Below are 99,515 nucleotides of genomic sequence, written 5' to 3' on the forward strand. Positions count from 1 at the left end.
GGTGTGCCGCACGCGCCCGCCCACCGTGCCCTCACACGCCTTGCAGCCGTGCCTCGTACGACGCCGCCGCATGCTCCACGAGGCCGATCAGCACCTCCTTGCAGGACGTGCGGTCGCGGGCGTCGCACAGCACCACGGGGGTGCCCGGGTCGAGGTCCAGGGCCCGTGCCACCTCCTCGGGCCGGTGCGCGCGGGCGCCGTCGAAGCAGTTGACCGCCACCACGAACGGGATGCCGCGGTGCTCGAAGTAGTCGATGGCCGAGAAGCTGTCGGCCAGCCGGCGGGTGTCGGCCAGCACCACGGCACCCAGCGCGCCCTGCGCCAGCTCGTCCCACAGGAACCAGAAGCGGTTCTGCCCCGGGGTGCCGAACAGGTACAGCGCCAGGTCGTCGTGGAGGGTGATCCGGCCGAAGTCCATCGCCACGGTCGTGGTGGTCTTGTCCGGGACCCCGTCGAGCCGGTCGACCGGGCGGCCGGCCTCGGTGAGCCGTTCCTCCGTGCTGAGCGGACGGATCTCGCTGACCGAGCCGACCAGCGTCGTCTTGCCGACCCCGAACCCGCCGGCCACCAGGATCTTCAGGGCCATGAAGGAGTCGGAGCGCAGGGCGTCACAGCGCGCGGAGTCCATCGATCACTTCCTTCAAAATATGCGCGTCGGGCAACTGGGCGGGCGGCACCGGGGGGTTGACACGGATCAGTTCCCCCGCGAGCAGATCGCTCAGCAGCACCCGGACCACCCCGAGCGGCAGTCCGGAGTCGGAGGCGATCTCGGCCACCGGGCGGGGGCGGTCGCCGCACAGCGCGAGGATGGCGCGCTGCTCGGGCGAGAGCACGGGAGGGTCGGTGCCGTGGGGGCCGGGCTCCGCCTGCACCACGGCCATCAGCTCGAAGGCCGCGCTGCTCGGCCGGGCCCGCCCGGCGGTCATCGCGTAGAGCCGGACCATCGGCCCCGCTTCGTCGTCGTACCAGTGCGGGGTGGAGTCGGTCATGGGCGGCCGGTCACTTCGCGTCGGCCCGCTCGGGCGTGCCGAGGTGCTCACCGACCCGCTTGACGAGCCGGGCCATCTCGTAGGCGACCAGGCCGACATCGGCCTCGGCGTCGCCGAACACCCCCAGGCACGACCCGTCTCCGGCCGCCACGACGAAGAGGAAGCCGCCTTCCAGCTCGACCATGGTCTGGACGACCTGGCCGGCCGCGAAGTGCCGGCCGGCTCCCTTGGCGAGGCTGTGGAAGCCGGAGGCGATGGCGGCGAACCGCTCACTGTCGTCACGGGTCAGTCCGCTCGACGTACCGACGGGCAGACCGTCGCCGGAGAGGACCACGGCGCAGCGGACCTCCGGTATGCGGGAGACCAAGTCGTCGAGAAGCCAGTTGAGTTCACCGGAGAGGTGCGGGTGCTGGTCGGCGGTCATGGTGTCTCTTCTCCTCGGGGCGGATGCTGCTGCGCACCGTCGTGCTGCCGGTCGTCGTGCGGGGGACGGCCCTGCGGTGGCCGGGCGGTGGCGTCACGGCCACGGGTCCAGCCGGCGCGCAGGGACGCCATGGTGGCGCGGGCCTGCTCCGGGGAGCGGCGCGGCGCGGGGGTGCCCTCGGTACGGGGCACCCACTCGGGTCGCTGCTGCGGGGTTCCGCGCAGCGCGGGTGCGAGGCTGGCCTGCCGGACGCGGCGGGGCAGGGCGGGGTCGGGCTCCGCGGGTGCGGGGCCGGCGGTGGCGGCCTGCGCGGGAGGGGCCTCCGCGGGGACGGCCTTCGGCATGGCGGGCTCCGGAGGGGCGAGCGGCGCGGGGACGGGGGCGGTGTCCGGCGGGGTCGGCGCCGGCGGGTTCGGTGGGGGCGGTGGGACGGGCGCCGGCGGAGTCCGCGGGGTCGATGCCGGCGGGTTCGGTGGAGGCGGGGGGACGGGCGCCGACGGGGTCGGCGGGGTCGGCGCCGGCGGGAGCGCGCCGCGCCGGCCGGCCGCGGGCCCCAGTGCCCGCACGACGGGGGGCCGTCGACGGAACGGCGAGGGCTCCTCCCCGTCCGGTGCCGGGTCGCCGTCGCCCTCGGCCAGCAGGGCGTCGGGCAGCAGCACCACGGCCGTGACGCCGCCGTACACCGACGGCTGCAGTGTCACCTGGACGTGCTGGCGGTGGGCGAGCCGGTTGACCACGAAGAGGCCGAGCTGTTCGGTGTCCAGGAGGTCGATCTCGTCGGCGTCCGCGATGCGGCGGTTGGCCTCCTGCAGCGCCTCCTTGCCCATGCCGAGCCCGCGGTCCTGGATCTCCAGCGCGATGCCCGTGCCCACCCGTTCGGCGTGCACCCGCACCTTGGTGTGCGGCGGGGAGAACATCACCGCGTTCTCGACGAGTTCGGCCAGCAGGTGGGTGACATCGGCGACCGCGCCGCCGGTCAGCCGGGCGTCGGCGACGCCGAGCACCTCCACCCGCGCGAAGTCCTCGACCTCGGCGACCGCGGCCCGCACCACGTCCAGCAGCGGAACGGGGTGGCGCCAGCCGCGGCCGGGCGCGGCGCCGGAGAGGATGATCAGGCTCTCGGCGTGCCGCCGCATCCGGGTGGTGAGGTGGTCGAGCCGGAAGAGGTCCTCCAGCTCCGCCGGGTCCTCGGTACGGCGTTCCATGGTGTCCAGCAGGGCGAGCTGACGGTGCAGCAGCAGCTGGCTGCGGCGGGCGAGGCTCACATAGACGCCGGAGATGCCGCTGAGCGCGGCGGCGCGGTCGGCGGCGGCCCTGAGCGCGGCGCGGTGCACCGCCACCATGGCCTCGCCGACCTGGCCCACTTCGTCCCGGCCGGTGCCGCGGTCGGCTCCGGGCGGGGCGAGGGCGTCGATGTCGACGGGCTTGCCCGCGTACAGCCGCCGCAGCGACCGGGGCAGGTCGTGGCCGGCGATCCGCAGGGCGGAGTTGCGCAGCTCCTCCAGCTCCACCACGAGCCGGCGGCCGATCTTGACGGAGATGAGCAGGGAGAGCAGCACACCGGCCAGCCCCAGGACGACGGCGAGGCCGGATCCGCCGAGGGTGTCGGGGGACAGCGGGTGGGCGTCGCGGGCCGCCCCGGTGCTCGCCGACCGCTGCGCCGCGCGCAGTTCGCGCAGGACCGTGCCGTGGGTCCGGCTCCATTGGGCGGCGGGGACGGCCGTGGCGGCGGGGGCGCCCGCGCCGGCGTGCCGTACGGCGTCCTCGGCGGCCGTCAGGGCGCGGTACGCCGGTCCGTCGAGGATCCGGTGGTAGGCCGCGGCGTCCACGGGCCGCAGGTCGTCGACGGCGGCGGCGAACAGCTCGCGCTGGGTGTGCACGGCACCGGTGAAGGAGTCGAACCCGTCGGACGACATCCGTCCGGAGGCCTGAGCGGCGCCGAGCACCGCGTCCTCGCGGGCGATGGCCTCCCGGGCCCGGGCGAGTTCCAGGACGACGCGCGGCTCCGAGCTGCCGGCCGGGTTCTGCAGGCCGGTCAGGGCCCCGACGGTGGCCAGCCCGTGTTCGACGATGTCGGTGTAGCGGGCGACCGCGCGGTCCGCGGCGGCCCCGGTCGCGCTCTGCTGCGCACGCAGCGCGGACAGCCCGTCCGCGTCGCGCATCAGCCGGTCGATCCTGCCGGGCAGATCGGGGTCGACGCCCTCCGCGTCGGCGCTGCCCGCGTTGACGCCGTCCCGAAGGGCTGTGACGGCGGCGTCGGTGGCCCGCCGGCGGTCGCGCAGTGTGTCCTGCCGTGCGGCGCTCGGGGCGGCGAGGGCGCGGGCGGCGGCGCTGCGCTCGTCCTGCACGGCGGCGGCGAAGTCGCCGACCGGCGCCACGAGGGTGGCGTCGATCTCCTTGAGCCGGCCGAGATCGGAGACGTTCCGCGCGGAGGTGACGGTGGCGAAGGCCCACAGGGCGATGAGGGACACCACCGGGACCATCAGCAGCGCGACGATCTTCGAGCGTACGGATCGGGGCATCATCGGGAGGGCGAAGCGAGGGCCGTAATTCCCGCTTCGATTACCGCCCTTGGGGCCGGATTCGGGGTCCGTCCCGGCAATCGCCGGGAGCGTTTTTACGGCCCCGGCACCGGATGGCGGTGCACCTCGTTCACCCTCGGGGCGATCCGGGTTCTGTCGTACGCGCATGAATTCCTCAAAGGTCAGGGAGAAGTGGGGAGTTCGGCCTCGCGGAACGATTCGGCGGAGGCGGAGGCGGCCCGCTCCTGGGCGGTTGGCGACAGTGCGACAAAGGCCACGGTGAGGAAGAGGGAAGAGCCGAGCAGGACGGTCAGCGGAAAGATGAATTCCATTGCGGTGGCCCCGGCCAACGGCGCCCGGGTGGGCGCCAGATCGATGGTCACGGCGGCCATTCCGGTGTAGTGCATGCTGGTGACCGCGAGCCCCATCACCAGGGAGGCGATGGCCGCGCCGGCCGCGCCCCGCACACTGAGCGCGGCCCACAGGGCGGCCGTCGCCGCGGCGACGGCGATCGCGACGGAGAGCGCCACCAGGGCCGGGTCGTAGCCGACGTTCCCGTGCAGGCGCAGGGCGGCCATGCCCAGGTAGTGCATGGCCGCGACGCCCACGCCGGTGCCCAGGCCGCCGAGCAGCAGGGAGCGCAGCCGGGCGGCGCCGTGGCCGACGGTGAAGACCCCGGCGCCGACGACCACCACGGCGACCAGCAGGCTGAGCACGGTCAGCGGGACGTCGTAGCGGATCGGGCTGCCGGTGACGCCGAATCCGAGCATCGCGATGAAGTGCATGGTCCAGATACCGGCGCCGATGGCGACGGAGGCGGTCAGCAGCCAATTGCGGCGCGAGCGGCCTTCGGCGGCCAGCGCCCTTACCGTGCAGCGCAGTCCGAGGGCGGATCCCACGCACGCCATCGCATAGGCGAGGACCGGGGATACCCAGCCCGCACTGAAGTGGTGGATGTGGCCCACGAGTTTCCTTTCGCGTTTTCGGTTCGCGGCGATGGACGTTAGCAGGTGATCGTCTTGTGAAATTCGGACAGAGCCGCACCTCGATCCGAGCAGAAATGCGGACACCTTGACGCACGGTTGCCCTACCGGCGAGTTCCGTTATCCCGGGTTCGGGTAAATGTCCGCCATTACCCGGCACCGGCACCTCTGATTCCCCGTCAATTCCGGAGTGCGGAACCGCCCTGGAAATGGGCGATGCCCCCGACAATGAGAAAGGTCACGCATAGCGCGCCCGCTATGCCGCCATACGTCGGGCAGTTACCGCATAGGGGATATCGCCACCAGACGGAACGGTTCGGGATTCCGCCATCAGTTCGGACTTCACACGTTTACATGATCGAAAACGAACGCGAGAACGAGTGTTCACTGGAAAGCATGATCGATACCGGAAGGGGTTCCGTGGGGGCAGCGAGCCAGGTGATGCTTACGGGGCGCAAGCGGCGGGCTGCAGACCGTCACCGCGCCTCCGGTTGATATCCCTTGCTGGGCCGGAGAGTTGGTCCCACAACGCACGACTTTCCCAAGGAGCACAAGCCAGATGAACGACATCCTCACCAACGTGATCGCCGGCATCGTCCACCTCGTTGGTTGGCTCGTCTGACGGACTTCGCAGCAAAAGAGCGCCGCCCCTCCCTGTCCCGGGAGGGGCGGCGCTCCGCGTGTCCGCCGTGCCGTCAGGTCTCCAGCTTCCGCCGGGAGGTCTCGGGCAGCGTCAGATACACCACGAAGGACACCAGGCACAGCGCCGCCACGTACCAGGGGAAGAGGTCGGCGTGGCCGGCCTGCTTGAACCAGGTGCCGACATAGGGGGCGGTACCGCCGAAGAGGGCGACGGTCAGGGAGTACGGGAAGCCGATACCGGCGGCCCGCACCCGCGCGGGGAACACCTCGGCGTTGACGGCCGCGGCGATCGCGGTGTACCCGGTGAGCAGCACCATGCCCGCGCACTGCACCAGCAGCAGCGACAGGAACGCGTCGGTGACCAGGTGCAGCAGCGGCACCGCCAGGACGGCGAAGCCCAGCGAGAAGCCGAGCAGCAGTGGTTTGCGGCCGATGCGGTCCGAGAGCATCCCGCCCAGCGGCTGGAGCAGCGCGAAGAAGGCGAGCGAGAGGGTGCCCACGGTCAGCGCATCGCCCTTGTCGAAGCCGGCGTTGACCTGCGCGTAGGTGGGGAGGTAGGTCGTCCAGGTGTAGTAGGCGAGGGTGCCGCCCGCGGTGATGCCGCAGATCAGCAGGGACTCGCGGGGGTGGCGGCGCAGCGCCTCGAAGAGGCCGGGCCGTGCGGCGGACGGCTGCTCGGCGCTCGGGGCCTTCCCTGCTCCCGCGGAGTTGCGGGCCTGCGGAAGGGTCTCCTGGGCACCGCGCCGGATCCACAGTCCCAGCAGGCTCAGCGCCGCGCCGATGAGGAACGCCACCCGCCAGCCCCACTGGCCCATCTCCCGCTCGGTGAGCGTGGCTGCCAGCAGCGCCGCGGTCCCGGAGGCCAGCAGCTGGCCGAGGGTCGTGGAGACGTACTGGAAGCTGGAGAACAGTCCGCGCCGCCCGGGCCCCGCGGATTCGACGAGGAAGGTCGAGGACGCCGCGAACTCGCCCCCCACCGACAGGCCCTGCACCAGGCGCGCGACGACCAGGACCAGGGGCGCCAGGACTCCGGTGGCCGCGTAGTTGGGCGTGACGGCGACCAGCAGGCTGCCGACGCCCATCAGCAGGATGGTGACGGTCAGCGCGGTCCGACGGCCGCGCCGGTCGGCGACCGCGCCCAGCAGCAGCCCGCCGACCGGCCGCATGAAGAAGCCGACCGCGAAGACGGCGAACGTCGAGAGCAGTGGCACCAGGGAGTTCCCGGTGCCTTCGGGGAAGACCTGCTCGGCGAAGTAGACCGCCAGGAAGGAGTAGGCGTACCAGTCGTACCACTCGACGGCGTTGCCGACGGAGGCGGCGGCCAGCTGCCGCAGCCGCGACGGCGGGCGGGCACCGTCATCGGGTGTCCGGCCCTCGGTGATCTGCTCGGCGCTCGACATGGTCCTCCGCTCCCGGTTCTTCTCCTGGGCCTGCTGCTGGGGCAGGATGAGCCGTCAGGTGATCATGTACCGGTGAGGCGGTTGTCCGCCAGGGTCCGTGACAGCCGAAAGGAGATGGCAACATGCGCGTCGCACTCTTCGTCACCTGCGTCAACGACCTGCTCCAGCCCCGGACCGGCCGGGCGGTGGTGGCCCTGCTGGAGCGGCTGGGAGTGGACGTCGGCTTCCCCGCCGAGCAGAGCTGCTGCGGCCAGCCGCAGTTCAACACCGGGTACCGGCATGCGACCGAGCCGCTGGTGCGCCGCTTCGACCGGGCGTTTCGGGACTACGACTACGTCGTCACCCCGTCCGGTTCGTGCGCGGCGATGGTGCGGGACAACTACCCGCGGATCGGGGCGAAGGCCGCGGCCGAGGGGCGCGGCCGGGAGCTGGCCGAGGCCGCGGCGCTCGCGGTGCCCAAGACCTACGAGCTGACCGAGTTCCTGGTGGATGTGCTCAAGGTCGAGGACGTCGGCGCCTATTACCCGCATACGGTCACCTACCACCCCACCTGCCACGGGCTGCGGATGCTGGGCCTGGGCGACCGGCCGCGGCGGCTGCTGGCGCAGGTCAGAGGGCTTGAGTTGCGGGAGCTGCCGGGCGCCGAGGAGTGCTGCGGCTTCGGCGGCACCTTCGCGGTGAAGAATCCGGCGGTGTCGGCGGCGATGGGCGCGGACAAGGTCCGCCATGTCCTCGGCACCGGCGCCGAGGCGGTCTGCACCGTCGACAACTCCTGTCTGCTGCACATCGGCGGCACCCTCGCCCGGCAGGGCGCGACGGTCCGCCCGGTCCATATCGCCGAGATCCTGGCCAGCACGGAAGGGAGCGTGTGGTGAGCGGCACGTATCTGGGCATGCCGGCGTTCCCCCGGGCCGCGGAGGTCTCCACCCGCGACGCCCGACTGCGCGCCAACCTCACCCATGCCACCCGCACCATCCGCGACAAGCGGGCCGGGGCGGTGGCCGAGTTGGACGACTGGCCGCAGTTGCGGGCCGCGGGCGCCGCGGTGAAGGACCGTACGCTGCGCCGCCTCGACCACTATCTGGAGCAGTTGGAGACCGCGGTGACCGCCGCGGGCGGCCGGGTCCACTGGGCGGCGGACGCCGAGGAGGCCAACCGGATCGTCACCGGGCTGGTGCGGGACACCGGAGAGCGCGAGGTGGTCAAGGTCAAGTCGATGGCCACACAGGAGATCGGGCTGAACGAGGCGCTGGCGCAGGCCGGCATCCGGGCCTACGAGACGGATCTGGCCGAGCTGATCGTGCAGCTCGGCGACGATCTGCCGTCGCACATCCTGGTCCCGGCGATCCACCGCAACCGCTCCGAGATCCGCGACATCTTCCGCCGTGAGATGGGGAGTTGGGGACGCCCGGCACCCGAGGGACTGTCCGACTCCCCCGCCGAGCTGGCGGAGGCGGCACGGCTGCACCTGCGGGAGAAGTTCCTGTCCGCCAAGGTCGGGATCTCCGGCGCGAACTTCATGGTCGCCGAGACCGGCACGCTGGTGGTCGTGGAGTCCGAGGGCAACGGACGGATGTGCCTGACCCTGCCCGAGACCCTGATCTCCGTGGTCGGCATCGAGAAGGTGGTACCGACCTGGCAGGATCTGGAGATCTTCCTCCAGCTGCTGCCGCGCTCGTCCACCGCGGAGCGGATGAACCCCTACACCTCCACCTGGACGGGCACGACGGACGGGGACGGACCGCAGACCTTCCACCTCGTGCTGCTCGACAACGGGCGCACCGACACCCTGGCCGACACCGTCGGACGGCAGGCGCTGCGCTGTATCCGCTGCTCGGCCTGCCTGAACGTGTGCCCGGTGTACGAGCGGGCCGGCGGGCATGCGTACGGATCGCCCTACCCGGGCCCGATCGGCGCCATCCTCACCCCCCAACTGCGCGGAATTCAAGGCCCGTTGGAGGCCTCCTTGCCGTACGCCTCCTCGCTGTGCGGGGCCTGCTACGAGGTGTGCCCGGTCGCCATCGACATCCCCGAGGTGCTGGTGCACCTGCGCGAACGGGTGGTGGAGGGCGGGCCGGTCACCCGGAGCGGCACACGGACCGTGCTCAAACCGGCCAAGGGGCATGCCGCGGAGCGGGCCGCGATGCGCGCGGCGGCCTGGGCGTTCGACCACCCGGGCGCGCTGCGGGGCGGGATGCGGCTCGCGGCCCGCACCCGTCGGCTCCATCCACGGCGGCTGCCCGGGCCGGGCCGCGCCTGGTCCAGGACCCGCGACCTGCCGGCGGTGCCCGCCGAGTCCTTCCGCGACTGGTGGCAGCGCACCCGGGAAGCATCGCCGAACGGGTCCGCGGAGCGGGGTGGGACCAAGTGAGCAGCCGGGACGTGGTGTTGGCGCGGGTGCGCCGGGCACTGGCGGATGTGCCGCGCGGACAGCGGACGGCCGGACCTGGTGATCCGCCGGTGGTCCGCGACTACCACCGGGTGCACGGGTCCCGTACGACCGCGCAGACCGTCGATCTGCTCGCGGAGAACCTCGCCGACTACCGGGCGATCGTGCACCGCAGCGACCCCGAGGGCCTGCCGGCGCTGATCCGCCGACTGCTGGCCGAGCGGGGGGCGCGGACGGTGCTGGCACCGCCGGGGCTTGAGGCGGCATGGCTGGCGGCGGTGACGTCCGCCGACTTCGGCGTCACCCTCGTCGAGGACCGCGCGAGTGACACCCCCCACGAACTCGACGCCGTGGACAGTGTGGTGACGGGCTGTGCGGTGGCCGTCGCGGAAACCGGCACCCTCGTTCTGGACGCCGGCCCGGACCAGGGAAGACGGCGGATCACGCTGGTGCCCGACCATCACATCTGCGTCGTCCGCGTCCCGGACCAGGTCGTCGGCTCGGTGCCGGAAGCGCTGGAACGGCTGGCGCCCGGGCGTCCGCAGACCTGGATCTCCGGCCCCTCCGCCACCAGCGACATCGAACTGGACCGGGTGGAGGGCGTGCACGGGCCGCGGACACTGGAGGTGATCCTGCTGACGGAGCAGGGAGCGGTCCATTAGGCCCCCGCCCCCACCCCTCCGTCCGACGGACCAGGACCGGCGGACCAGGACCAACGGCCGATCGCGTCCCCGCCGAGGCGCCCGGTACCTTGCTTTCGATCATCCGACGGGCCCCTACCGGGTCCCGGCGTCCCCACAGGAGCCCTCATGCGCGTCATCGCCTTCGACCACCTCGTTCTGAACGTCGCCGACGTCGAACGATCGCTGGCCTTCTACTGCGGGCCGCTCGGTCTGGAGCCGGTCCGCGTGGACGCCTGGCGCGCGGGCGAGGCGCCCTTCCCCTCCGTGCGCGTGAGCCCGACGACCATCATCGACCTCGTCGAGGGGCCCCGCGGGGGCTCCAACGTCGACCACCTCTGCCTGGTCGTGGAGCCCCTCGACTGGCAGGAGGTCGTCGACTCGGGCGAGTTCACGGTCGTCGACGGCCCCGGGCCGCGCTTCGGCGCCCGCGGCGACGGCCAGTCCCTGTATGTCAGCGACCCTGACGGCAACATCGTCGAACTCCGCTGGTACGCGCCCGACGCCTGAGGCCGTCGGAGCCCGTCACCGTCAGGGGCACCCACGGCCCCTGGCCATGGGTGCCCCGCACAGTCCGCGTCACATACCGCCTGTGAGGCGGCCGACCAGCCCGCCGGGGGAGTCGTCCTCCATCTTGCGGTCGGAGGCGCCGTCGGAACCGCGCCCGCCCTCGCGACCCGACACCACCACGTCCTTGCCCATGGGGGCGTCGGAGACGTCCGCCCCGGAAGCCGAACGGGGGGTGGAGTAGTCCGGGTTGGCGTCGGCGGCGGCGGTGCCCGCGCCGCCGAGCAGGGCGGCGGTGGCCAGGGTTACTGCGAAGAGCGTGGTGCGGATACGCATGGATCCTCCTCAGAGCCGAGACAACGATCAGCCTCTGTACTTCCCGTCACCGTCTGCGCGATGTGGAGAGCGCCGCAAAGATCACCCCGTTGGACCCTTGCGCGGACGACCCTCCTTGCTGCCCGCCGTCATGCGCCGTACGGGGCCGGCCCCACGCACACGTGCCGTCGGATCAGCACTCGTACGGCGGGTCATGGCCGAGCCGGACTGGACAGGTGTGCGACCCCGTTGTCAGTGGGGATTCCTACACTGATCGGGATGTCTCTCGCGCACGCGGTGCGCGGGCGCGCCCCGGGGGGAGGGAGCAGGCGATGCTGCGGCAGGAGTTACCACCCCGGCGTTCCGGAGCGGCCGACGGCCCGCCCGCGCCGGATCCCGGGACGCCGGCCCCCACCGCGCCGGCCACCGCACCGGCCCGGCTGCTGACCTGGCTCGGGCGGCTTGGCGCACCGGCCGCCGCGTTCGGCGCGTTCCAGACGCTGATGGGGCTGCTGCCGGAGAGCCTGGCGGGCGAGGCGGCGCGCTACAGCCTGGCGGCCACGGCCGGTGCCGGGGTGGGCGCCGTGGTGTGGCTGGCGGCGGCCCTGTTGCAGGCCCGCGCCACCGCCGCCGCTGCGTCGGCGTCGCCGCCCGGCCCCGCGGTGCCGGCGGCCGGTTCGCTGCCCGAGCTGATGGACGGCACATACGAGGCGCTGCGGCGCGGCCTGTCGGTGATCGAGGTGCCCGGCCACGGTCCGCTCACGGGCTGGCCGCACTCCCTCGCCGAGAGCCGTCCGCCGGTGCACCCGACGGCGTTCGGCACGGCGTACGGGCTGCATCTGCTGCTCGACATCGCGCCGTACGACGGGCGCATACGGGTTGGTGAGGTGGCCGAGACGCTGTGGCGGCTGCGGCTCCCCGGCGGCGGGTGGGCGGCCCGCTCGCAGGGCAGCGGGGCGCGCCCCGAGGTGACCGCGATCGTGCTGGGCGCGCTGGCCCGGGCCGGCGCCGATCCGCGGCTGCTGGAGGCCGAAATACACTCCTGTGAGGCGCTGTTGGACCCGGATCACGATGCCTCGGGGCTGGGCAGCACCTATGTGGTGACCAATGTGCTGCGCGGTCTGCTGCGGGCGGCGCCCGGCTCCCCGGCGCTGCACCGGCTGCGTGAGGTGCTGGTCAACGGCGCCACGGCCGACCCGGCGCGCGGCCACCACCGCTGCTGGGGTGCGGCGCTGGCCGGCGGACTCGGCAATCCCGCGCCGTCCGCGGCGCACACGGCGCGGGCGGTGGTGACGCTGGACCGGGCCGCGCGGGTCCTGGGCGAGGACGCCCGGCAGCGGGCGGTGCGCGAGGAGGGCCTGCGCTGGCTGCTGGCGGGCGCGGCGGCGCCGGACGGCGCCGCCGATCTGGACAACTGCCAGGAGGAGGTGCGGCGCCCGGGCCGGGAGGACCCACTGCATCAGGAGCTGCTGTCGGTACGGCACTTCTCGGCCGCCTGGGTGGCCCGGGCCCTGATGACGGACGGGGCCCGGAAGGTCGCCGCGGAGGGGGCGGGACCGCAGGTGTGGGAGGAGCGGCTGGCCGCGGCCGTGGCGCGGGTACGGGGGATGCAGCAGGGCGGGGTGTGGCGGTGGGACGACGGCGCGATGGGCCATCCGGTGTGGATGGCGTATCAGGGCCTGTCGGTGCTGCGGCGGCATGCGCTGTTGGTCTACCGGCCGTGAGCTCGGCCGGGTTCGGGGCGGCGGGGGCCGCCGGCGGTCGGCGGCCCCGGTGAACGGGAGGCGGACATGCAGGTCGAGGAAGCGCGGCGGCTGCTGGCGGAGCGGCTCGGCGGCGGGTCGCGGCCCCCGTCGCCCGAGTCGGCGCGTGCGGCGATCGCCCGGCTGGCGCGGCCCGACACGCTCGGTCCGTTGGTGCGCCGATTATCCGTCGGCGGCGCGGATCTCGCGGAGTGCACCCGGCTCTCGTACCGCCATGTGCTGGGCTTCGACAAGCTGTTGCTGCTGTCCGGGGCGCCCCGGTTCATGCTGCGGGTCCATTTCTGGCACGGCCGGACCGGCGCGGTCCCCGAGGACATCCACAACCACCGCTGCGCCATCGCCTCGGCCGTGGTGCGCGGCCGCGTCCGGATGGAGTGCTACGAACCGGCCCCGTACGGCATGCCCGCGGTCGCCTATCGGGAGACGATCGACGGCCCCGGCGGGGCGTGGCGGCTGCGGCGGGTCGGGGACGCGCGGCTGCGGCTGCTGCGCACGGAGCGGTTCGGCGCCGGGCGGAGCTACGGTCTGGACGCCCGTACGCTGCACCGGGTGGTGAGCGAGCAGCCGACGGTGACGCTGTTCCTGGAGACCGCCGCGCAGCGTGCGGCGACCGACGTCTACGTCCGGAGCGAGGGCGCCGGCGGGCGCGCCGCCGCGGTCAGGGACGACGGTGTCGGGCGCCCGGCTCCGCCGCCCAAGACTCCGCTGCCGCCGGCCGTCTATCTTGCCGAACTCGACGCGCTGGCCCGCTCTTTGGGCTACTGAACGGGACCGGTCCCAGTCCCGCGTAGCCATAGCGGGCCGTCATCGCGCGCAGCCCCGCCGCGTCCAGCCGGCCGCCGAGCGCCTGGCGGATCACGCCGAGGTTGTAGGCGTCCACGCCGGCCTCGGCCAGCTCGGCCGGCCGTGCCCAGCGGTAGGCCTGGTCGGCGCTGGGCAGCACGACGTCCAGCGTCAGCGGGCGGACGATGAAGTTGTCCTGGTGGTTGCGGACGCGGCGGCCCTGATAGTCGCTCAGGAAGCTGGAGGCGCCGGTGCGCGCGACGATGACCCCGAGGAGTCCGGTCTCCTCCTTCAGCTCCCGCAGGGCGCCGCTCTCGGCGGACTCCCCGCGGTCGAGCTTGCCGCACGGCACGCCCCACGTGCCGGGCAGGAAGCGCTCGCGGTAGCTGCGGCGCACGATCAGCACGCGACCGTCGTGCACCACTACCGCCGCGGCCAGATGGGTGTGGGCTGCGGATTGATTCATCGGACATCTCGCAATCCGAAGGGACGGGCGGCAGGCCCGTGGCGGAGGTCCACCGTACCGGCGATGACTTCACGGCGGACCGGTGCCGACGCGCGGCGGACGGTGAACTGGCGTGCGCAGGGCTCGCATTGGGCGCACACCGCGTTCGACCCCGTCGACCGGTGTCGACCCTGCGCTCGGAGCCGTCGGACACCCCCGGCCGCCGAGGGTGACCCCGGCGTTGGTAGGCAGGCGATGCGTACGCGGCCCAGAGGTCTGGGTAGCCCGCACCCCCCTCGGCAGACTCCGTGCCAGCGCCGCCGAACGGACGGCGGCGGACGACAGGAAGGCAGCACGGCATCATGAGCGGCGAGAGCAACTCCCTTGTGTGGAACGCCGGTTGGGCAGCGGCCGTACAGCGCCCCAGTGAGGGCTTCCACAAGAACTGGTCGCTGGAGGGCTTCGCGGACCAGACGGTGCGGCAGGTCGTACGGGTCACCGGCGCCGGCACCCGGGCCCGGGTCAGGCTCTCCAACCGCTACGGGACCGCCCCGCTGGAGGTCACCGGTGCCACCCTGGCCCGTACGGACAAGGGGCCGGCCGTGCAGGGCGGCACGGAGCGCCGGCTGACCTTCGACGGCGCACCGTCCGCGCTGATCCCGCCCGGGGGCGAGCTCTACAGCGACGCCGCCGAGGTGACGGCGGCGCCGTTCGACTCGCTGACCGTCTCTCTGTACTTCGCGCGTCCGACCGGGCCGGCGACCTTCCACGCCCAGGCCTACGCCACGGCCTACCGCGCCGAGGGCGACCGGCTCGCGGCGTTCGATCCGGCGGTGTTCAGCGAGACGACGGTGTCCTGGTACCACCTCGCCGCCGTCGAGCTGGCGGACGACGGCCCGGCGCGGCACGACACGGTGGTGGTCTTCGGCGACTCCCTCACCGACGGGTTCGCCTCGACCGTCGACGGCAACCACCGCTACTCGGACGCGCTCGCCGAGCGGCTGGCCGCGCGGGGCACTCCGCGCCCGGTGCTCAACCAGGGCATCGGCGGGAATCTGCTGCTGAACGACTCGGCGTGGTTCGGCGAGCGGGCGGTCGCACGCTTCCGGCGCGATGTGCTCGACCAGCCCGGCGTGCGGTCCGTGGTCGTCCTGGTGGGCCTCAACGACATCGGCTTCAGCGAGATCGATCTGCCGACGTACAAGCCGAACCCGGACCACTCCGTGGCGGACCTGATCGCCGGGTACCGGACGCTGATCGCCATGGCGCATGCCGCGGGGGTGCGGATCACCGGGGCGACGATCATGCCGTTCAAGGGGTCGGAGTACCACTCACCGGCCGCCGAGGCCAAGCGCCGGGAGGTCAACGACTGGATGCGCACCTCGGGCGAGTTCGACGCGGTCGCCGACTTCGCCGCGGCGCTGGCGGACCCGGAGGACCCGGACGCGCTCGCGCCCGCCTACGACAGCGGTGACCACAAGCACCCCGACGACGAGGGCTACCGTGCGATGGCCGCCGTGATCGATCTCGCCGCCCTGTAGCGGGCACCGTGCCCGGAATGCCGGAAAGAGAGTGCGGCGGCCACCCCGACCAAGTGAACTGGCCGCCGCACCATCGACCTTACCCGCGGGTCACTTACGGGTCACCACTTGATCGCCGGCCGGGGTGAGGTGTGCGTCACGCCGCACCAGCGCCGCATAGCGGCCGTCGGCGGCGAGCAGTTCGTCATGGGTGCCGCGCTCGGCGATCCGGCCGGCGTCCAGGACGACTATCTGGTCCGCGTCGCGGACCGTGGACAGACGGTGCGCGATGGTGAGGGTGGTGCGCCCCTCGGACAGCGCGTCGATGGCCTGCTGCACGGCGTGCTCGGTGCGGGTGTCCAGCGCGCTGGTCGCCTCGTCCAGGACGAGTACGGGCGGGTCGCGCAGGATGGTGCGGGCGATCGCCAGGCGCTGCTTCTCGCCGCCGGAGAAACGGTAGCCGCGCTCGCCGACGAGGGTGTCGTAGCCGTCGGGGAGGGCGGCGATGTGGTCGTGGATCTGGGCGGCCTTGGCGGCGCGTTCGATCTCGTCGTCGGTGGCGTCCGGTTTGGCGAAGCGGAGGTTGTCGGCGACGGAGGCGTGGAAGAGGTAGGTCTCCTGGGAGACCACGCCGACCGCCCGCGCCAGGGTGTCGAAGTCGAGGTCGCGGACGTCCGTGCCGTCGAGGGTGACCCGGCCCTCGGTCACGTCGTAGAGCCGCGGTACGAGGTAGCTCAGGGTGCTCTTGCCGCTGCCGGTCGGGCCGACGACGGCGAGGCTGCCGCCGGCGGGGACGGCCAGGTCGATGCCGTCGAGGGTGGGCGCCGCGTCGGGGTCGTAGCAGAACCGCACGTTCTCGAAGCGGACCTCGCCGCGCGGTGCGGGCAGGCGGACCGGGTCGGCGGGCTCGGTGATGGCGACCGGCAGGTCGAGGTATTCGAAGATCCGCTGGAAGAGCGCGAGCGAGGTCTGCATCTGCACGCCGGTGGACAGCAGCGAGACGGTGGGCCGCAGCAGGCCCTGCTGGAGCGAGACGAAGGCGACCAGGGTGCCGATCGAGAAGACCGGCCCGCCGAACTGGAGGACCAGTCCCGCCGCCCAGTAGATCAGTGCGGGCATGGCCGCCATGACGATGCCGATGGTGGCCATCCGCCAGCGGCCGGCCATGTTGGCGCGGACCTCCAGACCGACCAGGCGCTCGGACTCGTCGGCGAAGGACCGGGTGAGGGAGTCGGCCCGGCCCATCGTGCGGCCGAGCAGGATGCCGCTGACCGAGAGGGATTCGGTGACCATCGCGGACATCGCGGCCATCTGCTTCTGCCGCTGGGTGGTGATCTTCTTGCGTTCGTTGCCGACCCGGCGGCTGATCCAGACGAAGAGCGGAAGCAGCAGCAGCGAGACGGCGGTCAGCCGCCAGTCGAGCGCGAGCATGGCGCAGACGGTGGCGGTGACCGAGGTCAGGTTGGAGACCAGGGAGGTGGCGGTCGAGGTGACCGTGGCCTGCATACCGCCGATGTCGTTGGCAATCCGGGACTGGACCTCGCCGGTGCGGGTGCGGGTGAAGAACGCCAGCGGCATCTGCTGGAGCTTGGCGTAGACGGCGGTGCGCAGGTCGTGCATGACGCGCTGACCGACGGTGGTGGACACCAGGGTCTGCAGGACGCCGAAGACGCTGGTGGTGACGGCGGTGGCGATCATGCCGAGGGCGAGCAGGGTGAGCAGTCCGGTGCGCCGTTCGGGGATCGCCACGTCCAGGATCTCGCGGAGCAGGAAGGGCGCGGCCACCGAGACGAGGGAGGAGGCGCCGACGAGCAGGCCGACGAGGGCGAGGCGGGCGCGGTAGGGGCGGAAGAGGGTGAGGATCCGCCGCAACTGGACCGGCGCTTCGGGGTCCTTGGGCGGTGGGGTCCACTGGGGTTCGTCGCTGCGCATGGGCTCCTTCGAGGTGTGCGGGCAAACGGTCGGGACAGACCGGGGCGAGCATCATGGAGCTTAGCTCATTGTTACCTATACTCACAATGAACTAGGTCCTGATATCCGCTATCCTCGGGGCATGCCCTCCCCCGAGCCGACCCTCAGCACCGCCAACGTCGCCGAGCAGCTGGTACGGCTGACGCGGCGGATGCACCGCGCCCAGAAGCACCATCTGGCACACCTGGACATCGCCTTCACCCCCGCGCAGTCCCGGCTGCTGCGGATCGTCGACCACTACCGCGACGCCCCGCCCCGGATGGCCGATCTGGCCGAGCGGCTGGAGGTCGTACCGCGGGCGGTGACGACGCTGGTGGACGGGCTGGAGGCACATGGCGCGGTGCGCCGGGTGCCCGATCCGGCCAATCGCCGGGTGGTACGGATCGAGCTCACCGACACCGGACGCGCCACGCTCCGCGCGTTGCGCAGCGCGCGCCGCGCCGCGGCGGAGGAGATCCTGGCCCCATTGACCGCCGAACAGCGCCAGGTGCTGGGCGGTCTGCTGTCCACCCTGGTCGACGGACCGGGCGGACCGCACTGAGCAGACCGAAGCCGAGCGGCCCAGGGCCCGTTCCACGCCGATCCACCGGGCGGGCCCGGACGCGGAGTCGACCGGAGGAGTACCCGCCATGCCCCTGCTGGAGCCGAAGCCCGAGTCCCTGCGGCCCACCGCCCCCCACGGCCCCGCGCACGACCGGGTGGCCGACCGGCGGGCATCGGGCACCCCCGAGCCGCTGCGCGGCGACCTGATCGCGCTGCTGGGCGCGGACAAGGTGCTGCACACGATCTCCGACCTGGTCCGCTACTCCTCCGACGCCAGCCCGTACCGCTTCGTCCCCCAGGTCGTGGTGGTGGCCGAGGACCTCGACGACGTCTCCGCGGTCTTCTCCTACGCCCACGGCAAGGGCCGCAAGGTCGTCTTCCGGGCCGCCGGGACCTCGCTCAACGGCCAGGCGCAGGGCGAGGACATCCTCGTCGACGTACGCCGGCACTGGACCGGGATCGAGGTGCTCGACGGCGGCGCCCGGGCCCGGATCCGGCCGGGCACCACCGTGCTGCGCGCCAACGCCGCCCTCGCCCGCCACGGCAGGGTGCTGGGCCCCGACCCGGCCAGCGCCGTCGCCTGCACGCTGGGCGGGGTGGTCGCCAACAACGCCTCCGGGATGACGGCCGGCACCACCCGCAACTCCTACCGGACGCTGGCCTCGGTCACCGTCGTCCTGCCGTCCGGCACCATCGTCGACACCGCCGACCCGGCCGCCGACGAGGAACTGGCGCACGCCGAACCGGCGCTGTGCGCGGGCCTGCTGGCGCTGAAGGCCGAGATCGAGGCGGAACCGGAGCTGGTGGCCAGGATCCGCGCCAAGTACGCCCTGAAGAACACCAACGGCTACCGCCTGGACGCGTTCTTGGACGGTGCGACACCGGTGGAGATCCTGCGCGGGCTGATGGTCGGCTCCCAGGGCACCCTCGGCTTCCTCGCCGAGACCGTCTTCGACACCGTGCCGCTGGACCGCCGCGCCTCCGGCGCGCTGCTGTTCTTCCCCGACCTGAGCGCGGCGGCCGCCGCCGTGGCGCGGTTCACCGACGCGGGCGCGCGGGCCGTGGAGTTGATGGACGGCAACACGCTGCGCGCCTCGGTGAGCGTGCCCGGGGTGCCCGCGGACTGGGCGGCGCTGCCCAAGGACACCGCCGCACTGCTGGTGGAGTTCCGGGCGCCGGACGAGGCCGCCCAGGAGGCGTACGAGCGGGCCGCGGCGCGGGTGCTGGCCGAACTGGACCTGGTCGCTCCGGTCGCCTCCGTCAGCAATGCCTTCACCCGGGACCCGGCTACGCTCGGCGGCTACTGGAAGGCCCGCAAGGCGTTCGTCACGGCGGTCGGCGGTTCCCGGCCGTCCGGGACCACGCTGATCACCGAGGACTTCGCGGTACCGCCGCACCGGCTGGCGGAAGCCTGTACCGCCCTGCTGGAGCTGCAGTCCCGGCACGGCTTCGACGCGGCGGTCGCCGGGCACGCCGGGCACGGCAATCTGCACTTCCTGCTGGCCTTCGACGCGGCGAAGGCGGACGACGTGGCGCGCTACGCCGCCTTCATGGACGCGTTCTGCCGGCTGACCGTGCGGCGCTTCGACGGCTCACTGAAGGCGGAACACGCCACCGGACGGAACATCGCCCCGTTCCTGGAGCTCGAATGGGGCCCGCGGGCAACGGAGTTGATGTGGCGGATCAAGGAGCTGGTGGACCCGCACGGCATCCTGGCGCCCCGCGTCCTCCTCGACCGCGACCCCCGGGCCCATCTGCGCGGTCTGAAGACCCTGCCCGAGATCGAGGCGATCGCCGACCCCTGCATCGAGTGCGGCTTCTGCGAACCGACCTGCCCCAGCGAGGACCTCACCACCACACCCCGCCAACGGATCGTGCTGCGCCGCGAGATGCTCCGCCAGCCCCCCGGCTCCCCCGTGACCACCGAGCTGCTGGACGCCTACGGCTATGCCGCGGTGGACACCTGTGCCGGCGACTCGACCTGCAAACTGGCCTGCCCGGTGGGCATCGACACCGGCGCGCTGATGCGGGACTTCCGGCATCGGCGCCACTCACCGCGCGAGGAGCGGCTGGCGGAGCGGTCCGCCCGGCAGTTCGGCGCCGTGGAGAGGTCGGCGCGGCTGGCGGTGGCCGCCGCGGACCGGATCGGCGACCGGCTGCTGACGTCGCTGACCGGCGCCGCACGCCGGGTCGTACGCCCCGACCTGGTGCCCCAGTGGCTGCCCCGGATCCCCGGCGCGGCGGCCCGCCGGCTGCCCCCGACGCAAAGGGCGGGCGCGGCCGCGGTCTACTTCCCGGCGTGTGTCAACCGGATCTTCGGCGAGCATGCCGCACACCAGGGGCCTTCGCTGCCCGAGGCCGTCGTGGCGGTGTCGCGGCGGGCGGGCCGGCCGGTGTGGATCCCGTCGGACGTGACCGGGACCTGCTGCGCCACGATCTGGCACTCCAAGGGCTATGAGCGCGGCACCGCGGTGATGGCCAACCGCGTCGTCGAGGCGGCCTGGGGCTGGACGGCCGGCGGCCAACTGCCCCTGGTCGTGGACGCGTCCTCCTGCACGCTGGGCATCGCCCGGGAGGTCGTGCCGTATCTGACCCCGCTCAATCGGGCACTGCACGCCGAGCTGACCGTCCTCGACTCCGTCGTCTGGGCCGCCGACGAGCTGCTGCCGCGGCTGCGGATCGAGCGCAGCGTCGGCTCCGCGGTGCTCCACCCCACCTGCGCCATGCAGCACTTGGGGGACGAGCCGCAGCTGCGGCGGGTCGCCGAGGCGTGCGCGCGGGAGGTGGTGGTGCCGCACGACGCGGGCTGCTGCGCCTTCGCGGGCGACCGCGGGATGCTGCATCCGGAGCTGACCGAGTCGGCGACCGCCAAGGAGGCGGCGGAGGTGACCGCGCGGCACTTCGACGCGTACCTGTCGGCGAACCGGATGTGCGAGATCGGCATGGACCGGGCGACGGAGGGCCGAGGGTACCGCTCGGCCCTCCTGGCGCTGGAGTGGGCCACCCGGTCCGGCGGGTGAGGACGGGCGCGCGTCAGCCGGGGAGGTGCAGCGCCACCGCGCTCTTGGCGGGCACGGTCAGCTGCGCCCTGCCGTCGTCGCCGACCGTGACCGTGTTGCCGGAGCAGTCGTCCGGTGCGGCCTTGACCACGTTGCAGTACGTCCCGCCGGGCAGCGACGTGGCGAAGATCTGCTTCAGTTCGCCGTCGCCGTTGTTGAGGGCGACGAACCCCTTGCCCTGGCGCCCGAAGGCGATCGCGCTCCTACCGTCGTCCCACCAGTCGGTCAGCTCCGCGGACCCCACCACGTTGCGGAACTTCACCATCGCGGTGATCTCCCGCTTGGCGTGCTGCCCGGTCCAGCCGCCGCTCCCGCTGGGCGGCCCGGCGTCCTTCTCGGACCACTCGTAGCCGGAGTAGACGTTCGGCGATCCGTAGGGCGAGGCGAGCATGAAGACGTTGGCGAGGGTGTAGGCCGCGCCGTCCTTGTACGTGAGCGTCGAACCGTTGCGCTCGGTGTCCCAGTTGTCGACGAACGTACGGGCCTTGTCGCCGCCGAGTTTGCCGTCCGCGACCGACTTGAGCTGGGCGATGTCGCCACCCTGGAAAGCGCTCTTGAGGTGGCTGCCGTAGCGGAACTCGTCGACGTCGCCGATGCCGGTGTACTCGTCGGGCTGGACCGCCTCGCCGGCCCCGTGGATGACCTCCTGCACCCAGTAACCGGGGTCGCTCATCTTGCCCTTGATGGCGGCGACGTCGGTCGCGGAGATGTGCTTGGCGGCGTCGATCCGGAAGCCGTCCACGCCCAACGACCGCAGGTCGTCGAGGTACTTGGCGATGGTGGTGCGGACATAGTCGCTGCCGGTGTCGAGGTCGGCGAGCCCCACCAGTTCGCAGTTCTGCACATCGTCGCGGTTGGTGTAGTCGGAGATGCTCCTGCGGCAGCCGTGGAAGTCCTGGTCCTGGTAGGAGCCGGGGTAGTCGTACTTGGTGTACCGCGTGCCACCGGTGCCGGTGCCGGACCCGGCCGCCATGTGGTTGACGACGGCGTCGGCGATGACCTTGACGCCGGCGCCGTGGCAGGCCCTGACCATCGAGGCGAACGCGTCCCGGTCGCCCAGCCGTCCGGCGATCTTGTAGCTGACGGGCTGGTACGAGGTCCACCACTGGTCGCCCTGGATGTGCTCGGTCGCGGGCGAGACCTCGACATAGCCGTAGCCGGCCGGGCCCAGCTGGTCGGTGCAGGCCTTGGCCACGTCCGTGTACTTCCGCTCGAACAGCGTGGCGGTGACGGTCTTCTCGCCGGGCGGGGTGGCCTGGGAGGACCACGGCGCGAAGGCGGCGAGGCCGGTGGCGGCCACCACTCCGGCCAGCACCCCGCCCACCACACGGGAACGTTGCTGCATCTTGCGGCTCCTTCGTCATGGGGCACGGCATGCCGCACCGCGCCCACGAGAGCAGCCACGCGCCAGGCCGCCATGGGGGTTTCCGTATCGGAGCCTGCCGTTTACCTCGTGAACACGTCAACCCTTTCCGCAAGGCTTTTCAGCGGCTTGCGAAAGATGCTGACGGGGAGCCGGAGGTGTTGCAGCAAGAGGACCCGCGCGGCGGCCGGACACCGGCCCGGCGCCGCGAAAAGAGTCCAATCGGCCCTCTTGTGCCACCGCCTCCCGGCCGACATGGTCCTGACCGAGGTTCATCTGCCCCGGCACACCACCGTTCCCTGGAGGATCGATGAACGAGGCACAACCGCAAGCCCACGACCACAACGAGGCGGGCCCCAGCCGCCGTTCGGTCCTGTGGACCGCCGGTGCCGCGGGAGCCGGGCTGGGCCTCGGCGGACTGCCGGCCGGCTCCGCGGCGGCGGCCGCGCCCACGGCGGCCGACCCCGCGTCGGCGGCCGGCACGGCGCCCGCGGCCAAGGGCAAGACCATGATCGGGGTACCGTTCGAACGGCGCTCCACCGTACGCGTCGGCATCATCGGCCTCGGCAACCGCGGCGACGGCATGATCGGCCTCTTCCTGGCGGTGCCGGGGGTACGGGTCGTCGCCCTGTGCGACCCGGTGAAGGAGAAGACCGCCAAAGCCGCCAAGAAGGTCACCAACGCCGGGCAGCCCGCACCCGCCGTCTACTCCAACGGCGACCACGACTTCGAAAACCTCTGCAAGCGCGGCGACATCGACTTCGTGTTCGTGGCCACGCCCTGGGACTGGCACTTCGAGATGGCCAGGACGGCGATGCTCAACGGCAAGCACGTCGGCGTGGAGTGCCCCCTCGCCCTGCGCCTGGACCAGCTCTGGGCCCTGGTCGACCTCTCCGAACGGACCCGCAGACACTGCATGCAGGTGGAGAACTGCTGTTACGGCAGGAACGAGATGCGGGTGCTGCGGATGGCGCACGCGGGCCTGTTCGGCGAGCTGCTGCACGGGGCGGGCGCGTACCACCACGATCTGCGCGGCCTGATGTTCGACCCGAACTACTACGAGGGGCCGTGGCGCCGGCTGTGGCACACCCGGCTGCGCGGCGACCTCTACCCCAACCACGGGTTCGGCCCGGTCGCCAACTACATGGACCTCAACCGCGGCGACCGCGCCGTACGCATCTCCAGCTTCGGCACCCCCGCCCTCGGCCTCGCCGCGTACCGCAAGGAGCACATGCCGGCGAACGACCCGAGCTGGAAGGAGTCCTATATCGAGAGCGACCGGACGATCAGCCTCGTGCAGACCGCCAAGGGGCGGGTGATCCGCCTGGAGCACGACGTCTCCACCCCGCACCCCTACAGCCGCATCAACAGCCTCGGCGGCACCAAGGGCGTCTTCGAGGACTACCCCGAGCGGATCTACCTGGAGCCCGACCAGAGCAACGAAGAGTGGGGCGACTTCGCGCGGTACGCGGAGTGGGACCACTGGCTCTGGAAGGAGCACGCGAACCCGCCCGGCGGACACGGCGGCATGGACTACATGCTGGTCTTCCGGCTGATGCAGTGCATGCAGCTGGGTCTTGTACCGGACTTCGACGTGTACGACGGGGCGACCTGGTCGGCGCCGGTGCCGCTGAGCGACGCGTCCATCAAGGCGGGCGGCGCCCCGCAGGAGTTTCCCGACTTCACCCGCGGGCTGTGGAAGAAGGCCCGGCCGGGGATGGACTCGCAGAAGCCGGAGGAGTAGGGGCGGTTCCGAGGGCCCCCGGCCGCGCGCCCGCGTCCCGCGGGCCGGGGGCCGGGGGCCCTCCGCGTCAGGCCTTTCGCCGCGCCCTTCAGGCCCCGAGGCGCGCCTTGTCGCCCATGACGACGACGGGCTGCCGCGCCGGGTCGAGGGCGCGCAGCAGCGTCTGCATCGCGGCCTTCGACACGCTGATGCATGCCGAGGTCCCGCTGCCGTGGTCCCCGTGCAGCCAGATCCCGCCCCCCTTGGTCTGCCCCTCGGGCCGGGTCGGGTCCAGCGGGGAGGTGCCCTTGACGCGGTTGTAGTTGATCGCGACGACGTAGTCGAAGTCGTGCCGGGTGCTCTTGTCCCAGTACGGCGGCGGGGTGAACGCCGGCGAGTGCGTATAGGGCAGCTTGGCGCCGGGGTCGGCCAGCACACCGCCCGCGTCGGTCAGCGTGAACACGCCCACGGGGCTGCGCTTGTCGCCTTCGTGGTGGTTCAGCGTCCAGCCGCGCCGGCCGTTGTGCGCCGCCCAACTCGCCTTGCGGTCCCACCCCCTGGCGTCCTTCTCGTAGAGGACGACGGTGGAGTCGGCGGAGTCGGCGCCCTCCCCGTAGACCGCGACGACCTGACGCGAGCCGGCGGGGATCCGCGACCGCAGGGCGCTGCCGACCCCGGGAATGGCCTTGAGATGGGTGGTGGCGGACGCCCCGCGGGCCGCGCCGCCCGGACGCTTCCCCTTCCCCGCGTCGTCCGTGCCGCCCGGGTGCCGGTCGCCCGGCCCACCGCCGCAGCCCGCCAGTAGGACCAGCCCCGCCGCGGCCACCGCCGCGCTCCTCACCGCACCGCCCGAAGTCCGCATGGCCCCATGGTCGCACCGCGAGCCTGACGACCGTTCAGTGCCCGTCCGCCGCGCACGGCTTCCCACACGATTGTCCGAATCATATGACCGCAGCGGAAAAACCGTTTGAAATCGGCACCCGCCGCGGGCCAACCTTCCAGAACCTCCGCCGACAGACGAGACGGGCGTGAGGGGCATTTCGCCTGCCGGAACGGCGCTCTGCCGACCCCCCACCACGACTTCGCCTGGGACATCATGCAGATTCGCGATCTTCCGCACCCCGACCCGGGCGTCCCGGACGTCCGTACGGGCGGCGCCTTCCTCTTGTGGCTCTACAAACAGCAGCTCGGCGGGCAGTTCAAGGCCCTCCTCTGGGGGCTGGTGAACTTCGGCGCCATCGCCTCGTTCCCCCTGCCGGTGGGCCTGGCCGTGCAGGCCGTCGTGGACCGCGACGGCGGCCGACTCGCCCTGGCCGGCGGCCTGGTCGTGGTGCTGGGCGCGCTGATCGCGCTCGGCAGCACGATGCTGCACCGCGCCGCCGTCACCAACTGGATCACCACCGTCGCCCGGATGCAGCAGCTGCTCGCCCGCAAGACCACGGAGCTGGGATCGGCCATGACCCGGCGGATGGCGGCCGGCGAGATCGTCGCCGTCAGCACCGGCGACCTGGAGAAGATCGGCTGGTTCGTCGAGGCGATCTCCCGGTTCGGCGCGGCGGCGGTGACCACGGTCGGCGTCTCGCTGGCCCTGGTCGTCAGCCAGCCGCAGCTCGGCTTGCTGGTGGCGCTCGGCGTCCCCGTACTGGCGCTGGCCGTACTCCCGCTGCTGCCGCCCGCCACCCGGCGTGCCGACGCACAGCGCGAGAAGGCCGGCCGGGCCACCGAGCTGGCCTCCGACACCGTCGCCGGACTGCGCGTACTGCGCGGCATCGGCGGCGAGGAGCTGTTCCTCGACCGCTACCGCAGCGCCTCCCAGGAGGTTCGCGAGGCCGCCGTCCGCAGCGCCCGGATGTGGTCGCTGATCTCGGCCGTCCAGGTGGTGCTGCCGGGGCTGCTGCTGATCGCGGTGGTCTGGTACGGCGCCCGACTCGCCCTCGACGGCACGGTCGCCGTGGGCGAACTGGTCACGATCTACAGCGCCGTCACCTTCCTGCTCTTCCCGCTGCGGCACTTCGAGGAGATCGCGCAGGCCTACTCCTTCGCCCGGCCGTCGGCGAAGCGTACGGCCCGCGTACTGGCACAGAGCCGGCCGGCCGGCGCCCGGACCGCCGGCCACGGGGCGACGCCCACCGGCGATCTGCACGACCCGATCAGCGGTCTGACCGCCCCGGCCGGCCGGCTGACCGCGGTCGTCTGCGGTGACCCCGACGCCGCGGGCCGGCTCGCCGAACGCCTCGGCGGCCATCCGCCGCAGACCGACGAGGACGGCGCCGACCGGGCGGACGGTAGTGCCCCGCGGTCCTCCGTCGTCCTCGGCGGCGCCCCGCTGGACGACCTGCCGCGCGACACCGCCCGCCGGGCCGTACTCGTCCAGGACAAGGACCCGATGCTGCTCTCCGGCACCCTCGGCGAGCTGCTCGACGTGCCGTCCTCCGGACAGGTACCGGCCGCCGAGGCGCTCGACGCGGCCCAGTGCGCCGACGTACTGACCGCCCTGGCGCAGGCGTCCGTCGACGACTCCGGCGATCCCCTGCGCACCCACATCACCGAACGCGGCAGATCGCTCTCCGGTGGCCAACGGCAGCGGCTGGCACTGGCCAGATCGCTGGTCACCGACCCGGAGGTGCTGGTGCTCGACGAGCCGACCAGCGCGGTCGACGCGCACACCGAGGCACGGATCGCCGACGGCCTGCGGAAGATCAGAGCGGGCCGCACCACCGTGGTCCTCACCTCCAGCCCGCTCCTGCTGGACCGGGCCGACCAGGTCGCCTTCCTCCACGAGGGCAAGGTCGTCGCCGAGGCCGCCCACCGCGAACTGCTGCACAGCCACCCCGCCTACCGGGCCGTCGTCACCCGCGAGACCGACACCGAGCCGGCGGTGCGGACCGGCCGAGTCGACCGGATCGACCAGGCCCACCACACCCACCGGATCGACCAGATCGAGGAGACCGCATGATCGGCCTGGCGCCGCCGGAGCACGATCCGGACGCCCCGCAGACGCTCACCACCCTGCCCGTCGGCTCGCCGGCGACCGTACGCGGCTACGTGCGCGGCCTGATCCGCCGTCACCGCCGGGAGTTCACGGTGCTGGTGGCCGTGAACGCCGCCGCGGTCATCGCCTCCATGGCCGGCCCGTATCTGCTCGGCGGTGTCGTCGAGAAGCTGGCCGCGGGCAGCCGGGACCTCCCACTCGGGCGCACCCTGGCACTGTTCGCCCTCGCCCTGGCCGCCCAGGCGGTCTTCGTGCGCATGGTGCGGCTGCGCGGCGCGATGCTGGGCGAACGCATGCTGGCGGACCTGCGCGAGGACTTCCTGGTACGGTCCGTGGCGCTGCCACCGGGCGTCCTGGAGCGGGCCGGGACCGGTGATCTGCTGTCGCGGATCACCACGGACATCGACCGGCTCTCCAGCGCGATGCGCGAGGCCGTACCGCAGCTGTCCATCGGTGTGGTGTGGGTGGGGCTGCTGCTCGGCGGGCTCACCGTCACCGCGCCGCCGCTCGCGCTGTCCGTACTCGTCGCGCTGCCGCCGCTGGTCCTCGGCTGCCGCTGGTACTTCAAGCGGGCGCCGGGCGCCTACCGTTCGGAGGCCGCCGGATACGCCGCGGTCTCCGCCGTACTCACCGAATCCGTCGACGCCGGCCGCACCATCGAAGCCCACCGCCTGGGCGAGCGCCGCATCGCCCTGTCGGAAGACCGCATCCGCTCCTGGACCCGATGGGAGCGCTACACGCTCTTCCTGCGCTCGGTGCTCTTCCCCGTCATCGACCTGACGCATGTGCTGCTCCTGGGCGCGGTGCTGCTGCTGGGCGGGGCCTTCGTCCTCCAGGGCTGGATGACCCCGGGGCAGCTGACGACGGGGGCGCTCCTCGCGCAGATGATGATCGAGCCGGTCGGCATGATCCTGCGCTGGTACGACGAGCTGCAGGTGGCCCAGGTGTCCATCGCCCGGCTCGTCGGCGTCCGCGAGATCGAACCGGAGGCGGCGGACACCGGGCGGTCCCCCGACGGCCGTGACGTCCACGCCGACGACGTGACCTTCGGCTACCGCGCCGGCGTCGACGTACTGCGGGAGGTGTCACTGCGGATCCGTCCGGGCAGCCGACTGGCGCTGGTCGGACCGTCCGGTGCCGGCAAATCGACACTGGGCCGACTCCTGGCCGGGATCTACGGCCCGCGCCGCGGCAGCGTCACGCTGGGCGGGGCGGAGCTCTCGGCGATGCCGGCCGAGCGGGTGCGCGAGCAGGTGGCCCTGGTCAATCAGGAGCACCATGTCTTCGTGGGCTCCCTGCGCGACAACCTCCAGCTGGCGCGTACGGGAGCGACCGACGCCGAACTCTGGGCGGCGCTCGGCGCGGTGGACGCGGCCGAATGGGCCCGGGCCCTGGACGACGGCCTCGACACGGAGGTCGGGTCGGGCGGCCACACCCTGACCCCCGCCCAGGCCCAGCAGATCGCCCTGGCCCGCCTGGTGCTCGCCGACCCGCACACCCTGGTCCTCGACGAGGCGACCTCGCTCCTCGACCCCCGGGCGGCGCGCCACCTCGAACGCTCCCTGGGCAGGGTGCTGGACGGCCGCACGGTGGTGGCCATCGCCCACCGCCTGCACACCGCCCACGACGCCGATGTGATCGCCGTCGTCGAGGACGGCCGGATCAGCGAACTGGGCAGCCACGAGGAACTGGTCGCGGCCGAGGGGGCGTACGCGGCGCTGTGGCGGTCCTGGCACGGGTGAGGCGACGGGCCGGACGCATCGGGCGGCGCGCATCGGGGCGGGGACCGGGGCGCGGCGCCGCGGCGCCAGAGGGAGCCGACGTCAGATATAGCCGAGCGCACCCAGGGCGCCGACCCCGCCCAGCACCATGAACACCGGCATCAGCACCTTCAGTTCCACCCAGCTGCCGGCCTTGAAGCGCATGGCCTTCGGCGGCCCGACCGGGTACCAGCGCTTGCGGCCTATCGGGATGGGCCACAGCACGGGGCACCCCGAGACGGTCAGCGCATCGCCGATGTCGTGGACCAGCGCGCCGAGCACGATGGGCAGGCCCAGCCAGAGGTACTGCTGCCCCGGTTCGGTGAACAGCCAGCTCGCGCCGTTGCCCGGCTGGTCGAGCACCCCGGCCAGGATCCAGGCCGAAGCGGCGCCCAGCAGCCACACCAGCACATCGCTGGAGACCCGGGCGGCCCGCCACAGCAGCCCCTCGATGGCCAGCACCATATGGACGAAGAGGATGCCGAGTACGGCCCAGCGGCCGCCCTGCATCGCCAGCAGCGACATCCCGCCGCCGACCAGCACGGCCCACACCCAGGTGTGGGTGAGCGTGCGGTGCCCCCCGTTGCGGTTGGAGTCGCCGCGCATCTTGGTCGCCTTGTAGACCGCGTGCGAGAGGGCGTCGACCACCTCGCACAGGATCCGCGACAGCGGCCCGAACGCCCGCGAGATGGTCGCGGACTTGTGGTCGAGGTCCGGGGCGAGCGCCGCTCCGGCGCATATCAGCGCTCCGCAGACGAGCACCGGCCAGGGCATCGGATGTTCGGTGGCCGCGGCCGCCGCGCCCACCCCCAGCCAGGCCGCAGCCCCGGACAGCGAGTGCGCCGGTCCCATCATGGTCGTTCCCACCCCTTGTTCTGCCGCGACGCGTGTCCTGTGCGTCGCGCGCTCGGTGACCGCGCCTCTGACGCCCGGTCGGCGACTCAGCGTAGCGTCAGATGATCTCCGTACGAGGACCGGGTGACCCGGCCCCCACCCCCGTTCGGGTGCCGTTGCCCGCCCGCCTCGACCCGGCCTCCCCCACCCGGTCGGGAGCTCCCCCGGGCACCCCGCCCGCCCCTCTTCGAGTGATCTCCACCACGTCCCGCCCCCGGCCCCGCACCGCGGGGACCAGCGGCAACGACAGCACGTCCACGGTCATGTACGGAATGTGAAGGCATTGCGTGGATGCCTTCGTGGGTGTCGCGGCCGCCGACGGCCCCAGCACCGCACAAAGAAGCCTCCCGCCCGCGCCGAGGCTCCCGTCCACTCCGGCTGCCAGGCACCCGGCAACAGCTCCCTCACCCACGTTTACGCAGGTCAGAGCGGGATCGGTGGCATTCTGGGGCGAGCCGGCCGACGGCTTGGGCACGAGAGCGCGGCCCCGGGACGGGCGGAGTACCGCCTCGGCGATCTTCGGCGGATCCCTCTTCCGGTCGCCGGTTCCCTGATCCGGGCCCGAGGCAGGCAGTATGGGGGCGTGACCCTCATCGATCATCTGCCGAACGACGCCGACCCCGATGCCCTCTTCGAAGCCTTTTCGGGCTGGGCCGAGCAGCAGGGCATCTCGCTCTACCCTGCCCAGGAGGAGGCGCTGATCGAGGTGGTGTCGGGAGCGAACGTCATCCTGTCCACCCCCACCGGCTCCGGCAAGAGCCTGGTGGCGGCCGGGGCGCACTTCACCGCTCTCGCCAACGACCAGGTCACCTTCTACACCGCGCCCATCAAGGCGCTGGTGTCGGAGAAGTTCTTCGATCTGTGCAAGCTGTTCGGCACCGAGAACGTCGGCATGCTCACCGGCGACGCATCGGTCAACGCCGACGCGCCGGTCATCTGCTGCACCGCCGAGGTCCTCGCCTCGATAGCGCTGCGGGACGGCAAGGACGCCGACATCGGCCAGGTCGTGATGGACGAGTTCCACTTCTACGCCGAGCCGGACCGTGGCTGGGCCTGGCAGATCCCCCTGCTGGAGCTGCCGCAGGCGCAGTTCATCCTGATGTCGGCGACGCTCGGCGACATGTCGCGCTTCGAGGAGGACCTGACCCGGCGCACGGGGAAGCCGACGGCGGTGGTGCGCTCGGCGACCCGGCCGGTGCCGCTGTCGTACGAGTACCGGGCCACGCCGCTGACCGAGACGCTGACCGAGCTGCTGGAGACCCGCCAGTCTCCCGTCTACATCGTGCACTTCACCCAGGCCGCCGCCGTGGAGCGGGCGCAGGCGCTGATGAGCATCAATATGTGCACGCGTGCCGAGAAGGACGAGATCGCCCAGCTCATCGGCAACTTCCGGTTCACCACCAAGTTCGGCCGGAACCTCTCGCGCTATGTCCGCCACGGCATCGGCGTGCACCACGCCGGCATGCTGCCGAAGTACCGCCGGCTTGTCGAGAAGCTCGCCCAGGCGGGCCTGTTGAAGGTGATCTGCGGTACGGACACGCTCGGCGTGGGCGTCAACGTCCCGATCCGCACGGTGCTGTTCACCGCGCTGACGAAGTACGACGGGTCGCGGGTGCGGACCCTGCGGGCGCGGGAGTTCCATCAGATCGCCGGCCGGGCCGGCCGGGCCGGTTTCGACACCGCGGGCTTCGTCGTCGCGCAGGCTCCCGAGCACGTCGTGGAGAACGAGAAGGCGCTGGCGAAGGCGGGCGACGATCCCAAGAAGCGCCGCAAGGTCGTACGCAAGAAGGCGCCGGAGGGCTTCGTCAACTGGGGTGAGAACACCTTCGAGAAGCTCATCGCCTCCGACCCCGAGCCGCTGACCTCCCGCTTCAGGGTGACGCACGCGATGCTGCTGTCGGTCATCGCCCGACCGGGCAACGCCTTCGACGCGATGCGGGGGCTCCTGGAGGACAATCACGAGCCGCGCAGGAACCAGCTCCGGCACATCCGGCGGGCCATCGCGATCTACCGGTCGCTGCTGGACGGCGGGATCGTCGAGCGGCTCCCCGAGCCGGACGCGGAGGGCCGGATCGTACGGCTGACCGTCGACCTCCAGCAGGACTTCGCGCTCAACCAGCCGCTGTCGACCTTCGCGCTGGCCGCGTTCGACCTGCTCGACCCCGAGTCGCCGTCCTATGCGCTGGACATGGTCTCGGTCGTGGAGTCCACGCTGGACGATCCGCGGCAGATCCTGGCCGCCCAGCAGAACAAGGCCCGGGGCGAGGCGGTGTCCCAGATGAAGGCCGACGGCGTCGAGTACGAAGAGCGCATGGAACGGCTCATGGACGTCGAGTACCCCAAGCCGCTGGAAGAGCTGCTCTTCCACGCCTACGGGCTGTACCGCAAGAGCCACCCCTGGGTCGGTGACCACCCGCTGTCGCCGAAGTCGGTCATCCGCGACATGTACGAACGCGCCATGACCTTCACGGAGTTCACGTCCTTCTACGAGCTGGCGCGTACCGAGGGCATCGTGCTGCGCTATCTGGCGAGCGCGTTCAAGGCGCTGGACCACACCGTGCCGGACGATCTGAAGTCCGAGGACTTCGAGGACATCATCGCCTGGCTCGGCGAGATGGTGCGGCAGGTCGACTCCAGCCTGCTCGACGAGTGGGAGCAGCTCGCCAACCCCGAGGTGGAGACCGCGGACCAGGCGCAGGAGCGAGCCGATCAGGTCCGCCCGGTCACGGCCAACGCGCGGGCGTTCCGGGTGCTGGTGCGCAACGCGATGTTCCGGCGGGTGGAGCTGGCGGCGCTGGACAAGGTCGAGGAGCTCGGCGAGATGGATGCCGAGTCCGGCTGGGACGCGGATGCCTGGGGCGACGCGATGGACGCCTACTGGGACGAGTACGAGGAGCTGGGCACGGGCCCGGACGCCCGCGGCCCGAAGCTGCTGCAGATCCAGGAGGATGCCGAGCACGGACTGTGGAAGGTGCGGCAGACTTTCGCCGACCCGAACGGTGATCACGACTGGGGCATCTCGGCGGAGGTGGATCTGGCCGCCTCCGACGAGGAGGGACGCGCGGTGGTGCGGGTCACGGATGTGGGTCAGTTGTAGGGCGGACACGCCCTGGGGCGACGGCTTCACCCGAGGCCGTCGAGGACGCGACGGAGGGCCACGGTCATGACCAATCCCGCCGAGAGGCTGGTCGATCTGCTGGATCTCGAACAGATCGAGGTGAACATCTTCCGGGGCCGCAGCCCGCAGGAGAGCCTCCAACGGGTCTTCGGCGGCCAGGTGGCGGGCCAGGCGCTGGTGGCCGCCGGGCGGACCACGGAGGGCGACCGCCCGGTCCACTCGCTCCACGCGTACTTCCTGCGGCCGGGCCGGCCGGGAGTGCCGATCGTGTACCAGGTCGAGCGGGTACGCGACGGGCGGTCCTTCACCACCCGCCGGGTCGTCGCCGTCCAGGAAGGGCGCACGATCTTCAATCTGACCGCCTCCTTCCACAAGCCGGAGCCCGGCTTCGACCATCAGTTGCCGATGCGCCGGGAGGTGCCCGGCCCGGAGCACCTGCCGACGGTCGCGGACGAGGTCCGCGAGCACCTGGGCGGCCTGCCCGAGGCGTTCGAGAGAATGGCGCGGCGGCAACCCTTCGACATCCGCTATGTCGACCGGCTGCGCTGGACGCCGGAGGAGATCAAGGGTGCGGAGCCGCGCAGCGCGGTGTGGATGCGCGCGGTCGGCCCCTTGGGTGACGATCCGCTCGTCCACACCTGCGCACTCACCTATGCCAGCGATATGACGCTGCTGGACGCCGTCCGCATCCCGGTCGAGCCGCTCTGGGGGCCGCGCGGCTTCGACATGGCCTCGCTGGACCACGCGATGTGGTTCCACCGTCCGTTCCGCGCGGACGAGTGGTTCCTCTACGACCAGGAGTCGCCGATCGCGACGGGCGGACGGGGCCTGGCCCGCGGCCGCATCTACGACCGCGAGGGCAGGCTTCTGGTCTCGGTGGTGCAGGAGGGGTTGTTCAGAGCCCTGTAGGACATGTCCGACCGTTCCGGGAAGGGCCCTTTCATCCGCTCTGGGGCGCAAGAGCGTCGAGGAGGGCTTGGTCCGTCGCCCGGGTGGCTGACCGCCCCGGCGCGCGGCGCGCGGCCCGGCTGCCTACGCTCGTCCCATGGACTTCAACATCACCGCGGCGGAGGAAGCGCTCGTACTCCATATCGCCGCCCTCGTCCGCGCCGACCGCTCCCCCACCGACGACGACCTGGCGGACGAGATGGGTGACGAGGTCCGGCCCCTCCTTCAGTCCCTCCTCGAGAAGGGCTGGCTGGTCGTCGACAGGGAGCGGGCGCTGACGCTGTCCACGATCGCGCGGGTTGCCGTGACGAACCGGCGGGATGTCGAGGGGCCACTGGCGTGACGGAGGCCTGCGCACTCTGCCCCGTCGACGTTTCCTTCACCGTCACCGTCACCGTCACCGTCGCTGTCGCCGCGATCGGCTGACAGATCGTTTCCTCACCACCCACAAGGAGGACCGTCGGCGTATCGGCACGCAGGTGGGGAAAGTTGTCGCCGGACATACCAACCACCTTGCACAAAGGGATAGTTAATGCGCCGAGTCGCCACTGTCATCCTCGGAACCATCGCGCTCTTCGGGGTCCTCGCCACCCCGGCCCAGGCAACCACCGGACCCGCCGCCGACCAGGCTTTCACCCTCGTCGGCCACGTGTGGGGCCTCGTCGCACCGGCGAGCGTCACCGAACACGCCGCGAACGCCGCCCTCGAAGCCAGTAAGTGACGACGAGGATCACCCCGTCCTCACGGCGGCTGACACCATGAGTTGATGCCGTCAGTCGACGCCATCAGTCGGCACCATCAGTTGATGCCATCAGTTGATCTGCTCGAAGGCGAGGGACCGCGAGGTTTGGGACCACGGGTGTGGACTCGGCCTCGCGGTTCCGCGCGATTGCGGTCGGTGCGGAGCGGACTCGATGTGTCAGCCGCTGCATTCCACCGCGCCCCTCGCCTACCGCCGTAGCTCGCCTACGGCCGTAGCGCGCCTACCGCCGTAGCTCGCCTACGGCCGTAGCGCGCCTACGGCCGTAGCGCGCCTTCGGCCGAAGCTCGTCTGCGGGCTCTATAGGCCGCGGCCTTGACGCGGTTGCCGCACTCGTCCATCCCGCACCACGTGCGCCGGGCACCACGCGAGCGGTCGAGATAGATACGAGTACAGCGAGCGCGACCGCACTCCTTGAGGCAGGCGTGCGGGTCGGCGAGCATCGCGATGCCGCTTCTGGCCACTTGGGAGAGTGCGGCGTTCAGGTCCCCCGACATCTCCAGCCCTGCGTCACTGAGCTTGATCGTGGGCACCGGCCCGGCGGCCGCTTCGTTGACGATCTCGAGGCCGCCCGGATCGAAGGGCCGATCGAGCACCCGGTCGAGCGCAAGCCGGTAGAGCGCTTCTCGCAGGGACAGCGCGGACTCGAAGGTGGCGAAGTCGGCGGTGGGCCGGCCAGGGAGCCCTTCGCATGCGGCCACCCACCGTTCCAGGTCCGCGGGTGCGGCCAGGGCGTCGACGGGCTCGTCTCGACGGGAGCGCACGGTGCCGGCCAGATCAAGGGCCGGGTTGCCGCTGACGAATGCGAAATCCACGTCACCATCTTGACCGGTGACGCACGGGATGGCAACGTCGTCACCGGTTGAGCCGGTGACGGCCAGTGCGAACGGGAGGAAGCGTGGTCGAGATCCGCGATATCGAGGCCGTCGTCTTCGACGTCCTCGGAACACTGGTCGACGAACCCGGCGGGCTTCGGGCGGCGATTCGCGAGGCCGTACCCGCCTCCGACGGTGCCTCCGTCGACGAGCTGCTCACCTTGTGGCAGCAGCATGTCGAGGTCGAGCAGCAACGCATGGTGCAAGGGCATCGCGCGTACGCCGACACCGAGATCATCGACGGGGAGGCCGCTCAACGCGTGGCCGACCGTGCCGGACTCACCGATCCGGCGGCCATCGCCCGGCTGGCCACGGCGAGTCGGCGACTGCCGCCCTGGAGCGACTCGGTCGCCGGTCTCGACCGGCTCGCGCGGCACTTCCCCGTGCTCGGCCTCTCCAACGCCAGCCACACCACCCTGCTGCGACTCAACGCCCATGCCGGGCTGCGCTGGCATCAAGCCTTGTCCAGCGAAGCCGTCCTGGCCTACAAGCCGGCACGGGAGGTCTACCAGCTCGCCATCGAAACGGCCGGATGCCCACCAGAAGGCATCCTCATGGTGGCCGCCCACGCCTGGGACCTGCGCGAAGCTCAGGCGAGGGGCATGCGGACCGCCTATGTCCGGCGACCGGCCGGGGACCCGCCGACGAGTTCCGACGTCTTCGACCGGCGGTTCGACGGACTCGACGAACTGGTCACCGCGCTGACGACGAAATAGCCCGGGCGATCCGTGCTCCGCCGAGCGGGCATACCGCGCTCACACCTGCCGCGTCGGCGGCGCCTCCTTTCCGTTTTCGGTGCCGGACCGGGCGAGTTACGCTCAAGGTAATTGGGGCCGACACGGCTGATCGTGGAGGTCGGCATGGATGTCACGGTGGGAACCTTCAACCTCAACAATCTGTTTTCACGGTTCAACTTCCAGGCCGAGATTGGACAGATCCAGCCGGTCGGACCCGACGGCGAGCTGACCTCAAAGTATGTGTTCGACGACCCCGAGAAAGTGCGGGTCCGCACCTACAAAGGCAAACTGGTCAAGGGCAAGGACCCCGCGGAGCAGACGCTGATCGCCGACCGGATCCAGGCGATGGACCTCGATGTGCTGGCCGTTCAGGAGGTCGAGGACATCGACACCCTGCGATACTTCGCCGCTCAACATCTCGGTAATGCCTACAGGTTTCTTTCGCTGATCGAGGGCAACGACCCCCGGCTGATCGACCTGGCCCTGCTCTCCAAATTCCCGGTGGGTGCGGTCACCTCATGGCAGCATGCCTCCCACCCCGAGGCGCCCGGCGAGCGAGTATTCAGCCGGGACTTGCTCGAAGTGGACATCCTGGATCCGCGCGATACCGATCGGCGTCTGCTGACGCTCTTCAACAACCACCTCAAGAGCCAGTTCGTCGAGCAGGGAGTGGACCCTGAGGAGGGCAAGGCCGCAGCCGATGCCCGCAGGCACCGGCAGGCGGAGTCGGTCGCCCGTATAGTCGCCGCACGTACCCGCCCCGACGGGCGTTTCCTCGTGCTGGGGGACATGAACGACTCCCCGGACGCGCCGACTCTCGCCCCGCTGGCCGCCTCTGCGCAGCTGAGCCTGACGGAGGCACTCGCGCATCCGGCAGGAGACCCGCCCACCCAAGGCCGACGATCCGCCGCCACCCGCTTCGGGGGCGTGGACCCATCGGTTCAAGGCGGCCGGGCAGAACGCCCGGTACGAGCTGTTCGACCAGATCTGGCTGAGTCAGAGCCTCACCGCGCAGCACAAGAGCTCGCATATCGACCGGCGCACCCGACACGGCGGTGACGGCTCCGATCACGACCCCGCCTGGGTGGTTCTCGATTTCTAGCCGCTGCCAGCCGCCTTTCTCGCTTCGGAGTGATGACCAATGCCACTGAAGAACTACGGAGTTCTGGCGTGCCGGGCCGTCGAGCGGCGCCGCGAAGGTGCCCCCGATGAGACCCCGCATTACCAGATACACCTCATCGACGACGCCGGCACCCATTACCGGGCCGCGATCAACGTCAAGTCCCAGCAGCGTCCGCCCGATCTGCTCTTCGTGACCGATGAGAACTTCCGCCATCCAGTGACCGGGCAGCTGCCCGCGGCCGGCAGCGGATGGAATCTCCTGGCGTCGCAGCCGGGCACGGCCAGCCTGGACTTCATCCGCGGCAATCTCTTCCCTCCGGACGCGGTACGGCCGCTACCGCCCGATCTGCCCGGCCTGGACAACGACTTGGCGGACATGCTGGACCATCACGTGGAACGAGCCATCGTCGACTCGAACACGGAGCTCTACCTCTTCGGAGAGCGCTACGGGCCCGAACCCAACGAACCTGACAAGGTGTTCGGCTTCCTGCCCGGCAACGGTGTCCACGACATTCACATGAACCAAGGCAGCAGTGGACAGTTCCGCTCCAGCAACGGAGTCTGGCAGGACGGCGGGCTGCTGCTGCACTTCCCCGCCGAAGCGCGCTGGGTCGCCGTCTTCCTGGCGTTCCAGTCCCAGACATGGCACACCGACGAGCGCACCGGCCACCCCCTCACCGCCGCACCGCCACGGCCCGTCACCCGTGACGCATCGGTACGCATCCTGGCCGCGCTGGTCAACCCCGCCGGGCCGGCACCCGAGCGCGAGACCGTCACGCTCCTCAACGCCTCGCCGGTCACCATCGACCTCGACGGCTGGCGCCTCGCCGACCAGCAGGACCACCTGCTGCCACTGCCGGCGCAGCCGCTCACCGCCGGCGCCACCCTCGCTGTCGCGGGTGGCAACGAATTCCAACTCGGCAACCACGGCGGGTCGATCACGCTCCTCGACCCTGCCGGGCTCAAGGTCGACGGCGTCTCGTACACCGAGGAACAGGCCCAGCGCGAGGGCTGGACCGTCTCCTTCTGACATCGGAAGGTGCGTTTCGCGTTTCGCTCGATGCGTCGTAGATGATCCCGGGGCGGGCGCGCTGTGCCGCACCACAGTGCGCCCGCCGAGGCCGCACGGCCGGGTGCGGTCTCGGCTCGGGCGGCGGCCATGGGAGCCTCCGGCGCGACGACCGCGACGACCGCGACGACCGGGGCGGCGGGGGCAGCGGGCACCCGCGCACCCGTCAGGAGATGCACCGTGAAAGTCCTGCGACCCGCGCTGGCGAAGGTGCCGTGGATACTCGCGGCGCTGGCCCTCGCGATCGGCGTGCTGCTGGACCTCATCGCGCCCGAGCCGTACACGGGACTCCCGCTGCTGGCCGCCGCGCCGCTCGTCGCGGGCGCCACGCTCTCCTTCCGCGCCGCGCTCGCCGTCGTGTGTGTCACCTGCGTGGTCTCGGTGGCGGTGGACATCGAACGCCGACGCCCGGCGACGCCCTTGCTCGTCGATCTGGCCGTCGTCGGCTTGATCGGCATACTGGCTCTCGGGGTCAACCGGCTCATCGTGCGGCAGGGGCGGGATCTGGCACTGGCCAGGGATGTCGCGGAGGCAGTCCAGCGGGCGGTGCTCCCGCACCCGCCGCGGGAGGTCGGGCCGCTGGACGTGGCCGCGGGGTATACGGCGGCACAGGCCGAGGCACAGATCGGCGGTGACTTCTACGCGGTGCAGGAGACGCCGTTCGGGGTGCGGATGATCATCGGGGACGTACGGGGCAAGGGCATCGCGGCGGTCGCCGCCGTGTCGGTCGCGATCGGCGCGTTCCGTCAGGAGGCCGAGTACACCCCCACCTTGGTCACGCTGGCGGAACGGATGGACGAAGCGATGGCCAGGGCAGCGGCCCGTGGCGGCCCGGTGATCTCCACGGAGGGCTTCGCCACCGCCGTACTGGCCGAGGTGTCCGCCGACGGCGAGCTGCTGAGCCTGGTGAACCGCGGGCATCCGCCTCCGTACCTGGTGCACGACGGGCAGTTCGTACGGCTCGACCCGACCCTCCCACAGCTGCCTCTCGGGGTGGGACTCGGCGATCTCGCTCCCCCCGGCCCCGTATCCGTCGACACGGTGCGACTACCACCCGGCGCCTCCCTCCTGCTGGTCACCGACGGTGTCACCGAGGCACGCGACCGGCGGGGGATCTTCTACGACCCGGTCCGCTCAGATCGCATGCGCAGGTCGTTCAAAGATCCAGAGACGCTGGTCGACGCCCTCACCAAGGACGTCGGCCGCTGGACCGAGGGCGACCACGAGGACGACATGGCCATCCTGGCCGTCACCCGGCGCCGCCCTTCCCACCCCACCTGACCAGGAAACGTCCCGTCGTGCCTGTTCAGACGCCCGCTGATCCTGACTCGGATCTCAGCTCGGCGAGGACCGCCGCGTGGTCGGACGGCCAAACGCCGTTCACCGCCCGGTCTGCGACGCGGCGGACGGAGTCGACAAAGCCGAGGCCCTCGGGACCCGGCGGCCCGACATGGATGTAGTCGACTCGGACGCTGGGCCCGAAGTCGGCCGCGATGAACGGGTTGGCCGTGTCCCAGGTCGTCGAGGGCTGCGTGGGGTCGGCGTACTCCCAGGCGTCGAAGAAGACCTGGCCGGGGGCGGCGGGTGCCGTTTTGTAGCCGCCGAACAGCCGGACTTCGTCAGAGTCCGGCCAGGCGTTGAAGTCCCCCGTGATCACCGGCGGGAAGGCGGTGCCGGTTCGATGCGCCGCGACGAACTCGGCGAGCACTCTGACCTGTTCGCAGCGCACCGCGGAGGCGTCGACGGCCGAGGTCAGATGTGTGGTGAAGAACGGCACCGGCTGGGAGGGCGCAGCCAGCCGTGCGTACAGGGCGAGACGGCCGTCGTCTTCACCCGGGCCTGCGGGCAGCTGCACCACGTCCTGCTCCGCGAGGGGCCAGCGGCTGAGGATGGCGTTGCCCATGGCGATCGTCGGATCCCCCAGTCTGCGCTGCCAACGGTGTGGTGCCCGAGACGGTGCCCAGGTCCAGTACATGCCGAGGTCGTCCGCCAGCCACTGCGCGAGGTTCTCCACGTCCGAGGCCCACACTTCCTGGAGCCCGACGACATCCGGCCGGAGATCGCGCAGCACGGCGAGTATCGCCTTGCGCCGCTCTTGCCACGCGCCGAAACGCCACCACACGTTCCATGTCAACACACGCATCGTCAGCCGCGCCCTTCCACTCTGCTGTGTCCAAGAATCCGGCTCCCGCGCCCCTGGCCCACCCGCCCCGTGAGCAGGCGATGGTGCAGACAGCGATACCGACCAGGGCGCCATGTCACCGTCCCGCGGAACCGCCGCCTGCGGCACACCCGGCCCGTATGCGCCCGTATGCGCCCGTATGTCGCGGATGGTCCAGGTACATCCGCGCAGCCGCGGTCAGATGTCCTCGGGGTCCAGCTCGAACGTGAAGTAGATGCTCAGTGTGTAGGGCTCGTCCTCATCGTGCGTGAAGTCCCATGACACATCTACCAGGAAGACCTTGTGGTCCCTCACCCACTCATGGGCCTTCCCGAAGGCTTCCGCGGCCGTGGTCGCGGGGAAGAGCTTCCTGGCCATGGGATGCACCTGACTCTCGGCATCCCTGTCGTCGAAACCCTTCGGTACGTCCAGGCAGAGGCCGGGATCGAACTCCATGGACTACGCCCTTCCAGTCGTCCTACCGCTACGAGTCGCCAGAGGCCGGCCCTCTGAGCACGACGCCCGGTAGGACCACCGCACTCCCGGAACGGTTGCTTCTGCCGAACAGCGGCGAGCCGGCAGCCTGACGGTCTGCCCACGGCCGTCGAGGTTCGGCCGTCGAAGGTCGGTCGCAAAGGTCGGCCGTCGAAGGTCGATGCCGACCGGTTGACGATCAGCCGGACGAACCTGGGCCACTAGTTCCGAAGCGGAACCCCAGAGCCCTCGTCAACTCCGTCACCAGGTCCTCCGCGAGCGGGTCCGCCTCGGCCACGAGGACCGCGGCCACCGCATCGGAATCAGGCTCACGGCCGGCTTCTCTCGCCCATGCCACTGCGGGCCCGGCCGCCATCGTGTTCCGCTCGACTATCTCCTCTGGCGCTCCGTAGGAGTCCCGCGCTGTCTGCGGTGACAGCACGCATTCCCACCGCTGCCCCTGCGGGCTCGTCGCCTCCACCGCCACCACATCGCTGTCAAACACATGGGCGACGAGCACCGGAGCCCGGGTCTCTTCGATGAGGGAGTCGGCGGGCCTACCACCACCATGAAGTTGCACCATCTGCCACACACCATCCCGGGCGGACCAGCACATCTCACCGCCTGCCTGGTTCATCGCCGGCAACTCCGTCAGAGGTCTGTCGCTCCGCGCTATCACGAAAGATCCAAAGAATCCCATGAGCGGAGACCATAGGCCGCACCACTGACAGACCCCGCGTTCGGACCGTCGGGGCCGGGTCCGACCGTCGGGCTCGGCTCGGGCCGTCGCGGCCGGTTCGGAGCGTCAGGTCCCGACGGCTCACCCGTTGATCGACGCACCGGCGGAAATTCCCTACCGTGGTGGCCGGAAAGGGCGGAGACTCATCTCATGGCTGACATGGAGTCGTTCCGGGAAGCGGTCACGGCGTGGGCGGCCGGTGGCCCCGGCGACCCCGCGCGCGAACTGGCCGCGCGGCTGCCCGTTCGAGCAGCCGTCCTGCTCGAAGGGCCGAGCGACGCCGCAGCGGTCAGCGCACTGGCCGCGATCCGCGGCCGGGACCTGGCGGCGGAAGGAGTCTGCGTCCTGCCGATGGGCGGCGCGATGAACGTCGGGCGCTTCGCACGCCTCCTCGGGCCACCCGGCCTGGGCCTGCGCCTCACGGGGCTGTGCGACGAGGCGGAGCGTCGCTACTACACCCGCGGCCTGGAGCGGGCCAGTGCGGCACAGCAAGGGTTCTTCGTCTGCGCGGCGGACCTGGAGGACGAACTCATCCGCGCGCTGGGCGTGACACGCGTGGAGGAACTCGTCCGGGCGGAAGGCGACCTGCGCGCCCTGCAGACCTTCCTGCGCCAGCCCGCACAGCAGGACCGCGCCCCACAGCAGCAGTTGCGTCGCTTCTTCGGCACGAAGAAGGGGCGCAAGATCCACTACGGTCGTGCCCTCGTCGAGGCCCTCGCCCCCGACCGCATACCCGCCCCACTCGACGGCCTCCTCACCAGCCTCTGACCGCTGGGCGGTATCCATCTCCCCTCTCCAGTGGTGGGCCAACCAGCGCACATGCCTGGCCCGTCTTCCCGTCAGGGTGACGGCCACCGCCGGCGCGGGCGAGTGGGAGGCCGTGATCCCACCTCCCCTCGACCACGACGCCTACGAAACCCTCAAACAGCTCCTCGACACGGACCCCTGCCTCACCCTTCGCTTCGACGACTCCACCGTCGAAGTCCAAGCTGAGGACTTCGACGACAACGTCGGTCACCTTCGGCTGGCCGCTATCCCCACCTCTTGGCCCTCATTCCTTTTGGGACATGCCGCATCCGGCATCATGGTCGGCAGTCACGGGCAAGGTGAGAGGGCGTGTACTGCAGGTGTCTGGGGTCGAGCAGGCAGCGCTTACGGAGCTGTGGCAACAACGGTGGCCCGACTGCCCACCCGTGGGTCACCAGCTCCGCGGCTCCTACAGGGACGTCTGGGTGCGCTTTCACAGCCTTCCGGAGTCGAAGCGGTACCCGCAGGACGAGAGCGAGTACGCCATCGTCCTGCACCGTTACAACAGCGTCCTCGATGAACTCTTCGCCGGTACGGACGTGTACGTGATCACTCCGGTTTGGACGACCGATCCCGACGTCCCGCCGCATCAACCGGACGCCGGTTACTGGCGGAGTCTGCTGGTGGCGGACGACGTCGACCCAGAGTTCCGCACGTACTACCACCTCTTCGCCTCCAGGCAGCCTTGGCAGCACGGCTGCATCAATGATCTGCTGCGTGACGTCGCCGACGACAAGGTGGCCGATGTCTTGATCACCGACATCCGGCTGCAGCGCATCCACCATCCCTATGACGGTGGCGCTGACGTCTTCCTCGCCACTCCCGAAGAGCGGGACGGGATGCGCGACCGGCACGCCGGCTGGCTTTCCAGCCACCCGGCCGGCCTCTGACCGGCCGGCGTGCTGTTTCTGTCCGCGGCGGAGCCCGGTTCAGGCGGTCAGCCGACGGCAGCAGATGAACGCCGGGCGGTGCGATGCCGGCGAAAGCACAGAGGTGCTCGGCCTTGCGTTCGTAGCGGCGGTGCACCATGCGCAGCCGACAGTACCTCCCGGCACCGGATTCGTTCGCTGCGCGGTCGTCGGTCAGCCGGTGGCGCTGCGTGAGAGGGAGGCGGGCCCGGGGCGGGGGGTGGTCGGCGCGGGGGTGGGTGTCCTCGGCCGGGCTGGATTGTCGTTGCGGGCCTGTTCCAGGGCTCGGGTGAGGTGGATGCGGTACCACATCACCTCGTCGAAATCGTCCGCTGTCAGTACGCGCTCGTAGGCTTCCCGGGCCGCTGGTGTTGCGGTGATGGCCGACGCGAGGGTGGGCCTGAGCCGGCGGAGCAGGGAGCGCTCCAGTGGGTTCTCGGCCACCGAGGCCAGTTCTTCCGGAGGGAGTACGGCGGCGATCACCGCTGCGGACTCCCAGGGGTCCTCGGTCTGGCCCATCAGCTGGCCGACCCTTCGGCTGCGCCACTGGCGCGCCCGCCTGTCCTGTCCGTTCTCGAGCATCACCCGCATCGCGGCGGGGGTGTTGCCGCGCAGCAGATCCGGTTCTCGGTCGGCGAAGTCGGTGACTTCGGAGGCGAGATAGAGCCAGACCACCGCGCCGTAGCGGTTCACATAGAACCGGACGGGTCCGAAGCAGCCGGCTCGGGTCAGCCGCAGGACGCGGCCGGGGCCGACGCCCATCAGGGCCGCGGCCTCGGTCGTGCCGACCGTGCGGACGCGCTCGCGGAGCGCGTCGGGGAAGCCCGGCTCGGCCTGCAGCCGGGCGACCTCCTCCGCCGGGACCCGGCGCCGGCCCGGTGCTCCGGCGCCGCCCGGCCGGCCGTCGCTGCCGGCGGCCGCGATCGTTCGTACTTCTCCGAGCTGGGCGGCGAGCTCGAACTCGCCGGTCCTCAGCTCCAGTTCGCGGGCTGCTCGCCCCATCGCGAGCGTCTGCCGCCCGTCGCACATCACTGTCATGTCGGTTCCCCCGCAACTCGGTCGATCACTGACAGTGACGACCATAGCCGCAGCCAATGACAGTGCGTCAACCTCTCCCGCCGGCCTGTGGATAACTCTCCGGCTGGCGGACCGCGACGCCCAGATGCTCCCCGACGCGATTGACCAACAGGGTCATCTCGTAGGCGATCTGGCCCAGATCGGCGTCGGCGCCGGCCAGCACGCACAGGCAGCTGCCGTCCCCCGCAGCCGTCACGAACAACACCCCGTCGTCAAACTCGATCATGGTCTGGCGTACCCGCCCGACGCCGAAGTGGAGTGCCGAGCCCTTGGCCAGGCTGTGCAGTCCCGAGGCGACGGCCGCGAGGTGCTCGGAGTTCTCCCGCCCCAGCTCCTCGCTCGCACCGGTCACCAGCCCGTCGTTGGAGAGCACCAACGCGTGCCGTACCTTCTCCACCCGTTTGGTCAGGTCGTCCAGCAGCCAGTCGAGTCCGCTGCTCAATGCCATGTGCCGCTTCCTCCCCGTATCCCCGTCCGCGCGCCCGGCCGGACGGCAGGCCCGCGGTCCGTCCGCAGCCTGCCGTGCCAGCCTGTCCCACCTCCGCCGTCTCGGCAAGCGGCCCTGCGGTCCGGCGCGCCACACGGCGCGAGTTCGTGCGGCACCGGGAGGATGCCGGTATGGGACACAAGATGAGCAAGGCCGAGTGGCGGCGGTTCCTCTCCGAAGGCGCCCGCACCGGCAAACTGGCGACCGTACGGGCCGACGGCGGACCGCACATCGCCCCCGTGTGGTTCCTCTTGGACGGCGACGACCTGGTGTTCAACACCGGCGCGGAGACCGTCAAGGGCCGCAATCTGGCCCGCGACGGCAGGGTGGCGCTGTGCGTCGACGACGAACGGCCGCCGTTCTCCTTCGCGGTCGTGCAGGGGTCCGCGGAGATCAGCGACGATCTGCCGGAGGTGCGCGACTGGGCGACCCGGATCGCGGCCCGTTACATGGGCGAGGACCGTGCGGAGGAGTTCGGCGCCCGCAACGGGGTGCCGGGTGAGGTGGTGGTCCGCGTCAAGATCGACAAGGTGGTCGCCGTCGCGGCGCTCGCGGACTGAGGTCCCCCGGCGGCACCGACCCTCCGGCTGTCCGCTCCCGGGCGCGGGGACGCCGCCCGATCGGACCACCGCTCACCCCACCGGCGCCGGCACCCTGGCGGAGTGCCGGCGCCCGGCGTGCTCGACGAGCCGGACCAGGACCTCCTTGCCCGAGTCGCGATCCCTCGCGTCGCAGAGCACGACGGGGGTGCCGCGGTCCAGGTCCAGCGCGCGGGCGACCTCGTCGGCACCGTAGGACCGTGACTCCGCGAAGCAGTTGACGGCCACCAGGAAGGGGATCGCACGGCGCTCGAAGTAGTCGACCGCGGGGAAGCAGTCCTGCAGTCGACGGGTGTCGGCCAGTACCACGGCTCCCAGTGCGCCCTCGGACAGGTCGTCCCACAGGAACCAGAAGCGGTCCTGCCCCGGGGTGCCGAAGAGGTACAGGGAGAGCCCCTGCCTGATGGTGATGCGGCCGAAGTCCATCGCCACCGTGGTGGTGGCCTTCCGCCCGACCGGTCCGGTGTCGTCGACCGCCTCGCCCGCCGCGGTGAGTCCTTCCTCGGTACGCAGTGGGCGGATCTCGCTCACCGCCCCCACCAGGGTGGTCTTGCCCGCGCCGAAGCCGCCCGCGACTAAGATCTTCAGGGTCAACTCGGGGTCGGGGACCGGGGCTGCGCCGTCCGGGGCCCCTAGTGCGGCGTTCATCGGCCGTCTCCTCCAGGATGCAGGTCCTGCGCGTCACGGGGTATACGGATGCATGGCTCGACGAGGGGAGCCTTCGGCGGCAGAGCGCCGCGCGAATCCATGGCGAGGACCGTACCCGGCGCGGAGCGGGATTTCCGCCGGTTCGCCAAAGCCGTCGTCTTCTTCGATCAAGAATCCCACCGACCCTGATTTCCATGGTAGTTGGGTCGTACGTTCGTTCCCCGCGGCACTCGCCCATGGGAGATCATGTCCCCCATGACGCAACAACAGGAACGCGAGGAGCTCGGACCGCCCGCCGCCGCGAACACCTCGGCCGGCTCCGTGGAACGCAACGGCATCGATCCGGTACCGGACAGCGAGCGGCACGGCACGCCCCGGTCCCTGTTCTGGCCCTGGGCCGCATCGGGGCTGTCACTGCTGGGCATCGCCTACGGGATCTACCTGATGGGCCTCGGCCTGAGTCCCTGGCAAGCGATCGCCACCGGGGCGCTCGGTTATGTGCTCTCGTTCCTGCTGGTGGGGCTGGTCTCGGTCGCCGGTGCCCGTACGGGCGCGCCCACCATGGCGATCGGCCGGGCGTCCTTCGGGCTGCAGGGCAACAAGCTGCCCACCTTATTCAGTTATGTCTCCAACGTCGGCTGGGAGACCGTGCTCGTCGCGCTCTCCTCCCTGGGTGGCGCGGTGATCCTGGCGCGGGTCGCGCCGGGCACCTTCGCCCACGCCGACGGGCGGACGCCGACCACGGCGGCGCAGGCGGTCTGCTTCGCGGTGACCGCGGTCGCGGTGGTGGTCGTCGGCATCTACGGGCACGCGCTGATCATGAAGGTGCAGAAGTATCTGACCTGGGCCATCACCGCATTGACCGTGGTGTACATGGTGCTGATGGCCGACCGCGTCGAGTGGTCCGCCCTGGGGGACGGCCGGTCGGGCGGCCTCGGCACGTTCGTCGGCGGCGTAGTGTTCGCGATGACGCTCCTGGGGCTGGGCTGGGTCAACTGCGGTGCGGACTACAGCCGTTATCTGCCGCGTCACAGCAGTGGGCGGGCCATCACCGGGTGGACCACCCTGGGCGGAGTGCTGCCCCCGCTGGTGCTGCTGGTCTTCGGTGTGCTGCTGAACGCCGGTGATCCCCAGCTCGCCGAGGCCGCGACCGCCGACCCGGTGAGCGCCCTCGCGGCGGAGCTGCCGACCTGGTTCCTGGTGCCGTATCTGCTGACCGCCATCGGGGGCTTCGCCTCCGGGGCGATCATGGACATCTACAGCTCGGGCATGTCGATGCTGGCGCTGGGCATTCCCGTCCGCCGGCACCTCGCGGTCCTGGTGGACGGTGTGCTGATGGCCGTCGGCGGCTGGTACGTCCTGTTCGTCTCGCCCAGCTTCTTCGCCACGTTCCAGGCGTTCCTGTCGATCATCGGGGTGGCGATGGCCGCCTGGACGGCGGTCTTCCTGGTGGAGCAGTGGCGCCGCCGCCACACCGGTTTCGACCTGCGAAACGTACGGTCCCTGGGCTGGCCGGCGGTGCTCTCGCTGATCGTCGCCACCGTCGTCGGGCTGGGCCTGATCACCTCGGCGGACCCGCACATCGCCCGGGCCGTAGGCTTTCTGCTGACCGACAGCGCCGCGAAGGGCACTCTGGGCGCCATGAACCTCGGCGTCGTGGTGGCGCTGGCCGTCGCCGGCGTCCTGTACGCCGTCACCGCCCCTCTCGCCGCCCGACGCACCGCGCCCGAAGGAACACCATGACCGACCACCACGCCGACCGGCCGCACGAGGTCCGGGCGTTCTTCGCGGCCCGCGCCGCCGGCTGGGACGCCAAGTTCCCCCACGACGCTCCCGCCTATGCGGCGGGCGTCGCCGCACTGGGCCTGCAGGAGGGCGACCGGGTGCTGGACGCCGGCTGCGGCACCGGGCGTGCGCTGCCGGCGCTGCGGGAGGCCGTGGGGCCGCGCGGCGCGGTGCTGGGCGCGGACCTCACCCCCGAGATGCTGCGGGCCGCCGTACGGGCCGGGCGCGACCGGCATGCGGCGCTGCTGCTCGCGGACGCGGCCCGGCTTCCGCTGCCCGCGGCCTGCCTGGACGCGGTCTTCGCCGCCGGCCTGATCTCCCATCTGCCGGACTCGGCCGGTGGGCTCGGCGAACTGGCCAGGGTCGTACGCCCCGGTGGCCGGCTCGCCCTCTTCCACCCCATCGGGCGGGCCGCCCTCGCCGCGCGCAAGGGCCGCCCGCTCACCCCCGACGACCTCCGGGCCGAGCCGAATCTGGGTCCCCTCCTGGCCGGGGTCGGCTGGGACCTGACCCGGTACGAGGACAAGGACGACCGCTATCTGGCGCTGGCGGTCCGCCGGGGCTGAGCCCGGCCACCGGGGTTGAGCCCGGAGACCAGGGCCGAGCCCGGCCACCGGGCGGCCCGTGGTTCAGGACGCCGCCGGGTCCTCTCCGTGGGGAACCGGGCAGCCGCCGGTGCGGCGAGAGGCGGCGGGGAAGGTGCCCAGTTCGGCCACCCGGAAGCCGTTCGGATAGCCCTTGATCTCGGGATTCTGGCGGGCGTAGTGCGGGGTGCGGCGGGGCGGCAGCAGCCGTACGGCCTTGGCGCGCAGCTTCAGGGCGCCGCGTACGGCCTTTTGGACCGCCGGTTTGGGCCGGTCGTAGCGGAAGGCGGCCAGCAGCGTGTCGTCCAGGAGGGCCTTGCTCGCGCCGCGCACCACCGGGGCGAGCGGTCCGTACCAGCCCGCCATCAGGTCCAAGGTGGCGTCCGACACCCGTCGGGCGCCCTCGTCCCAGCCGAAGTGCGCCGCCTCGTAGGCGTCGAGGCACCGCTCGAAGTCCTCGTAGGTCTGCGGGAGTTCGGCGATGCCCATATGGCTGCCGAGGGTGCGGTAGTAGGCGGCGACGGCACGCTGTTCATGCCGGGTCAGGCGCCGCCAGCCGTACGCGTCGAGCCAGCGCTTGGGCACCACCACGAAGGTGCACAGGACATAGCGCATGTCGTCGTTGGTGATGTCGTAGCGGCGGTGCATCTGGTTGATACGGCGGATCGCCGTCCGGCCGTCCTCGCCGTCGAAGCCGTGCTCCAGGACGGCGTCCAGAAGGAGGGCGGTGTCGTCATAGCGCTTCTGGGTGCGGTCCGTCAGCTCGGCCGTTCGTGCCAGTAACCGGCCGATGCTGGGCACGGCGTAGGTGCGGTACAGCGCGAGTTCCAGGGCCCGGGTGATGTCCCAGGGAAACTCGTGCGTCGCGATGATGCGGTAGATCCGCAGGAAGTCGCGCTCCGGGTCGAGCCGCCGGATCTCCTTGAGCCAGTCGTAGCGCCGCACCTGGCACCTGTCCCTTCGATCGCCGAAAGGGCAATTTTAGGGGTGGGCAGGCGGGTTGAAGGATGGCGACGGCCGCCAGATTGCGGCGGCGCATGGCCGGATTCCGTCGCCTCAGGAGCCGGATTCCACCGCCTCAGGAGATCGCCGTAGGGTCCGCCACGGCCAGCGCCCGCCGCACCGGCATACCGGTGCGCCCGGCCAGCGCGAGCCGCTCACGGACCTCGCGCGGGGTGCGCGGGCGGTAGCCGGGGCCCGTACCGCAGCAGCCGCCGTGGAACGTCAGGCCCGCGCGCAGTACCGCCTCCAGAGCGCGCCAGCCCGCCACGTCCCGCCGCTTGGGGACCGCCAGATCGGCGCCCGCGTCGATCAGCTCGCCGCGGCACTGCGGGCAGTGTCCGGGGCCGGGCCCGGTCGGTGTCCTCTTCCACGCGGTCCGGCAGCTCAGGCACACGAAGTGCATCCGGCGGCTGTAGAAACACATAGGCGCAGCGTAGGGCTGGTGACAAGCCGCTACCAACCCCATTAGGGTGCGCCGACGTACTGAGCCACGGACCGGGATGGGGAGGCCTCGTGCCCACGACCGAGAGCGCCGACAACGACCAGTTGTTCGTGCTGACGGCGGTGCTGCTGACGCCCGCGCAGTTCCCGAGCGTGCTCGGTGACGACTACCCCGAGGTGTGCGCGGGCCTCGGCCTGGAACCGTACGCGGAGGGCTATGGGCTGGTCCTCGGCCAGGACGGCTCCGGCGCGCGCTGGACGGTGGCGACGGAGGACGTGTCGCTGGTGGCCTGCGCGATCGCGGCCTGGGACTGCGGTATGGAGTACGACCTCTCGCCCGGGGAGAGCAGCATCGTCGCCGCGCTTCCCGGTTGGCCGCTGGCCCTCGCCGTGTCGGCGCCGGGCGTGCCGCAGCCGCACGACCCCCCGCCGGAGGAGGGTGATCCGGCGCCGCTCGCCCCACCGGACGCCGCGGAGTGGGGCCCCGCCCAACGGCGGCTCGGTGCGGACGAGATCGCGATGCAGTGGGCGGCGTGGCGCGAGCAGGTGGATGGCGACGTCAGCTTCGCCGCACCGGGGGACGAGGCCCACGAGGGCGTACGGCGGGTGCTGGAGGAGGCCCGTGGCTATGTGGCCGATCCGCCGCCTCCGGGCCGGGTGCGGTCGTCGTTCGCGGCCGGGGAGGCCCGGACGCTGCGGGTCGACGGGCCCGGCTGGAGCATGGTCGCGCGCACCGACGACATCGCGTTCGTGCTGCTGGACGAGGAGCCGGGCGAGGTGCACCCCGTGGGCCGGGGGCCGGAGCTGCCCGGTCTGCTGGCGTCGCTCGACGAACTGGCGGCGCGGCCGGTCTGAGCGCAGTCGCACGGGCCCCCGCGGACCGCGGCGGGGGCCCGTCGGCTCAGCGACCGAGCTGCTTGCGACCGACCCGGCGCAGGCGGCGGCGCTGGGAGGAGTCGAGGGTCAGATACGCGACGGCCGGGACGCCGACCATGACCAATACGGCCGCCCAGAAGGGCAGCAGCCACAGCAGGATCACTCCCACCGCAACGCCGCCGATCGCGACCTTCGCCTGTGTGGACATCCTTCACGCCCCTTTCGCGGCGCCCGCCGCACTCTGTGTACTCCATTGAACGCCGTTTCGACGCCGCAGGTTCCCTGCACGGCGCCGCCGTGCTGTACCCTCGGGCGCTTCAGGCGCCATTAGTCAAACTTGAGGAGTCCCGGACCCAGTGCCCTCCCTCCCCACGGTCACCCCGGCTCGGCCCGCCGAGCTCGCCCGCTGTGCGGCGGTCTTTCTGCCGTCGGATCCGCCACGAGCCGGGCGGGTCGCCTTCTGGCGCCCCGACGGCGAGCCCGTCGCCGACACACCGCACGACCGGCTGGGCGTCGCCCTGCCCGGCGAGGACGGTGCGGTCGAGGTGTGCGAGGTCCCCGCCCTGGTGCTGCCCGTCGCCGACGCGCTGCCCGTGCTCACGCGCGCCCGGTCCGCCCGGGGCACCCATCCGGCGGCGGCCTTCTGGGGGGCCGCGGCCGTGCTGGCGCTCCAGTTGGCGGCTCGCGGACGGCTGCTGCCAGGGGTGAGCCCCGAGGGGTTCGACGCCTGGCGGGCGGGTCCGCTCGATCCGGGGGACGTCGGGCGGCTGCGTGATCTCGCGGCCGCGATGCCGCCGTACGCGCACGCGGTCCCCCTTGCGGACAGCGACCCGGTGGCGCTGCCCGACCCCGAGTGGCAACTACGGGCCTTCCTCGACGCGGTGGCGGACGGGCTGCCGCGCTCCCCCGCCGCGGCGCTGGTCACCGGCGCGCCGGCCTTCGCGGCGGCCGCGCCGAGTCACGTCCCCGAGCAGCGCGCCTGGGCCGCGGACGTCGCCGCCGGCCATGACGCGGGCGTACGGGTCTCCCTGCGGGTGGAGGTCGAGGGGGTGGACGGCCCCGGTGGTCAGGACGCCTCGCTGCCCCCTGGGGACACCGATTCCTCCCCCTCCTTCACCGCCGTGCTGCAGCTGCACAGCCTCACCGACCCGACGCTGGTCGCGGACGCCGCCGAGGTGTGGGTGGGGACCTCGCCGGCGGGGCAGGCGTTCGGGCCTCGGGCACGGATGGACACGCTGCTGACGCTGCGCCGCGCGGCCGGTGCCTGGGCTCCGCTCACCCCCCTGTTGTCCGCGGCGGTGCCCGACGTGCTCCAGCTCGCCGACGAGGAGGTCGCCGAGCTGCTCGGGCCGGCCTCGCGGGCGCTGGCCGCCGCCGGAGTGCAGGTCCACTGGCCGAAGGCGCTGGCACGCACCCTGACCAGCCGGGCCGTGGTGGGGCCGCCCGACGCGGCGGACGGCACCGGCCCGGACGCGCCGGAGTCGGCGCTGCCGTCCTTGCTGTCGGCGAACGCGCTGCTGTCGTTCAGCTGGCGGTTCGCGGTGGGCGACCAGGAGATCGGCAGGGCGGAGCTGGACCGGCTCGCCGAGGCGGGGCGGCCGCTGGTCCGGCTGCGCGGCCAGTGGGCGCTGATCGACCCGGAGGCCGTACGGGCCGCCCGCGACCGCCGGGACCACAAGGTCACCCCGCTCGACGCGCTCGGCGCCGCGCTCACCGGCAGTGCCGAGGACCCGGCCGGCGGCCGGGTGGAGGTGCAGGCCTCGGGCTGGCTCGCCCGGTTGCGCGACCGGCTCGCCGACCCCGAGGGCGCCGACGGCTCCCCGGTCCGGCAACCCGCGGCGCTCACCGCGACCCTGCGCGACTACCAGCTGCGCGGTCTCGGCTGGCTGCACCGGATGACGTCGCTGGGGCTGGGCGCCTGTCTCGCCGACGACATGGGGCTCGGCAAGACGATCACGCTGATCGCGCTGCATCTGCACCGGCAGCAGGAACGTGCGTCCGCCGGTCCGACGCTGGTGGTCTGCCCCACCTCCCTCATGGGCAACTGGCAGCGGGAGATCGAGAAGTTCGCACCGGGCACACCGGTGCGCCGCTTCCACGCCGGGCGGCGCAGCCTGGGCTCCCTGGTGGAGGGCGAGTTCGTCCTGACCACGTACGGGACGATGCGCCTGGATGCCGCGAGGCTCGCGGAGGTGGACTGGGGGCTGGTCGTCGCCGACGAGGCGCAGCACGTCAAGAATCCCTTCTCCGCGACCGCCAAGGCGCTGCGGACCCTTCCCGCCAAGGCCCGGGTGGCGCTGACCGGCACCCCGGTGGAGAACAACCTGTCGGAGCTGTGGGCGATCCTCGACTGGACGACGCCCGGCCTCCTGGGGCCGCTCGGCCGGTTCCGTACGCGGTATGCGCAGGCCGTCGAGGGCGGCGTGGCGGCGTCCGCGGAGGCGGGCGCGGCGGCCGAGCGGCTGGCCCGGGTGGTGCGGCCCTTCCTGCTGCGCCGCCGCAAGTCCGATCCCGGGATCGCGCCGGAGCTGCCGCCCAAGACGGAGACCGACCGTGCGGTGGCAGTGACCAGGGAGCAGGCCGGGCTGTACGAGGCTGTGGTGCGCGAGGGGCTCGACGAGATCTCCGGGACGGACGGGTTCACCCGCCGCGGGTTGGTCGTCAAACTGCTCACCTCGCTCAAGCAGATCTGCAACCACCCCGCGCAGTATCTGAAGGAGTACGGCCCCAAGGACGGCGCGGCGGCCGCCGCGGCCGTCACGGTCTCCGGGCGCTCGGGGAAGGTCGAGCTGCTGGACGAGCTGCTCGACACCCTCCTGTCCGAGGGCGCGAGTGTGCTGGTGTTCACGCAGTACGTGCAGATGGCGCGGCTGCTGGAGGCCCATCTGGCGGCTCGGGGGGTGCCCACGCAACTGCTGCACGGCGGGACGCCGGTGGCCCGGCGCGAGGAGATGGTGCGGCGGTTCCAGGACGGTGCGGCGCCGGTGTTTCTGCTGTCGCTGAAGGCGGCCGGTACCGGGCTGAACCTCACCCGGGCCTCGCATGTCGTGCACTTCGACCGCTGGTGGAACCCGGCCGTCGAGGCGCAGGCCACCGACCGTGCGTACCGCATCGGGCAGACCCAGCCGGTGCAGGTGCACCGGTTCGTCACGGAGGGCACGATCGAGGACCGGATCGCCGAAATGCTCTGCCGTAAGCAGCGGTTGGCGGACGCGGTCCTGGGATCCGGCGAGGCCGCGCTGACCGAACTCACCGACGCCGAGCTGGCGGACCTGGTCGCACTGCGAGGGAGCGAGCGATGAACACACCCGGGAACGACACGGCGGGGTACTCGGACGGGGCCGCGGCGGCCGCCCCCGAGCGGACGTTCGCCGCGCTGCCGGTGACGCGCGGCCGGTCCTTCGCGCGGAGTTGGTGGGGACAGGCGTGGCTCAAGGCGCTGGAGGACTCCGCGCTCGACGGCGAGCAGGTCAAACGGGGACGGCGGCATGCGCGGGCCGGTGCGGTCGGCGCGGTGTCGGTACGCCCCGGGCGGATCACCGCGCTGGTCCAGGACCGCGACCACACGCGCCACCGGTCCGACGTCCTGCTGCAGCGGTTGAGCGCGGCCGACTGGGACCGCTTCCTGGACCTGGTCGCGGACCGGGCCGGGCATATCGCGGCGCTGCTGGACCGGGACATGCCGCCGGTCCTGGTCGAGGACGCGGCCGCCGCCGGGATCGAACTCCTGCCGGGCATCGGCGACCTGGAGTCGGAGTGCGGCTGCGGGGCGTGGGACCACTGTGCGCATTCGGCGGCGCTGTGCTATCAGGTGGCGCGGCTGCTGGACGAGGACCCGTTCGTGCTGCTGCTGTTGCGCGGCCGGGGCGAGCGGGAGCTGCTCGACGAGCTGCAGGCGCGCAGCGCGTCACGGGCGGCGGTGCCCGTGGGCGAGGACGCGCCGGCCGCCGAGCCGGGCGCGGGCGGGGTGCCGGCCACCGAGGCGTACGCGGCGCGCGACATCCTGCCGCCGCTGCCCGCGCCACCGCCGCCGGTCGACACCCCGGGCGCCGCACCGGCGCTCGGCGGCGGCACCCCGCCCGCGCCCGGAGTGACGGTGGCCGCACTGGAGTTGCTGATCGAGGACACCGCGGCGCGCGCCCAGCGGCTGCTCGCGGACGCGCTCGGCGCCGGGCACCCGGACAGTGTGCCGCCGCCCCCTCTGACGCCCGCCCAGGACGCGGTGCGCATGGCGGCGAGGGGTCCCGGAGAGGAGATATCGGCGCGGCTGGCGGCCGGTTCGGGGCGCGATCCGCGGGGTCTGGCACTGGCCGTACGGGCCTGGGAGTTGGGTGGCGCCGCCGGGCTCGCGGTCTTGGAGGAGGAGTGGACACCAGAGCCGGCGGCGCTGGCGCGGGCGGCCGGCCGGCTCGCGGCCGCCTGGGGGGACGGCGAGACCCGGCCGCGGCTGCGGGCCGCCGGCAACCGCTGGACGGTGGTCGGCGGCGATGCCCAGCTGCGCTACGGGCGGGACGGCCGCTGGTGGCCGTATCGCAGGGAGGGCGGGCGGTGGGTGCCCGCGGGCCCGGCCACGGACGATCCGGCGGGCGCGCTCGCGGGGCTGTCGGCGCAGGAGTGAGCGGTCCAGGGGCGGCGTGACCACGGGCCGGGGGCGATCACCGGCCCCGTCTGGCCGGCCCGATCCGCCCCATCCGGCTGCGCCGTGCCCCCGGCCGTGATTCGCTGAGCCCACCCCCCGCCAGGCAAGTCGCCCGCAGCAGGAGGACCAGTGACCGGTACTTCGCAGCACGCGCCGCAGCAGCCGACTCACGGACAGCCGCAACGGACCGCCGACGACACGCACCGCGCACCGCACCCCCCTGGCCACCCGCACCCCCGCCTCCGGTACTACGAGGACCGCTCGCCGGGCAGCGGAGCGCTGCCGCCGCGCGCCTGGTACGCGAGATCGGACGCCGTCCGGCTGTCGCTGCACGGCACCTGGCGGTTCCGGCTGTCGGCGCGCGCCGACGCCGAGGACGACGCGTTCGCCCGCCCGGACTTCGACGACGCCCAGTGGCAGCAGCTGCGGGTGCCGGGCACCTGGGCGCTCAAGGGATTCGGCGCGCCCGCGTACACCAACACCGCCTACCCCTTTCCGGTCGACCCGCCGAGGCTGCCGGACGAGAACCCCACCGGCGACCACCGGCACGTCTTCGATCTGCCCGACGGCTGGGACGAGGGGCCCGCGGTGCTGCACTTCGGCGGGGTGGAGTCCTGCGCCCGGGTGTGGCTCAACGGGCGGGAGCTGGGGCACTTCAAGGGCAGCCGGCTGCCGCACGAGTTCGAGGTCGGACATCTGCTGCGGCCGCGCCGCAACGTGCTGGCGGTGCGGGTCCACCAGTGGTCGTCGGGCAGCTATCTGGAGGACCAGGACCAGTGGTGGCTGCCGGGCATCTTCCGGAACGTGTCGGTCCACCGCCGTCCCGAGGGCTCGGTCCTCGACCACTTCGTGCACGCCGGGTTCGACCACGTCACCGGGCGGGGCACACTGCGCGTGGAGTGCGAGCCCGGCGGGCGGGTGACCGTACCGGAACTGGGGCTCGATCTGGCGACCGGACAGAGCGCGACGGTCCCGGTGCGCCCCTGGACCGCCGAGGAGCCGCACCTCTACGACGGGGAGCTGGTCACCGCCGGCGAGCGGGTCCCGCTGCGGATCGGGTTCCGTACGGTCCGGGTCGAGGACGGACTGCTGAAGGTCAACGGCCACCGGATCCTGCTGCGCGGCGTCAACCGCCATGAGTTCCACCCGCTCTACGGGCGCACCGTCGGCCCGGAGACGATGCGCCGGGATCTGCTGCTGATGAAGCGGCACAACATCAACGCGGTGCGCACCAGCCACTATCCGCCGCATCCGGCGTTCCTCGACCTCTGCGACGAGCTGGGCATGTGGGTCGTCGACGAGTGCGATCTGGAGACGCACGGCTTCGCCCAGCAGGGCTGGCGGGACAACCCGGTCGACGACGAGCGCTGGGAGCCGGCCCTGCTCGACCGGGCCCGCCGGATGGTCGAGCGGGACAAGAACCACCCCAGCGTGGTGCTGTGGTCGCTGGGCAACGAGTGCGGGACGGGCCGCGGGCTCTCCGCGATGGCCTCCTGGATGCGCGAACGCGACCCGTCCCGCCCGCTGCACTACGAGGGCGACCGCAGCTGCGCCGACACCGACGTCTACTCCCGGATGTACGCCGACCACGCCGAGGTGGAGCGCATCGGGCAGCGCGCCGAGGAGCCGCTGGCCGATCCGGACCTCGACGCCCGGCGGCGTGGACTGCCCTTCCTGCTCTGCGAGTACGCGCACGCGATGGGCAACGGGCCGGGCGGGCTGAGCGAGTACCAGCGGCTGTTCGAGACCTACCCGCGCTGCCAGGGCGGTTTCGTGTGGGAGTGGATCGATCACGGGCTGCGGCAGCGGACACCGGACGGTGCGGTGTTCCACGCCTACGGCGGCGACTTCGGTGAGGAGCTGCACGACGGGAACTTCGTCTGCGACGGGCTGGTCTTCCCCGACCGGGCGCCCTCACCGGGCCTGATCGAGTTCAAGAAGGTCGTCGAGCCGGTGCGGATCGAGGGCGAGGCCGCGGGCGACGGCCCGGCGGACGCGGTCCGGATCACCAATCTGCACGACTTCGCCGGCCTGGGGCACCTGGCCTTCCTCTGGCGGTACGAGGTGGAGGGCGAGGTGCGCGGACACGGGCGGCTGGAGGTGCCGGCGCTGGCGCCGGGCGAGTCGGCCGTGGTGGCGCTGCCGGAGGCGCCGGCCGAGAAGCGGGAGGGGGAGGCCGTCTGGACGGTGCGGGCGGTGCTGGACGAGGACGCCGCATGGGCGCCGGCCGGGCACGAGATCGGCTGGGGCCAGGTGCCGGCCGGCCGGCGCCCCGTCGCCGCTCTCCCGGCGGCCACCGCCAGGCCGCGCCGCGGTGAGGGCAATGTGATCCTCCTCGGTCCGGGGACCTTCGACGCCACCACGGGGGCGCTCGGCTATCTGGACGGTGTACAGCTCCGCGGCCCCCGGCTGGACGTCTGGCGGGCGCCGACCGACAACGACGAGGCCGCGCCCTGGCAGCCGGGGCCGCGGCCGGCGACCGAGTGGCGGCGGCTCGGTCTGCACCGGATGCGGCACCGCGTCGACGCCGTCGAGTCCGGCCCGCAGGCCCTGGTGGTCCGTACCCGGGTCGCGCCGGCCGGGTCGCCCCTGGCGCTGCGCACGGTCTACCGGTGGAGCGCCCACCGCGAGGCGCTGCGGCTGGAGTTGACCGTCGATCCCGAGGGCGACTGGCCGGTCGCGCTGCCGAGGCTCGGGGTGCGGATGTCGGTGAGCGGCAGCCTGGGGTTCGCGGAGTGGTTCGGCGGCGGGCCCGGCGAGGGCTATCCGGACACCCGGCAGGCCGCACGGCTCGGCCGCTGGACGATGCCGGTGGACGCGCTGCAGACGCCGTACGTCCGACCGCAGGAGAACGGTGCGCGGCCCGGGGTGCGCTGGGTGCGGCTGACCCGTACGGACGGCTCGGGCCTGCGCATCGAGGGCGACCCGGACTTCTCCTTCTCCGCCCGTCGGTGGACCGACGAGGAGCTGACCGCGGCCCGGCACACCACGGACCTGCGGCCCGGTGAGGACCTCTGGCTGCATCTCGACCACGCCCAGCACGGCATCGGCAGCCAGTCGTGCGGGCCGGGAGTGCTGCCGCGGCACCGGCTGGAGGCGGCCCCGGCGCGGTTCTCGTTCGTGTTCTCGTCGCTGCGCCGAGCGTCACTGCGCTGAGCCCGCGGGGCGCCGGGGCGAGGCGCCGGCCGCCGGCGGTGTCAGCGGCCGGCGCTACGATCCGAAGGGAGAGCGGACGACCGGCGCACCGGGCCGGGAATCCGGCGGGCCGGGCGGGAGAGCGCCCGGCCGGCACCGCGCATCGAGAGGCTTCGCACCATGGTCAGCACCTCCCCTTCGCTCGCCGACGCGCTCGCCGCGGGGCCGGTCGTCCTCGACGGCGGGTTGTCCAATCAGCTGGAGGCCGCCGGGGCCGACCTCAGCGACGCGCTGTGGTCGGCCCGGCTGCTGGCCGAGGAGCCGCAGGCCGTCGTGCGGGCGCATCTGGCGTACTACCAGGCCGGGGCGCAGGTCGCGATCACCTCCAGCTATCAGGCGACGTTCGAGGGCTTCGCGCGGCGCGGCATCGCCGAGGAGCAGGCCGCGGAGCTGCTGCGCCGGAGTGTGGAGCTGGCCCGCGAGGCGGCCGGGCTGGCGCAGGCCGGCGGGATCGCCGGGCCGCTGTATGTGGCCGCGTCGGCGGGTCCGTACGGGGCGATGCTGGCGGACGGCTCCGAATACCGCGGCCGCTACGGCCTGTCGGTGGCGGAGCTGGAGCGGTTCCACCGGCCGCGCCTTGAGGTGCTGGCCGCGGCGCGACCCGACGTGCTGGCGCTGGAGACCGTGCCGGACGCCGACGAGGCCCGGGCGCTGCTGCGGGCGGTCCGCGGGCTCGGGGTGCCGGCCTATCTGTCGTACAGCGTCGCGGGTGACCGCACCCGGGCCGGGCAGCCGCTGACCGAGGCGTTCGCGGTGGCCGCCGACGCGGACGAGGTCATCGCGGTGGGGGTGAACTGCTGCGCGCCCGACGACGCGGACCGGGCGGTGCGGACGGCCACGCGGGTCACCGGCAAGCCGGTGGTGGTCTACCCCAACAGCGGGGAGAGCTGGGACGCCGAGGCGCGGGCGTGGTACGGCAACCCGGCGTTCGGCGCGGAGCGGGTCGCCGGCTGGGCGGCGGACGGCGCCCGGCTGATCGGCGGCTGCTGCCGGGTGGGGCCGGATGTCATCGCCGGGCTGGCGGCCGGTCTGGGCCGCTGAGGGGCGGCCGCAAAAAGCGGGACCGTCGGTCGGTTCGGACGCGTACGCGGGTCGAAGGCGTTACACAGACGCAACCGAAGCAGCGGCGACAGCCCTGCTGGTGGGTGGCAGTATGCAGGCCACATCGCAGCACGCACCACATGGATGATCTTCGTCACGCACTGGAGGACCGGTGTCCGCTCGCTCAGCGTTGCCTGTCATAGCCGTTGCCGCGGCCGTCGCCGTCCTGGCGGGGTGCACCAGCACCAAGTCCGACGGGAAGAAGGGTTCCGGCGGCCTGGAGTTGGTCTCCTCCGGCACTCTCAAGACCTGCACCCACCTTCCGTACGCGCCGTTCCAGGTGAAGAAGGACGGCAAGGTCGTCGGGTTCGACGTGGACCTGGTGGATCTGGTCGCCAAGGATCTGGGCGTCAAGCAGGAGATCGTCAACACGCCCTTCGAAGGCATCGAGACCGGTCAGGACTTCACCGTCCGCAAGTGTGATCTGGCCGCGGCCGGCATGACGATCACGCCGGCCCGCGACAAGGTGATGGATTTCTCCGACCCCTATTTCAACGCCACCCAGGCGCTCTTGACCAAGAAGGGCAAGGCCTACAAGAAGGTCGAGGACCTCAAGGGCAAGAAGCTCGGCTATCAGAAGGCCACCACCGGCGGGATCTACGCCAAGGAGCACGGCAAGGGCGTCGAGCTGGTGGAGTTCGAGGATCTGGGGCTGCTGCTGACCGCGGTGAAGTCCGGCCAGGTCGATGCCGGTATCAACGACAACGGTGTGCTCTTCGACTATGTGAAGCAGAACGCGGACACCGAGGTCACCGCGGAATTCAACACCGGTGAGCACTACGGAATCGGCGTGCGCACCGGCAACGACGCCCTGCGCAAGAAGATCAACGAGGCCATCAAGAAGGCGAAGTCCGACGGAAGTTACGACCGGATCTACAAGAAGTGGTTCGGCACCACTCCGCAGAGCTGAGGCCGGTCCTGATGCCCCTGTCCAAAAGACGGCGCGCGCGGCTGATCCGCGGCGTGCAGTACGGCGTCCTGGTGGTCGCCGTGGTGGTCATCGCGCTGGTCGCCGACTGGCACCAGCTGCGGTCGGCGTTCTTCGACGTCGAGGTCGCCAAGGCGCTGTTCCCCGAGATCATCACCACGGCGCTGGTCAACACCGTCATCTACACCCTGCTCGGATTCGGGTTCGGCCTCGCGCTCGGCCTGATACTGGCGCTGATGCGGCTGTCGTCGGTGCCGCCGTACCGCTGGATCGCCATCACCTATATCGAGTTCTTCCGCGGAATCCCGGCGCTGCTGGTGTTCATCGCGCTGGGCTTCGGTGTTCCGCTGGCCTTCGAGGTCGCGCTCGATATGAACGTGACGGTGATGCTGTCCCTCGGCCTGGTGGGCGCCGCGTATATGGCGGAGACCATCCGGGCGGGAATCCAGGCGGTGCCCAAGGGCCAGACGGAGGCGGCGCGTTCGCTGGGGATGTCGCACGGCCGGGCGATGGTGTCGATCGTCATTCCGCAGGCGTTCCGCATCGTGCTGCCGCCGCTGACCAACGAACTGATCCTGCTGACGAAGGATTCCTCGCTGGTCTATCTGCTGGGACTGGCGCTCCATCAGTTCGAGCTGGCCAACTTCGGCCGGGACGCGCTCAATGAGCACAAGAGCCTGACCCCGATCCTGATCGCCGGGCTGCTCTACCTCGTGATCACCCTCCCGCTCGGCCAGCTGGTCCGGCGGCTGGAAGCCCGTACGGCGAAGGCCAGGTGAACTGCATGACGACGGACCGGGCGGCCGCGTCCGCCGAGGACGCGAAGGCCATCGACGTACAGGGCCTGCGCAAGGCGTTCGGCGAGCTGGAGGTGCTGCGCGGGGTCGACTTCTCGGTGGCGCGCGGAGAGGTGGTGTGCGTCATCGGTCCCTCCGGTTCCGGGAAGTCGACGCTGCTGCGCTGCGTGAACCTGCTGGAGGAGCCCAGCGCGGGACGGGTCACGGTGGCCGGGACCGATGTCACCGACCCGGACGTGGACATCGATCTGGTCCGGCGGCGGATCGGGATGGTCTTCCAGGCCTTCAACCTCTTTCCGCATCTGACCGCGCTGGAGAACCTGACGATCGCTCAGCGGCGGGTGCTGCGCCGCGACCGCGCCGACGCGGAGCGGATCGCCCGCGCCAACCTGGAGCGGGTCGGGCTGAGCGACAAGGCGGCGGCCTATCCGGCGCAGCTGTCGGGCGGGCAGCAGCAGCGGGTGGCGATCGCCCGCGCGCTGTCCATGGAACCGGAGCTGATGCTCTTCGACGAGCCGACCTCGGCCCTCGATCCCGAGCTCGTCGGCGATGTGCTGGCGGTGATGCGCGGGCTGGCGCGGGAGGGCATGACGATGCTGGTCGTCACCCATGAGATGAGCTTCGCCCGGGAGGTCGCCGACCGGGTGGTGTTCATGGACGGCGGGGTGATCGTCGAGGAGGGCACTCCGGAGCAGGTGGTGGGCGCTCCCCGGCACGAGCGGACCCGGACGTTCCTGGCGCGGGTGCTGGATCCGGCGGCCGCCGAGATGGGCGAGGTCGCGGACCCGGGCGGGGACGCGGCGGTCGAACAGGTCTGACCGGTCAGGGCCGCGACGCCCGCTGAGGACCGCGGGCGTCGCGGTCGGCGGCCGCCGCACCCGCCCTCGTCGACGACCGCCGCTTCGGCCCGGCCGACGGCCCTGTCGCGTGCGGCGCACGCTCAGGGCCGTCTCCTGGACGGCGGGTGCCGACGCCGAAGGCGACCGTCCCGGTTCAGGACAGCGGCTTGGTGAGCTTCTTGGTGCCGGACCGGTTGCCCATCAGGCTGCAGCTGACGGACTTGATGCCGAACTTGTAGCCCTTGAGGGACGGGTACTGGACGTAGGTGCCCTCGGCGGTGCCGGCGGGCTGCCGGGCCGCCTTGCGCTCCAGCTCGTTGCGGCACAGCGCGGACGCCTTGTCCTTGATCTCGGATTCGGTGGTCAGACCGGTGCCGAGGCGGTGGGTGGTGACGACCTCGGCGTCGTGCGGGCCGTCGCACGAGGCCGCGTCGTTGTTGCCGCGGCCGTCCTTCGGGAGGTCGTAGCAGTCGCCGACCTTCAGCAGATAGAAGGGGATCGTGCTGCTGGTGGGCGTGGGCGTGCTCCCGTAGTCCGCGGCGCCGGAGGACTCCGAGGGCGAGGGGGACGCGCTGTCGGAGGGCGTGGCGCTCGGACTCGAACTGGACGCCGGCCGGGCGCGGTTGTTGTCGTCGTCATCGTCGTTGGCGATCACGACGAAGGTGATGACGGCGGCCAGCGCGACCGCACCGGCCCCGATGATCGCCGCGATGACCTTGCCGTTACCGCCGCCTCCGGGCGGGCCGGGCGGCTGCTGCTGCCAGCCGCCGGGCCCGGACGGGCCGCCCGCCCCCGGAGGGCCGTAGCCGCCGGCCGGCGGGCCGAAGCCGCCGGGGGCCTGGTTGCCGCCCGGGGGCGGGGGGTAGCCGCCAGGACCGTATCCGCCCTGGGCCTGACCGCCGGGGCCGTAGCCGCCGGCCGGCGGGCCGAATCCGCCCGGGGTGTCGTGGGGCGGCTGGTTCGGCGGTTGCGGCTGGTTCGACGGCGGAGGCGGAGGAAAACTCATAGCGGAAATGATCGCTTCTTTACGGGGTTTTGAGGGACTCGGTGACCAACCTGGAACATTCCGCGTCTGAAATGTCCGCCCCTTGGGCACCGTGGCGACAGGCAGCAAGCCACCCTACGGCCCGGAGGTTTCTCGTGTTCACCGACCTGCCCCTGGACGAGCTGCGCAGCTACCGCCCACCGCTTCCCGAACCGGCCGGCTTCGACGCGTTCTGGCAGCGGACCCTGGACGAGGCCCGTACCCATGACCTCGACGCGCGCTTCACCGAGATCGACCCCGGACTGCCCCTCCTGCGCTGCTACGACGTCGCGTTCTCCGGCTTCGGCGGACACCGCATCCGCGGCTGGTTCCTGGCGCCGCGCGCCGGTGCCGGGCCGCTGCCGTGCGTCGTGCAGTACCTCGGCTACGGGGGCGGCCGACTGCTGCCGCACAACTGGCTGCTGTGGCCGTCCGCGGGGTACGCCACGCTGGTGATGGACACCCGGGGCCAGAGCGGCCCCGACTACCCCGGCGACACCCCCGACCCGGCCGGCTACGGCAACCCGGGGGTGCCCGGCAAAATGACCCAGGGCCTGCTCGACCCGGACGACTACTACTACCGGCGGCTGATCACCGACGCCGTCCGGGCCGTGGAGGCGGCCCGCGGCCACGACGAAGTGGACGCCGACCGGATCGTGGTCGCCGGCCGCAGCCAGGGCGGCGCCCTCGCCCTGGCGATGACCGGACTGGTGCCGGGTCTGGCCGGCGCGCTGATCGACGCGCCGTTCCTGACGCACATCCGGCGCGCGATCGACATCACGGACGAGGGCCCGTACGGCGAACTCACCCGCTACTTCGCCGGCGCCCGCGGCCATGTCGACACCGCCCTGCACACCCTGGACCACTTCGACGGCCTGAACTTCGCGACCCGGGCCACCACCCCCGCGCTCTTCGGCACGGCACTGCGCGACGCGGTGGCCCCGCCGTCCACCGGCTTCGCCGCGTACCACCACTACGCGGGCGCGAAGGAACTGAAGGTGTGGCGGTTCAACGCCCATGAGGGCGGCGGCGGAGAACAGCGGGCCGCGGAGATCGCCTACGCGCGCAAACTGCTCGGCTGACGGGCGCCGCGGCCGCCGCCTCAGGCCGTGCCCAGCAGGTGCTCCAGCGCCAGCTGGTCCAGCTGCTCGAAGGCCATCCCCCGGGCCGCGGCCGCCGCGGGATCGAAGGTCTCGTAGGCGGTCGCGTCGGCGAGCAGCCCGGCCAGGCCGTCCTCGGCCGTGGGGCGGGCCAGCTGGTCGAGGCGGGCGGCGCGCAGCGCCTCCTGGACGGCCGGGGCGGCGCGGAAGGCCGCCGCGCGCTCCTTGAGGATCAGGTAGTTGCGCATGCAGCCGGCCGCCGAGGCCCAGACGCCGTCCAGGTCCTCGGTGCGCGGCGGCTTGAAGTCGAAGTGCCGCGGCCCGTCGTAGCCGGCCGTCTCCAGGAGGTCGACCAGCCAGAAGGCGGACCGCAGATCGCCCGCGCCGAAGCGGAGGTCCTGGTCGTACTTGATCCCGTTCTGGCCGTTGAGGTCGATGTGGAAGAGCTTGCCCGCCCACAGCGCCTGGGCGATGCCGTGCGGGAAGTTCAGCCCGGCCATCTGCTCGTGCCCGACCTCCGGGTTGACGCCGTAGAGCTCGGGACGTTCCAGCCGTTCGATGAAGGCCAGGGCGTGGCCGACGGTGGGCAGCAGGATGTCGCCGCGTGGTTCGTTGGGCTTGGGCTCGATGGCGAACCGCAGGTCGTAGCCCTGCTCGACGACGTACTGGCCGAGGAGGTCGAAGGCCTCCTGCATCCGGTCCAGGGCGGCTCGTACGTCCTTGGCGGCGCCGGACTCCGCGCCTTCGCGCCCGCCCCACGCGACGTAGGTACGGGCTCCCAGCTCGGCGGCGAGGTCGATGTTGCGCAGCGTCTTGCGCAGGGCGTAGCGGCGGACGCCGCGGTCGTTGGCGGTGAAGGCGCCGTCCTTGAAGACGGGGTGGGTGAAGAGGTTGGTGGTCGCCATCGGGACGACGAGTCCGGTGGCGTCCAGTGCCTGCCGGAAGCGCGTGACGACGGCCGCGCGCTCGATGTCGCCGGCGCCGGCGGGGATCAGGTCGTCGTCGTGGAAGGTGACGCCGTACGCGCCGAGAGCGGCGAGGCGGTGGACGGATTCGACGGGGTCCAGGGCTCGCCGGGTGGGGTCGCCGAACGGGTCGCGGCCCTGCCAGCCGACCGTCCACAGGCCGAAGGTGAACTTGTCCTCGGGCACGGGCTGGTGGCGCATCGCGACTCCCTCGGTCATTTCGTCAACACGCTTTACAAATTCCGCGGTCAAACTAATATGCGGCAGCACACCGGGGAACCCCCTGGACACAGACCAGGGGAATACGGGCCGCCAAGGGAGAGTGCACGATGGGCGCACAGGCAGCGGGACCGCTCGTCGTCGGGGTGGACAGCTCGACGCAGTCCACCAAGGCGCTGGTCGTGGACGCGGAGACCGGTGTGGTCGTCGCCCGGGGCCAGGCGCCGCACACGGTCAGCGGCGGCGAGGGCCGGCAGAGCGACCCACGGCAGTGGTGGCGGGCGCTGGGCGAGGCGCTGACGCAGTGCGGCGACGCGGCGCGGCAGGCCTCGGCGGTCTCCGTAGGCGGGCAGCAGCACGGGCTGGTGACGCTGGACGCGGCCGGTGAGCCGGTGCGCCCGGCGATCTTGTGGAACGACGTGCGCCCGGCGGCGCAGAGCGCGCGGCTGATCGCGGAGCGGGGCGGCGCGAAGGCCTGGGCGGACCGGGTCGGGAGCGTGCCGACGCCGGCGTTCACGGTGGCCAAGTGGGCCTGGCTGCAGGCCAACGAGCCCTCGGCGGCCGCCGGTACCGCCGCGGTGCGGCTGCCGCACGAATACCTCGTCGAGCGGCTGACCGGCCAGGCCGTCACCGACCGCGGCGATGCGTCGGGCACCGGCTGGTGGGCGTCGTCGACCGGGTCGTACGACGCGGACATCCTCGCGCACGTCGGGCTGGACCCGAAGGCGCTGCCGCGGGTGGCCCTCCCCGGGGAGGCCGCCGGGACCGTGCACGCCGACGACCTGCCGCTGCCGCACGGTGCGCTGGTGGCCGCCGGGACCGGCGACAACATGGCGGCGGCGCTCGGCCTGGGGCTGCGCCCGGGGCAGCCGGTGCTGAGCCTGGGCACCTCGGGGACGGTCTATGCGGTCTCGGCCCACCGGCCCACCGATCCGACCGGCGTCGTGGCGGGCTTCGCCGATGCCCGCGGCGACTGGCTGCCGTTGGCCTGCACCCTGAACTGCACGCTCGCCGTGGACCGGGTGGCGGCGCTGCTGGGCCGCGACCGGGAGGCCGTGGAGGCGGGTGGCGAGGTGGTGATGCTGCCGTTCCTCGACGGTGAGCGGACCCCGAATCTGCCCGGCGCGTCGGGCCTGGTGCACGGGCTGCGGCACGAGACCACGGCCGGCCAGCTGCTGCAGGCCGCCTACGACGGCGCGGTGTTCGCGCTGCTGGAGGCGCTGGACCGGGTGCTCGACGGGGACATCGCGGCGGACGTACCGCTGCTGCTGATCGGCGGCGGGGCGAAGGGCCGGGCCTGGCGGGAGACCGTGCGGCGGCTGTCCGGGCGCCCGGTGGTGGTGCCCGAGGCGCAGGAGCTGGTCGCGCTCGGTGCCGCGGCGCAGGCGGCGGGGCTGCTGCTGGGCGAGGATCCGGCGGCGGTGGCGCGCCGCTGGGGTACGGCCCGCGGCGCGGAGTACGAGGCGCAGGAGCGCGACGCGGCCGCCTGGGAGCGGATCCGGGCGACGCTGACGCACGGCGAGGCGCTGCTGCGGGGGTAGTCGTTCGGCCGGGCTGGTGAAATCAGCCGGGTTCGGGCGTTTTGCCGCCCCCTCACCCCACCCACACACCCTCCCCCGCCCCCCTCCTGCCCTCCCCCCGTAGGGGGGAGGGCAGGAGACGGGGGGTGGGGGGCGGGGGCCGAACATCGAGGAGCTCGCCGTGCCCGCCACACCCCCACCCACCGCCGACACCCCCCACGCCATCCGCCGCCGCAATCTCGCCCGGGTGCTCCGGGCCGTGGCCGCGCAGGGGCCGCTGTCCCGGTCGGCGGTCGCGGCGCGGATCGGGCTCACCCGGGCGGGCGTGGCCCCGCTCGTGGAGGAGCTGCTGCGGTCCGGGCTGCTGGTGGAGACGGGGCGGGCGGCGCCCAGCGGGCGGGGGCGGCCCGGCAGTGAACTGGCGGTGAGCGCCCACGGTCCGGCCGGGCTCGGGGCCGAGATAGGCGTCGACCATCTGGCGGTGTGCGCGGTCGATCTGCGCGGCCGGGTGCGGGCGCGGGTGGCGGCCGACGCGGCGAACCGGCAGAGCGAGCCCGGCCCGGTGCTGCGGCGGCTGTCGGCGCTGCTGGCGGAGGTGACCGCGCGGATCGCGGCGGAGGGGTTGCGGCCGGCCGGGCTGGCGGTCGCGGTGCCCGGCCTGGTGGCCCGGGGCTCGACGACGGTGGTGCACGCGCCCAATCTCGGCTGGCGGGCGGCCGATCTGGCGCTGGGGCTGGCCTCGGCGGCGGCCCCGGGGCACGGTTTCGACGGCATCCCGCTGACCGTGGAGAACGAGGCCAACCTGGGTGCGCTGGCCGAGCTGCGGTGGGGTGGCGACGGCGCCGAACCGCCGGGAGCACCCGCGAACTTCGTGCATGTCTCGGCGGAGATCGGGATCGGTGGCGCGGTGGTGGTGGACGGTCAACTGCTACGGGGGGCACGGGGGTTCGCGGGTGAGCTGGGGCACGTCCCGGTGTATCCGGACGGTCGTCGCTGCGACTGCGGCGGGCGCGGCTGCCTGGAGCTGTACGCGGGCGAGCGGGCCGTACTGCGCGCGGGCGGGATCACGCCCGAGGGGGCGGCGGCCGCGCATCCGGGGCCTGGGGCTCGTACGGCGTTGCTGGCGCGCCGGGCCGCCGAGGGGGACGCGGCTGCCGTAGGGGCACTGCGCGAGGCGGGGACCGCGCTCGGGATCGCGCTTGCGGGGGCGGTGAACCTGCTCGATCCCCAGGCGGTGGTCCTGGGCGGTGCGCTGGCCGGGCTGGCGCCCTGGGTCCTGCCGTCCCTGGAGCGGGAGTTGGCGCTGCGGACGGCGGTCGCGGCGGATCCGTCGCGCAGTGGCGGGCCGAAGGTGACGGTGTCGCGGCTGGGCGCGGACGGCCCCCTGCTCGGCGCGGCGCACGCCGCCCTCCAGGCCGTGCTCGACGATCCCCTCAACTTCCGTGCCCCGGCACACTCTCCCCGGGACTGAATCGCCTAAACCTTTCCATGGAAAGAGATTTCCATGCCACTCCATCGAGCGATTGTGCCGATAAAAAGCGCCCGACTACGGTCGGTTCGGCGGGCTGCCGCGGAACTGTCGTGACGGAGGGTTTCGGGGCGGCCGCATCGCACCCTTCGAGGAGATAGGTCGCATTGTGACGATTGCCGACGAGTCGCTGCACGGCAGTGCGGAAAACGCCCCGAATTCCAGCCTCAGTACCACCGCCGCGCGGAATTTGGCGACCACCACCAAAACCCCGCCGCAGATGCAGGGCATCACATCCCGCTGGCTGCTGCGGCTGCTGCCCTGGGTGCAGGTGTCCGGCGGCACCTACCGTGTCAACCGCCGGTTGACCTACACCCTCGGCGACGGACGCATCGATTTCGCCATCAGCGGCTCCGATGTCTCGGTGATCCCCGACGAGCTGCGCGAGCTGCCCGCGCTGCGGCAATTCACCGATACCGAGGTCCTCGCGGCGCTCGGCGAGCGATTCACCCAGCACGCCTATGCGCCCGGCGAGCTGATCGCCGAGGCCGGCACGCCGGACGACCGGCTGGTGCTGATCGTGCACGGCCGGGTGGACCGCATCGGCAGCGGCAAATACGGCGAGGAGACCGCGCTCGAGGCGCTGGCCGGCGGCGACCACCTCGGTGACGGGCCGCTGACCGCCGCCGAGGGGACCTGGCAGTTCTCCTATCGCGCGGTGACCCGGGTGACCGTCCTGTCGCTGTCACGGCAGGCCGCGCAGGAGGTCGTCGACCGCTCTCCCGAGCTGCGCGACCATCTGGCCGCGGGCGTGGCCGACCCGGCGCACCCGACGAACGACAGCGGCGAGTCCGCGGTCTCGGTCGCCTCCGGACACCACGGCGAGCCCGCACTGCCCGGCACGTTCGTCGACTACGACCTGACGCCGCGGGAGTACGAACTCAGCGTCGCCCAGACGGTGCTGCGCGCCCACAGCCGGGTCGGTGACCTCTACAGCGATCCGATGAACCAGGTCGAGGAGCAGCTGAAGCTCACGATCCAGGCGCTGCGCGAGCGCCAGGAGAGCGAGCTGATCAACAATCCCGAGTTCGGGCTGCTGCACAACGCCGACCTCAAGCAACGTGTGCACGCCCGCAGCGGCCCGCCCACCCCGGACGACCTCGACGAGCTGCTCGCGACGGTCTGGAAGGACCCGGGTTTCCTGCTCGCCCACCCGCAGACGATCGCCGCGATCGGCCGGGAGTGCAGTGCTCGCGGGCTGTATCCGACCGCGGTGGACTTCATGGGGCATTCGCTGCCGTCCTGGCGCGGGGTACCGATCTTCCCCTGCAACAAGATTCCGGTGACGAAGGAGCGGACCAGTTCCATTCTGCTGCTGCGTACCGGCGAGGATAATCAGGGCGTGGTCGGTCTGCATCAGACCGGAATTCCCGATGAATACGAGCCGAGCCTTTCGGTGCGTTTCATGGGTCTCGACGACCGGGCAGTCATCAAGTACCTCGTCAGCGCCTACTATTCGGCGGCAATTCTCGTGCCCGACGCGCTGGGCGTTCTTGAGGACGTACAGATCGGCCACTGAGCAGACGCGCGGAAAGAGACCGCGCCGCCCTGGGCGGGCCCGCATCCCCGCCCCGGCGCCACGGCACCACGCCACGTACGCACCGCACCCCACAGAACAGGTGAGCCTTCTCCATGACCACATCGGTGGACCCGACGTCCGGCCCGCAGCCTTCCGGGATCGAGCAGAACCGTTCCAGCCTGGACACCTCGGCGGCCCGCAAGCTGGCGACCACGACCAAGACGCCGCCGCAGATGCAGGGGATCTCCTCCCGCTGGCTGCTGCGCGTCCTGCCCTGGACCCAGGTCTCCGGCGGTACGTACCGCGTCAACCGCCGGCTCACGCACACCCTCGGCGACGGCCGGATCGAGTTCGTCTCGACCGGCACCGAAGTCCGGGTGATCCCCGCGGAGTTGCGCGAACTGGCGCCGCTGCGCGGCTTCGACGACAGCGCGACGCTGGAGGCGCTGGCCGGCCGGTTCGTCCAGCGGGAGTTCGCCCCCGGTGACGTACTGGTCCGCAAGGGAGGGCCGACCGACCGGGTCATCCTGATCGCGCACGGCAAGCTCGACCGGACGGGCACCGGCAAGTACGGCGAGGACACGGCCCTGGGCACGATCGCCGACGGCGACGCCATCGGCGCGGCGGCCCTGGTGTCGCCGGACGCGGAGTGGGAGCACTCCGTGCAGGCGGTGACCCGGGTGACCGCACTGACCCTGTACCGCAGCGACTTCGAGGCGGTGCTGGCGGAGTCGGAGTCGCTGCGCGCCCATGTCGAGGAGTTCCGTGCGGCGCTGGTGCCGGCGCAGAACAAGCACGGCGAGGCGGCCATCGAGCTGGCCGCCGGCCATGTCGGCGAACCGCTCCTGCCCGGCACCTTCGCCGATTACGACACGGCGCCGCGCGAGTACGAACTCAGTGTCGCGCAGACCGTGTTGAAGGTGCACTCGCGCGTCGCGGACCTCTACAACGGCCCGATGAACCAGCTGGACCAGCAGCTGCGGCTGACCGTGGAGGCGCTGCGCGAGCGCCAGGAACACGAGATGGTCAACAACCGCGAGTTCGGGCTGCTGCACAACGCCGACCTCAAGCAGCGCATCCACACCCGCAGCGGTCCGCCCACCCCCGACGACCTCGACGAGCTGATCTCGCGGCGCCGTAAGACGCAGTTCCTGCTGGCGCATCCGCGCACCATCGCCGCGATCGGGCGGGAGTGGAACGCGCGGGGCATCTACCCCAGCACCGTCGAGTTCGAGGGCGCGGCGGTGCGTTCCTGGCGGGGTATTCCGCTGCTGCCCTGCAACAAGATCCCGATCAACCCGGACCAGACCAGCTCGATTCTGGCGCTGCGGGTCGGCGAGGAGAACCAGGGGGTGATCGGGCTGCACCAGACCGGCATTCCCGACGAGTACCAGCCCAGCCTGTCAGTGCGCTTCATGGGCATCAACGACCAGGCCGTCATCAATTACCTGGTCAGCGCCTACTATTCGGCGGCGGTGCTGGTGCCGGACGCGCTGGGGATCCTGGAGGACGTGGAGATCGGTCACTGACGGCGACGGCTGCCGTCCGGGGTGCCGCGCCGGTGAGTCGCCGCCAAGGCGGCGGGCGCGGCACCCGGGTGACGACCGATCAGGTCATATGCCCGGCTCCTGACCTCGCCGTTTCGCCTTTGGCCCAGCCATTGGCGACGCGGCCACGCCCTTGGCAGGGAATGCCCTCTTGCGCATGATGAACGTACAGATGTGCGTGACATGTACGCGACCTTCCCCCTCGGTCCTTGTCAGGAGTTCACATGGCGCACGATCCTTCCCGCCCGGCCCGCCGCGGCCTGATCACCGGTGCCGCCGCACTCGCCGCCTCGGCCGCGCTCGCTCCCCTCACCGCCGCCGCGGCCGCTCCCCGCGGGCGGGCACCGCACGGCGGCGGCTATCCCCCCGTCCAGTGGGTCCCGGCGAGCCCGTCCAACTTCACCGCCGCCCACCGCCCCACGCAGTATCCGATCGACATGGTCGTGGTGCATGTGACGCAGGAGACCTACGAGGACACCCTCAGGCTCTTCCAGGACCCCACGCACAAGGCGGCCGCCCACTATGTCGTACGGTCCGCGGACGGCCATCTCGCCCAGTGCGTCAAGGAACGCGACGTCGCCTGGCATGCCGGCAACTGGGGCTACAACACCCGCAGCATCGGCATCGAGCACGAGGGCTGGATCGACGACCCGACCTGGTTCACCGACGTGCTCTACGAGCGGTCCGCCCGGCTCACCGCCGCCGTCTGCGCCCGCTACCGGATCCCGCTGGACCGCGCGCACATCATCGGCCATGTGGAGGTGCCCGGCACCGACCACCACGACCCGGGCGAGTTCTGGGACTGGGCGCGCTACATGGAGCTGGTCGTAGAGGCCTCCTGGCGGCGCGCCGGGTGACGCCGCACTCGGCGCGGCCGATGCCCGTCCGGCGGGTGCGACGGGCGGGGTCAGGCCTGCGGCCGGGGCCGCGCCCAGCGACACGGCGGCCGTTGTGCGGGTGTACAGATCCATGACATCTCCAGGCGATAGTAATTTTTCGACGATCGGGCGCGATGAGCGACGCGAAGTGAACGTCTTCGGCACCTGGGACAGTTGGCGCGACGTCAGGGGGGCTCGTGAAGCAGCGATTCGGCCGGGTTCGAGCGGTGCTGACGGTGCTGGTGGTGTGGGGTGTGCTCGCGGGCGGCGGGCTGGCGGGCGGGCCCGCGGCCACCGCCGCCACCACCGTGCAGCGCTTCGACGCCGTGGCGGTGGCGCCCGGTGTGGCGTACGGCGAGTTCCTGGTGACGCTGCCGCGCGGGATCGCGCACGGGCATCTGCTGACGGTCGACCTGGCCGATCCGCACGTCGCGGTCGATCTGCTGTATCCGGGGGTGGTCGGCGCCCGGGCGCCGGTGTCCCAACTGGCCGCGGCGCGCGGCGCGGTGGCGGCCGTCAACGGCGACTTCTTCCACATCACCGAGACCCAGCATCCGGGCGTGGAGGCGACCGGCGCCCCGGTGGGCCCGGCGGTGGCGTCGGGGCGGCAGCTCAAGGGCGCGGTACCGGGCGGGCAGCGGTTCGGTCCGGTCATGCCGCCCGGCGCGACCACCGAGGACGTCATCGGTGTCGGCTACGACCGCCGGGCGCGGCTGGACCGGCTCACGCTGCGCGGCGCGGTGCTCACCCCCGGAGGGGTGCTGCCGCTGCGCGGGCTGAACCAGTACGCGCTGCCGGTGGACGGCATCGGCGCGTACACCGCGCAGTGGGGCCCGACGTCCCGGGTGCGGGCCACCTGCGGTACGGACACCGACCGGACCGCGCCGTGCACTGAGGAGACCGCAGAGGTGACGGTCCGGTACGGCAGGGTGTCGGCGCTGGAAGGCCGGCCGGGCGCCGGCGGGGTGGCGGCGGGGAGCGTGGTGCTGGTGGGCCGGGAGGAGGGGGCGCGGCAGCTGCGCACGCTGCATGTCGGCGAGCCGGTGACGGTCGGCTACCGCCTCGTCGGGCAGCAGCCGGTCCCGCTGCGGTTCGCGGTGGGCGGCTTCCCGATCGTGCGGGACGCCGAGCCGGTGGCGGGTCTGGACGCCGTGACGGTGGCGGTGCGTACGGCCGCGGGGATCGGGCCCGGTGGCCGGCTGCTGTATCTGATGGCGCTGGACGGGGCGCCGGGGCAGGGGCGGACCGGACTGACGGTGCGGGAGCTGGCCGAGCTGATGGACCAGCTGGGCGCCCGCGACGCGATGAACCTGGACGGCGGCGGCTCCTCGACGCTGGTGACCGGCGACGGCTTCGGCCGGGTCGTGGTGCGCAACCATCCGTCGGGCGGCGCGGAGCGGCCGGTGCCGAACGCCGTCGGGGTCTTCTCCTTCGGGTGAGCGGTGCGCGACCGGCCGGCCGGCGCCCGCCGGCGGTCGGGCCCGCCCGGCGATCCGGGCCGCCGCGGTGGGCCGTCATGGTCACGGGCGGACGCTGCTCACCATGTCCGCGGCCCCGGCGAGCCCCTGGTGGATGTCCGGGGCGAGGCTGCTGCTCGCCAGATAGAAGCCCAGCAGTGCGCACACCAGGGCGTGCGAGAACTTGAGTTTTCCGCTGCGCAGGAAGATCACCGTGAGGATCACCAGCAGCAGCACGACCGAGATGGAAACAGCCACGGGACGCACACCTCCTCGACCGCCGCCCGAACGGGCGGCAGGGGTGGCCAGTTTGGCGTATTCAGAGGTATGTCCGGTTCGAGGCCCGATGCTCCATTGGGGTGATCACCGTGGGTCACGGCGGGAGGCGGCGCCCTGCGATGTGATGTGGATCACGTCACTCCCCGCAACGGAGTATGCGGATCGGCCGTCTTAGCGGCCGACATCCCCGCCCCACCCGCACCGCAGACGGAAAGCCCGCATGAGCCAGACCCCCTCCCCCCGCCGCCGGCCGCCCTGGCCGCTGTGTGTCGCACTCCTGCTGATCCCGGTGATCGGCGTCGGTGTGTTCACCTGGTGCGGGGGCACAGCGGCGTCGGCGTCCAAGGGCGACCCGGTGAAGGTGGCGCTGGGCGCGGCGAGCGGCACCAGAACGGTGCAGGCCGGCGACACCCTGCAGGTGACCGCCGAGGGCGGGGTGCTGACCGAGGTGACGCTCACCGATCCCAGGGGCCGGCGGCTGCCCGGCGGGCTCGGCGACGGCGGGTCCGTCTGGACGTCGAGCGAGAAGGCCGCGCCGGAGACCAAGTACTCCCTCGTCGCCAGGACGAGGAACGCGCAGGGCGGCGTCGGCACGACCAAGGAGTCGCTCACCACGGCGAAGGCCGCCAGGCTCAACAAGCTCGTGGTCGATCCCGGCCGGCAGGGCTCCGTGGTCGGCGCCGGCCGGCCGATCACGGTCACCTTCGACTTCCCGGTGACCGACCGGGAAGCGGTGCTGCGGGGCCTGAGCGTCACCTCCGACGACCGCGCTTCGGGCTCCTGGGACTGGGGCAACGACGACAGCGGCAAGGACCAGGTGGCCTGGCGGCCCGCGCGGCCCTCGAAACCGGGGACCCGGATCACGCTGCGGGCGGAGCTGAGCGGTGTGGACTCCGGCGGCGGACGCTACTTCGCGACGGACTATGACCTGAACTTCACCATCGGCCGGACTTGCGCCGACTCGGCCGCGGCGCGGGTTTGTGGCAAGGTCCACGTGGGTGACCCCGTCGTGGTCACCGCATCCTCCGTGCGAGGGAAAGACGAGAGGACCATCGGGATCGGAGACTGGAATGCCGGTGTTCCCGCCGGCGGCGAAACGAGCGCCCTCGCGTCGAGCAGTAGACCCCTTTCAGAGCCTAGTGTGACGGAATGAGCACCGTGCAGGACCAGGATCAACTCACGGGGTGGCGGCGCTTTCGGCGCCGCGTCCCCAATGGCTTCGCCATCATCTTCAGCGTGCTGGGGCTCTTCTGTGCCCTGACGGCGCTGATCGGGCCCCTGCGGCGCGCGCTCCACCCGGTGATCTACTGGCTGGACACGCTCACGATCCCAGTGGCGCCCAACTTCGCCTACGCGGTGTTCCTCTTCCTGTTGGGCGCGGCGATGACCGCGCGCAAACGCGTGGCGCTGTGGTTCGTCGTGGCCTACATGGTGCTGGTCGTTCTGGCCGACGCGCTGTTCCTGGCCGCCGGGTACGCGGAGTTCGCCTTCTCGCTGGTGCTGTGCACCGGTGCGCTGGTGCTGCTGCTCGTCGCGCACCGCGAGTTCTACGCGATCACCCGGCGGGGCGCGTTCCTGCGCGCCATCGGCGTACTGGCCGCCGGGCTGGCGGTCGCTGTGCTGATCGGCTGGGGGCTGGTGACGCTGGCTCCGGGCACGCTGGAGGCCGGCGGCGGCAACCGCCTGCTGTGGGTCGCCAACCGCGTCTGCGGCGGGCTGGTCGGCGGCCATCTGGTCGAGGGCCATCCGCCGCACTGGATCAGCACCGTCCTCGAACTGCTCGGTGCGCTGGCGCTGCTGAACGCGGCGGCCACGCTCTTCCGTTCGCAGCGGATGGAGGCCGCGCTGCACGGCGACGAGGAGGCCCGCATCCGGGCGCTGCTGGACCGCTACGGCAGCCAGGACTCGCTGGGCTACTTCGCCACCCGCCGCGACAAGGCCGTGGTCTTCTCCCCCAGCGGCAAGGCCGCCGTCACCTACCGCGTCGAGGCCGGGGTCTGCCTGGCCAGCGGTGACCCGGTCGGTGACCGCGAGGCCTGGACCCAGGCGATCGAGGCGTGGCTGGAGGTCGCCGGGCGCTACGGCTGGCAGCCGGCCGTCATGGGCGCCAGCGAGAGCGGCGCCAAGGCGTTCGCGCGCTGCGGGCTCGGTGCGCTGCAGCTGGGCGACGAGGCCATCCTCCACGTGAAGGACTTCGACCTGGACGGCCGCGAGATGCGGGTCACCCGCCAGGCCGTCAACCGCGTCGAGCGGGCCGGCGCGACCTTCCGGGTACGGCGCCACTCCGCGCTGACCGACGAGGAGATGCAGGAGGTCATCCACCGGGCGGACGCCTGGCGCGACACCGAGACCGAACGCGGCTTCTCGATGGCGCTGGACCGGCTGGGCGACCCCGAGGACGGGGACTGCCTGCTGGCCGAGGCGTTCGACGGCGACGGCAACATGATCGCCCTGCTGTCCTTCGTGCCGTGGGGCCCGGACGGCATCTCGCTGGACGTGATGCGCCGTGACCGCACCGCGCCCAACGGCGTGATGGAGTTCATGGTCGCCCAGCTGTGCGCCCAGGCCGGGGCGATGGGCGTGCGCCGGATCTCGCTGAACTTCGCGGTGTTCCGCTCCGCCTTCGAGGAGGGCGCGCGGATCGGCGCCGGACCGGTGCTGAAGTTCTGGCGCCGGCTGCTGCTGTTCTTCTCCAAGTGGTGGCAGCTGGAGGCGCTCTACCGCTCCAACGCCAAGTACAACCCCGAGTGGTACCCGCGGTTCCTGTGCTACGCGGACGCCGGCGCGCTGGCCCGGATCGGTCTGGCCTCCGGTATCGCCGAGGGCTTCGTGGCCGTACCGAGCCTGGGCAAGCTGTGGGGCAAGGGCCACAAGAAGCGGGTGCTGGCCCCGGCGAGCACGGCCGGTCTGCCGTCGCTGGACGAGCTGGGCCTGGTGCGGACGGCACCGGCCACCGAGGAGGAGCAGCGCGCGCAGGAGCTGGCCGCGCTGCCCGAGCAGGTGCGGGTGCGCCACCGCAAGCTGGAGCGGCTGCGGGAGAACGGCACCGACCCCTATCCGGTGGGCGTGGAGCGTACGCACACCCTGGGCCAGGTCCGCGACGAGTACCCCGACCTCGCGGCGGGGACGCGCACCGGCAAGTCGGTCAGCATCGCCGGACGGGTGCTGCTCACCCGTGACCACGGCGGCGTGCTCTTCGCGGTGCTGCGGGACTGGTCGGGCGATCTGCAGATCGCGCTGACCCGGGACGGCAGCGGCAAGGAGCTGCTGGACCGCTTCGGCTCGGACATCGACCTCGGCGACCATGTCGAGGCCGAGGGCGAGGTCGGCAGCAGCGACCGCGGTGAGCTGACCGTGTTCGTGACCCAGTGGCGGCTGACGGCCAAGTGCCTGCGTCCGCTGCCGGACAAGCGGCGCGGGCTGTCCGACCCCGAGGCCAAGGTCCGCCAGCGCTATGTGGACCTGGTCGTCTCGACGGACGCGCGGGAGAACGTACGGGCCCGCAGCACGGCCGTGCAGGCACTGCGCCAGGGCCTGATCGACCGCGGCTACCTCGAGGTCGAGACGCCGATGCTGCAGCAGATCCACGGCGGCGCCAACGCCCGCCCGTTCCACACCCACATCAACGCCTACGACCTCGACCTGTATCTGCGCATCGCGCCGGAGCTGTACCTCAAGCGGCTGTGTGTGGGCGGTATGGAGAAGGTCTTCGAGATGGGGCGGACCTTCCGCAACGAGGGCATCTCCTACAAGCACAACCCCGAGTTCACGATGCTGGAGGCCTACCAGGCCTTCGCCGACTACGACGTGATGCTCGACCTGACCCGGGAGCTGATCCAGGGTGCCGCGATCGCCGCGTTCGGCAGCGCCACGGCCCGTAAGGCGGATGCGAGCGGCCGACTGGTCGAGCACGACATCTCGGGGATCTGGCCGGTCAAGACCGTCTACGGCGCGATCTCCGAGGCGCTCGGCGAGGAGGTCGACGCGGACACCGAGGCGGACCGGCTGCGCCGGCTGTGCGCTGCCGCCTCGGTACCGGTGAAGCCGGAGATGGGCCGCGGGGACATCGTGCTGGAGATGTACGAGCGGCTGGTGGAGGAGAAGACCCAGCTCCCTACGTTCTACAAGGACTTCCCCACCGACGTCTCGCCGCTGACCCGGCAGCACCGCAAGGATCCGCGGCTCGCCGAGCGCTGGGACCTGGTCGCGTTCGGCACCGAACTGGGCACCGCCTACTCGGAGCTGACCGACCCGGTCGAGCAGCGCCGGCGGCTCACCGCGCAGTCGCTGCTGGCGGCCGGCGGGGACCCCGAGGCGATGGAGCTGGACGAGGACTTCCTGCAGGCCCTTGAGTACGCGATGCCGCCGACCGGTGGTCTGGGCATCGGCGTGGACCGGCTGGTGATGTTCCTGACCGGTCTGTCGATCCGCGAGACGCTGCCGTTCCCGCTGGTGCGGCGGCGCTGAGACGGTCCCTGCGGGGACACCCTCACGGCCCGGTCACAGCGGGCGAGACGGCGGAGGCCACCACCTTGCGGGGGTGGCCTTCGCCGTTCGCCGGCACCTGCCACAGGTCGGCGCCGTAGTCCCCGGGAAGGGCGTACAGCACAGTGCGGCCGTCCCTCCACAGCGCCTGGTCGTCGACGCTCGCCCGCTCGGCGAGCGGCCACTCGCGTCCGCTGCGCAGATCCAGGACGTACAGCCGCCAGGGCGCGTCGGCGCCCTTGGGCCGTACCCGTTTCTTGAAGGCGATCCGGGTGCCGTCCGGGGAGAGCGAGGGGCATTCGGCGTTCTCGCGCACGGCGGTCAGGGTGCGGCGGTTCAGATCGCCACGGACCAGGTAGGTGCGGCCCCCGGTGCCGAGGGTGGCGTAGAAGGTGGTGTCGTCGGCGGCGAAGGTCACGCCCCAGAAGTTGTGGTCGACGGCCTGGTGGCGGCGCCCGCCGATCCGGACGGTGAAGTCCTCCAGGCTGTCGTGGAGGGCGCCGGTCCGGGTGTCGTAGAGGGCGGTACGGGTGGAGAAGGCGCCGCCCGCGTAGGAGTCGCCGCTGACGAACACCGTCCAGGCCACGAGCCGGCCGCTGGGCGAGACCCGGGCGCGGGTGGGAATGCCGGGCACCGGGAAGTGCCGGACGGCCTTCATCCGCGCGTCCAGGACCACGGCCTCGTGGCCGGGCACCACTCCCCCGGTGGCCCGCAGGCAGACACCGGTACCGGCGGCGGCGTGGAAGCGCAGACAGTCGTCGGGGCCGGCCGTGCGGACGGCGCCGGGGTCGCTCAGCGGTACGGCGGCGAGGTGGTCGCGCTGCGGCCCCCACACCAGGTTCCGGAAGATCAGGCGCCCGGGCCCGCCGAGGCCGAAGCCGCCCTGCCGCACGGCGGGTTGGCCCGCCCGGTCGTGGTCGCGCTCGGCGGCCCGGCCGGCGGCCCGGCCGACCGCGACGACGGCGGCCGTGGCGAGCAGGACGGTGACCGCGAGGAGCGCCAGCGTCCGCCGGTGTGCGGGCCGCGGAAGGACCGGCGTCATGGGGAGGCCTTTCTGCCGAGGAACAGGGCGCCGAGCGCGACGGCGGCGGCCAGGCAGCCGGCCGCCACGGCCAGCGCGGTGACGGGGCCGGCGGCGGTCCAGACCGCGCCGAAGAGGACCGCGGCGGCGAAGCGGCCCACCGCCTGGCCGGTTTGGACCAGGGCCAGTCCGCTGGCCCGCAGATCGGGCGGCAGCAGTGGGGCGGCGGCCGCCATCAGCACCCCGTCGGTCGCCGCGTAGAAGACCCCCAGCAGGACGAACAGGGCGAGGGTGGAAGGGAGTCGGGCACCGGGCGGGGTGAGCAGCAGGAGGTAGGCGGCGAGCAGGGCGCCATGGCCGGCGAGGAAGACGCGCAGGCGTCCCGCGCGGTCCGCCAGGCGGCCCATCGGGAGCGCCAGCAGCAGGAAGGCGGCCGCGGTGCCGACCGGCAGCAGCGGGAACCACTGGGCGTCGAGGTGCCGGCGCTCCTGGAGCACCAGGTAGAGGAAGGCGTCGCTGATGGTGGTGGCGCCGAGCAGGACCGCGGCCAGGCTCAGCCGGGGCAGGCCGGGGGTGGCGGCCAGCGTGCGCAGGACCCGTAGGGCGCCGGGGCGTGGTGCCGGCGCCCGGCGTCCGGCCGCGTCCGGGCGCGGTTCGCGGACGTACAGGGCGAGCAGCAGCACGCCGAACGCGGCGCAGCAGAAGCTGACCTGGAAGACCGCGTCATAGCCGTCCCGGGCGGCCCACAGCACGGCGAAGGCGGCGAGCGGGCCGAGCAGGGCGCCGGCGGTGTCCAGGGCGCGGTGCACGCCGAAGGCGCGGCCCTGTTGCGCGGGGGTGGTGGACAGCGAGATCAGCGCGTCGCGCGGGGCGCTGCGCAGGCCCTTGCCGGTGCGGTCGGCGGCCAGGACGGCGCCGACCGCCCAGGGGGTGGTGACGGCGAGCAGGCCGAGTTTGCAGACCGCGGAGAGGGCGTAGCCGGTGGCCGCGACGAGCTTGCGGCGCCGGGTGCGGTCGGCCGCGTAGGAGCCGGCGAGCCGTACCAGCGCGGTGACGCCCTGGTAGACGCCGTCGAGCAGGCCGAAGGCGAGCGGGGACAGGCCCAGGCCGGCGACCAGGTACAGCGGCAGGACGGCGGTGACCATCTCCGAGGAGACGTCCGTGACCATGCTGACCAGCCCGAGGGCGACGACGTTGCCGGCGACGGCGCCCCGCAGGAAGGCCGGCCGGTGGCGGGCGACACCCGCCGAGGCGTCGGCGGCGCGGCTGGACGAGAGGTACACGGGCGTCTCCTCGTGCCGTGGGTCAGAACCAGTTGACGGTGAGGGGGAAGCGGGCCGTGGCGGTGGCGTTGGCGGCGTCGGTGGCGGTGGCGGTGATCTGGAAGGTGCCGGTCTGCCAGGGCTTGCCGGTGATGCGGCCGCCGGCCGTGTCGGTGGTCAGGCCCAGTGGCAGTCCGGTGGCGCGGTAGCCGATCGGGGCCTTGCCGCCGGTCGCGGTCAGTTGGAGGGTGCAGGGCTGGGTGAAGCGGCAGGTCTGCGGGGCGGGGGTGGCGAGCTTGAGGTCGCCGTCGGGCGGCTGGGTGCCGCCGGTGTCGAACACCTCGGTGATGGGCGTGGCGGTGGCGGCGTTGCCGGCGTGCCCGGTGCCGTACATGTCCTCGAAGGTCCGCAGCAGGCTGTAGTGGTTGTAGGCGCCGCCGACGCCGCCCTGTTTGACGTGGGCGCCGTGGAAGACGGTCGCGATCTGGTTGGAGCCCAGGTAGTTGTCCTCGTCCCAGGTGACCACGAGCAGGCTGTTGTGGGCCTTGGCCCACTCGGCGTAGGCGGCGAGGTTGTTCTTGAGCCAGGTGTCGCCGCTGCCGACGGCGCAGTCGTGCATGTCGTTGCACATGTCGGGGACGACGAAGGACAGCGTCGGGAGCTGGGTGAAGTCGTCCTTGGGGAACTGGGCGAAGGTCTTGCCGGTGCCCACCGGCACGTTCTTGAAGGCGAACCACGGGTTGTGCTTCTGCGCGTAGCGGCCGCTGGTGCAGGTCGTGGAGCCCTCGCCGGGCAGGCCCTCGTTGTAGCTGGCGAAGGTCCGGCCGGCGGCGATCAGTTCCTGGCCGAGGTTGGGGGCGTCCATCGACTGGGCGGTGTAGCAGCCGTCGCCGGTGATGCCCTGGGTGGCGCCGGAGAAGAGGTTGAAGTAGTTCGGCTGGCTGGGGTGGGTGAGCGCCTTCATGCCGGTCAGGCTGGCGCCGCCCTGGGCGAGTTGGTTGATGTAGGGGGCGTTGGCGCTGCCGATGATCTCGCCGTACTGCTTGTTCTCGAAGACGACGATCACGACGTGGTCGTAGGACGGCAGCGCGGCGCCGGTGCCGACGCGGGCCTCGGCGGTGGTGGCGACCGCGAGCAGGCCGAGCGCGCCGAGCGCTGCGGCGAGCGCTCTGCGCAGGCGGTTGGGTCGGGGTTTCATCGGGTCTCACTCTCCTGGTCGGGGGGTGTGGGGGGTGGGGGTCGTCGGTCCTCGCGGCGGGCCGCGTCCGCGACCGCGATCCGCAGGAAGCGCGGCACGGGCAGCCCGCAGCGGCCGAAGGCGCCGGCCACCTCGGCCCGGACCGCCGCGCGCCGGTCCGGGGGCATCAGCAGCAGCACACCGCGGCCCGGCCGCCCCCCGGGCCACCAGGCGGACCGGGCGCCGGCGCGCAGCGCCTCGCGGATCACCAGGGCGGTGGCGGTGGCGGCGCCCTGGCGCCGGTCCTCGGCCCCGGCCGTACGGACCGCCACCAGCAGCAGGCAGGCTTCCGGGCCGCCGCCCGTGCCCCGCAGCGGCCGGTGGGTGCTGCCGTCGGCCGCGAGGAGGTGGCCGGCGCGGGCGAAGAGCACGGCCCGGCGCAGCGCGTCATCACCGGGCACGGCGGAGCCCAGGAGTTCCGCCAACTGTGCCCGGGTGGGCGGGCGGACGCCCGGGCCGGCGCAGGCGTCCGCGACGGCCAGGGCGAGGGCGCACTCCAGCGGTTCGGCGAGGGCCAGCCCCACCGAGTCGGGCAGGGTGGCGTTCAGCTGCAGATCGGCGCCGCCGCGGCCGATTCCGGCGGCGGCGAGCGCACGCAGCGCGGCGTACGGGCGGACCGCCCAGCGGGGTGCGGGGGCGGCCGGGCCGGTCAGCGGGAGTGCGGCGCTCTCGGCCGGGTGGTTGAGCGAGCCGCAGTGCAGCATCCCGTCGGCGCGTGGCGCGACGGCCACCGCGAGGTGCCAGTCGGCCGCCGCGACCCAGTCGGCCGGTGGTGCGCCTTTGACGCGCACCGGGCCGGGGTGGACGGCGCGGCCGGTGAGGTGGAAGGCGTACGGGGCCCGCCAGACCACCTCGGGCGGGCGTCCGTGGGCGGTGGTGAAGCCGTGGGCGAGCAGCCGCAGCACGGGGTCGGCCGCCGGGCGCCGGGCCAGGTCCACGGCTCTCACCCCAGTTCCTTGCGGGCGAGCAGCCGGTAGGCGTTGCCGCCGTCGGTGGCGCGGGCGACCGCGGTGCGCAGGGCGTCGAGGGCGGCCGCGGCGCCGTAGCAGGGCAGGGCCAGGGCCTGTACGGCGCTGCGGGCGGCGCGACGGCCCGGGGTGGCGGGGGCGGTGGCCCAGGGGGCGTGCGGATCGGGGGCGAGCCGGTTCGCGGTGAGGGCGACGGCGCCGATGAAGTCGGCGTTGGCCTGGTGGGCGGCGCCGTGCTGCTCGGCGAGGACGGTGAACCCCCGTTCCGCCAGGGCCTGTTTGAGGTTGCCGACCGGGATCAGGTGCTGGTGCTGGGGCTGGAACCAGGGCAGCCAGTGGGGGCCGAGCAGCCGGGCGATGCGGGACGTGGGGTCGGGCAGCTCGATGAGCAGATGCCCTCCGGGGGCCAGGACCTTGACGGCCGCGTCGAGCTCGGCGAAGGGGTCCCGGGTGTGTTCGAGGTAGTGGTGCATGCTGACGGTGTCGTAGCGGCCGGTGAGCCGGTCGGCGAGGTCGGGGAACTGGCCCTGGTACGCGGCGGTGATCCAGCCCCGCCGCTCGGCCTCGTGCACTCCGGCGCCCATGTCCAGCCCGTCGAAGCGGGTGGTGGGCCATACGGCGCGGGCGGCGTTGCAGAAGTGTCCCGCGGCCGTGCCGACGTCGAGCCAGGCCCTGGGGGTGGTGAAGGGCCGCAGCAGTTCGGCGCGGGCCCGGTAGGTGCCGTTCATCCGGCCCAGGATCAGGGCGGCGCCCTCGCCGCCGAGCCCCTCGTAGAAGTCGCGGTAGTAGAAGTCGAGGCCGTCCGGGGTGAGCCGGGGGTTTTGGAAGACGTGGCCGCAGCGCCGGCACTCTTCGAGGGTGAAGCGGCCGGGCTTGCCCTGCAGCAGGTCGGGCATGCGGACCCGGACGACCGGATCGGGCGCCGAGCACCAGGGGCAGTCGGTGCGCCGCGGCTCGAAGAACCGGTCGGTGCCGTGGGCGAGTTCGGCGGTGTACGCGGCGCGGCGCGTCGGGGCGTCGGCCGCTCCGGGCGCCTTCGGGGGCGGTGTCCGCAGGGTGTGCAGGGCGGTGGACACCGACCGCAGCGGACGTGCCACGGTGGTGCGGGCCAGGCCGGCCGGCCGCAGCCGTCGGGCGGGGGCGGCGACCAGCGCGGGCTGGAGCCAGTACAGCGCGGCCGCCGCGGCTCCCCAACGGGGCGCGGAGTAGAGGCACTTGAGCAGCAGGGCGAGACCGGCGAGCTGGCCGGCCGACAGCAGGACGGGCGGCAGCCCGCGGGCCCGGAGCTCCTCGGCGCGCCGGCCGGGGTCGGGGGCCGGCGCCGCCAGACCGGGGGCGATGGCCCAGCCGGTGGCGTCGGGGGCGTACTCCTTGAGCTCGGCGAGGAGGCGGAGCAGGTCGGCGGCGGAGCGCGGTGGCGCCTCGGCGAGCCGGCCGGGGAGCTGGGCGCGGCGGTGGACCTCGTCGGCCACCAGCACGGCGTGGCCCGCGCCGTGCCCGGGCGCGCCCCGGTCCGTGCGGTGCGCCGCGGGATCGAGCAGCCGGAGCAGGCCGAGGGCGCTCTCGGCGTCGAGCCGCGCCGGGATCAGGTCCAGTACGCGCAGCCCTTCGTGTGCGGCATGGTCGACGGCGGCGCGCAGGGTCGCCTCGTCGGCCGTGACGCCGGGCGCGGTGATCAGATGCCAGCCGGTGAGCGGTGGCCGCGCGGTGTCGTACGGTCCGGCCACGTCCAGCAGGGGCAGCGCGGCGAGCCGGCGGCGGGCGCGTACGGTGCCCGCGGCCAGGGCCAGCGCCGTGGCGGCCGCCGCGGTGCGCGTACCGGCACGGAAACGGTGTGCTGGTGCCATCTGCCTCACGATCCTTTCTCGGACGCGGTGCGGTGGTCGGTGCCGACGGGGTCCGTGCCGGGGCCGAGCGGCAGCTTCTCCAGGCGGTCGGCCGCGGCGGTGGCACCGCCCGCCGCCGCGAAGGAGGCCTGGATGCGGCGGGCCGCGCCGCGGTGGGCCGGGTCGTCGAGCACGGCCGTCAGGGCCCGTCGCAGCTCGTCGGTACGGGCCCGGCCGAAGCGCACCCGTACGCCCGCGCCGGCCTCGGTCACCTGGCGCGCCACGATCGGCTGATCGTCGCGGACCGGCGCCACGACCAGCGGCAGCCCGTACGCGAGCGCCTCGCACACGGTGTTGTGGCCGCCGTGGCACAGCACGGCGTCGAGGTGTGGCAGGAGCTGGAGCTGGGGGACGTACTCCTGGTGCAGCACGTTCGGCGGGAGGTCCCCGGCGAGGTCGCCGGGGGCGGCAAGGATCAGCTGCGCGCGGTCGGCCAGGGCGGCCGCGGCGCGCAGCACCGCGGGGTAGAAGCGGGCCCCGGCCTCGCGGTTGAGCGTGCCCAGGGAGACCAGTACGCGGGCGCGTCCGGGATCCAGCCGACGCCAGGGGAAGTCACCGGCGGGCGGGCGGGGTCCTAGGGCGGGGCCTACGAAGGCGTAGTGCGGGCCCCACTTTTCGCCCCCCGCCCCCACCCCCCGGCACCCTCCCTCCCCCCTACGGGGGGAGGGAGGGTGGGGGCGGGGGAGGGTGTGTGGGTGGGGTGGGGGAGCCTCGCCCAGGCGAGGTCGGGAAGCCTCGCTGACGCGGGGTCGGGAAGCCTCGCTGACGCTGGGCCGGGGAGCCTCGCCCAGGCGGGGCGAGGGCACTCCGGTCAGGTGGTGTACGGGATCCTCGCCCGGCCCGGGCGAGCCCCCCTCCCCCACCAGCTCGGGTGTCGAGAACACCAGCACCAGGTGCGGCGAGAAGCGCGGGTCCCAGCCGGCGGGTGCGCCGCAGTCGGCGAGCAGGCCGGCGATGCGCCGCGCCACCCACTCCCCCACTTTCGGGAAGCCGTCGAACGGCCTGGTGAACTCCGCCGAGGTGGTCGCCGAGGTCGCCCAGGGCAGGCCGTGCCGGCGCGCCACCAGGGGCCCGGCGAAGGCCTGTTGGTCGGCCACCAGCACATCGGGCGTGAAGGCTTCGACGGCGGCGTGCACCCCGGGCAGCATCGCGTGGGCGAGCGGGACCAGGGCCTCCTCCCACAGGAAGCGCAGGGCCGCGACACCGCGCAGATCGCGCCATCGCCGGTGCAGTACGTCATAGCCGTCGGCCGCGCCCCGGTCCCCCGCCGGGTACAGCCGGGCGCCGGCCGGGAGCAGGGTCGTCAGGGCCGCGGTGGGGCCGGTCCAGGCGACCTGGTGTCCGCGTGCGGTGAGTTCGGCGGCGACGGCGAGCGTGGGGTTGAGGTGCCCGGCGAGCGGCGGGACGACGAAGAGGACTCTCATCCGGCCACCGCCCCGGCCCGTACGCGCAGCCGCCCCAGTACGGCGTCGCACAGCCCTTCGGTGGCCTCCTTGAGCACGGTGTGCCCCACATCCGGCAGCACACACAGCTCACAGTCGGGCGCGATGGCCGCCAACTCCCTTGCTCCTGGGAGGAGTTCGGACTTCTCCCCATAGACGGCGAGGACCGGGCGGCTCAGCCGGGCGAAGTCGCCGGCGGTGAAGGGGCCGGCGGCCGCGATGTCCTCGATCAGCGTGGTGTGGTTGAGCAGGGCGTCGGCACCGGCGGTCAGCCGGGCCTCCTTGCGCCGCCCGAGCGCGGCGAGCTGCTCGGTCAGCCGGCCGTCTTCGAGGCCGAGGGCGGCGGCGGTGAGGGTGTCGGTCATCTCCTCGACCCAGTCGCCGGTCAGCTGGGCGTCGATCAGCACCAGCGAGGCGACCAGGTCGGGCCGCAGGAGCGCGGTGTGCAGGGCCACGGCGCCGCCATGGCTGTTGCCGATCAGATGGACCGGGCCGAGGTCCGGCCCGACTGCGGCGAGCAGTGCGATCAGGTCGGCCGCCGCGGTGTCCCGGTCGTAGCCGGTGGGCGGGCGTTCGCTGCGGCCGTGCCCGCGCTGGTCGTAGAGGAGCACCTCGTGTCCGGCGCGGCAGAGCGGGCCGGCCAGGGTGCAGTAGAAGCTCGACAGGTTGTCCATCACCAGCCCGTGGAGGCAGACGACGGTGGGTCCGTCGGGTCGGGAGCCGGCGCCCCGGGCCGGCAGCCGCTGGGTGTGCAGGCGCAGTCCGCCCGCGTCGGTGTGGGCCATGGCGCGCTCAGCCCGCGCAGGCCCGGTCGGCGGTGGTGACCTGGTCGATGTGGACGGCGAGTTCGCCGACCGTCATGGCCAGGATCTGATCGATGTCCTTCTCCGCGAGCAGGCCGAGGAGGTCCACCGCCGTGCCGTAGCGCTGCTGCAGCAGCTCGGCCAGGGCGACGAACTCGATGCTCTCCAGCGCCAGATCGTCGTTGAAGGTGGTCGCGGCGGTGATCGGCCCGACGACGAGGAGCTCCTCGCCGGCGACGCGCACCAGCATGTCGGTGATCTCGTCCAGGATCGGACGGATGCGCTCGGGGTGGGCGTCAGCTGGCATGGGTGGCCTCCGTGGGGGTGAGGGTGTCGGTGCCCGCAGGGTCCTCGGGACGCGGGCCGGTCCAGGCGACGACATGGCGGGCGGACCGGTCGTGGACGGAGTCGAGGTGGACGAGGTGGTGCCGGCCGTCGGGTGCGGCCAGGACGAGCGCGCCGTCCGGTGCGGAGGTGACGGCCCAGTTCTCCGGCCGGACTCCGGGGCCGCCGCCGGTAGCGCGGGATGCCGCCTGCTTGGCGCACCACAGCGCGGTGAGCCAGTGGCCGCGGTCCCCGCCGGGTGATGCCTCGCGGGCGAGGAGGGCGTCGGCCAGGCGGTGTTCGGCCGGGGTGGGAGCGAGCCGTCCCAGGTCCCGCGGATCGTCGGTGACGGTTTCGACGGCGATCCCGGCGGGGCCCGACCGTCGGGCGAGGGCGACCGCGAACCGCTCCCGGCAGGCGACGGAGAGCCGGATGCCGTCGGCGAGCGCGCCCTCCGGGCGGGGACGGCCGCCACCGTCCTCGACGAGGGGGATCTCGACCGGGAAGACGGGTCCGGCTCCCGCTTCCCACAGCAGCTCGCGCACCGCGTCCTTGGCCGCGATCCGGCCCAGCAGCCATGCCGCGCGGTCCCGGGGCGGGCAGCGGTCGAAGCGTGCGCGTTCGGCGGCGCCCAGATAGCGGCGCATGACCAGCTCCTGCGAGGCCGGGTCCGGCCAGCGGCGCCGGGCCAGGGTCCAGCCGCCCGGCCGGGGTTCGCCGATGCCGCACACCTCCGGCGTGAACTTCATCGGCCACACCCGCTCGTCGGCGGCGAAGCGGCGGTACGTCCAGCCCTCCAGGTGCGCCCACACCCGGCCGTCGGCGCCGCACAGCTCGACGTCGCCGCGTACCGAGCCGGGCCCCACCTCGCGGATCCGGGCGGTGGCCGTCAGCAGCGTGCCCTCGCGGGGCGGCGGCCCGTGGAGCCGTACCCGCTCCAAGGTCGCGGGGAAGACGAGCCGGTCGCCGCTGAGTTTCAGCTGCATCCAGTGGCCGAGGAGCTGTCCGGCGGCGTCCAGGAGGGCGCCTGGCGCGGGCAGTGCGCGCAGCGTTCCGCGGATGCCGTCGGCGGCGAGCGTGGTGACCTCGTGGACCCCGGCGAACGCCGGGCCGTGGAACATCCACCGGTCGCGGTAGAGGGCCCGGGCGCTGACCGGGGCGGGGCCGCCGGACGTCAGCGGCGCGGGGTCGGGGGGCGGCGGGGGCGGGTGGTGAGCGGCGAGGTGGACGGTGACGGTGGCGTACTCGCCGAGGTCCACCCGGACACGGCCGGGCCCGGCGGGGGTGGCGGTGACCGTCAGGTCGACGGGTGGGGCGACGGGCAGCCAGCGCAGCGCCCGTACGTCGGAGTAGCCGGTGACGGTGTGCCCGGGGTCGGCTTCGCGGGCCGCTTCGGCGGCCAGCTCCAGCAGGGTGGTCATGGGGACGACGGGGAAGCGGTCGGCGGGCTCGGGCCAGTCGTCGGGCTGGAGGTAGACGCAGTGGTCGCGGACGTAGGGGAGGGTGTCGAGGGAGAGGTGGCGGACGGTGCGGCGGGGGCCGGGGCGCGGCGACGGCGCCGGGGCGGCCGCGGCGGCCAGCGCGCGGGTCGCGGCGGCCGTTTCGGCCAGGACGTCCTCCAGGGCCCGCCGGACGGGGTCCGCGGCGGGGGACGACGGGGGCGGAGACGACGGGGGCGGAGGCGACGGGGGCGGAGGCGGTGCGTCGGCGGGCGGGTGGAGCGGGATGCGCGGCGCCGCGTCGCCGAGGCGGACGAGCGGGGTGCCGAGGTCCAGCCGGACCGCACCGGCCGCGGCCGCTCGCGGCGCGAGCCGGTCCCAGCGGGGGCTGAGCCCCTCGGTCCACAGCGCGGCGGCCAGGCGGCGCAGTTGCGCCCTGCCGGTGTGGCGGGGGTCGGCGGCCGCCACGGCGAGGTGGTCCCGGTCGTGCAGGGTGTCGGCCACGAAGCCGGTGAGGCTGCCGGCTCCGGCCTGGACGAAGACGCGTACGCCGGTGTCGTACAGCCGTCGGGTCAGTTCCTGGAAGCGGACCGGTTGCAGGAGGTGACGCAGCACCAGCCGGCGTACGGCGGAGGCGTCGTGCGGGAAGGGGGCGGCGGTGGTCGCCGACCATACGGGCAGCCGCGGGTCCCGCAGCGGCAGGGCGTCGAAGGCGGCGCGGGCCTGGTCGAGGTAGGGCGCCCACATCGGCGTGTGGAAGCCGGAGCGGAAGGGCATCTCCTGGGCCCGTACGCCTTGGGCGGCGAGCCGGCGTACGGCCTCGGCCAGCTGCGGCCCGTCCCCGCAGATCACCGACTGGTGCGGGCAGTTGTCATGGCTGACCGCGACCCGCGCCAGGCCCTCCAGCGCCGCGGCGGCCTGTCGCGCGCCGCAGCCCAGGGCCGCGTAGACCAGGTCGGGTACGGCGAGGGAGGTCGGCCGCAGCGAGTCGAGGAAGGTGTCGACGGCCTGCGCCGGATACATGCCGGCGCAGACCATGGCGGTCCATTCGCCGAGGCTGTGTCCGGTCAGCAGGTCGGGGGCGATGCCCAGTTCGTCCAGCGCGCGGGCGAACAGCCGGCCGACGGCGACGCTGTCGACGGCCCGTTCGACCAGGGCGTCGCCGCCGCTCAGCCGTGGGCGGGGCAGCCCCAGTTGGTCGGCGGCGTCGTCGGCGCGGGGCGGCGGCTCCGCCTCCAGCCCCGGGAAGAGCAGGGCCAGCCGCGCCCCCGGTTCCTGGGCGTACGGCCCGAAGTACGGGCTGGGGGTGAACCAGATGTCGCCGCGGCCGCGCCAGGGCCGTGCGCGCGCCAGGACCCGGGCGGCCAGGGCGCGGCGCTGGGGGGTGGGGTCGATGAGAGCGAGGCGGCAGGGGGCGGCGCGGGGCGGGGTCGGCGCGGGGCTGTCTTCGTCGCGTGCGCCGCTGTCCTTGTCACGTGGACCGGTGTCTTCGTCGCGTGCGCCACTGTCCCTGTCACGTGGACCGGTGTCTTCGTCGCGCAGGGCGTGTGCCAGTTCTTCCGGGGTGCGGGCGGCGAGCAGGACGGTGCGTTCCGGCTCCGCGACGCGCAGCGCCGCCCTGTGCGACGGGGTGGTGGGCGGTGCGGGCGGCGGGGCGGCGGGGCTGTGGTGTCCCGGCGCCTCTTCGAGGACCGCGTGGGCGTTGATCCCGCCGAACCCGAAGGCGTTGACACCGGCCCTGCGAGGGTGTCGCGGCCCGGCGTCCCAGGGTTCCGCCTCGGTGACCGGGCGCATGCGGGTGTGTGCCAGGCCCTCGTGCGGCTCGTCCAGGTGCAGGGTGGGCGGCAGGGTCCGGTGGTGCACGGCGAGGGCGGCCTTGATCAGCCCGGCGATGCCGGCGGCCTGCATGGTGTGGCCCAGCATCGACTTCACCGATCCCAGCCCGACCGGCCCGCGGCCCCTCCCGGCCGGGCCGAACACCCGGGCCAAGGTGTCGAGTTCCGCCGCGTCACCGACCGGTGTTCCGGTGCCGTGCGCCTCCAGCAGCCCGAGTGCCGCCGGGTCCCGCGGGTCGAGTCCGGCGTCGCGCCAGGCCTGCGCCAACGCGGCCACCTGGCCGTCCACCTGAGGACTCATCAGGCTCGCGGTGCGCCCGTCCCCGGCCACTCCCACGGCCCGGACGACCGCGTAGACCCGGTCACCGTCGCGCTCGGCGTCGGCCAGCCGCTTGAGGAGGACGACGCCGGTGCCCTCGGACAGCAGGGTGCCGTCGGCCCGCCGGTCGAAGGGGCGGATGCGCTGGGTGGGGCTGAGCGCCCGCAGCTGGGTGAAGACGCTCCACAGGGTCGCGCTGTGGCAGTGGTGTACGGCGCCGGCGACCATCAGGTCGCAGCGGCCGGCGGCCAGCAGGCCGGCGGCCTGTTCCACGGCCAGCAGCGAGGAGGCGCAGGCCGCGTCGAGGGTGTAGGCGGGGCCCCGGAAGTCCAGCCGATTGGCGGCCCGGGCGGCGGTGAAGCTGGGCACCAGGCCGATGGAGGCCTCCGGCTGTTCGGGACCCAGGCTCTCCTGGAAGGCCTCCCGGACCGCCCGGATTCTCGACTCGCCCAGTTCCGGGGCGAGTTCGCGCAGGGTGGCGGCGAGCTGGTGGGCGGTGCGGACGCGCTGGTCGAGCCGGGCGGTGGCCGCTCCCATGAAGCCGCCGCGGCCGAGGATCACACCGATCCGGGAGCGGTCGGCGGGCAGCTGCTCCTGGCCTCCCGCGTCGGCGACGGCGGCGGCGATGGCACGCAGGGCGAGCAGTTGGTCGGGCTCGGCGCCGGCGACGGCGGCGGGCATGATGCCGAAGCAGGTCGGGTCGAAGGCGGTCGGCCCGGCCAGGAAGCCGCCGCGCCGGCAGTAGAAGCGGTCGCTGCGGGCGGGGCCTTCGGCGCCCGCCGGGTCGTAGTAGACCTCCGGGTCCCAGCGGCCGGGCGGCACGTCGGTGACGCAGTCCGTCCCGGCCACCAGGTTGCGCCAGTACGCGGCGAGGTCGTCGGCGCCGGGGAGGACCGCCCCCATCCCGACGATCGCGGCGTCCGTGGGCCGGGGGCCGGCCCCTCGCCCGCTGCGCTCACTCATCGCCCGCCGCCTCCCCGGCGGCCTCCGCCGCCAGTACGACCTGGGGCGCTGTGCCATGGGCCAGTTCGTCCAGGAGGGCGGCGACCGCGGCGTCGGGGTCCAGCAGTGGGATGCCGCGGCGCGCGTAGGCGCGGGCCAGTTCCGGGGTGACCATGCCGCCGCCGGTGGCCGCCCACGGGCCCCAGTCGACGGCGAGCACACGGTGCGCCGTCCGGGCCGACCAGGCCCGCGCGAGGGTGTCCAGGGCGTCGTTGGCGGCGGCGTAGTCGGCCTGGCCCCGGTTGCCGAAGACCCCGGCGACGCTGCCGAAGAGGACGAGGAAGCCGGTGTCGTCGCCGGCGGCGGCGAGCAGATGGCGGGCGCCGTCGACCTTGGTGGCGAAGACCCGGGCGAAGGAGTCCGGGTCCTTGTCCCGCAGCAGCTTGTCCTCCAGCGTGCCCGCGCCGTGCACGATCCCGTCGAGGCGGCCGTGGCGGTCCCGGATGTCTCGCGCCACGGCGCGTACCGCCGCGGCGTCGGTGACGTCCGCGGCGTGGTAGCGCACGGAGGCAGCGTGCGGCTCCAGTGCGGCGAGCGTCGCGGCGATCTCGCGCCGGGCGAGGATGTCGGTGGCCGCCGCCTCGATCTCGGCGGGCCTGCGCAGTCCTTGGGAGATCAGCGCGGCGCGCAGGGTGATGCGGTCGGGGGCGTGGGCGAGGGCCGGGTCCTCGGGGGCCTCGGCTCGGGGCGTACGTCCCAGGAGTTCGATGTGGCAGCCGTGGGTGCGGGCCAGCGCGAGGGCCGTACGGGCGGTGATGCCGCGGGCGCCGCCGGTCAGCAGCACCACGGAGCCGGGGCCCAGCGGTGTGCGGTCCGCGGCGGTCCGAGCCTGCGGCAGCGGGGTGCGCACGGTGCGCAAGGTGGTGCGGGTGCCGTTGGTGCGGCCGACGACGACCGGCTCGCCGGGGGCGCAGAGTTCGGCCAGGAGGTGGGCGGCGATGCGCTCCGGGCGGTCCTTGGGGTCGATGTCCACGGCGCGGATCAGGACGTCGGGGTATTCGAGCGCGGCGGCACGGGCGAAACCGCGCAGTCCGGCGCCCGGCAGCGGGTCGGGGCCGGAGGCGGCGGCGTCCTGCCCGAACGTGCCGCCGGCCGCGGTGGCGAGCAGCAGCCGGCGGGCGCCGCCGGTCAGGGCGGTGCGCAAGCCCGCGTACTGTCCCGGCAGTACGGCGGTGCGGCCCGCCCGCAGCGCGCTGAGGTCGACCACCCCGTCCGCGGTGACCTGGGCCAGCCGTTCGGCGGGGACCGTGCGTACCCGGGCCCCATGGCTCTCCAGCAGGGCGGTGAGCGCGAGCGCCACGCCCTGTCCGTCCTCCACCACGGCGAATTCGGCGCCTGCCACCACCTCGGCGGGCGGGCGGCTCGCGGGCGGGCCCAGCGGGGCGACGTCGACGAGGTAGCGGGTGGGGGGCCGGCCGGCCGCGGAGCTGGTGGCGGGCGCGGGGGCGGCGGGCGGGGCCGGTAGGGCTTCGGGGGGCGTGGGCGGCTCCGGCGCGGGTTCGGGGGTGGCGGCGGTGATCCGTTCGACGATGCCGCTGATGGTCTTGACCCGGGACAGCTCCTCCACCACCGACTCCGCGGCCCCGTCGGCGTCCTGCGGCAGCCCGATCCGGTCGGCCAGTGCCCCGATGATCTCCACCCGCTTGATGGAGTCCACCGAGAGGTCGGCCTCCAGGTCGAGTCCGGCGTCGAGCATCTCGCGGGGGTAGCCGGTGCGGGTGTGGATGATCTCGCGTACGGCGTCGAGGAGTTGGGCGGGGGTCAGGCGCGCCGGCCGGGCGTCCGGGGCAGGCGCGGCCCCGGTGCCGGCTCCGGTGTCGGCTCCGGCCGGGCCGGTTCCGGGCAGGTCGGACCCGGCCAGGTCGGTCCCGGCCAGGTCCGCCCCGTCGTACGGCGCGAGCGGCCGCTCCGACACGGGCGCGGTCCGCGGGGCCGCGGGCGCGGTCCGCGGGGCCGCGGGGTCCGCCTCGCCCAAGTACCGCAGCACCACGTCCCGTTGCGCCAGCACCAGCTCGCGCGCGCCGCGCAGATACTCCAGCACCGCGTACTGCCGCGCCGCTTCCCCCGGGGCGGCGGGGCCGTCGTCGGTTGCCGCCGCCACCGGCCGGACCGAACGCACCGCATGCTGCCGCGCCGCTTCCCCCGGGGCGGCGGGGCCGTCGTCGGTCACCGCCGCCATCGGCCAGACCGAACGCACCGCATGCTGCCGCGCCGCTTCCCCCGGGGCGGCGGGGCCGTCGTCGGTCACCGCCGCCACCGGCCGGACCGAACGCACCGCATACTGCCGCGCCGCTTCCCCTGGGGCGGCGGGGCCGTCGGCCGGTGTCGTCGCCACCCGCCGCGCCGGACGCAGCCCGCCCGGGAGGCAGGCACCGTCGGCGGTGCGCACCAGGTGTCCGTCCACCAGCCATCCGGGGCGGCGCGGCGCTTCCTCGGGCAGTGCGCGGGTGCGCCCGCGAAACAGCGCCTCCGGGTCGACGGGGACGCCCGCGGCGGCGAGCCGGGCCAGCACATGCGGCAGCCGGGTCAGGCCCGGCTCACCGGGCACGTCCAACGCCACGGCGGTGTGCGGGCGTTCGCCCAGGATGCGGCCGACGAGTCCGGTGAGGACCCGGCCGGGCCCGGCCTCCACGAAGGTGCGTACCCCGGCGGCGTACATGTCCTCGATCTGGTCCACGAAGCGCACCGGTGCGGCTACCTGCCCGGCCAGGGTGTCGCGGATCGCGGAGGTCTCGCGGCCGTAGGGGCGGGCGGTGGCGCCCGACCAGACGGGGAACGCGGTCCCCGACAGCCGCGTGGCGCGCAGCTCCTGGGCCAGTTCCTCGCCCGCCGGCTCCAGCCGGGGGCTGTGGAAGGCGCAGGCGACCGGTATGCGCCGCGCCTCGGTGCCCGCCGCGCACAGCGCCGCCACGGCCTGTTCCACGGCGTCGGCGGGTCCCGAGATCACGCTCTGTTCGGGCGCGTTGTGGTTGGCGACCACGACTCCGGGTGTGTCGCGGGTCAGCTCCCGTACGCGGGCGGGAGCGGCGGCCACGGCGGCCATCGCCCCGGGGTCGTCCCCGGCGGCCCGGACGATCGCCGCGGCACGGCGGTCGCTGAGCCTGAGCAGCGCCTCGGTGTCGTAGGCGCCGGCCGCCCACAGCGCGGTCAGCTCGCCGAAGGAGTGGCCCGCCGCGCAGTCCGGGCGCACCCCGAGCGTGGTGAGCAGCCGGTGCGCGGCGACGGAGGCCAGACCCAGGGCCGGTTGGGCGACGCGGGTGTCGGTCAGGGCGGCGGACTGGGCCCTTCGCTGCTCGGCGGTGAAGGCGGTGGGCGGGAACATGGCCGCGACGCAGTCCGGGTCGGCGTCGTCCAGGAGGCCGCGCAGCGCGGGGAAGGCGACGAACAGCTCGCCCAGCATGCCGGTGCGCTGACTGCCCTGGCCGGGGAAGAGGAAGGCGACCAGGCCGGGGTCGGCGTCCTGCCGGCGCGGGTACACGCCGTCGGTGGCCGTGCCCCGCCGCGCCGCGTCCAGCCGGGCGGCGAGCCGGTCGAGGTCCTCGGCGACGACGCAGACCTGTATCGGCGCGTCGGCCGCGGCCGCGGCGGTCTCGGCGGCCAGATCGCGCAGCGGCCAGGGCCGCCCGGCCGCGTCGTTGTCCGCCAGGCGTGCGGCGAGGCGGTCGACGGCGGCCGCGGCGGCGGCGCGGTCGGCCCCGCGGAAGCAGAACAGCTCGGCGGGCCACTCCTGGAGGGTGTGGGCGGGTTCGTCGGCGCCCGGATAACCGGCGAGCACGGCGTGGTAGTTGGTGCCGCCGAAGCCGAAGGCGCTGACCCCGGCGACGCGGCGTTCGACGGGGGCCGTCCAGGGCCGGGCGCCGCCGGCCTCGAAGCGGAACGGCCCGGTGTCGGCCCCCGGCCGGGTCAGATGCAGGGTCGGCGGCCGCACCCCGGCGTGCACGGCGCGTGCGGTCTTGATGAGTCCGGCCAGTCCGGCCGCGCATTTGGTGTGCCCGATCTGCGACTTGACCGAGCCCAGTGTGCAGCTGCCCGGTGCGGCCCCCGCGGCCTGGAACAGGTCGGTGAGGACGGCGAGTTCGGTGGCGTCGCCGACGACGGTGCCGGTGCCGTGGGCTTCGAGGAGGCCCACCTGGGCCGGGCTGATGCCGGCGCGGCGGTAGGCGCGTTCCAGGGCGCGGCGCTGTCCCTCGGGCCGTGGCGCGGTCAGGCCGAGCGACCGCCCGTCGCTGGCGCTGCCGACCGCCTTGACCACCGCGTAGATCCGGTCGCCGTCCCGCTCGGCGTCCTCGACGCGTTTGAGGACCAGCGCGCCGACGCCCTCGCCGAGCGCGATGCCGTCGGCGGCCGCGTCGAAGGGGCGGCACCGGCCGGTGGGCGACAGGGCGCGCACGGACGCGAACATCAGGTAGTCGTTGATGCCGTTGTGCACGTCGGCGCCGCCGCACAGGACCATGTCGGCGTCCCGGTCGCGCAGTTGGCGGCAGGCCAGGTCCAGCGCGGCGAGCGAGGAGGCGCAGGCGGCGTCCACGGTGCAGTTGGCCCCGCCCAGGTCCAGGCGGCTCGCGATCCGCCCGGCGATGACGTTGGCGAGCACTCCGGGGAAGGAGTCCTCGGTCAGCCGGGGCAGTTCGGCGTCCAGGGCCGGCGGCAGGTCGCCCAGGTAGGCGGGGTGCAGTGCGCGCAGGCCGTAGGCGCCGGCCAGTTCGGTGCCGGCCTCGGCGCCGAAGACGACGCCGGTGCGGGCGCGGTCGAAGTCGCGGTCGGCGTATCCGGCGTCCGCCAGGGCCTTGGCGGCCGCTTCCAGGGCGAGCAGCTGGACGGGTTCGATGCCGGTGAGGGAGGCCGGCGGGATGCCGTGGGCGAGGGCGTCGAAGGGGATGGCGGGCAGGAATCCGCCCCACCGCGAGGGGGTGCGCTCGCCCGCCCTCGCGGGGTCGGGGTCGTGGTAGGTGGCGGCGTCCCAGCGTTCGGCGGGCACCTCGGTGACGGAGTCGACGCCGGCGACGACGTTCGACCAGTAGCGGGCGGTGTCGGGCGCGCCCGGATAGCAGCAGGCCATGCCGACGATGGCGATGTCCAGCGGCGCCGCCTGCTGGTCCTGATGCCCGGCGGGTGGCCGAAGCTGCTTCGCCCGGGCGTCGAGCAGGGCGCTCGCCCCTTCGGTGACGTCCGTGTGCAGCGCGGCGAGGGAGGTGGTGGCGCTGCGGGCGGTGGCGGCCTGGCCCAGCATGTACAGCCCCTCGCGCAGCTGGTCCGGCTCCCCCACCGGTGCCGGCGGTCCGCCGTCGGTGTGGCGCAGGCCCTTGCTCGCGATCCGCAGCCGACCGAGGTTGCGCCGCTCCAGCTCCTCCCACCGGGTCCGCGGGTCCACGCCGTCCGCCGCGAGCCGCCGCTCGGTCGCGGCGAACTCCGCGGCGTAGGCGGTCTCGGCGCAGCGCGTGGCGTGCCCCGGCGCGGTCCGCAGCAGTACGGTCCGCTCGCAGGCCAGCGCGGTGTCCTGGAAAGCCGGTCGGACGGCGCCGGTGGCCACGGCCTCCTCGGTGAAGAGGTAGGCGGTGCCCATCAGGACGCCGATCCGGGCGCCGCGCTCGGCGAGCGGGGCGGCGGCGGCCGCGGCCATGGCGGCGGAGCGGGCGTCGTGGATGCCGCCCGCGAAGAGCACATCGAACTCCTCGGCGGTGCCGCGGTGCTCCCGGTCGTAGGCCAGCAGCCGCTCGATCTGCTCCTCCCACAGCGGGAAGCTGGCCCGCGGGCCGGTGTGGCCACCGCACTCCTGCCCTTCGAAGACGAATCTGCGGGCGCCTTCGGCCAGGTAGCGCTCCAGCAGGCCGGGCGAGGGGACGTGCAGGTAGGTGCGGGTCCCGGCGGCTTCGAGCGGCGCGGACTGGGCGGGGCGGCCGCCGGCGATGAGGGCGTACGCGGGGGCGAACTCGGCGACCGCGGCGAGCTGGGCGCGGCGCAGCTCGGGCGGGGCGAAGCCGAGCAGGCCCACGCCCCACGGCCGCTCCCCCAGCCGCTCGGCGGTCTCGGCCAGCAGGCGGCGCACCTGCTCGCCGTCCATGACCGCGAGGGCGAGAAAGGGCAGCCCGCCCTCGGCGGCCACCGCGGCGGCGAACGCGGCCTCGTCACTGACCCGGGTCATCGGCCCTTGGGCCACCGGGAGATGGCGGGCATCGGGGCGGGGCGCGAGCGGCCGGGTGCGGGCGGCCGCGGCGAGGTGACCGGTGACGGCGGACCGTACGGCCGTGAGGATGCCGCCGGTGGTGCGGTGCCGCGCGGCGAGCCGGGCGGCGAACGCGCCGTCCTGGCCGACGGGGAGCGGGTCGGTGGGCAGATCGGGGCGGGTCAGCACGCGGTGGCCGTCGACGAGTGCGGGCTCGCTGCCGTCCATGGCCCGCAGGGCGGCGGCCAGCCGGCGGGGCAGCCGCTGTTCGCCCTCGGTGGTCAGCGCGAGCTGGGAGTCGAGCAGCACACCGGCCGCCCCGCCGGCGACGGCCGCGGCGGCGGTGTGCGGGCCGATGCCGCCGGCCGCGAGGACGGGGACGGTGGTGCCCGGGTCGGCGAGTACGCGCTGCAGCAGTACGCAGGTGGTGAGTTCACCGACCCGGCCGCCGGACTCGTGGCCGCGGACGACCAGCGCTTCGGCGCCGGCGGCACAGGCGGCCGCGGCTTCCTGGGGGCTGGTGACCTCGGCCCATATCCGGCGCCGGCCGCCGTCGGACCAGTCGTGGCGGCCCTCGGTCCGGTGCCGCGCGGTGGCGGTGAACTCCTCCGGGTCGGCGAGCAGCACGGTGTCGACCGCGGCCGGCAGTTCGCCGGGGGTCAGCGGGCAGCCCACCGGTACGCGTACGCCGTGCGGCCGCCGCAGCCGGCGGGCGAGCCCGGCGAGGGCGGTGCGCGCCGGGCCGGCGTGGCGGCCGAGGTCCAACAGGCCGAGCGCGCCGGCGCGTTCGGCGGCCGCGACGATCCGTTCGTCCGGCTGCTCGAAGGGCGAGAGCGCGACGACGAGGTCGCGGCCGGTCGCGGCCGGCCGTGTGGATCTGGGGCGGGGGGAGGTGCCGGAGTGAGGGGGG

General features: G+C 73.1%; 77 protein-coding genes. 42 read left to right on the forward strand and 35 right to left on the reverse strand.

The features are described from left to right. Nucleotides 1-31: 31 nt before the first annotated feature. The 6 genes from ACFWZH_RS13840 to ACFWZH_RS13865 all read right to left on the reverse strand — a co-directional run bounded on the left by ACFWZH_RS13840 (nt 32) and on the right by ACFWZH_RS13865 (nt 6,960). Complete coding sequence (locus ACFWZH_RS13840; RefSeq protein WP_384429137.1) at nt 32-628, reverse strand: ATP/GTP-binding protein; 597 nt, start codon at nt 626-628, stop codon at nt 32-34. Continuing rightward, nucleotides 609-989 (reverse strand): DUF742 domain-containing protein, encoded by a 381-nt coding sequence (locus tag ACFWZH_RS13845; protein ID WP_384429140.1) that lies wholly within the window; start codon nt 987-989, stop codon nt 609-611. Before ACFWZH_RS13845 ends, ACFWZH_RS13840 begins: the two co-directional genes overlap by 20 nt. Nucleotides 990-999: 10 nt before the next feature. After that, complete coding sequence (locus tag ACFWZH_RS13850) at nt 1,000-1,413, reverse strand: roadblock/LC7 domain-containing protein (protein WP_384429142.1); 414 nt, start codon at nt 1,411-1,413, stop codon at nt 1,000-1,002. Beyond that, on the reverse strand, nt 1,410-3,935 hold the full coding sequence (locus ACFWZH_RS13855) for a nitrate- and nitrite sensing domain-containing protein (RefSeq protein WP_384429145.1): 2,526 nt from the start codon (nt 3,933-3,935) through the stop codon (nt 1,410-1,412). Before ACFWZH_RS13855 ends, ACFWZH_RS13850 begins: the two co-directional genes overlap by 4 nt. Before the next feature lie 182 nt (nt 3,936-4,117). After that, nucleotides 4,118-4,900 (reverse strand): MHYT domain-containing protein, encoded by a 783-nt coding sequence (locus tag ACFWZH_RS13860; RefSeq protein WP_384429147.1) that lies wholly within the window; start codon nt 4,898-4,900, stop codon nt 4,118-4,120. Between the two features lie 713 nt (nt 4,901-5,613). Then, a complete protein-coding gene (locus ACFWZH_RS13865) occupies nt 5,614-6,960 on the reverse strand; it encodes an MFS transporter (protein WP_384429150.1) in 1,347 nt (448 codons plus the stop codon). Between the two features lie 122 nt (nt 6,961-7,082). Between ACFWZH_RS13865 and ACFWZH_RS13870 the strand changes: the two genes are divergently transcribed. From ACFWZH_RS13870 to ACFWZH_RS13885, 4 genes are all read left to right on the forward strand, one after another. Next, a complete protein-coding gene (locus tag ACFWZH_RS13870; protein ID WP_384429152.1) occupies nt 7,083-7,835 on the forward strand; it encodes a (Fe-S)-binding protein in 753 nt (250 codons plus the stop codon). After that, the gene (locus ACFWZH_RS13875) at nt 7,832-9,331 is read left to right on the forward strand and encodes a lactate utilization protein B (protein ID WP_384429155.1); all 1,500 of its coding nucleotides are present in this window, start codon (nt 7,832-7,834) and stop codon (nt 9,329-9,331) included. Before ACFWZH_RS13870 ends, ACFWZH_RS13875 begins: the two co-directional genes overlap by 4 nt. Continuing rightward, nucleotides 9,328-10,011, forward strand: coding sequence for a lactate utilization protein C (locus ACFWZH_RS13880; RefSeq protein WP_384429158.1), 684 nt, complete (start codon nt 9,328-9,330; stop codon nt 10,009-10,011). The genes ACFWZH_RS13875 and ACFWZH_RS13880 overlap by 4 nt, the downstream gene beginning before the upstream one ends. Nucleotides 10,012-10,158: 147 nt before the next feature. Continuing rightward, nucleotides 10,159-10,539 (forward strand): VOC family protein, encoded by a 381-nt coding sequence (locus ACFWZH_RS13885; protein ID WP_384429161.1) that lies wholly within the window; start codon nt 10,159-10,161, stop codon nt 10,537-10,539. A gap of 69 nt (nt 10,540-10,608) precedes the next feature. Here ACFWZH_RS13885 and ACFWZH_RS13890 read toward each other — a convergent pair whose 3' ends face one another. Next, a complete protein-coding gene (locus ACFWZH_RS13890) occupies nt 10,609-10,872 on the reverse strand; it encodes a hypothetical protein (protein WP_384429164.1) in 264 nt (87 codons plus the stop codon). A gap of 311 nt (nt 10,873-11,183) precedes the next feature. Between ACFWZH_RS13890 and ACFWZH_RS13895 the strand changes: the two genes are divergently transcribed. Continuing rightward, nucleotides 11,184-12,575, forward strand: coding sequence for a hypothetical protein (locus ACFWZH_RS13895; protein ID WP_384429167.1), 1,392 nt, complete (start codon nt 11,184-11,186; stop codon nt 12,573-12,575). A gap of 66 nt (nt 12,576-12,641) precedes the next feature. Next, nucleotides 12,642-13,379: a hypothetical protein gene (locus tag ACFWZH_RS13900; protein WP_384429170.1), complete on the forward strand. Its 738-nt coding sequence runs from the start codon at nt 12,642-12,644 to the stop codon at nt 13,377-13,379. Here ACFWZH_RS13900 and ACFWZH_RS13905 read toward each other — a convergent pair. Beyond that, nucleotides 13,273-13,863, reverse strand: coding sequence for an NUDIX domain-containing protein (locus ACFWZH_RS13905; protein ID WP_384429172.1), 591 nt, complete (start codon nt 13,861-13,863; stop codon nt 13,273-13,275). The genes ACFWZH_RS13900 and ACFWZH_RS13905 overlap by 107 nt on opposite strands. Before the next feature lie 341 nt (nt 13,864-14,204). On the opposite strand from ACFWZH_RS13905, the gene ACFWZH_RS13910 reads away from it, so the two are divergent. After that, complete coding sequence (locus ACFWZH_RS13910) at nt 14,205-15,383, forward strand: SGNH/GDSL hydrolase family protein (RefSeq protein WP_384429175.1); 1,179 nt, start codon at nt 14,205-14,207, stop codon at nt 15,381-15,383. Between the two features lie 90 nt (nt 15,384-15,473). Here the strand turns inward: ACFWZH_RS13910 and ACFWZH_RS13915 are convergent, their stop codons facing one another. Further along, entirely contained in the window at nt 15,474-17,294 is a 1,821-nt protein-coding gene (locus tag ACFWZH_RS13915; RefSeq protein WP_384429178.1) for an ABC transporter ATP-binding protein, read from the reverse strand. A gap of 121 nt (nt 17,295-17,415) precedes the next feature. Here ACFWZH_RS13915 and ACFWZH_RS13920 point away from each other — a divergent pair, with 121 nt between their 5' ends. Together ACFWZH_RS13920 and ACFWZH_RS13925 are read left to right on the forward strand one after the other, a co-directional pair. Next, entirely contained in the window at nt 17,416-17,874 is a 459-nt protein-coding gene (locus ACFWZH_RS13920) for a MarR family winged helix-turn-helix transcriptional regulator (protein ID WP_384429180.1), read from the forward strand. Nucleotides 17,875-17,962: 88 nt separating this feature from the next. Continuing rightward, nucleotides 17,963-20,896 (forward strand): FAD-binding and (Fe-S)-binding domain-containing protein, encoded by a 2,934-nt coding sequence (locus ACFWZH_RS13925; protein ID WP_384429183.1) that lies wholly within the window; start codon nt 17,963-17,965, stop codon nt 20,894-20,896. A 13-nt stretch (nt 20,897-20,909) separates the two neighbouring features. On the opposite strand, the gene ACFWZH_RS13930 is transcribed toward ACFWZH_RS13925, so the two are convergent. Beyond that, a complete protein-coding gene (locus ACFWZH_RS13930; RefSeq protein WP_384429186.1) occupies nt 20,910-22,280 on the reverse strand; it encodes an alpha-amylase family protein in 1,371 nt (456 codons plus the stop codon). Nucleotides 22,281-22,608: 328 nt separating this feature from the next. On the opposite strand from ACFWZH_RS13930, the gene ACFWZH_RS13935 reads away from it, so the two are divergent. Further along, nucleotides 22,609-24,042: a Gfo/Idh/MocA family protein gene (locus tag ACFWZH_RS13935; RefSeq protein WP_384429189.1), complete on the forward strand. Its 1,434-nt coding sequence runs from the start codon at nt 22,609-22,611 to the stop codon at nt 24,040-24,042. An 88-nt stretch (nt 24,043-24,130) separates the two neighbouring features. Here the strand turns inward: ACFWZH_RS13935 and ACFWZH_RS13940 are convergent, their stop codons facing one another. Further along, nucleotides 24,131-24,883 (reverse strand): L,D-transpeptidase family protein, encoded by a 753-nt coding sequence (locus ACFWZH_RS13940; protein ID WP_384429192.1) that lies wholly within the window; start codon nt 24,881-24,883, stop codon nt 24,131-24,133. Between the two features lie 234 nt (nt 24,884-25,117). On the opposite strand from ACFWZH_RS13940, the gene ACFWZH_RS13945 reads away from it, so the two are divergent. Both ACFWZH_RS13945 and ACFWZH_RS13950 read left to right on the forward strand, forming a co-directional pair. Next, on the forward strand, nt 25,118-26,977 hold the full coding sequence (locus ACFWZH_RS13945) for an ABC transporter transmembrane domain-containing protein (RefSeq protein WP_384429195.1): 1,860 nt from the start codon (nt 25,118-25,120) through the stop codon (nt 26,975-26,977). Continuing rightward, nucleotides 26,974-28,755: an ABC transporter ATP-binding protein gene (locus ACFWZH_RS13950; protein WP_384429198.1), complete on the forward strand. Its 1,782-nt coding sequence runs from the start codon at nt 26,974-26,976 to the stop codon at nt 28,753-28,755. The genes ACFWZH_RS13945 and ACFWZH_RS13950 overlap by 4 nt, the downstream gene beginning before the upstream one ends. An 81-nt stretch (nt 28,756-28,836) precedes the next feature. On the opposite strand, the gene ACFWZH_RS13955 is transcribed toward ACFWZH_RS13950, so the two are convergent. Continuing rightward, a complete protein-coding gene (locus ACFWZH_RS13955) occupies nt 28,837-29,628 on the reverse strand; it encodes a metal-dependent hydrolase (RefSeq protein WP_384429201.1) in 792 nt (263 codons plus the stop codon). 622 nt (nt 29,629-30,250) lie between these two features. Here ACFWZH_RS13955 and ACFWZH_RS13960 point away from each other — a divergent pair. The 4 genes from ACFWZH_RS13960 to ACFWZH_RS13975 all read left to right on the forward strand — a co-directional run bounded on the left by ACFWZH_RS13960 (nt 30,251) and on the right by ACFWZH_RS13975 (nt 34,454). Continuing rightward, nucleotides 30,251-32,764, forward strand: coding sequence for a DEAD/DEAH box helicase (locus ACFWZH_RS13960; RefSeq protein ID WP_384429204.1), 2,514 nt, complete (start codon nt 30,251-30,253; stop codon nt 32,762-32,764). A gap of 66 nt (nt 32,765-32,830) precedes the next feature. Further along, a complete protein-coding gene (locus tag ACFWZH_RS13965) occupies nt 32,831-33,694 on the forward strand; it encodes an acyl-CoA thioesterase (RefSeq protein WP_384429207.1) in 864 nt (287 codons plus the stop codon). Between the two features lie 136 nt (nt 33,695-33,830). After that, nucleotides 33,831-34,076 carry a hypothetical protein gene (locus ACFWZH_RS13970; RefSeq protein WP_384429210.1) on the forward strand — a complete coding sequence of 82 codons (246 nt, stop codon included), beginning with the start codon at nt 33,831-33,833 and terminating at the stop codon, nt 34,074-34,076. A gap of 189 nt (nt 34,077-34,265) precedes the next feature. Next, nucleotides 34,266-34,454: a hypothetical protein gene (locus ACFWZH_RS13975; protein WP_384429213.1), complete on the forward strand. Its 189-nt coding sequence runs from the start codon at nt 34,266-34,268 to the stop codon at nt 34,452-34,454. A 296-nt stretch (nt 34,455-34,750) separates the two neighbouring features. Here the strand turns inward: ACFWZH_RS13975 and ACFWZH_RS13980 are convergent, their stop codons facing one another. Then, the gene (locus tag ACFWZH_RS13980) at nt 34,751-35,308 is read right to left on the reverse strand and encodes a CGNR zinc finger domain-containing protein (protein WP_384429216.1); all 558 of its coding nucleotides are present in this window, start codon (nt 35,306-35,308) and stop codon (nt 34,751-34,753) included. A gap of 83 nt (nt 35,309-35,391) precedes the next feature. On the opposite strand from ACFWZH_RS13980, the gene ACFWZH_RS13985 reads away from it, so the two are divergent. From ACFWZH_RS13985 to ACFWZH_RS14000, 4 genes are all read left to right on the forward strand, one after another. Then, entirely contained in the window at nt 35,392-36,084 is a 693-nt protein-coding gene (locus ACFWZH_RS13985) for a haloacid dehalogenase type II (protein WP_384429218.1), read from the forward strand. A 144-nt stretch (nt 36,085-36,228) separates the two neighbouring features. Then, nucleotides 36,229-37,164 (forward strand): endonuclease/exonuclease/phosphatase family protein, encoded by a 936-nt coding sequence (locus ACFWZH_RS13990; protein WP_384429221.1) that lies wholly within the window; start codon nt 36,229-36,231, stop codon nt 37,162-37,164. Nucleotides 37,165-37,246: 82 nt separating this feature from the next. After that, nucleotides 37,247-38,257 carry a DUF2278 family protein gene (locus tag ACFWZH_RS13995; RefSeq protein WP_384429224.1) on the forward strand — a complete coding sequence of 337 codons (1,011 nt, stop codon included), beginning with the start codon at nt 37,247-37,249 and terminating at the stop codon, nt 38,255-38,257. A gap of 219 nt (nt 38,258-38,476) precedes the next feature. Next, a complete protein-coding gene (locus tag ACFWZH_RS14000; protein ID WP_384429227.1) occupies nt 38,477-39,577 on the forward strand; it encodes a PP2C family protein-serine/threonine phosphatase in 1,101 nt (366 codons plus the stop codon). Nucleotides 39,578-39,602: 25 nt separating this feature from the next. On the opposite strand, the gene ACFWZH_RS14005 is transcribed toward ACFWZH_RS14000, so the two are convergent. From ACFWZH_RS14005 to ACFWZH_RS14015, 3 genes are all read right to left on the reverse strand, one after another. Further along, nucleotides 39,603-40,439 (reverse strand): endonuclease/exonuclease/phosphatase family protein, encoded by an 837-nt coding sequence (locus tag ACFWZH_RS14005; RefSeq protein ID WP_384429230.1) that lies wholly within the window; start codon nt 40,437-40,439, stop codon nt 39,603-39,605. 216 nt (nt 40,440-40,655) lie between these two features. Continuing rightward, nucleotides 40,656-40,913: a hypothetical protein gene (locus ACFWZH_RS14010; RefSeq protein WP_384429233.1), complete on the reverse strand. Its 258-nt coding sequence runs from the start codon at nt 40,911-40,913 to the stop codon at nt 40,656-40,658. Between the two features lie 217 nt (nt 40,914-41,130). Beyond that, on the reverse strand, nt 41,131-41,631 hold the full coding sequence (locus ACFWZH_RS14015) for a hypothetical protein (protein WP_384429236.1): 501 nt from the start codon (nt 41,629-41,631) through the stop codon (nt 41,131-41,133). A gap of 189 nt (nt 41,632-41,820) precedes the next feature. On the opposite strand from ACFWZH_RS14015, the gene ACFWZH_RS14020 reads away from it, so the two are divergent. Together ACFWZH_RS14020 and ACFWZH_RS14025 are read left to right on the forward strand one after the other, a co-directional pair. Next, nucleotides 41,821-42,438: a TOPRIM nucleotidyl transferase/hydrolase domain-containing protein gene (locus ACFWZH_RS14020; RefSeq protein WP_384429239.1), complete on the forward strand. Its 618-nt coding sequence runs from the start codon at nt 41,821-41,823 to the stop codon at nt 42,436-42,438. Nucleotides 42,439-42,902: 464 nt separating this feature from the next. Then, on the forward strand, nt 42,903-43,367 hold the full coding sequence (locus tag ACFWZH_RS14025; RefSeq protein WP_384429242.1) for a hypothetical protein: 465 nt from the start codon (nt 42,903-42,905) through the stop codon (nt 43,365-43,367). Nucleotides 43,368-43,559: 192 nt separating this feature from the next. Here the strand turns inward: ACFWZH_RS14025 and ACFWZH_RS14030 are convergent, their stop codons facing one another. Then, nucleotides 43,560-44,423 carry a DUF6397 family protein gene (locus ACFWZH_RS14030; protein WP_384429245.1) on the reverse strand — a complete coding sequence of 288 codons (864 nt, stop codon included), beginning with the start codon at nt 44,421-44,423 and terminating at the stop codon, nt 43,560-43,562. A gap of 67 nt (nt 44,424-44,490) precedes the next feature. Next, the gene (locus tag ACFWZH_RS14035) at nt 44,491-44,910 is read right to left on the reverse strand and encodes a roadblock/LC7 domain-containing protein (RefSeq protein WP_384429248.1); all 420 of its coding nucleotides are present in this window, start codon (nt 44,908-44,910) and stop codon (nt 44,491-44,493) included. A 170-nt stretch (nt 44,911-45,080) separates the two neighbouring features. Here ACFWZH_RS14035 and ACFWZH_RS14040 point away from each other — a divergent pair, with 170 nt between their 5' ends. Next, a complete protein-coding gene (locus ACFWZH_RS14040) occupies nt 45,081-45,509 on the forward strand; it encodes a PPOX class F420-dependent oxidoreductase (RefSeq protein WP_384429250.1) in 429 nt (142 codons plus the stop codon). A gap of 72 nt (nt 45,510-45,581) precedes the next feature. On the opposite strand, the gene ACFWZH_RS14045 is transcribed toward ACFWZH_RS14040, so the two are convergent. Then, the gene (locus ACFWZH_RS14045) at nt 45,582-46,196 is read right to left on the reverse strand and encodes an ATP/GTP-binding protein (protein WP_384429253.1); all 615 of its coding nucleotides are present in this window, start codon (nt 46,194-46,196) and stop codon (nt 45,582-45,584) included. Between the two features lie 255 nt (nt 46,197-46,451). On the opposite strand from ACFWZH_RS14045, the gene ACFWZH_RS14050 reads away from it, so the two are divergent. After that, nucleotides 46,452-47,939 carry a purine-cytosine permease family protein gene (locus ACFWZH_RS14050; protein WP_384429256.1) on the forward strand — a complete coding sequence of 496 codons (1,488 nt, stop codon included), beginning with the start codon at nt 46,452-46,454 and terminating at the stop codon, nt 47,937-47,939. Beyond that, nucleotides 47,936-48,547, forward strand: a complete 612-nt coding sequence (locus ACFWZH_RS14055; protein WP_384429259.1) for a class I SAM-dependent methyltransferase — start codon at nt 47,936-47,938, stop codon at nt 48,545-48,547. Before ACFWZH_RS14050 ends, ACFWZH_RS14055 begins: the two co-directional genes overlap by 4 nt. Before the next feature lie 63 nt (nt 48,548-48,610). On the opposite strand, the gene ACFWZH_RS14060 is transcribed toward ACFWZH_RS14055, so the two are convergent. Both ACFWZH_RS14060 and ACFWZH_RS14065 read right to left on the reverse strand, forming a co-directional pair. After that, nucleotides 48,611-49,510: an oxygenase MpaB family protein gene (locus ACFWZH_RS14060; RefSeq protein WP_384429262.1), complete on the reverse strand. Its 900-nt coding sequence runs from the start codon at nt 49,508-49,510 to the stop codon at nt 48,611-48,613. A 133-nt stretch (nt 49,511-49,643) separates the two neighbouring features. Beyond that, nucleotides 49,644-49,991 (reverse strand): hypothetical protein, encoded by a 348-nt coding sequence (locus ACFWZH_RS14065; RefSeq protein ID WP_384429265.1) that lies wholly within the window; start codon nt 49,989-49,991, stop codon nt 49,644-49,646. Between the two features lie 89 nt (nt 49,992-50,080). Between ACFWZH_RS14065 and ACFWZH_RS14070 the strand changes: the two genes are divergently transcribed. Then, nucleotides 50,081-50,863: a hypothetical protein gene (locus ACFWZH_RS14070; protein WP_384429268.1), complete on the forward strand. Its 783-nt coding sequence runs from the start codon at nt 50,081-50,083 to the stop codon at nt 50,861-50,863. A gap of 46 nt (nt 50,864-50,909) precedes the next feature. Here the strand turns inward: ACFWZH_RS14070 and ACFWZH_RS14075 are convergent, their stop codons facing one another. After that, the gene (locus tag ACFWZH_RS14075; RefSeq protein ID WP_384429271.1) at nt 50,910-51,092 is read right to left on the reverse strand and encodes a hypothetical protein; all 183 of its coding nucleotides are present in this window, start codon (nt 51,090-51,092) and stop codon (nt 50,910-50,912) included. Nucleotides 51,093-51,240: 148 nt separating this feature from the next. On the opposite strand from ACFWZH_RS14075, the gene ACFWZH_RS14080 reads away from it, so the two are divergent. The 7 genes from ACFWZH_RS14080 (at nt 51,241) to ACFWZH_RS14110 (ending at nt 62,362) form a co-directional block, all read left to right on the forward strand. Continuing rightward, complete coding sequence (locus tag ACFWZH_RS14080; protein WP_384429274.1) at nt 51,241-54,186, forward strand: SNF2-related protein; 2,946 nt, start codon at nt 51,241-51,243, stop codon at nt 54,184-54,186. Beyond that, nucleotides 54,183-55,502: an SWF or SNF family helicase gene (locus tag ACFWZH_RS14085; protein WP_384429276.1), complete on the forward strand. Its 1,320-nt coding sequence runs from the start codon at nt 54,183-54,185 to the stop codon at nt 55,500-55,502. Before ACFWZH_RS14080 ends, ACFWZH_RS14085 begins: the two co-directional genes overlap by 4 nt. Before the next feature lie 150 nt (nt 55,503-55,652). Beyond that, entirely contained in the window at nt 55,653-58,679 is a 3,027-nt protein-coding gene (locus ACFWZH_RS14090) for a glycoside hydrolase family 2 TIM barrel-domain containing protein (RefSeq protein WP_384429279.1), read from the forward strand. 159 nt (nt 58,680-58,838) lie between these two features. After that, nucleotides 58,839-59,759, forward strand: a complete 921-nt coding sequence (gene mmuM / locus ACFWZH_RS14095) for a homocysteine S-methyltransferase (RefSeq protein ID WP_384429283.1) — start codon at nt 58,839-58,841, stop codon at nt 59,757-59,759. A gap of 172 nt (nt 59,760-59,931) precedes the next feature. Continuing rightward, a complete protein-coding gene (locus tag ACFWZH_RS14100) occupies nt 59,932-60,729 on the forward strand; it encodes a basic amino acid ABC transporter substrate-binding protein (protein ID WP_384429286.1) in 798 nt (265 codons plus the stop codon). A gap of 11 nt (nt 60,730-60,740) precedes the next feature. Beyond that, nucleotides 60,741-61,526, forward strand: coding sequence for an amino acid ABC transporter permease (locus ACFWZH_RS14105; protein WP_384429289.1), 786 nt, complete (start codon nt 60,741-60,743; stop codon nt 61,524-61,526). Nucleotides 61,527-61,531: 5 nt separating this feature from the next. Beyond that, the gene (locus tag ACFWZH_RS14110) at nt 61,532-62,362 is read left to right on the forward strand and encodes an amino acid ABC transporter ATP-binding protein (protein ID WP_384429292.1); all 831 of its coding nucleotides are present in this window, start codon (nt 61,532-61,534) and stop codon (nt 62,360-62,362) included. A 175-nt stretch (nt 62,363-62,537) separates the two neighbouring features. Here the strand turns inward: ACFWZH_RS14110 and ACFWZH_RS14115 are convergent, their stop codons facing one another. Beyond that, nucleotides 62,538-63,389, reverse strand: a complete 852-nt coding sequence (locus ACFWZH_RS14115) for a hypothetical protein (protein ID WP_384429295.1) — start codon at nt 63,387-63,389, stop codon at nt 62,538-62,540. A 134-nt stretch (nt 63,390-63,523) separates the two neighbouring features. Between ACFWZH_RS14115 and ACFWZH_RS14120 the strand changes: the two genes are divergently transcribed. Next, nucleotides 63,524-64,489, forward strand: coding sequence for an acetylxylan esterase (locus ACFWZH_RS14120; protein ID WP_384429298.1), 966 nt, complete (start codon nt 63,524-63,526; stop codon nt 64,487-64,489). 20 nt (nt 64,490-64,509) lie between these two features. Here the strand turns inward: ACFWZH_RS14120 and xylA are convergent, their stop codons facing one another. Next, the gene (gene xylA / locus ACFWZH_RS14125) at nt 64,510-65,673 is read right to left on the reverse strand and encodes a xylose isomerase (protein WP_384429300.1); all 1,164 of its coding nucleotides are present in this window, start codon (nt 65,671-65,673) and stop codon (nt 64,510-64,512) included. A gap of 128 nt (nt 65,674-65,801) precedes the next feature. On the opposite strand from xylA, the gene xylB reads away from it, so the two are divergent. The 6 genes from xylB to ACFWZH_RS14155 all read left to right on the forward strand — a co-directional run bounded on the left by xylB (nt 65,802) and on the right by ACFWZH_RS14155 (nt 74,122). Further along, entirely contained in the window at nt 65,802-67,232 is a 1,431-nt protein-coding gene (gene xylB, locus ACFWZH_RS14130) for a xylulokinase (protein WP_384429303.1), read from the forward strand. A gap of 160 nt (nt 67,233-67,392) precedes the next feature. Next, nucleotides 67,393-68,682, forward strand: coding sequence for an ROK family protein (locus ACFWZH_RS14135; protein WP_384429306.1), 1,290 nt, complete (start codon nt 67,393-67,395; stop codon nt 68,680-68,682). A 163-nt stretch (nt 68,683-68,845) separates the two neighbouring features. After that, nucleotides 68,846-70,258: a family 2B encapsulin nanocompartment shell protein gene (locus ACFWZH_RS14140; protein WP_384429683.1), complete on the forward strand. Its 1,413-nt coding sequence runs from the start codon at nt 68,846-68,848 to the stop codon at nt 70,256-70,258. Nucleotides 70,259-70,371: 113 nt separating this feature from the next. Then, nucleotides 70,372-71,787: a family 2B encapsulin nanocompartment shell protein gene (locus tag ACFWZH_RS14145; protein WP_384429308.1), complete on the forward strand. Its 1,416-nt coding sequence runs from the start codon at nt 70,372-70,374 to the stop codon at nt 71,785-71,787. 242 nt (nt 71,788-72,029) lie between these two features. Further along, nucleotides 72,030-72,662, forward strand: coding sequence for an N-acetylmuramoyl-L-alanine amidase (locus ACFWZH_RS14150; protein WP_384429311.1), 633 nt, complete (start codon nt 72,030-72,032; stop codon nt 72,660-72,662). Between the two features lie 218 nt (nt 72,663-72,880). Further along, nucleotides 72,881-74,122: a phosphodiester glycosidase family protein gene (locus tag ACFWZH_RS14155; RefSeq protein WP_384429314.1), complete on the forward strand. Its 1,242-nt coding sequence runs from the start codon at nt 72,881-72,883 to the stop codon at nt 74,120-74,122. 81 nt (nt 74,123-74,203) lie between these two features. Here the strand turns inward: ACFWZH_RS14155 and ACFWZH_RS14160 are convergent, their stop codons facing one another. Then, nucleotides 74,204-74,398, reverse strand: coding sequence for a hypothetical protein (locus ACFWZH_RS14160; protein WP_362924940.1), 195 nt, complete (start codon nt 74,396-74,398; stop codon nt 74,204-74,206). A 241-nt stretch (nt 74,399-74,639) separates the two neighbouring features. Between ACFWZH_RS14160 and ACFWZH_RS14165 the strand changes: the two genes are divergently transcribed. Next, complete coding sequence (locus ACFWZH_RS14165) at nt 74,640-75,572, forward strand: Ig-like domain-containing protein (protein WP_384429317.1); 933 nt, start codon at nt 74,640-74,642, stop codon at nt 75,570-75,572. Further along, the gene (gene lysX / locus ACFWZH_RS14170) at nt 75,569-78,886 is read left to right on the forward strand and encodes a bifunctional lysylphosphatidylglycerol synthetase/lysine--tRNA ligase LysX (protein WP_384429320.1); all 3,318 of its coding nucleotides are present in this window, start codon (nt 75,569-75,571) and stop codon (nt 78,884-78,886) included. The genes ACFWZH_RS14165 and lysX overlap by 4 nt, the downstream gene beginning before the upstream one ends. A 22-nt stretch (nt 78,887-78,908) precedes the next feature. Here the strand turns inward: lysX and ACFWZH_RS14175 are convergent, their stop codons facing one another. The 10 genes from ACFWZH_RS14175 to ACFWZH_RS14220 all read right to left on the reverse strand — a co-directional run. After that, nucleotides 78,909-79,946, reverse strand: coding sequence for a TolB family protein (locus tag ACFWZH_RS14175; RefSeq protein WP_384429324.1), 1,038 nt, complete (start codon nt 79,944-79,946; stop codon nt 78,909-78,911). Further along, nucleotides 79,943-81,208, reverse strand: a complete 1,266-nt coding sequence (locus ACFWZH_RS14180) for an MFS transporter (RefSeq protein WP_384429327.1) — start codon at nt 81,206-81,208, stop codon at nt 79,943-79,945. The genes ACFWZH_RS14175 and ACFWZH_RS14180 overlap by 4 nt, the downstream gene beginning before the upstream one ends. 22 nt (nt 81,209-81,230) lie before the next feature. Continuing rightward, on the reverse strand, nt 81,231-82,385 hold the full coding sequence (locus tag ACFWZH_RS14185) for an alkaline phosphatase family protein (protein WP_384429330.1): 1,155 nt from the start codon (nt 82,383-82,385) through the stop codon (nt 81,231-81,233). After that, a complete protein-coding gene (locus ACFWZH_RS14190; RefSeq protein ID WP_384429332.1) occupies nt 82,382-83,371 on the reverse strand; it encodes a galactokinase in 990 nt (329 codons plus the stop codon). Before ACFWZH_RS14190 ends, ACFWZH_RS14185 begins: the two co-directional genes overlap by 4 nt. Then, entirely contained in the window at nt 83,368-85,239 is a 1,872-nt protein-coding gene (locus ACFWZH_RS14195; RefSeq protein ID WP_384429334.1) for a methyltransferase domain-containing protein, read from the reverse strand. Before ACFWZH_RS14195 ends, ACFWZH_RS14190 begins: the two co-directional genes overlap by 4 nt. Before the next feature lie 5 nt (nt 85,240-85,244). After that, complete coding sequence (locus ACFWZH_RS14200; protein ID WP_384429337.1) at nt 85,245-86,702, reverse strand: glycosyltransferase; 1,458 nt, start codon at nt 86,700-86,702, stop codon at nt 85,245-85,247. Beyond that, nucleotides 86,699-87,505: an alpha/beta fold hydrolase gene (locus ACFWZH_RS14205; protein WP_384429340.1), complete on the reverse strand. Its 807-nt coding sequence runs from the start codon at nt 87,503-87,505 to the stop codon at nt 86,699-86,701. The genes ACFWZH_RS14200 and ACFWZH_RS14205 overlap by 4 nt, the downstream gene beginning before the upstream one ends. Before the next feature lie 7 nt (nt 87,506-87,512). After that, nucleotides 87,513-87,830 (reverse strand): phosphopantetheine-binding protein, encoded by a 318-nt coding sequence (locus ACFWZH_RS14210; protein ID WP_384429343.1) that lies wholly within the window; start codon nt 87,828-87,830, stop codon nt 87,513-87,515. Then, nucleotides 87,820-92,403 (reverse strand): beta-ketoacyl synthase N-terminal-like domain-containing protein, encoded by a 4,584-nt coding sequence (locus ACFWZH_RS14215; RefSeq protein ID WP_384429346.1) that lies wholly within the window; start codon nt 92,401-92,403, stop codon nt 87,820-87,822. The genes ACFWZH_RS14210 and ACFWZH_RS14215 overlap by 11 nt, the downstream gene beginning before the upstream one ends. Next, a partial coding sequence (locus ACFWZH_RS14220) for an SDR family NAD(P)-dependent oxidoreductase (RefSeq protein WP_384429349.1) occupies nt 92,396-99,515 on the reverse strand: 7,120 nt, incomplete at its 5' end. The genes ACFWZH_RS14220 and ACFWZH_RS14215, both read right to left, overlap by 8 nt.

The sequence above is a fragment of the Streptomyces sp. NPDC059008 genome (assembly GCF_042749045.1).
Classification (GTDB): Bacteria; Actinomycetota; Actinomycetes; order Streptomycetales; family Streptomycetaceae; genus Streptomyces.

Excerpts from the sequence above, each read along its gene's own strand:
- ACFWZH_RS13840 (WP_384429137.1), bottom strand. The coding sequence starts at position 628 with ATGGACTCCGCGCGCTGTGACGCCCTGCGCTCCGACTCCTTCATGGCC.
- ACFWZH_RS13845 (WP_384429140.1), bottom strand. The coding sequence starts at position 989 with ATGACCGACTCCACCCCGCACTGGTACGACGACGAAGCGGGGCCGATG.
- ACFWZH_RS13850 (WP_384429142.1), bottom strand. The coding sequence starts at position 1,413 with ATGACCGCCGACCAGCACCCGCACCTCTCCGGTGAACTCAACTGGCTT.
- ACFWZH_RS13855 (WP_384429145.1), bottom strand. The coding sequence starts at position 3,935 with ATGCCCCGATCCGTACGCTCGAAGATCGTCGCGCTGCTGATGGTCCCG.
- ACFWZH_RS13865 (WP_384429150.1), bottom strand. The coding sequence starts at position 6,960 with ATGTCGAGCGCCGAGCAGATCACCGAGGGCCGGACACCCGATGACGGT.
- ACFWZH_RS13870 (WP_384429152.1), top strand. The coding sequence starts at position 7,083 with ATGCGCGTCGCACTCTTCGTCACCTGCGTCAACGACCTGCTCCAGCCC.
- ACFWZH_RS13885 (WP_384429161.1), top strand. The coding sequence starts at position 10,159 with ATGCGCGTCATCGCCTTCGACCACCTCGTTCTGAACGTCGCCGACGTC.
- ACFWZH_RS13890 (WP_384429164.1), bottom strand. The coding sequence starts at position 10,872 with ATGCGTATCCGCACCACGCTCTTCGCAGTAACCCTGGCCACCGCCGCC.
- ACFWZH_RS13895 (WP_384429167.1), top strand. The coding sequence starts at position 11,184 with ATGCTGCGGCAGGAGTTACCACCCCGGCGTTCCGGAGCGGCCGACGGC.
- ACFWZH_RS13900 (WP_384429170.1), top strand. The coding sequence starts at position 12,642 with ATGCAGGTCGAGGAAGCGCGGCGGCTGCTGGCGGAGCGGCTCGGCGGC.
- ACFWZH_RS13905 (WP_384429172.1), bottom strand. The coding sequence starts at position 13,863 with ATGAATCAATCCGCAGCCCACACCCATCTGGCCGCGGCGGTAGTGGTG.
- ACFWZH_RS13910 (WP_384429175.1), top strand. The coding sequence starts at position 14,205 with ATGAGCGGCGAGAGCAACTCCCTTGTGTGGAACGCCGGTTGGGCAGCG.
- ACFWZH_RS13915 (WP_384429178.1), bottom strand. The coding sequence starts at position 17,294 with ATGCGCAGCGACGAACCCCAGTGGACCCCACCGCCCAAGGACCCCGAA.
- ACFWZH_RS13920 (WP_384429180.1), top strand. The coding sequence starts at position 17,416 with ATGCCCTCCCCCGAGCCGACCCTCAGCACCGCCAACGTCGCCGAGCAG.
- ACFWZH_RS13925 (WP_384429183.1), top strand. The coding sequence starts at position 17,963 with ATGCCCCTGCTGGAGCCGAAGCCCGAGTCCCTGCGGCCCACCGCCCCC.
- ACFWZH_RS13930 (WP_384429186.1), bottom strand. The coding sequence starts at position 22,280 with ATGCAGCAACGTTCCCGTGTGGTGGGCGGGGTGCTGGCCGGAGTGGTG.
- ACFWZH_RS13935 (WP_384429189.1), top strand. The coding sequence starts at position 22,609 with ATGAACGAGGCACAACCGCAAGCCCACGACCACAACGAGGCGGGCCCC.
- ACFWZH_RS13940 (WP_384429192.1), bottom strand. The coding sequence starts at position 24,883 with ATGCGGACTTCGGGCGGTGCGGTGAGGAGCGCGGCGGTGGCCGCGGCG.
- ACFWZH_RS13945 (WP_384429195.1), top strand. The coding sequence starts at position 25,118 with ATGCAGATTCGCGATCTTCCGCACCCCGACCCGGGCGTCCCGGACGTC.
- ACFWZH_RS13950 (WP_384429198.1), top strand. The coding sequence starts at position 26,974 with ATGATCGGCCTGGCGCCGCCGGAGCACGATCCGGACGCCCCGCAGACG.
- ACFWZH_RS13955 (WP_384429201.1), bottom strand. The coding sequence starts at position 29,628 with ATGATGGGACCGGCGCACTCGCTGTCCGGGGCTGCGGCCTGGCTGGGG.
- ACFWZH_RS13965 (WP_384429207.1), top strand. The coding sequence starts at position 32,831 with ATGACCAATCCCGCCGAGAGGCTGGTCGATCTGCTGGATCTCGAACAG.
- ACFWZH_RS13970 (WP_384429210.1), top strand. The coding sequence starts at position 33,831 with ATGGACTTCAACATCACCGCGGCGGAGGAAGCGCTCGTACTCCATATC.
- ACFWZH_RS13975 (WP_384429213.1), top strand. The coding sequence starts at position 34,266 with ATGCGCCGAGTCGCCACTGTCATCCTCGGAACCATCGCGCTCTTCGGG.
- ACFWZH_RS13990 (WP_384429221.1), top strand. The coding sequence starts at position 36,229 with ATGGATGTCACGGTGGGAACCTTCAACCTCAACAATCTGTTTTCACGG.
- ACFWZH_RS13995 (WP_384429224.1), top strand. The coding sequence starts at position 37,247 with ATGCCACTGAAGAACTACGGAGTTCTGGCGTGCCGGGCCGTCGAGCGG.
- ACFWZH_RS14005 (WP_384429230.1), bottom strand. The coding sequence starts at position 40,439 with ATGCGTGTGTTGACATGGAACGTGTGGTGGCGTTTCGGCGCGTGGCAA.
- ACFWZH_RS14010 (WP_384429233.1), bottom strand. The coding sequence starts at position 40,913 with ATGGAGTTCGATCCCGGCCTCTGCCTGGACGTACCGAAGGGTTTCGAC.
- ACFWZH_RS14015 (WP_384429236.1), bottom strand. The coding sequence starts at position 41,631 with ATGGGATTCTTTGGATCTTTCGTGATAGCGCGGAGCGACAGACCTCTG.
- ACFWZH_RS14020 (WP_384429239.1), top strand. The coding sequence starts at position 41,821 with ATGGCTGACATGGAGTCGTTCCGGGAAGCGGTCACGGCGTGGGCGGCC.
- ACFWZH_RS14030 (WP_384429245.1), bottom strand. The coding sequence starts at position 44,423 with ATGACAGTGATGTGCGACGGGCGGCAGACGCTCGCGATGGGGCGAGCA.
- ACFWZH_RS14035 (WP_384429248.1), bottom strand. The coding sequence starts at position 44,910 with ATGGCATTGAGCAGCGGACTCGACTGGCTGCTGGACGACCTGACCAAA.
- ACFWZH_RS14040 (WP_384429250.1), top strand. The coding sequence starts at position 45,081 with ATGGGACACAAGATGAGCAAGGCCGAGTGGCGGCGGTTCCTCTCCGAA.
- ACFWZH_RS14045 (WP_384429253.1), bottom strand. The coding sequence starts at position 46,196 with ATGAACGCCGCACTAGGGGCCCCGGACGGCGCAGCCCCGGTCCCCGAC.
- ACFWZH_RS14050 (WP_384429256.1), top strand. The coding sequence starts at position 46,452 with ATGACGCAACAACAGGAACGCGAGGAGCTCGGACCGCCCGCCGCCGCG.
- ACFWZH_RS14055 (WP_384429259.1), top strand. The coding sequence starts at position 47,936 with ATGACCGACCACCACGCCGACCGGCCGCACGAGGTCCGGGCGTTCTTC.
- ACFWZH_RS14065 (WP_384429265.1), bottom strand. The coding sequence starts at position 49,991 with ATGTGTTTCTACAGCCGCCGGATGCACTTCGTGTGCCTGAGCTGCCGG.
- ACFWZH_RS14075 (WP_384429271.1), bottom strand. The coding sequence starts at position 51,092 with ATGTCCACACAGGCGAAGGTCGCGATCGGCGGCGTTGCGGTGGGAGTG.
- ACFWZH_RS14085 (WP_384429276.1), top strand. The coding sequence starts at position 54,183 with ATGAACACACCCGGGAACGACACGGCGGGGTACTCGGACGGGGCCGCG.
- mmuM (WP_384429283.1), top strand. The coding sequence starts at position 58,839 with ATGGTCAGCACCTCCCCTTCGCTCGCCGACGCGCTCGCCGCGGGGCCG.
- ACFWZH_RS14105 (WP_384429289.1), top strand. The coding sequence starts at position 60,741 with ATGCCCCTGTCCAAAAGACGGCGCGCGCGGCTGATCCGCGGCGTGCAG.
- ACFWZH_RS14110 (WP_384429292.1), top strand. The coding sequence starts at position 61,532 with ATGACGACGGACCGGGCGGCCGCGTCCGCCGAGGACGCGAAGGCCATC.
- ACFWZH_RS14115 (WP_384429295.1), bottom strand. The coding sequence starts at position 63,389 with ATGAGTTTTCCTCCGCCTCCGCCGTCGAACCAGCCGCAACCGCCGAAC.
- xylA (WP_384429300.1), bottom strand. The coding sequence starts at position 65,673 with ATGCGCCACCAGCCCGTGCCCGAGGACAAGTTCACCTTCGGCCTGTGG.
- xylB (WP_384429303.1), top strand. The coding sequence starts at position 65,802 with ATGGGCGCACAGGCAGCGGGACCGCTCGTCGTCGGGGTGGACAGCTCG.
- ACFWZH_RS14145 (WP_384429308.1), top strand. The coding sequence starts at position 70,372 with ATGACCACATCGGTGGACCCGACGTCCGGCCCGCAGCCTTCCGGGATC.
- ACFWZH_RS14150 (WP_384429311.1), top strand. The coding sequence starts at position 72,030 with ATGGCGCACGATCCTTCCCGCCCGGCCCGCCGCGGCCTGATCACCGGT.
- ACFWZH_RS14165 (WP_384429317.1), top strand. The coding sequence starts at position 74,640 with ATGAGCCAGACCCCCTCCCCCCGCCGCCGGCCGCCCTGGCCGCTGTGT.
- lysX (WP_384429320.1), top strand. The coding sequence starts at position 75,569 with ATGAGCACCGTGCAGGACCAGGATCAACTCACGGGGTGGCGGCGCTTT.
- ACFWZH_RS14175 (WP_384429324.1), bottom strand. The coding sequence starts at position 79,946 with ATGACGCCGGTCCTTCCGCGGCCCGCACACCGGCGGACGCTGGCGCTC.
- ACFWZH_RS14185 (WP_384429330.1), bottom strand. The coding sequence starts at position 82,385 with ATGAAACCCCGACCCAACCGCCTGCGCAGAGCGCTCGCCGCAGCGCTC.
- ACFWZH_RS14195 (WP_384429334.1), bottom strand. The coding sequence starts at position 85,239 with ATGGCACCAGCACACCGTTTCCGTGCCGGTACGCGCACCGCGGCGGCC.
- ACFWZH_RS14200 (WP_384429337.1), bottom strand. The coding sequence starts at position 86,702 with ATGAGAGTCCTCTTCGTCGTCCCGCCGCTCGCCGGGCACCTCAACCCC.
- ACFWZH_RS14205 (WP_384429340.1), bottom strand. The coding sequence starts at position 87,505 with ATGGCCCACACCGACGCGGGCGGACTGCGCCTGCACACCCAGCGGCTG.
- ACFWZH_RS14210 (WP_384429343.1), bottom strand. The coding sequence starts at position 87,830 with ATGCCAGCTGACGCCCACCCCGAGCGCATCCGTCCGATCCTGGACGAG.
- ACFWZH_RS14215 (WP_384429346.1), bottom strand. The coding sequence starts at position 92,403 with ATGAGTGAGCGCAGCGGGCGAGGGGCCGGCCCCCGGCCCACGGACGCC.